At 66.1% G+C, this 110,138-nt stretch carries 109 protein-coding genes, 2 tRNA genes and 1 pseudogene (2 of these 112 only partly in view); 57 read left to right on the top strand and 55 right to left on the bottom strand.

Annotated features, from left to right (window positions below; genetic code table 11):
• A protein-coding gene (locus AB4Z16_RS19880; protein WP_441513061.1) for an SDR family NAD(P)-dependent oxidoreductase crosses the window boundary here: on the bottom strand, positions 1-223 show its 5' end (the start). The gene continues 515 nt to the left of window position 1, outside the view; only the first 223 of its 738 coding nucleotides appear in the window; it begins with the start codon at positions 221-223; its stop codon lies beyond the left edge, outside the window.
• A gap of 78 nt (positions 224-301) precedes the next feature.
• The gene (locus AB4Z16_RS19875) at positions 302-1,117 is read right to left on the bottom strand and encodes a hypothetical protein (protein ID WP_441513060.1); all 816 of its coding nucleotides are present in this window, start codon (positions 1,115-1,117) and stop codon (positions 302-304) included.
• 215 nt (positions 1,118-1,332) lie between these two features.
• On the opposite strand from AB4Z16_RS19875, the gene AB4Z16_RS19870 reads away from it, so the two are divergent.
• On the top strand, positions 1,333-2,547 hold the full coding sequence (locus tag AB4Z16_RS19870) for an NADP-dependent isocitrate dehydrogenase (RefSeq protein WP_441513059.1): 1,215 nt from the start codon (positions 1,333-1,335) through the stop codon (positions 2,545-2,547).
• A gap of 185 nt (positions 2,548-2,732) precedes the next feature.
• On the opposite strand, the gene AB4Z16_RS19865 is transcribed toward AB4Z16_RS19870, so the two are convergent.
• Positions 2,733-3,536 carry an LssY C-terminal domain-containing protein gene (locus AB4Z16_RS19865; protein WP_441513058.1) on the bottom strand — a complete coding sequence of 268 codons (804 nt, stop codon included), beginning with the start codon at positions 3,534-3,536 and terminating at the stop codon, positions 2,733-2,735.
• Positions 3,537-3,746: 210 nt separating this feature from the next.
• Here AB4Z16_RS19865 and AB4Z16_RS19860 point away from each other — a divergent pair.
• Together AB4Z16_RS19860 and AB4Z16_RS19855 are read left to right on the top strand one after the other, a co-directional pair.
• Positions 3,747-4,207: pseudogene (locus tag AB4Z16_RS19860) on the top strand (cupin domain-containing protein).
• A gap of 48 nt (positions 4,208-4,255) precedes the next feature.
• Entirely contained in the window at positions 4,256-4,444 is a 189-nt protein-coding gene (locus AB4Z16_RS19855) for a hypothetical protein (protein ID WP_055728979.1), read from the top strand.
• 48 nt (positions 4,445-4,492) lie between these two features.
• On the opposite strand, the gene AB4Z16_RS19850 is transcribed toward AB4Z16_RS19855, so the two are convergent.
• From AB4Z16_RS19850 to recA, 3 genes are all read right to left on the bottom strand, one after another.
• Entirely contained in the window at positions 4,493-5,137 is a 645-nt protein-coding gene (locus tag AB4Z16_RS19850; RefSeq protein WP_441513057.1) for a hypothetical protein, read from the bottom strand.
• Positions 5,138-7,780 carry an alanine--tRNA ligase gene (alaS, locus tag AB4Z16_RS19845; RefSeq protein WP_441513056.1) on the bottom strand — a complete coding sequence of 881 codons (2,643 nt, stop codon included), beginning with the start codon at positions 7,778-7,780 and terminating at the stop codon, positions 5,138-5,140. It lies immediately after the preceding gene.
• Positions 7,781-7,966: 186 nt separating this feature from the next.
• On the bottom strand, positions 7,967-9,052 hold the full coding sequence (gene recA / locus AB4Z16_RS19840; RefSeq protein WP_441513055.1) for a recombinase RecA: 1,086 nt from the start codon (positions 9,050-9,052) through the stop codon (positions 7,967-7,969).
• A 287-nt stretch (positions 9,053-9,339) separates the two neighbouring features.
• Here recA and AB4Z16_RS19835 point away from each other — a divergent pair, with 287 nt between their 5' ends.
• Positions 9,340-10,653 (top strand): MFS transporter, encoded by a 1,314-nt coding sequence (locus tag AB4Z16_RS19835; RefSeq protein ID WP_441513054.1) that lies wholly within the window; start codon positions 9,340-9,342, stop codon positions 10,651-10,653.
• Between the two features lie 154 nt (positions 10,654-10,807).
• On the opposite strand, the gene cckA is transcribed toward AB4Z16_RS19835, so the two are convergent.
• From cckA to flgB, 7 genes are all read right to left on the bottom strand, one after another.
• Positions 10,808-13,309, bottom strand: a complete 2,502-nt coding sequence (gene cckA, locus AB4Z16_RS19830) for a cell cycle histidine kinase CckA (RefSeq protein ID WP_441513053.1) — start codon at positions 13,307-13,309, stop codon at positions 10,808-10,810.
• A gap of 71 nt (positions 13,310-13,380) precedes the next feature.
• Positions 13,381-14,448 carry a flagellar biosynthesis protein FlhB gene (flhB, locus tag AB4Z16_RS19825; RefSeq protein WP_441513052.1) on the bottom strand — a complete coding sequence of 356 codons (1,068 nt, stop codon included), beginning with the start codon at positions 14,446-14,448 and terminating at the stop codon, positions 13,381-13,383.
• Between the two features lie 6 nt (positions 14,449-14,454).
• A complete protein-coding gene (fliR, locus tag AB4Z16_RS19820; RefSeq protein ID WP_441513051.1) occupies positions 14,455-15,213 on the bottom strand; it encodes a flagellar biosynthetic protein FliR in 759 nt (252 codons plus the stop codon).
• A gap of 91 nt (positions 15,214-15,304) precedes the next feature.
• Positions 15,305-15,571 carry a flagellar biosynthesis protein FliQ gene (fliQ, locus tag AB4Z16_RS19815; RefSeq protein ID WP_441513050.1) on the bottom strand — a complete coding sequence of 89 codons (267 nt, stop codon included), beginning with the start codon at positions 15,569-15,571 and terminating at the stop codon, positions 15,305-15,307.
• A gap of 23 nt (positions 15,572-15,594) precedes the next feature.
• Positions 15,595-15,918: a flagellar hook-basal body complex protein FliE gene (locus AB4Z16_RS19810; RefSeq protein ID WP_441513049.1), complete on the bottom strand. Its 324-nt coding sequence runs from the start codon at positions 15,916-15,918 to the stop codon at positions 15,595-15,597.
• Between the two features lie 32 nt (positions 15,919-15,950).
• Positions 15,951-16,361: a flagellar basal body rod protein FlgC gene (flgC, locus tag AB4Z16_RS19805; RefSeq protein ID WP_441513048.1), complete on the bottom strand. Its 411-nt coding sequence runs from the start codon at positions 16,359-16,361 to the stop codon at positions 15,951-15,953.
• A 17-nt stretch (positions 16,362-16,378) separates the two neighbouring features.
• Positions 16,379-16,780, bottom strand: coding sequence for a flagellar basal body rod protein FlgB (gene flgB / locus AB4Z16_RS19800; protein WP_441513047.1), 402 nt, complete (start codon positions 16,778-16,780; stop codon positions 16,379-16,381).
• A gap of 209 nt (positions 16,781-16,989) precedes the next feature.
• On the opposite strand from flgB, the gene AB4Z16_RS19795 reads away from it, so the two are divergent.
• Positions 16,990-18,366, top strand: a complete 1,377-nt coding sequence (locus tag AB4Z16_RS19795) for a hypothetical protein (protein WP_441513046.1) — start codon at positions 16,990-16,992, stop codon at positions 18,364-18,366.
• A gap of 158 nt (positions 18,367-18,524) precedes the next feature.
• Positions 18,525-19,295 (top strand): flagellar type III secretion system pore protein FliP, encoded by a 771-nt coding sequence (gene fliP, locus AB4Z16_RS19790; RefSeq protein WP_441513045.1) that lies wholly within the window; start codon positions 18,525-18,527, stop codon positions 19,293-19,295.
• Positions 19,296-19,308: 13 nt separating this feature from the next.
• Here the strand turns inward: fliP and rnd are convergent, their stop codons facing one another.
• Positions 19,309-20,448, bottom strand: a complete 1,140-nt coding sequence (gene rnd / locus AB4Z16_RS19785) for a ribonuclease D (RefSeq protein ID WP_441513044.1) — start codon at positions 20,446-20,448, stop codon at positions 19,309-19,311.
• 145 nt (positions 20,449-20,593) lie between these two features.
• Here rnd and aspS point away from each other — a divergent pair, with 145 nt between their 5' ends.
• From aspS to AB4Z16_RS19760, 5 genes are read left to right on the top strand one after another with little or no spacing between them, the layout of a single operon-like run.
• Positions 20,594-22,372, top strand: coding sequence for an aspartate--tRNA ligase (aspS, locus tag AB4Z16_RS19780; RefSeq protein WP_441513090.1), 1,779 nt, complete (start codon positions 20,594-20,596; stop codon positions 22,370-22,372).
• 5 nt (positions 22,373-22,377) lie between these two features.
• Entirely contained in the window at positions 22,378-22,749 is a 372-nt protein-coding gene (locus tag AB4Z16_RS19775; protein WP_441513043.1) for a hypothetical protein, read from the top strand.
• A gap of 15 nt (positions 22,750-22,764) precedes the next feature.
• Positions 22,765-23,067, top strand: coding sequence for a hypothetical protein (locus AB4Z16_RS19770; RefSeq protein ID WP_441513042.1), 303 nt, complete (start codon positions 22,765-22,767; stop codon positions 23,065-23,067).
• Positions 23,068-23,109: 42 nt separating this feature from the next.
• Positions 23,110-23,991, top strand: a complete 882-nt coding sequence (locus AB4Z16_RS19765; RefSeq protein WP_441513041.1) for a glycosyltransferase family 2 protein — start codon at positions 23,110-23,112, stop codon at positions 23,989-23,991.
• Positions 23,988-25,040: an acyltransferase family protein gene (locus tag AB4Z16_RS19760; RefSeq protein WP_441513040.1), complete on the top strand. Its 1,053-nt coding sequence runs from the start codon at positions 23,988-23,990 to the stop codon at positions 25,038-25,040. Before AB4Z16_RS19765 ends, AB4Z16_RS19760 begins: the two co-directional genes overlap by 4 nt.
• Here the strand turns inward: AB4Z16_RS19760 and AB4Z16_RS19755 are convergent.
• Positions 25,012-25,725, bottom strand: coding sequence for a CatB-related O-acetyltransferase (locus tag AB4Z16_RS19755; protein WP_441513039.1), 714 nt, complete (start codon positions 25,723-25,725; stop codon positions 25,012-25,014). The two genes, AB4Z16_RS19760 and AB4Z16_RS19755, sit on opposite strands and share 29 nt — an antisense overlap.
• Positions 25,715-27,553, bottom strand: coding sequence for a hypothetical protein (locus AB4Z16_RS19750; protein ID WP_441513038.1), 1,839 nt, complete (start codon positions 27,551-27,553; stop codon positions 25,715-25,717). The genes AB4Z16_RS19755 and AB4Z16_RS19750 overlap by 11 nt, the downstream gene beginning before the upstream one ends.
• A gap of 207 nt (positions 27,554-27,760) precedes the next feature.
• On the opposite strand from AB4Z16_RS19750, the gene AB4Z16_RS19745 reads away from it, so the two are divergent.
• Positions 27,761-28,234 carry a DUF192 domain-containing protein gene (locus AB4Z16_RS19745; protein ID WP_441513037.1) on the top strand — a complete coding sequence of 158 codons (474 nt, stop codon included), beginning with the start codon at positions 27,761-27,763 and terminating at the stop codon, positions 28,232-28,234.
• A gap of 45 nt (positions 28,235-28,279) precedes the next feature.
• Here AB4Z16_RS19745 and AB4Z16_RS19740 read toward each other — a convergent pair whose 3' ends face one another.
• Entirely contained in the window at positions 28,280-28,579 is a 300-nt protein-coding gene (locus AB4Z16_RS19740; RefSeq protein WP_441513036.1) for a hypothetical protein, read from the bottom strand.
• Between the two features lie 489 nt (positions 28,580-29,068).
• Here AB4Z16_RS19740 and AB4Z16_RS19735 point away from each other — a divergent pair.
• The 4 genes from AB4Z16_RS19735 to AB4Z16_RS19720 all read left to right on the top strand — a co-directional run bounded on the left by AB4Z16_RS19735 (position 29,069) and on the right by AB4Z16_RS19720 (position 30,312).
• A tRNA-Pro gene (locus tag AB4Z16_RS19735) sits at positions 29,069-29,145 on the top strand.
• A 68-nt stretch (positions 29,146-29,213) separates the two neighbouring features.
• Complete coding sequence (locus tag AB4Z16_RS19730; protein ID WP_441513035.1) at positions 29,214-29,519, top strand: ETC complex I subunit; 306 nt, start codon at positions 29,214-29,216, stop codon at positions 29,517-29,519.
• 38 nt (positions 29,520-29,557) lie between these two features.
• Positions 29,558-29,634 (top strand) — tRNA-Arg (locus tag AB4Z16_RS19725).
• Between the two features lie 462 nt (positions 29,635-30,096).
• Positions 30,097-30,312, top strand: coding sequence for a hypothetical protein (locus AB4Z16_RS19720; RefSeq protein WP_441513034.1), 216 nt, complete (start codon positions 30,097-30,099; stop codon positions 30,310-30,312).
• 128 nt (positions 30,313-30,440) lie between these two features.
• Here AB4Z16_RS19720 and AB4Z16_RS19715 read toward each other — a convergent pair whose 3' ends face one another.
• Positions 30,441-30,662 (bottom strand): hypothetical protein, encoded by a 222-nt coding sequence (locus AB4Z16_RS19715; RefSeq protein WP_441513033.1) that lies wholly within the window; start codon positions 30,660-30,662, stop codon positions 30,441-30,443.
• A gap of 284 nt (positions 30,663-30,946) precedes the next feature.
• Here AB4Z16_RS19715 and AB4Z16_RS19710 point away from each other — a divergent pair, with 284 nt between their 5' ends.
• The 3 genes from AB4Z16_RS19710 (at position 30,947) to AB4Z16_RS19700 (ending at position 33,908) form a co-directional block, all read left to right on the top strand.
• On the top strand, positions 30,947-32,641 hold the full coding sequence (locus AB4Z16_RS19710; protein ID WP_441513032.1) for an ArnT family glycosyltransferase: 1,695 nt from the start codon (positions 30,947-30,949) through the stop codon (positions 32,639-32,641).
• 188 nt (positions 32,642-32,829) lie between these two features.
• Entirely contained in the window at positions 32,830-33,564 is a 735-nt protein-coding gene (locus AB4Z16_RS19705; RefSeq protein ID WP_441513089.1) for a glycosyltransferase family 2 protein, read from the top strand.
• Entirely contained in the window at positions 33,564-33,908 is a 345-nt protein-coding gene (locus tag AB4Z16_RS19700) for a lipid-A-disaccharide synthase N-terminal domain-containing protein (protein WP_441513031.1), read from the top strand. The genes AB4Z16_RS19705 and AB4Z16_RS19700 overlap by 1 nt, the downstream gene beginning before the upstream one ends.
• Positions 33,909-34,015: 107 nt before the next feature.
• On the opposite strand, the gene AB4Z16_RS19695 is transcribed toward AB4Z16_RS19700, so the two are convergent.
• The 5 genes from AB4Z16_RS19695 to fliL all read right to left on the bottom strand — a co-directional run bounded on the left by AB4Z16_RS19695 (position 34,016) and on the right by fliL (position 40,559).
• Positions 34,016-37,417 carry a hypothetical protein gene (locus AB4Z16_RS19695; RefSeq protein ID WP_441513030.1) on the bottom strand — a complete coding sequence of 1,134 codons (3,402 nt, stop codon included), beginning with the start codon at positions 37,415-37,417 and terminating at the stop codon, positions 34,016-34,018.
• A 128-nt stretch (positions 37,418-37,545) separates the two neighbouring features.
• Positions 37,546-38,379 carry a MotE family protein gene (locus tag AB4Z16_RS19690; RefSeq protein WP_441513029.1) on the bottom strand — a complete coding sequence of 278 codons (834 nt, stop codon included), beginning with the start codon at positions 38,377-38,379 and terminating at the stop codon, positions 37,546-37,548.
• Entirely contained in the window at positions 38,376-38,834 is a 459-nt protein-coding gene (locus tag AB4Z16_RS19685) for a DUF6468 domain-containing protein (protein ID WP_441513028.1), read from the bottom strand. Before AB4Z16_RS19685 ends, AB4Z16_RS19690 begins: the two co-directional genes overlap by 4 nt.
• An 11-nt stretch (positions 38,835-38,845) precedes the next feature.
• Positions 38,846-39,973 (bottom strand): flagellar motor switch protein FliM, encoded by a 1,128-nt coding sequence (gene fliM / locus AB4Z16_RS19680; protein ID WP_441513027.1) that lies wholly within the window; start codon positions 39,971-39,973, stop codon positions 38,846-38,848.
• Positions 39,974-40,016: 43 nt separating this feature from the next.
• Positions 40,017-40,559 carry a flagellar basal body-associated protein FliL gene (fliL, locus tag AB4Z16_RS19675; protein ID WP_441513026.1) on the bottom strand — a complete coding sequence of 181 codons (543 nt, stop codon included), beginning with the start codon at positions 40,557-40,559 and terminating at the stop codon, positions 40,017-40,019.
• A 241-nt stretch (positions 40,560-40,800) separates the two neighbouring features.
• Here fliL and flgF point away from each other — a divergent pair, with 241 nt between their 5' ends.
• The 5 genes from flgF to AB4Z16_RS19650 all read left to right on the top strand — a co-directional run bounded on the left by flgF (position 40,801) and on the right by AB4Z16_RS19650 (position 45,582).
• Positions 40,801-41,544, top strand: a complete 744-nt coding sequence (gene flgF, locus AB4Z16_RS19670) for a flagellar basal-body rod protein FlgF (protein ID WP_441513025.1) — start codon at positions 40,801-40,803, stop codon at positions 41,542-41,544.
• 21 nt (positions 41,545-41,565) lie between these two features.
• Positions 41,566-42,357, top strand: a complete 792-nt coding sequence (flgG, locus tag AB4Z16_RS19665) for a flagellar basal-body rod protein FlgG (RefSeq protein WP_441513024.1) — start codon at positions 41,566-41,568, stop codon at positions 42,355-42,357.
• Positions 42,358-42,373: 16 nt separating this feature from the next.
• Positions 42,374-43,432, top strand: coding sequence for a flagellar basal body P-ring formation chaperone FlgA (gene flgA, locus AB4Z16_RS19660; protein ID WP_441513023.1), 1,059 nt, complete (start codon positions 42,374-42,376; stop codon positions 43,430-43,432).
• A gap of 17 nt (positions 43,433-43,449) precedes the next feature.
• Positions 43,450-44,202: a flagellar basal body L-ring protein FlgH gene (gene flgH, locus AB4Z16_RS19655; protein WP_441513022.1), complete on the top strand. Its 753-nt coding sequence runs from the start codon at positions 43,450-43,452 to the stop codon at positions 44,200-44,202.
• 366 nt (positions 44,203-44,568) lie between these two features.
• On the top strand, positions 44,569-45,582 hold the full coding sequence (locus tag AB4Z16_RS19650) for an alpha/beta hydrolase family protein (RefSeq protein ID WP_441513021.1): 1,014 nt from the start codon (positions 44,569-44,571) through the stop codon (positions 45,580-45,582).
• A gap of 192 nt (positions 45,583-45,774) precedes the next feature.
• Here AB4Z16_RS19650 and dksA read toward each other — a convergent pair whose 3' ends face one another.
• The 3 genes from dksA to AB4Z16_RS19635 all read right to left on the bottom strand — a co-directional run bounded on the left by dksA (position 45,775) and on the right by AB4Z16_RS19635 (position 48,763).
• Entirely contained in the window at positions 45,775-46,197 is a 423-nt protein-coding gene (dksA, locus tag AB4Z16_RS19645) for an RNA polymerase-binding protein DksA (RefSeq protein WP_441513020.1), read from the bottom strand.
• Between the two features lie 183 nt (positions 46,198-46,380).
• Positions 46,381-47,319, bottom strand: coding sequence for a hypothetical protein (locus AB4Z16_RS19640; RefSeq protein ID WP_441513019.1), 939 nt, complete (start codon positions 47,317-47,319; stop codon positions 46,381-46,383).
• A gap of 70 nt (positions 47,320-47,389) precedes the next feature.
• Positions 47,390-48,763, bottom strand: a complete 1,374-nt coding sequence (locus tag AB4Z16_RS19635; protein WP_441513018.1) for an MBOAT family O-acyltransferase — start codon at positions 48,761-48,763, stop codon at positions 47,390-47,392.
• 158 nt (positions 48,764-48,921) lie between these two features.
• On the opposite strand from AB4Z16_RS19635, the gene AB4Z16_RS19630 reads away from it, so the two are divergent.
• From AB4Z16_RS19630 to fabF, 6 genes are all read left to right on the top strand, one after another.
• Entirely contained in the window at positions 48,922-49,584 is a 663-nt protein-coding gene (locus tag AB4Z16_RS19630; RefSeq protein WP_441513017.1) for a CerR family C-terminal domain-containing protein, read from the top strand.
• Positions 49,581-50,540: an HlyD family secretion protein gene (locus tag AB4Z16_RS19625; protein WP_441513016.1), complete on the top strand. Its 960-nt coding sequence runs from the start codon at positions 49,581-49,583 to the stop codon at positions 50,538-50,540. The genes AB4Z16_RS19630 and AB4Z16_RS19625 overlap by 4 nt, the downstream gene beginning before the upstream one ends.
• Positions 50,541-50,569: 29 nt before the next feature.
• The gene (locus AB4Z16_RS19620) at positions 50,570-51,463 is read left to right on the top strand and encodes an ABC transporter ATP-binding protein (RefSeq protein WP_441513088.1); all 894 of its coding nucleotides are present in this window, start codon (positions 50,570-50,572) and stop codon (positions 51,461-51,463) included.
• The gene (locus AB4Z16_RS19615; RefSeq protein WP_441513015.1) at positions 51,460-52,599 is read left to right on the top strand and encodes an ABC transporter permease; all 1,140 of its coding nucleotides are present in this window, start codon (positions 51,460-51,462) and stop codon (positions 52,597-52,599) included. Before AB4Z16_RS19620 ends, AB4Z16_RS19615 begins: the two co-directional genes overlap by 4 nt.
• Before the next feature lie 74 nt (positions 52,600-52,673).
• Entirely contained in the window at positions 52,674-53,189 is a 516-nt protein-coding gene (locus AB4Z16_RS19610) for a winged helix-turn-helix transcriptional regulator (RefSeq protein ID WP_441513014.1), read from the top strand.
• 10 nt (positions 53,190-53,199) lie between these two features.
• Complete coding sequence (gene fabF, locus AB4Z16_RS19605) at positions 53,200-54,465, top strand: beta-ketoacyl-ACP synthase II (RefSeq protein WP_441513013.1); 1,266 nt, start codon at positions 53,200-53,202, stop codon at positions 54,463-54,465.
• Between the two features lie 9 nt (positions 54,466-54,474).
• Here fabF and AB4Z16_RS19600 read toward each other — a convergent pair whose 3' ends face one another.
• The 5 genes from AB4Z16_RS19600 to AB4Z16_RS19580 form a co-directional block, all read right to left on the bottom strand.
• Positions 54,475-56,004 carry an acyl-CoA carboxylase subunit beta gene (locus AB4Z16_RS19600; protein ID WP_441513012.1) on the bottom strand — a complete coding sequence of 510 codons (1,530 nt, stop codon included), beginning with the start codon at positions 56,002-56,004 and terminating at the stop codon, positions 54,475-54,477.
• 217 nt (positions 56,005-56,221) lie between these two features.
• Positions 56,222-57,010: an ATP12 family chaperone protein gene (locus AB4Z16_RS19595; RefSeq protein WP_441513011.1), complete on the bottom strand. Its 789-nt coding sequence runs from the start codon at positions 57,008-57,010 to the stop codon at positions 56,222-56,224.
• A gap of 42 nt (positions 57,011-57,052) precedes the next feature.
• The gene (locus AB4Z16_RS19590; RefSeq protein WP_441513010.1) at positions 57,053-58,513 is read right to left on the bottom strand and encodes a methyl-accepting chemotaxis protein; all 1,461 of its coding nucleotides are present in this window, start codon (positions 58,511-58,513) and stop codon (positions 57,053-57,055) included.
• A complete protein-coding gene (locus AB4Z16_RS19585; protein ID WP_441513009.1) occupies positions 58,510-58,824 on the bottom strand; it encodes an SAM-dependent methyltransferase in 315 nt (104 codons plus the stop codon). Before AB4Z16_RS19585 ends, AB4Z16_RS19590 begins: the two co-directional genes overlap by 4 nt.
• Positions 58,825-58,948: 124 nt before the next feature.
• A complete protein-coding gene (locus AB4Z16_RS19580; RefSeq protein ID WP_441513008.1) occupies positions 58,949-59,947 on the bottom strand; it encodes a P1 family peptidase in 999 nt (332 codons plus the stop codon).
• A gap of 173 nt (positions 59,948-60,120) precedes the next feature.
• On the opposite strand from AB4Z16_RS19580, the gene AB4Z16_RS19575 reads away from it, so the two are divergent.
• Together AB4Z16_RS19575 and AB4Z16_RS19570 are read left to right on the top strand one after the other, a co-directional pair.
• On the top strand, positions 60,121-60,750 hold the full coding sequence (locus AB4Z16_RS19575) for a Spy/CpxP family protein refolding chaperone (RefSeq protein ID WP_441513007.1): 630 nt from the start codon (positions 60,121-60,123) through the stop codon (positions 60,748-60,750).
• 118 nt (positions 60,751-60,868) lie between these two features.
• On the top strand, positions 60,869-61,585 hold the full coding sequence (locus AB4Z16_RS19570; RefSeq protein WP_441513006.1) for an MgtC/SapB family protein: 717 nt from the start codon (positions 60,869-60,871) through the stop codon (positions 61,583-61,585).
• A gap of 57 nt (positions 61,586-61,642) precedes the next feature.
• Here AB4Z16_RS19570 and AB4Z16_RS19565 read toward each other — a convergent pair whose 3' ends face one another.
• Positions 61,643-61,885, bottom strand: coding sequence for a hypothetical protein (locus tag AB4Z16_RS19565; protein WP_441513005.1), 243 nt, complete (start codon positions 61,883-61,885; stop codon positions 61,643-61,645).
• Between the two features lie 209 nt (positions 61,886-62,094).
• On the opposite strand from AB4Z16_RS19565, the gene AB4Z16_RS19560 reads away from it, so the two are divergent.
• Together AB4Z16_RS19560 and AB4Z16_RS19555 are read left to right on the top strand one after the other, a co-directional pair.
• Positions 62,095-62,247: a hypothetical protein gene (locus AB4Z16_RS19560; protein WP_441513004.1), complete on the top strand. Its 153-nt coding sequence runs from the start codon at positions 62,095-62,097 to the stop codon at positions 62,245-62,247.
• 500 nt (positions 62,248-62,747) lie between these two features.
• The gene (locus AB4Z16_RS19555; RefSeq protein WP_441513003.1) at positions 62,748-62,963 is read left to right on the top strand and encodes a DUF1059 domain-containing protein; all 216 of its coding nucleotides are present in this window, start codon (positions 62,748-62,750) and stop codon (positions 62,961-62,963) included.
• Between the two features lie 252 nt (positions 62,964-63,215).
• Here the strand turns inward: AB4Z16_RS19555 and rpsD are convergent, their stop codons facing one another.
• Positions 63,216-63,833, bottom strand: coding sequence for a 30S ribosomal protein S4 (gene rpsD / locus AB4Z16_RS19550; RefSeq protein ID WP_441513002.1), 618 nt, complete (start codon positions 63,831-63,833; stop codon positions 63,216-63,218).
• Between the two features lie 316 nt (positions 63,834-64,149).
• Positions 64,150-65,010 carry a glutamate racemase gene (gene murI, locus AB4Z16_RS19545; RefSeq protein ID WP_441513001.1) on the bottom strand — a complete coding sequence of 287 codons (861 nt, stop codon included), beginning with the start codon at positions 65,008-65,010 and terminating at the stop codon, positions 64,150-64,152.
• 135 nt (positions 65,011-65,145) lie between these two features.
• Between murI and AB4Z16_RS19540 the strand changes: the two genes are divergently transcribed.
• Entirely contained in the window at positions 65,146-66,072 is a 927-nt protein-coding gene (locus tag AB4Z16_RS19540; RefSeq protein WP_441513000.1) for a bifunctional helix-turn-helix transcriptional regulator/GNAT family N-acetyltransferase, read from the top strand.
• Between the two features lie 12 nt (positions 66,073-66,084).
• On the opposite strand, the gene AB4Z16_RS19535 is transcribed toward AB4Z16_RS19540, so the two are convergent.
• Positions 66,085-67,362, bottom strand: coding sequence for a flavin monoamine oxidase family protein (locus AB4Z16_RS19535; RefSeq protein WP_441512999.1), 1,278 nt, complete (start codon positions 67,360-67,362; stop codon positions 66,085-66,087).
• 357 nt (positions 67,363-67,719) lie between these two features.
• Between AB4Z16_RS19535 and AB4Z16_RS19530 the strand changes: the two genes are divergently transcribed.
• Complete coding sequence (locus tag AB4Z16_RS19530; RefSeq protein ID WP_441512998.1) at positions 67,720-70,002, top strand: TonB-dependent hemoglobin/transferrin/lactoferrin family receptor; 2,283 nt, start codon at positions 67,720-67,722, stop codon at positions 70,000-70,002.
• A 55-nt stretch (positions 70,003-70,057) separates the two neighbouring features.
• On the opposite strand, the gene AB4Z16_RS19525 is transcribed toward AB4Z16_RS19530, so the two are convergent.
• The 3 genes from AB4Z16_RS19525 to AB4Z16_RS19515 all read right to left on the bottom strand — a co-directional run bounded on the left by AB4Z16_RS19525 (position 70,058) and on the right by AB4Z16_RS19515 (position 73,598).
• Positions 70,058-70,885, bottom strand: a complete 828-nt coding sequence (locus AB4Z16_RS19525) for an RNA methyltransferase (RefSeq protein ID WP_441512997.1) — start codon at positions 70,883-70,885, stop codon at positions 70,058-70,060.
• A gap of 182 nt (positions 70,886-71,067) precedes the next feature.
• The gene (locus tag AB4Z16_RS19520; RefSeq protein ID WP_441512996.1) at positions 71,068-72,207 is read right to left on the bottom strand and encodes a dipeptidase; all 1,140 of its coding nucleotides are present in this window, start codon (positions 72,205-72,207) and stop codon (positions 71,068-71,070) included.
• Positions 72,208-72,347: 140 nt separating this feature from the next.
• On the bottom strand, positions 72,348-73,598 hold the full coding sequence (locus tag AB4Z16_RS19515; protein WP_441512995.1) for an NAD(P)/FAD-dependent oxidoreductase: 1,251 nt from the start codon (positions 73,596-73,598) through the stop codon (positions 72,348-72,350).
• Positions 73,599-73,862: 264 nt separating this feature from the next.
• On the opposite strand from AB4Z16_RS19515, the gene AB4Z16_RS19510 reads away from it, so the two are divergent.
• The 6 genes from AB4Z16_RS19510 to AB4Z16_RS19485 all read left to right on the top strand — a co-directional run bounded on the left by AB4Z16_RS19510 (position 73,863) and on the right by AB4Z16_RS19485 (position 79,216).
• Positions 73,863-74,834, top strand: coding sequence for a hypothetical protein (locus AB4Z16_RS19510; RefSeq protein ID WP_441512994.1), 972 nt, complete (start codon positions 73,863-73,865; stop codon positions 74,832-74,834).
• 54 nt (positions 74,835-74,888) lie between these two features.
• On the top strand, positions 74,889-75,581 hold the full coding sequence (locus tag AB4Z16_RS19505; protein WP_441512993.1) for a glutathione S-transferase family protein: 693 nt from the start codon (positions 74,889-74,891) through the stop codon (positions 75,579-75,581).
• Positions 75,582-75,744: 163 nt separating this feature from the next.
• Complete coding sequence (gene rpe / locus AB4Z16_RS19500; RefSeq protein WP_441512992.1) at positions 75,745-76,428, top strand: ribulose-phosphate 3-epimerase; 684 nt, start codon at positions 75,745-75,747, stop codon at positions 76,426-76,428.
• Between the two features lie 140 nt (positions 76,429-76,568).
• On the top strand, positions 76,569-77,876 hold the full coding sequence (gene purB, locus AB4Z16_RS19495; protein WP_441513087.1) for an adenylosuccinate lyase: 1,308 nt from the start codon (positions 76,569-76,571) through the stop codon (positions 77,874-77,876).
• Positions 77,877-77,915: 39 nt separating this feature from the next.
• Positions 77,916-78,494 (top strand): RBBP9/YdeN family alpha/beta hydrolase, encoded by a 579-nt coding sequence (locus AB4Z16_RS19490; RefSeq protein WP_441512991.1) that lies wholly within the window; start codon positions 77,916-77,918, stop codon positions 78,492-78,494.
• Positions 78,495-78,544: 50 nt separating this feature from the next.
• Positions 78,545-79,216 (top strand): class I SAM-dependent methyltransferase, encoded by a 672-nt coding sequence (locus AB4Z16_RS19485; protein ID WP_441512990.1) that lies wholly within the window; start codon positions 78,545-78,547, stop codon positions 79,214-79,216.
• Positions 79,217-79,341: 125 nt separating this feature from the next.
• On the opposite strand, the gene AB4Z16_RS19480 is transcribed toward AB4Z16_RS19485, so the two are convergent.
• The 8 genes from AB4Z16_RS19480 to AB4Z16_RS19445 all read right to left on the bottom strand — a co-directional run bounded on the left by AB4Z16_RS19480 (position 79,342) and on the right by AB4Z16_RS19445 (position 86,953).
• A complete protein-coding gene (locus AB4Z16_RS19480) occupies positions 79,342-80,457 on the bottom strand; it encodes a branched-chain amino acid ABC transporter substrate-binding protein (protein WP_441512989.1) in 1,116 nt (371 codons plus the stop codon).
• Positions 80,458-80,585: 128 nt separating this feature from the next.
• Positions 80,586-80,960 carry a DUF6867 family protein gene (locus tag AB4Z16_RS19475; RefSeq protein ID WP_441512988.1) on the bottom strand — a complete coding sequence of 125 codons (375 nt, stop codon included), beginning with the start codon at positions 80,958-80,960 and terminating at the stop codon, positions 80,586-80,588.
• Positions 80,961-81,097: 137 nt separating this feature from the next.
• The gene (locus AB4Z16_RS19470) at positions 81,098-81,841 is read right to left on the bottom strand and encodes an ABC transporter ATP-binding protein (RefSeq protein WP_441512987.1); all 744 of its coding nucleotides are present in this window, start codon (positions 81,839-81,841) and stop codon (positions 81,098-81,100) included.
• Positions 81,838-82,692: an ABC transporter ATP-binding protein gene (locus tag AB4Z16_RS19465; RefSeq protein ID WP_441512986.1), complete on the bottom strand. Its 855-nt coding sequence runs from the start codon at positions 82,690-82,692 to the stop codon at positions 81,838-81,840. Before AB4Z16_RS19465 ends, AB4Z16_RS19470 begins: the two co-directional genes overlap by 4 nt.
• Complete coding sequence (gene livM, locus AB4Z16_RS19460) at positions 82,692-84,077, bottom strand: high-affinity branched-chain amino acid ABC transporter permease LivM (RefSeq protein WP_441512985.1); 1,386 nt, start codon at positions 84,075-84,077, stop codon at positions 82,692-82,694. The genes AB4Z16_RS19465 and livM overlap by 1 nt, the downstream gene beginning before the upstream one ends.
• A 4-nt stretch (positions 84,078-84,081) precedes the next feature.
• Positions 84,082-85,005 (bottom strand): branched-chain amino acid ABC transporter permease, encoded by a 924-nt coding sequence (locus AB4Z16_RS19455; protein WP_441471658.1) that lies wholly within the window; start codon positions 85,003-85,005, stop codon positions 84,082-84,084.
• Positions 85,006-85,397: 392 nt separating this feature from the next.
• On the bottom strand, positions 85,398-86,630 hold the full coding sequence (locus AB4Z16_RS19450) for an NAD(P)/FAD-dependent oxidoreductase (RefSeq protein WP_441512984.1): 1,233 nt from the start codon (positions 86,628-86,630) through the stop codon (positions 85,398-85,400).
• Complete coding sequence (locus AB4Z16_RS19445; protein ID WP_441512983.1) at positions 86,627-86,953, bottom strand: cupin domain-containing protein; 327 nt, start codon at positions 86,951-86,953, stop codon at positions 86,627-86,629. The genes AB4Z16_RS19450 and AB4Z16_RS19445 overlap by 4 nt, the downstream gene beginning before the upstream one ends.
• 177 nt (positions 86,954-87,130) lie before the next feature.
• Here AB4Z16_RS19445 and AB4Z16_RS19440 point away from each other — a divergent pair, with 177 nt between their 5' ends.
• The 3 genes from AB4Z16_RS19440 (at position 87,131) to AB4Z16_RS19430 (ending at position 89,068) form a co-directional block, all read left to right on the top strand.
• On the top strand, positions 87,131-87,820 hold the full coding sequence (locus tag AB4Z16_RS19440; protein ID WP_441512982.1) for a GntR family transcriptional regulator: 690 nt from the start codon (positions 87,131-87,133) through the stop codon (positions 87,818-87,820).
• Positions 87,821-87,961: 141 nt separating this feature from the next.
• Positions 87,962-88,480 carry a flavin reductase family protein gene (locus AB4Z16_RS19435; protein ID WP_441512981.1) on the top strand — a complete coding sequence of 173 codons (519 nt, stop codon included), beginning with the start codon at positions 87,962-87,964 and terminating at the stop codon, positions 88,478-88,480.
• Positions 88,481-88,615: 135 nt separating this feature from the next.
• Positions 88,616-89,068 carry an SRPBCC family protein gene (locus tag AB4Z16_RS19430; protein ID WP_441512980.1) on the top strand — a complete coding sequence of 151 codons (453 nt, stop codon included), beginning with the start codon at positions 88,616-88,618 and terminating at the stop codon, positions 89,066-89,068.
• Positions 89,069-89,071: 3 nt separating this feature from the next.
• Here AB4Z16_RS19430 and AB4Z16_RS19425 read toward each other — a convergent pair whose 3' ends face one another.
• Positions 89,072-90,403, bottom strand: coding sequence for a methyl-accepting chemotaxis protein (locus AB4Z16_RS19425; protein WP_441512979.1), 1,332 nt, complete (start codon positions 90,401-90,403; stop codon positions 89,072-89,074).
• A gap of 339 nt (positions 90,404-90,742) precedes the next feature.
• Here AB4Z16_RS19425 and AB4Z16_RS19420 point away from each other — a divergent pair, with 339 nt between their 5' ends.
• The 3 genes from AB4Z16_RS19420 to AB4Z16_RS19410 all read left to right on the top strand — a co-directional run bounded on the left by AB4Z16_RS19420 (position 90,743) and on the right by AB4Z16_RS19410 (position 94,530).
• Complete coding sequence (locus tag AB4Z16_RS19420; RefSeq protein ID WP_441512978.1) at positions 90,743-91,243, top strand: (2Fe-2S)-binding protein; 501 nt, start codon at positions 90,743-90,745, stop codon at positions 91,241-91,243.
• 96 nt (positions 91,244-91,339) lie between these two features.
• Positions 91,340-93,703: a xanthine dehydrogenase family protein molybdopterin-binding subunit gene (locus AB4Z16_RS19415; RefSeq protein WP_441512977.1), complete on the top strand. Its 2,364-nt coding sequence runs from the start codon at positions 91,340-91,342 to the stop codon at positions 93,701-93,703.
• 17 nt (positions 93,704-93,720) lie between these two features.
• A complete protein-coding gene (locus tag AB4Z16_RS19410) occupies positions 93,721-94,530 on the top strand; it encodes an FAD binding domain-containing protein (protein ID WP_441512976.1) in 810 nt (269 codons plus the stop codon).
• 149 nt (positions 94,531-94,679) lie between these two features.
• On the opposite strand, the gene AB4Z16_RS19405 is transcribed toward AB4Z16_RS19410, so the two are convergent.
• Complete coding sequence (locus AB4Z16_RS19405; RefSeq protein ID WP_441512975.1) at positions 94,680-95,033, bottom strand: SnoaL-like domain-containing protein; 354 nt, start codon at positions 95,031-95,033, stop codon at positions 94,680-94,682.
• A gap of 121 nt (positions 95,034-95,154) precedes the next feature.
• Between AB4Z16_RS19405 and AB4Z16_RS19400 the strand changes: the two genes are divergently transcribed.
• From AB4Z16_RS19400 to AB4Z16_RS19390, 3 genes are all read left to right on the top strand, one after another.
• Positions 95,155-96,075, top strand: a complete 921-nt coding sequence (locus AB4Z16_RS19400) for an AAA family ATPase (protein ID WP_441512974.1) — start codon at positions 95,155-95,157, stop codon at positions 96,073-96,075.
• Between the two features lie 48 nt (positions 96,076-96,123).
• The gene (locus AB4Z16_RS19395; RefSeq protein ID WP_441512973.1) at positions 96,124-96,501 is read left to right on the top strand and encodes a nuclear transport factor 2 family protein; all 378 of its coding nucleotides are present in this window, start codon (positions 96,124-96,126) and stop codon (positions 96,499-96,501) included.
• A 148-nt stretch (positions 96,502-96,649) separates the two neighbouring features.
• Positions 96,650-97,867 (top strand): vWA domain-containing protein, encoded by a 1,218-nt coding sequence (locus tag AB4Z16_RS19390; RefSeq protein ID WP_441512972.1) that lies wholly within the window; start codon positions 96,650-96,652, stop codon positions 97,865-97,867.
• Here AB4Z16_RS19390 and AB4Z16_RS19385 read toward each other — a convergent pair.
• Positions 97,857-98,513 carry an esterase/lipase family protein gene (locus AB4Z16_RS19385; RefSeq protein ID WP_441512971.1) on the bottom strand — a complete coding sequence of 219 codons (657 nt, stop codon included), beginning with the start codon at positions 98,511-98,513 and terminating at the stop codon, positions 97,857-97,859. The two genes, AB4Z16_RS19390 and AB4Z16_RS19385, sit on opposite strands and share 11 nt — an antisense overlap.
• A gap of 150 nt (positions 98,514-98,663) precedes the next feature.
• On the opposite strand from AB4Z16_RS19385, the gene AB4Z16_RS19380 reads away from it, so the two are divergent.
• From AB4Z16_RS19380 to AB4Z16_RS19365, 4 genes are read left to right on the top strand one after another with little or no spacing between them, the layout of a single operon-like run.
• Positions 98,664-98,987 carry an XdhC family protein gene (locus AB4Z16_RS19380; protein WP_441471672.1) on the top strand — a complete coding sequence of 108 codons (324 nt, stop codon included), beginning with the start codon at positions 98,664-98,666 and terminating at the stop codon, positions 98,985-98,987.
• A gap of 1 nt (position 98,988) precedes the next feature.
• The gene (locus AB4Z16_RS19375; protein WP_441512970.1) at positions 98,989-99,618 is read left to right on the top strand and encodes a LysE family translocator; all 630 of its coding nucleotides are present in this window, start codon (positions 98,989-98,991) and stop codon (positions 99,616-99,618) included.
• A gap of 4 nt (positions 99,619-99,622) precedes the next feature.
• Positions 99,623-100,315: an XdhC family protein gene (locus AB4Z16_RS19370; RefSeq protein ID WP_441512969.1), complete on the top strand. Its 693-nt coding sequence runs from the start codon at positions 99,623-99,625 to the stop codon at positions 100,313-100,315.
• Between the two features lie 12 nt (positions 100,316-100,327).
• Positions 100,328-101,929 carry an NTP transferase domain-containing protein gene (locus tag AB4Z16_RS19365; protein ID WP_441512968.1) on the top strand — a complete coding sequence of 534 codons (1,602 nt, stop codon included), beginning with the start codon at positions 100,328-100,330 and terminating at the stop codon, positions 101,927-101,929.
• Positions 101,930-101,976: 47 nt separating this feature from the next.
• Here the strand turns inward: AB4Z16_RS19365 and bcsS are convergent, their stop codons facing one another.
• Entirely contained in the window at positions 101,977-102,669 is a 693-nt protein-coding gene (gene bcsS, locus AB4Z16_RS19360; RefSeq protein WP_441512967.1) for a cellulose biosynthesis protein BcsS, read from the bottom strand.
• A 198-nt stretch (positions 102,670-102,867) separates the two neighbouring features.
• Between bcsS and AB4Z16_RS19355 the strand changes: the two genes are divergently transcribed.
• Positions 102,868-103,137: an usg protein gene (locus tag AB4Z16_RS19355; protein WP_441513086.1), complete on the top strand. Its 270-nt coding sequence runs from the start codon at positions 102,868-102,870 to the stop codon at positions 103,135-103,137.
• Positions 103,138-103,357: 220 nt separating this feature from the next.
• On the top strand, positions 103,358-103,957 hold the full coding sequence (locus AB4Z16_RS19350; protein WP_441512966.1) for an exopolysaccharide biosynthesis protein: 600 nt from the start codon (positions 103,358-103,360) through the stop codon (positions 103,955-103,957).
• A 9-nt stretch (positions 103,958-103,966) separates the two neighbouring features.
• On the opposite strand, the gene AB4Z16_RS19345 is transcribed toward AB4Z16_RS19350, so the two are convergent.
• The 5 genes from AB4Z16_RS19345 to AB4Z16_RS19325 form a co-directional block, all read right to left on the bottom strand.
• Complete coding sequence (locus AB4Z16_RS19345) at positions 103,967-106,192, bottom strand: putative bifunctional diguanylate cyclase/phosphodiesterase (RefSeq protein WP_441512965.1); 2,226 nt, start codon at positions 106,190-106,192, stop codon at positions 103,967-103,969.
• Positions 106,193-106,264: 72 nt separating this feature from the next.
• Positions 106,265-107,014, bottom strand: a complete 750-nt coding sequence (locus tag AB4Z16_RS19340; protein WP_441512964.1) for a proteasome-type protease — start codon at positions 107,012-107,014, stop codon at positions 106,265-106,267.
• A gap of 106 nt (positions 107,015-107,120) precedes the next feature.
• Complete coding sequence (locus AB4Z16_RS19335; RefSeq protein WP_441512963.1) at positions 107,121-107,948, bottom strand: transglutaminase family protein; 828 nt, start codon at positions 107,946-107,948, stop codon at positions 107,121-107,123.
• 64 nt (positions 107,949-108,012) lie between these two features.
• Positions 108,013-108,954, bottom strand: coding sequence for an alpha-E domain-containing protein (locus tag AB4Z16_RS19330; RefSeq protein ID WP_441512962.1), 942 nt, complete (start codon positions 108,952-108,954; stop codon positions 108,013-108,015).
• Positions 108,955-109,027: 73 nt separating this feature from the next.
• On the bottom strand, positions 109,028-110,138 hold the 3' portion of the coding sequence (locus tag AB4Z16_RS19325) for a circularly permuted type 2 ATP-grasp protein (RefSeq protein WP_441512961.1). It continues 305 nt past the right edge of the window; only the last 1,111 of its 1,416 coding nucleotides appear in the window; its start codon lies off the right edge, out of view; its stop codon occupies positions 109,028-109,030.

Genomic DNA, 110,138 nt, shown 5'->3' with positions numbered 1-110,138 from the left:
GCGGGCAGGTTGCGACAATGGCGGCAACCTGATCGTCGCTGGTGACGTCGAGCCGGGCATGGCGGATGGCGGGATGGCCCGGCGCTGCCGCGACGTCCTCGTCGGTCAGGCCGGTGGCGAGAACCTCATAGCCGGCCTGGGCCAAGGCGAGGGCGGCGCCGGCGCCGATGCCGCGCGTGCCACCGGTGACGAGAGCGAATTTGGTCGAAGTCGATTGTGTCATGAGCCGAAGGCTAGTGCGGCCTTCGACAAGGGGAAAGGCGGCCCGGCGCAGGCCGCCATGCAACGACGGTCGGGTCGGTTACTGCAGCTGGTATTTGAGGGAGAGCATGGCCCGTCCAAGCGTCTCGTAGTCGGAGGCGACCAGCGGCAGCTTGCGCGCCAGCGTCACGTCAAAGGATGTCTGCCAGGGCAGGTCGGCGAATTTGGCGAGATCCACCGAGAGCTTCATCGTCGGCGTCAGGGCCGTATGAAGGCCATCGCCCGGCGCAAACACGTAGTTGCCGGCCATGGCGAGTTGGGAAGTCAGCGTCAGATGCGGCAGCAGTTCCTGGCGATAGCCGATGAGGGCCTCGCCGGTCTGCTCGGGGTTGCCGTAGAGCGAGCCGCCGCCGCCGGTGGAAAGGCCCCAGATGAAGCCCGCACCGGCGGATACGGGCTGGGCGAGCCGCCAGTTGATCCGGGCATCGCGCGTCGCGCCGGCGCTTGCCGGGTCGGAGACAGTCGTCGAGAGCGAGAAGACTTCCTTGCCCAGCCTGAAGCCGACCGAGCGGTCCTGAGCGGCACTCATCATGTCCTGCCGCGCGGCGAAGCCGTCGCGGATGATGTCGACGGGTATCGGCGCCCTGGCGCGCAGATGGGCGCCCGATGCGGCATTGGCACGGCCGATCGCGGCGAGCGTCGGATTGAACACGACTGCGTCGGCATTGTCGCCGGCCGGCAGCGAAGCTTCCATCTCCGCGGCGTCGGGGTCCTGCAGAGCCGCGCGCGGGATGGGCAGTTGGATGGCACCCTCCGGCATCACCTCCTGAGCCGCGGCGGGCGCGGGAGAAAGAGATGCGGCAAGAAGGAGCGCCGCCGGTGCCGCGGCAGTACCGTTGAAATTGAAGCGGAACACGTCGTTCGTCCTGTCGCTATGACGAGCGGCAGGTCAGGCTAGGTGGGGAAGGTGCCGATTTTGCGGCGGCGCAACATAATCGCGCCGTTGCCCGGTTGCCCGAAAGCCGCGCTTCCCCCGCCGCTCCGAACCCGCTAGGAAGCGACCCAGCCGCGGACGGTGGCGGAAAGCCGCAGTTTCGGATCGTTCTATCTGGAGAGAGCAGGGGTTATCGCATGAGCAAGATCAAGGTCGCCAACCCGATCGTCGACATGGACGGCGACGAGATGACCCGGATCATCTGGCAGAAGATCAAGGACACGCTGATCTTCCCGTATCTCGACCTCGAGCTCGACTACTACGACCTCTCCGTCGAGAACCGCGACGCCACCAACGACCAGGTCACGATCGACGCGGCCAACGCCACGAAGAAGCATGGCGTCGCCGTGAAGTGCGCGACCATCACGCCGGACGAGGCCCGCGTGAAGGAGTTCAACCTCAAGGAGATGTGGAAGTCGCCGAACGGCACGATCCGCAACATCCTCGGCGGCGTGATCTTCCGCGAGCCGATCATCTGCAAGAACGTGCCGCGCCTCGTGCCGGGCTGGACTCAGCCGATCGTCATCGGCCGCCATGCCTATGGCGACCAATATCGCGCGACCGATTTCAAGTTCCCGGGCAAGGGCACGCTCTCGATCAAATTCGTCGGCGAGGACGGCAACGTCATCGAGAAGGAGGTCTTCAAGGCTCCCGAAGCCGGCGTCGCCATGGCGATGTACAACCTCGACGAGTCGATCCGCGACTTCGCCCGCGCCTCGCTCAACTATGGCCTGATGCGCAAGTATCCGGTCTATCTTTCGACCAAGAATACGATTCTCAAGACCTATGACGGCCGCTTCAAGGACATCTTCCAGGAGATCTACGAGAAGGAGTTCAAGGCCGAATTCGACAAGCTCGGCATCACCTACGAGCACCGCCTGATCGACGACATGGTCGCGTCCGCGATGAAGTGGTCGGGCGGCTATGTCTGGGCCTGCAAGAACTACGATGGCGACGTGCAGTCCGACACCGTGGCGCAGGGCTTCGGCTCGCTCGGCCTGATGACCTCCGTGCTGATGACGCCGGACGGCAAGACCGTCGAGGCCGAGGCCGCCCACGGAACGGTGACCCGCCACTACCGCGAGCATCAGAAGGGCCGGGAGACCTCGACCAACTCGATCGCTTCGATCTTCGCCTGGACGCGTGGCCTCGCCCACCGTGCCAAGCTCGACAACAACGCCGAGCTCGCGAAGTTCGCCTCGCTGCTCGAGAAGGTCACGGTCGACACCGTCGAGGCCGGCGACATGACCAAGGACCTCGCGCTGCTGGTCGGCGCCGAGCAGAAGTGGCTCTCGACCACCGGCTTCCTCGAGAAGGTCAGCGAGAACATGAAAAAGGCGATGGCCGCCTGAGGCGCGCCCTCCCGCGAAAGTCGCGAAGCCCGGCCGAAAGGCCGGGCTTTTTCCATTGGCGGCACGAAACGAGTCCGTCGCCGCACATGTTTTGGGATGGCTGGATTCGCCGGCCTCGCAGGTTCCGATCCGGCAGCGGGCGCGCGCCCACGAAATAAGGTCGTCTCTCAGCGTGAAGCCCGGGATCAATCTGCGATTGCGTCGCCGACGCCGTGCCAGATTTGATCCTTGAGCGCGATGAGCGGGGGCGCGGGAATCCTCACAGGCGGCTCCATTCGCCTGGTGCCATCGATCACCAAAGTGGCGATGTAGATCTCGCCATCGGTGCAATAGGGGTCGCCTTCACCATTCCGGCCGAACAAGGTCGGGCCCACCCCGGAAATCTGGAAGAAGTTCTGGACCATGCCGGCCTTGCCGAGATCATGCATCAGCATGTCACGCTCGGCGTCGATATTGGGTGCAATGTGGTGCGTCACCTGGCCGGTATCGTGGCTGAAGCCGACGCCCCGGTCGAAAGTGACGGAGCCCAGCCAGACCGGCCGCCCATCACTTCCCTTATCGAGGACCATCCAGAACCGGACGTGGTGTCGGCGGTCCGCGCTCGTACCCTCCGGCTTTTCGAATGCAAGCTGCTCTTTTTTGCCCTCATAGTACAGCGGACTGACAGGCGCGTCGTGATAGGGCCGGTCGAGCGCCACGCTGCCGACAATCTCGATGCTCGTCCGCAAGGTAATCGGGTCGGCCGGATACCAGCCGGCCGCATGCATGGCACGCAGAGCGTCGTCTCTGCTGCCGACGAAGCCAACATTGAGCGCGTCGCCGGGGATACCGCTCGCGGTACGTGTCACCATGGGCAAGGAGGCGAGGCCCGGCTCATGCTCATGGTGACGCCACAGAAGGGGTAGTATGAAATAGGCGAGCAGCAGGTAGGCGACGAGCGCACCTGCCAGGACGATCCACCACCGTCGCCTGCTCGCGATCTGACCCATTTCCGACATCGATTCGATTGCGGTCGCCTCTGCGGGGCTTCCGGAGCTTCCCAGCCTGTGCAGCCTAATCCGCCGCAAAGGACGCTGGCTATTGTCCCTTGGTGTCCTTTGTCCCCTTCGTTGAAAGCTTTGCGCGACAGATGGAACGGCCCAGTTCATCGGGCGTTGTTGATCGCCGGCGCGATGCGCCCGCGCCGCCGGAGGTCATCCATGCCAAAGATCGATCTCGCCGTTGTCCCGGAGGTCCGGGGCTCAGGCTATCCGGCGCCGTTCAATGCGCCCTGCGCCGGGCGCCTGCGGCAGCGGCTCGGCGAGGCCGGAGGCTTGAAGGATTTCGGGGTCAATCTGATGCGTGTGCCGCCGGGCGGCTGGTCCTCGCAGCGACATTGGCATTCGCATGAGGACGAGTTCGTCTATGTGGTGGCGGGCGAGCTCGTGCTCGTCGAGGATGCGGGCGAGACACTGCTGCGTGCCGGCGCGTGCGCCGCCTTTCCCAAGAACAGCGGTGATGGCCACCATCTGATCAATCGTACGACGCGATGGCGGTTTATCTCGAGATGGGCTCGCGCTGGCCAGCCGACGTGACCACTTGCTCCGATATCGATATGATGAGCGCCAATGCGGATGGGCGCTTCGTCCACGAGAATGGCGAGCCCTATCCCGCAGGCTAGGGGCGCGGACTGTCGCTGTAAGAAGACTGGCCGATACGGAGAGCTGGGATGCCTGAGAACGCTTCGCAGATGGAGCTTGATGAGCGGATTGCCATTGCTCGGAGGAACATCGCCGAGTTGATGGAACAGGCGACGGGCGTGTCGGGCGCCGCCGCCGAGGAGCGTCTGGCGACGCGGCTCAATGAGCAGCAGGATCTGCTCAACGAACTGCTCAAGAAACGCGAAGCGATGGGCTGAGACGTTCGCCGCGCATTCCTGCTCGCAGGTGCGCGGCGGTCGTCCCGATCACTCCACGACGACGGGATGGCGGGCGAGAATGCGTAGCCCGCTGACAGGCGCGTTCATGACATAGCGGAGCTCGTAGGGGCCGGATTGTTCCGGCGCTTCGAGCACGGCTTCGACATTCTCCGCCGGAAAGAACCGCGGGCCTTCGGCCTCGATGGGAGAGTCGGCCGGAACCAGCACGACACGATCCTGATCACCGTTCGGCCCGATGCCGCGCACCGGCAGCGCCTGGCCGCGGCCGACGCGGGCGGGCGCGGCGAGCGTCGCACTGGGCTCGGTGGTGACAAGCGGCTGGCGCAGCAGGATCGCAGGCGCGCCGTCCTTCGCGACGGTGAGGCGCAGCTCATAGATTCCGGCGAGGCCGGGAGTCGGCAGGGCGGGAACCGTGTTGCGCGGCTCGACGACGACGATGGCGCTGCTGGCGGCATCATCCGGCCGGGCGATCGCAAGGCGCGCACCCTGCGGCGCCCGGGTGAGGAAGACACTCAGCGGCGCGCCGGCCATGATCGTCCGCGCGGCCGACATGCCGGGCTCGGTCGCAGGAGCCGGCTTCTTCTTCTGCGCCAAAGCGGCCGCCGGCCAGAAGCCGACAGCCAGGAGGAGGCCGCGGCGGGAGAGCGCCTGGCCTGTCCCGCCGACCGTCATTCAGCCCATCGCAGCCGCGACGGCGTCGAGCGCGTCCTGCGCCTTGCTGCCGTCCGGCCCGCCGGCCTGGGCCATGTCGCGGCGACCGCCGCCGCCCTTGCCGCCAAGCTGCTCGGAGGCCGCGCGGACCAGCGCGACCGCGTCGAAACGCTCGGTCAGATCGGGCGTGACGCCGACGACGACGCCGGCCTTGCCGTCATCGGCGACGCCGACGATGGCGACGACGCCGGAGCCGACGCGCGCCTTGGCCTCGTCGGCGAGGCTTTTCAAATCCTTCATCTCGATGCCGGTAACGGCGCGCGCCAGCAGCTTGGCGCCGGCGACCTCACGCACCGGATCCTCGGCCGCGCCGCCGCCGCCCATGGCGAGCTTCTTGCGGGCTTCGGTGAGTTCGCGGTCGAGCTTGCGGCGCTCTTCGATGAGCGCGGCGAGGCGGTTGCCGGCCTCGGTTGCCGGCACCTTCAGGAGGCTCGCCAGCCCTTCGAGCAGGCGCGATTCCTCGTTGAGGCGCAGGCGGGCTCCGTTGCCGGTCATGGCTTCGAGACGGCGCACGCCGGCCGCGACGGCGCCCTCGCCGACAATGCTGACCAGGCCGATATCGCCGGTGCGGGCAGCATGAGTGCCGCCGCAAAGCTCGACCGAATAGGCGCGTCCGGCGGGATTCGTGCCCATCGCGACGACGCGGACTTCGTCACCGTACTTCTCGCCGAAGAGGGCGCGGGCGCCGGAGGCGATGGCCTCGTCGACGCTCATCAGGCGGGTCGTCACCGGCTCGTTCTTCAGCACGATGGCGTTGGCGATCTCCTCGACCTCGCGTAGTTCCTCCTCGCTGATCGGCTTGGGATGCGAGAAGTCGAAGCGCAGACGATCGGGCGAGACCAGTGAGCCCTTCTGCGCGACATGGTCGCCGAGGACGAGGCGCAGCGCCTCGTGAAGCAGGTGGGTCGCCGAATGGTTGGCGCGGATCGCGGTGCGGCGATCGCGGTCGACGATCAGCTCGACCGGTTGGCCGAGCTGCAATTCGCCTTCCTTGACCGTGACGGCATGGGCGAAGACATCGCCGAGCTTCTTCTGGACGTCCGTGACCTCGGCGACCGTGTCGGCGCCGCGGACGAGACCGGCATCGCCGACCTGACCGCCGGACTCGCCGTAGAACGGCGTCTGGTTGACCAGCATGAAGCCGCTCTCGCCGGCCTTCAGCGACGGGACTTCGGCGTTGTCGCGGATCAGGGCGGTGACCACGCCCTCGGCCGTCTCGGTGTCGTAGCCGAGGAACTCGGTGGCTCCGAGCTTGTCGCGCAATGGGAACCAGAGCGTCTCGGTCGCAGCCTCGCCGGAGCCGGACCAGGCGGCACGCGCCTTGGCCTTCTGCTGCTGCATGGCGGCATCGAAGCCCTCGGTATCGACTGTGATCTCGCGGGCGCGCAGCGCGTCCTGCGTCAGGTCGAGCGGGAAGCCGTAGGTGTCGTAGAGCGTGAAGGCGACGTCGCCCTTGAGGCTCTGGCCGGCGACGAGGTCCTTCGAGGCGTCGTCGAGCAGGGTGAGGCCGCGCGCCAGCGTGGTGCGGAACCGGGTTTCCTCGAGCTTCAGCGTCTCGGTGATCAGCGCCTCGGCGCGCAGCAACTCGGGATAGGCGCGGCCCATCTCGCGAGTTAGGGCGGGCACGAGCTTGTAGAGCAGCGGCTCCTTGGCGCCGAGGAGCTGCGCATGGCGCATGCCGCGGCGCATGATCCGGCGCAGGACGTAGCCGCGGCCCTCATTGGAGGGCAGCACGCCGTCGGCGATCAGGAAGGCGGAGCAGCGCAGATGGTCGGCGATGACGCGGTGGCTCGCCTTCATCGGCCCATCGGCATCGACGGAGGTCAGGTCGGCGATGGCGCTGATCAGGGCGCGGAACAAATCGATATTGTAGTTGTCATGCGTGCCCTGGAGCACGGCGGCGATGCGCTCCAGCCCCATGCCGGTGTCGATCGAGGGGCGCGGCAGATTGGTGCGGATGCCGCCCGCAGCCTCCTCGTATTGCATGAACACGAGGTTCCAGATCTCGATGAAGCGATCGCCGTCCTCCTCGGCGGAGCCCGGCGGGCCGCCCCAGATATGGTCGCCGTGATCGAAGAAGATCTCGGAGCAGGGGCCGCAGGGGCCGGTGTCGCCCATGCGCCAGAAATTCGCCGAGGTCGGAATGCGGATGATCTTGTCGTCGGTCAGGCCGGCGATCTTCTTCCACAGGCCATGGGCCTCGTCGTCCTCGGAATAGACGGTAACGAGGAGCTTGTCCTTCGGCAGGCCGAATTCGCGCGTGACCAGCGTCCAGGCGTGATGGATCGCCTGCTCCTTGAAATAGTCGCCGAAGGAGAAGTTCCCCAGCATCTCGAAGAAGGTGTGGTGGCGCGCGGTGTAGCCGACATTGTCGAGGTCGTTGTGCTTGCCGCCGGCGCGCACGCATTTCTGGGCGGTTGTGGCGCGCGAATAGGGACGCTTCTCCTGCCCGGTGAAGACGTTCTTGAACTGCACCATGCCCGAATTGGCGAACATCAGCGTCGGGTCGTTGCGCGGTACGAGCGGGCTCGACGGCACGACTTCATGGCCGTTGGACTTGAAGTAGTCGAGGAAGGTCGACCGGATATCGTTGACGCCGCTCATCGCTGTTTGCGCTTCTCAACTCGGGCAGGGGCCGGGCAGGTCCGGCAGGAAGGTCCGGTTCTAGTCAGGCGGCCCGCCCCTGTCCAGAAAGCTTGACGCAGCGCACACCCGGCAAGGCCTTATTCTCAAACGAAAAGGGCGGCCCGAAGGCCGCCCTTGCATCGTTCCGCGCCAGAGCAGTCCGGCTCAGGCCTCACCCTCGTCGAGATCGTCGTCGGTCGGGTTCGCCTGGTCGAGGATGCGGTCGGCGACGAGGCCGGAGTTCTGCCGGATCGTGGCCTCGATCTTCGCGGCGAGATCGGGGTTGTTCTTGAGGAAGGTCTTGGCGTTCTCGCGGCCCTGGCCAAGACGCTGGCTGTCGAAGGAGAACCAGGCGCCCGACTTCTCGACCATGCCTGCCTTGACGCCGAGGTCGATCAGCTCGCCGACCTTCGAGATGCCCTCGCCGAACATGATGTCGAACTCGACCTGCTTGAAGGGCGGCGCGACCTTGTTCTTCACGACCTTGACGCGGACCTGGTTGCCGGTCGCCTCGTCCCGCTCCTTCAGCGTCGAGACGCGGCGGATGTCGAGGCGCACGGAAGCGTAGAACTTGAGCGCGTTGCCGCCAGTGGTGGTCTCGGGCGAGCCGTACATCACGCCGATCTTCATGCGGATCTGGTTGATGAAGATCACCATGCAGTTCGAGCGCGAGATCGAGGCCGTGAGCTTGCGCAGCGCCTGGCTCATCAGGCGGGCCTGCAGGCCAGGTTGGACATCGCCCATCTCGCCTTCGATTTCGGCGCGGGGCGTGAGCGCTGCGACGGAATCGACCACGAGCACATCGATCGCCCCGGAGCGGACGAGGGTGTCGGTGATCTCGAGCGCCTGTTCGCCGGTGTCGGGCTGGGAGATCAGCAGGTCGTCGAGATTGACGCCGAGCTTGCGGGCATAGACCGGATCGAGCGCATGTTCGGCATCGACAAAGGCGCAGACGCCGCCCTTCTTCTGCGCCTCGGCGATGGTGTGCAGCGCCAGCGTCGTCTTGCCCGAGGATTCAGGCCCGTAGATCTCGATGACGCGGCCCTTGGGCAGGCCGCCGACACCCAGCGCGATGTCGAGGCCAAGCGAGCCCGTAGAGATCGTCTCGATCTCGATCGCCTGCGGGTTCTTGCCGAGCCGCATGATCGAACCCTTGCCGAAGGCGCGTTCGATCTGGGAGAGCGCCGCATCGAGCGCCTTGGCCTTGTCCATCGAGGAGCCTTCCACAAGTCTGAGGTTTGCCTGATTCACAGTTCGGGCTCCTTATGGCAGGGCCAAGGGGACATCTCAATCAGTCTTGACAGCAGAATGATCACTCTTTGTTCCCGTCAGCAAGTTCTTTTTTTGTTCTGTATGTCAGCTTGTGTCAGGAGGGGCAATTTGAGCCTCCCCCGTTATGCTATTTTATCATGCGGTATTTCTTGTGATCCCCATCGTATGCGATTGGTGCATGGCTGGCCGCTGCGTTTCCCATCTCGGTGCCCGCCGTTTCCTGTTATTGCGCGGGGAATCTCCATTTGTTTTCGAAAGTTGCCAACGTGTCCTCCGCCCCCGCCCAAACGGCCCCGAACTCGCCGCGACGCATCCTGCTGGCGAGCCTGATCGGCACGACGATCGAGTTCTTCGACTTCTACATCTACGCGACGGCTGCGGTGATCGTGTTCCCGAAGCTGTTCTTTCCGGGCGGCGATCCGACCACCGCCATGCTCCAGTCCTTCGCGACCTTCGCGATCGCCTTCTTCGCGCGGCCGATCGGCGCCGCCATCTTCGGCCATTTCGGCGATCGCATCGGCCGCAAGGCGTCGCTCGTCGCCGCGCTGATGACGATGGGGCTCTCGACCGTGGCCATCGGCCTGCTGCCAACCTATGCCGCGGTCGGCGTGCTCGCGCCGCTGCTGCTGGCGCTCTGCCGGCTTGGGCAGGGGCTCGGCCTCGGGGGCGAGTGGGGCGGGGCGGTGCTGCTCGCGACTGAGAATGCCCCTCCCGGCAAATCGGCCTGGTACGGCATGTTCCCGCAACTCGGCGCGCCTGTGGGCTTCATCCTCGCGACCGGCAGCTTCCTCGCGCTCGACGCGCTGCTGACCGATGAGCAGTTCTTCAGCTTCGGCTGGCGCATCCCGTTCATCGCCAGCGCATTGCTCGTCTTCATGGGGCTCTATGTCCGCCTCCGGATCAGCGAGACACCTGCCTTCCGCAAGGCGATGGAGAAGCACGAACGGGTGCGCGTGCCCTTCGTCAGCGTCTTCGCCGAGCACAAGCTCGCGCTGCTCTGCGGCACTTTCGCGGCGCTCGCGACCTTCGTGCTGTTCTACCTGATGACCGTGTTCTCGCTGAGCTGGGGCACGACGAAGCTCGGCTTCTCGCGCGATCAATTCCTGCCACTGCAGATGATCGGGGTCGTGTTCTTCGGCCTGACCATCCCGGTCTCGGCCGTGCTGGCCGATCGCTTCGGGCGCCGCCAGACCCTGTTGGCGACGACGCTGGGCATTGCCGTTTTCGGCTTCGTGCTGGCGCCGCTCTTCGGCTCGGGCAGCACACTCGGCGTGCTCGCCTTCTTCGTCGTCGGGCTGTCGCTGATGGGCTTCACCTACGGGCCGCTGGGCACGGCGCTGGCGGAGATGTTCCCGACATCCGTGCGCTATACCGGCGCCTCACTCACCTTCAATCTCGGCGGGATCGTCGGCGCTTCGCTCGCTCCTTACGTCGCGACCTGGCTCGCGACCGAGAAGGGTCTGCCCTTCGTCGGCTATTATCTCAGCCTCTCGGCCGTGATCACCATCCTGGCACTGATCGGGGTGAGCGCGCTGGCTTCGCGGCAGGGCGCGGATGTCAGCGCGGCTCCGGCGCGCTGAGGGGCTTTGGTCGTCATGCCCGGGCTTGACCCGGGCATCTCTCGCCGAAGGGCTCCCGGCGTCTCTCTGGTCTGAGATTCTGGGGTCGAGGCTCCGCTTCGCCCGAGAATGACGCAAGGTTTTAAGGTTTCTCCGAGCCCCTCGAAAAGCCCCGTCAGCCCATCGCCGCCTTCACCGTCTCGACGAGCTGCTTCATCGTGAAGGGCTTGGGCAGGAAGTGGAAGTCCTCGCCCTCCGGCAGGTTCTTGCGGAAGGCCTCCTCGGCATAGCCGGAGACGAAGACGACCTTGGTATTCGGGTTGCGCTTGCGCAACTCGCCCAGCAAGGTCGGGCCATCCATCTCGGGCATGACCACGTCGGAAACGACGAGGTCGATCTGGCCGTCGTTCTTGAGGAAGAGATCGAGCGCCTCGACGCCGGAGGCGGCTTCGTGGACGGTGTAGCCGCGCGAGACCAGCATGCGCGCGTTCAGTGCGCGCACCGCGTCCTCGTCCTCGACCAGCAGAATGATGCCGGCGCCGGTGTGGTCGGCGGCGAGCTTCTTGGGCGCTTCCTTGGCCGCGGCCTCGGCGGCGATTTCCTCCTGGCTCGGGACATGGCGCGGCAGGAAGATCTGGAAGGCCGTGCCCTTGCCGACGGTGGAATCGACGAAGACATAGCCGCCGGTCTGCTTGACGATGCCGTAGACCATCGAGAGGCCGAGGCCTGTGCCCTTGCCCACCTCCTTGGTGGTGAAGAAGGGCTCGAAGATCTTGTCGAGATGCTCCTGCGGGATGCCGGTTCCGCTGTCCTCGACTTCGAGCAGCACGTAATCGTCGGCGGGCAGGGCGGCGTGGCTGAAGCTCACGCAGTCCTCGCGGGCAACGTTGCGGGTGCGCACCGTCAGCTTGCCGCCGTCCGGCATGGCGTCGCGGGCGTTGACGGCGAGGTTGACGATGACCTGCTCGAGCTGGCCGAGATCGGCCTTGACCGGCCAGAGGTCGCGGCCCTGCCGCACGTCGAGCGTCACCTTGTCGGCGACGACGCGCTTCAGCATCAGCGAGAGATCGGAAAGCACCTCGCCGAGTTCCAGCACCTGAGGACGCAGGGTCTGGCGGCGCGAGAAGGCGAGCAGTTGCCGGACCAGCGCGGCGGCACGGTAGGCGTTCTGCTTGATCTGCATGATGTCCGGGAAGGACGGGTCGGTCGGCCGGTGGCTCGCCAGCAGGAACTCGGAGGCGTTGATGATGACCTGCAGCACGTTGTTGAAGTCGTGCGCGATGCCGCCCGCGAGCTGGCCGACGGCCTGCATCTTGCCGGCCTGGTCCATATTGTCGCGCAGTTTGCGCTCGGCCGTGGTCTCCAGCGCGTAGACGATCGCACGCTCGCCGTCGCCGTCCTCGGAGGCCGAAACCGGGGTGAGGTAGAGCTTGGCCGAGCGGCCATCCTCGCCGGAGAGGGAGAGATCCAGCGGGCTCACCGTGGCGCTGCCCTCAACAACCTCGGCCAGGGAGCGATCCAGACCGGAATCGGGCGTGACGAGATCGTGGATCGTGCGGGGCTGCGTGCCGGATGGGGCGAGCCGGGCGAAGGCGGCGTTCGAGCGCAGGATGGCGCCGCTCCTGTCGACGGTGGCGATCGCCATCGGCGTCGAGTGGAAGAAGCGGGCGAAGCGGACCTCGGCATCGCTACCGCGATCGGCGCCGGCCTCGCCTGGCGCACGGTTGAGGACCAGCGTGCGGGAGGGGCCGGCGCGGCCGTCCTGCCCGAAAGCGACCTGATGATGCAGCCGCACCGGCAACGGGTTGCCGTTGCGGCGCTTCAGATCGACGTCGAGGACCTCGACGCGGACATCGCCGGGCTGGCCGCGGATGGCCTGGATCAGCGCGGCGGCGGCGGGCGTGCAGATGTCGTCGAGTTGCAGGCCGCCGGAGCCGAAGCGGGCGAGGTCGAAATCGAGCCAGCTCGACAGCGTGGCGTTGAGATAGGAGACCTCGCCGTCGGCGTCGATCGAGATGAAGCCGGCCGGTGCGTGGTCGAGATAGTCGATCGCGTGCTGCAGCTCCTGGAAGGCGTTCTCCTGCCGCTCGCGCTCGGGCGTGATGTCGGTGACCGACCAGAGCGTGGCGTTGCCGGTCTCGCGCCGCACCGGCGTGACCCGCACGCGGTACCAGCCGACCGCACCGCGCCCGCTCAGCGCCGGTTCGAGGCGGACTTCCTCGACTAGGCGGCGGTTCTCGCGGGCGGCGGCGGCGAGCCGGTAGATCGCCTCCGAGACTTCGGCGCGGCCGGTCAGCAGACGCCCGACCGGCTTGAGGTCGTTCGCGCCCGTGGCGCCCGCCAGCACGAGATAGGCCTCGTTGGCGTAGACGATCTCGTTCTCGCCCTCCGTGACGACGATGCCCTCATCGGCGCCGTCGACGATCGTCTTGGTGAGGTCGTTGCGGGCGGCACGGCCGGAGAACTGGACGAGGCCGATGGCGAAGGCGAAGAGGCCGAAGACGCCCACGACCGAGAGCAGGGCCAGCAATCCGAGGATGAGCGGCTGCGCCCATTCATTGGCGAGGAAGCCGAGCGCGATGGCGGCGCCGACGAGCAGGCCCGCAACCAGCAGGATGATGCCGATATGGCCGGGCTTGTCGGAGCGATCGATCGTGGTCGCCGTGGTGCCGCTCATGCGGTGAAGTCCGTTCGCTGCTGGGCCGCACCGGGAACGCTGCGGCCATCCTTCTTCGCATCGTCGCCGAGTTAGGCGCGCCGGCCCTTCAGGCGCAAGACGTAACCGATGACTTCGGCGACCGCCTGATAGTGTTCGACAGGAATTTCTTGGTCGATGTCGACCGTCGCGTAAAGCGCGCGCGCCAGCGGCGGGTTCTCGATGATCGGCACGCGGTGCTCGCCGGCGACTTCGCGGATCTTGAGGGCCATGGTGTCGACGCCTTTCGCCAGGCAGAGCGGTGCAGCCATGCCGGGCTCGTATTGCAGGGCTACGGCGAAGTGGGTCGGGTTCGTGATGATCACCGTCGCCTTCGGTACTGCGGCCATCATGCGCTTGCGCACGCGCTGGGCGCGGATCTGGCGCAGCTTCGCTTTGACCTCGGGATTGCCTTCGGAGTTCTTGAACTCCTCCTTGATCTCCTGCTTCGTCATCTTCTGGCGCTGGTACCAGCTGAAGCGCTGCCAGGCGAAATCGCCGATGGCGAGGATGGCGAAGAGGGCGAGCACCGCGCCCATCAGCTTGATGGCGAGCGAGAGCGTCGCGGGCATCAGGGCCGACACATTCATCTGCACGAAGGCCTCGAGCCTGTCGTGCTGGTTCCAGAGCGTGGTCCAGACCACGGTGCCGATCAGCGTGGTCTTGGCGAGGCCCTTGGCGAAATTGATCCAGGCCTCCTTGCCGAACATGCGCTTGGCGCCCGCCATCGGGGAGATGCGATTGAATTTCGGCATCAGCGGCTCGAAGGTCCAGAGCGGCTTGTGCTGCAGCACGGCACCAGCGAGCCCGGCGCAAAGGATGAAGGCGAAGGGCAGGCCGAGCGCCATGAAGCCGGTCAACACGCCCTGCCGCGTGACCTGCATGAAGGCAGCGCCGTCCGGCGGCACCTGATGGGCATTCATCAGGAAGGAGCGCAGTGACAACATCGCGTCGCGGGCCGACCAGCCGGCGGCGACCAGCAGGGCCAGCGTGAAGCCGCAGAGCACGAAGAAGGTGCCGATCTCCTGCGATCGGGGTATGTCGCCTTTCTCGGTGGCCTCGTCCAGCTTGCGCTGGGTCGGGTCCTCTGTCCTGTCCTCGTTCTCGGTATCTTCGGCCATCGCGCGTCAGCCTCCCGTGAACTGGCGCAGGAACGCGCCGAGATCGTTGAGGAAGACGCTCATCATCACGCCGACCACGACGAGCAGGACAAGCATCCCGCCGAGGATCGAGGCCGGCACGGCGAGAAAGAAGACCTGAAGCTGCGGCATCATCCGCGCGAGCACGCCGAGCCCGAGATTGAACAGCAGGCCGAAGACGAGGAAGGGCGCGGAAATCTGCACGGCGAGCGAGAAGCCGCGCGCCGCCGACTGAACCGCGAGCGTCAGGATATCCGGCATCTCGGGCACACCGCCCGGCGGCAGCAGGCGATAGCTTTCATGGATCGCCGCGATGGCGATGTGGTGCAGATCGGTCGTCAGGATCAGCGTGGTCCCGAGCATGGTCAGGAAGTTGCCGATCGACGGGTTCTGCAGGCCGCCGGTCGGATCGACCGTCATGGCGAAGCCCAGGCCCATGCTCTGGGCTACGAGCGTGCCGGCCGTCTGCAGGCAGGCCATCACCAGTCGCGCGCAGACGCCGATGATCAGGCCGATCAGCAATTCGCCGATGAGCAGCGCGACGATGCCGGAGACGTCGGGCGGGATGCGCAGGGAGGGGCGGGCCACGGGCACGATCATCAGGGCGATGAAGAAGGCGAGTGACAGCCGCGAGCGCGAAAAGATGAAGCGCTCGCCGATGCCGGGCATCAGCATGACGAGCGTGCCGACGCGCGCGAAGACGAGCACGAAAAGGGCGCTGATCTCGGGCAGGATCGCGATCTGCATCGTGCCGCGGGCACCTTTACGCCAAGAACTTCACGCCAGCGCGGGCGCCGCGGGGCCGCGCCGGCGCGGGCCGGCCGCAGTCGCGACAGAATCATCCGCCCGTGGCGATTCGGGCGGCGACTCGCCCCATATAACCCGCCAGCGCGTCACCCATGAATGGCAGAAACAGCATCAGCGCGGCAAAGACGGCGACGATCTTCGGGACGAAGACGAGCGTCTGTTCCTGGATCTGGGTCAGCGCCTGCACCAGCGAGACGGCGAGGCCGACGACGAGCGCGATCACCATCAGCGGTCCACCGACCTTGAGGAAGACGACGATGCCGTCGCGCGCGATGTCGAGAATGGCTCCGGAGGTCATGGTTTTTTCCGATCCGTTGGCCGTCAGACCGGCATCCGCATGATTTCTTCATAGGCCGCGATCACGCGGTCGCGCACTGCGACCAGCGTCTCGATCGCAGCCTCGCTCTCGGCAACTGCTGTGACGACATTGACGATGTCGGCACGGCCGCCGGCAACGGTGGCGGTCTGGGTATCGGCCTTGCGGCCGGCCTCGGCGGTCGCGTCGAGCGCCTTGCCAAGCAGGGCGGAGAAATCCGGTCCGCCCGTTTCCGACGCGCCCGTGACGAGCGGCTTGCGCATCAGATTTCCGGCGCCCATCCCCTGGATGGAGGCGTAGGCGCCCGCGGCGAAACCCGGAGTAGCCATGGCGGTTCAGTCCCCTTCTGGAGCCGCGCGGTTCAGGCGCGCAGGATGTCGATGGTGCGCTGGATCATCCGGCGCGTCGAAGAGATCAGGTTGAGATTGGCCTCGTAGCTGCGCTGGGCCTCGCGCATGTCGACCATCTCGACCAGCGAATTGACGTTGGGCATCTTCACGTCGCCGTTGGCGTCGGCGACCGGATTGCCCGGCTCGTGCTTGACCTTGAAGGCGCTCTGGTCGCGCTGGACCTTCCCGAGCGCGACGAGCTGGGCATCGAGCTCGCGGTCGAAATGGCGCTGGAATGTGGGAACCTTGCGGCGATAGGGATCGGCCCCCGCGCGCTCGGGGCCGGAGTCGGCGTTGGCGATGTTCTCCGAAATGACGCGCATGCGGCCGGACTGGCTGCGCAGGCCCGAAGCGGCGACGGCGATGCTCTTGATCAGATCCATGATCGGCGTCCCAACCTTTAGCGTCCCTTGCCGATGGCGATTTTCATCAGGCCGAGCCCCTTGCTGTAGAGCGAGGCGGCCAGCTGATAGTCGGACTGGTTCTGCGCGACCTTGAGCATCTCGTCCTCGAGGTTCACCGCATTGCCGTTCGGCGTGGTCTCGAAGCGCGGGGCGCCGGTGCCGTCGAAGCCGCCATTGCCGGCGGACAGGCTCATATGGCCGGCGCTGGTCTGGGCGAGAGCCACACCGGCGCGGGCGGGGTCGACACTCGGCGGCTTCAGGTCGACCGGGCGGAAGCCGGGGCTGTCGGCATTGGCGACGTTCTCGGCCAGAATCTTCTGGCGCGACTGCTGGTACTGCATGCGCAGTTTCAGCGCCTGCATCAGGCCGCCGCCGATGCTCAAGCCGTCATTCGCCATGGCCCAGCTCCTCGCTGCATTGCCCGATACTAGGCAAATCCTGCCGGGCTCATGGTTAACAGGCAGTTAAATCTGCGGCATTTCACAGGTCGCGTTAACCACGCATTCACCATGTTTCCCGATGGTGAAAGCGTTATGCTATAGCTAAGGTGTTGAACCTCGTGCGGAACTTCGGCCGCTCGGGGCCGTCTTCGCAGATGAGGCAGACCTTGCAGAGCTTGTTCGGATTGGAACTCTCGACCGCGCAGAAGGTGATCGTCGCCTCTGTCGTCATCCTTGTGCTTCTCGCCCTGCTCGGACTGTTCGTGCGGCAGATCCAGGGCGGCCGGTTGCGGCTGCGCGGCCATGCCGGCGGTCGCCAGCGCCAGCCGCGTCTCGGTGTCGTCGACAGCTACGATCTCGACCGCCAGCGCCAGCTCGTTCTCATCAGGCGCGACAATGTCGAGCATCTCGTCATGATCGGCGGTGCCTCCGACGTCGTGGTCGAAGCCAATATCCTGCGAAGCGGGGGCCGCGCGGCCGCGCCGAACTACAATGAGACGGCGCTGCCCGACCGTCCGCTGCCGCCGTTCGAGACGCTGGTTCCGCCGGCCGAACCGCCCGCGCGCGCCGGCGACGAACCGCGCAGGACGCCTGCCGTCACCGAGGCCCCCGATGTTCTGCCGCCGCTGCCGACGCGTTCGGGGCCGGCGCATGGCGATATCGCGGCCACTGCCGCCGCGAGTGCGGGGGTTGCAGCTGCCCTCGGCCTCGCCGGCGGCGAGACACAGCCGGCGCCGAAGCCTTTCGTGCCTCCCGCGCCGCCGGCACCGATCCCGCCGCTGACGACAGGTCCGGCCCCGAGTTTCGCGCGCGAACATGCGCCGCCGCCAGCGGTCAGCGCGGGCGAGCTCGACGATATGACGCGCCAGCTCGAAGAGGCGCTGAAGCGCCCCTTCTCGGCCGTGCGCCCAGCCAATCTGCCGGGCGAAGCCTCGCAGGAGAGCGCTGCCCCGCCGGTGAAGCCGCCCTTGCCGCCGGTTAGGCCCTTCGAGAAGCCGATTGCCGAAGCGCCGAAGCCGGCCGTCGAGCCGCCGCCGCCAGCGCCCGAGCCGAAGGTTGTTCCGAAGCCTGAACCGACTCCGATCCCGGCCGCGCCGATGCGCCAGCCGGTGCTGCCGAGCGATGTCGAGGCGGAACTTGCGGCCGCGCTGGGGCTGACCCCGGAGCGCGCGGCTCCCAAGCCCGCTCCCGCGGTGCCTGCTCCTGCTCCTGCGCCTGCGGTTAAGGCTCCCGAACCTAAGCCGGTCGAGACGAAGGCGCCGGAGCCGCCGCCTGTTGTTCCTCCCAAGCCGAGCGAGCCCACGCCGCTGATCATCGAGGACGAGTTCGAGGAGGCTTTCGCGGCCGTCGCGAAGCCGGAGCCTCGGCAAGAAGCCACGCCCGAGCCAGAGGCGAAGCCCCCAGCCAAGCCCGAGCCCGAAGCTGCGCCCAAGGCAGACAAGCCGGCCGAGCCCGAGTCGAAGGAGCTCGATCCGTTCTCGGTCGATGCCATCGAGGCCGAGTTCGCCCGCCTGCTCGGGCGCGACCCCAAGGCGAAGTCCTAAGACGATCTCGGCTATCGCGCCGCCGGCCCACACCCGCGGCCATCAACAGGAATGTCGGCCCTCGGGCCCCGGGACGCCGCGCATGTGTTGCGCGGCGTTTTGCCGTGGCTAGCCTCCTCCCGTCCGATCGCGTGAGTCGGGCGTAGCGGCAGCCGCGTGTGACACCGAGTTTCAGACCAGCGAGACGCTATCGTTTCGGGCGCGCCCTGCTGGCCGCCGCACTGCTGCTTGCGCTGCAGGCCACGCCTGCGCTGCCGCAGACCCTGTCGCTCGATCTGGGGCAGGGCGGTGGCGTCGCCGAACGGGCGCTGCAACTCATCGCCGTCATCACGGTGCTGGCGCTGGCGCCGTCGATCCTGATCATGGTGACGTCGTTCACCCGGATCGTGGTGGTGCTGTCGCTGCTGCGCTCGGCGCTGGGCACGCAGACGGCGCCGCCCAACGCCGTCATCATCGGGCTCTCACTGTTCCTCACCGGCTTCGTCATGGCGCCGACGCTGCGGGAGGCCTACACCAACGCCATCCAGCCGCTGGTCGCAGGGCAGATTCAGCCGCAGGAGGCCTATAACCGCGGCGTCGTGCCCTTCAAGACGTTCATGCTCAGGCATGTCCGCGAGAAGGATCTCGCGCTCTTCCTCGACATGTCGCAGGGGCCGCGCCCGCAGCAGCCGCAGGATGTCGGAGTCGAGGTGCTGGTCCCCGCCTTCATGATCTCGGAACTCAGGCGCGCCTTCGAGATCGGATTCCTGCTGTTCGTGCCGTTCCTGATCATCGACCTCGTGGTGGCCTCGATCCTGATGTCGGTGGGCATGATGATGCTGCCGCCGGTGACGGTGGCGCTGCCGTTCAAGCTGATCTTCTTCGTCCTGGTCGACGGCTGGGGACTGGTGACGGGCTCGCTGGTGAAGAGCTACGGCGTCGGCGGCTAGGCTGCCGGGCCCGCTAGCTCACCACGACCCGGCCGCGCTGGATACGCAGGCTGAGCGAGCCGTTCTTCAAAGCCAGGGCCTTCTCGCCGAAGACCTCGCGGCGCCAACCCTTGAGCGCGGGAACATCCGAAAGCTCATCCGACGCGATGGCTTCGAGGTCGTCGCTCGAGGCGATGATCTTCGGCGCGACGCGCTCGGCATCGGCCACCGCCTTGAGCAGGACCTTGAGCAGGTCGAGCACGGCGCCGTTCGCCGGCCGGCCGCGTTCGCGCTCCAGCCTGGGTAAGGTCTTGGGATCGATCGCGGCCGAGCGCTCGATCGCCGCGAGAACCTCGGCACCGTTGCGCGAGCGCTCGAAGCCATTGGGGACGGAGCGCAACTCGGCAAGGGCTTCGACCGTGCGTGGGCCGCGCTGGACGATGTCCATCAGCGCATCGTCCTTGAGAACGCGCTGACGCGGCACGTCACGGCCCTGAGCCTCACGCTCGCGCCAGGCGGCGACTTCCATCAGGATCGGCAATTCGCGCGGCTTGCGGACACGTCCCTTCAGCCGCAGCCAGGCGTTCTCGGGCTTGACCTCGTAGGTTCCGGGCGAGGTCAGCACCGCCATCTCCTCGGCGACCCAGCTCTCGCGGCCGCTCGCATCGAGATCGGCCTTCAGCGCGAGATAGATCTGGCGCAGATAGGTGACATCCGACTCCGCATAGGCGAGCTGCGCCTCGGTGAGCGGGCGGCGCGACCAGTCGGTGAAGCGGGAGGACTTGTCGATGCGGGCCTTGGCGAGATCGTTGGCGAGCTGCTCGTAGCCGACCGAGTCGCCGTAGCCGCAGACCATGGCGGCGACCTGCGTGTCGAAAAGCGGTGCCGGCAGCACGCGCCCGAGCAGCCAGACGATTTCCAGGTCCTGCCGGGCAGCGTGGAAGACTTTCACCACGGACGCGTTGACCATCAGCCCGAAGAACGGGGCGAGGTCGAGATCGGGCGCCAGCGGATCGACCAGAACGGCTTCCTCCGGCGACGCGAGCTGGATCAGGCACAGCTTCGGATAATAGGTCGTCTCGCGCAGGAACTCGGTATCGACCGTCACGAAAGGGTGGGCGGCGAGGCGGTCGCAGGCGGCGGCGAGGGCAGCGGTATCAGTGATCAGATGCATGGCCTTCGGCTCTTAGCAGAGTCCGGGGCCGGATGTCGCGGCCGTTCTTGACATTTCGGGCGCGCGCGTGTGGTTAGCCCGCAAGCTGCGGCCGGCGCCATTTGGCCGGCTTCCATTGCCTTTCCGAAAGACCGATCCCGTGACCCTGCATCGCTATCGTTCCCACACCTGCGGCGCGCTCCGCGAGAGCGACATCGGCCAGACCGTGCGGCTTTCCGGCTGGTGCCATCGCATCCGCGACCATGGCGGCGTGCTCTTCATCGACCTGCGCGACCATTACGGCATGACGCAGGTCGTTATCGATCCGGATTCTCCAGCCTTTGCCGATGCCGAAACGCTGCGCTCGGAATGGGTCGTGCGCATCGACGGCAAGGTCAAGGCCCGCCTCGCCGGCACCGAGAACGCCAACCTGCCGACCGGCGCGGTTGAGGTCTTCGCGACGGGGATCGAGGTGCTCGGCCCCTCGGCCGAGCTGCCGCTGCCGGTCTTCGGCGATCTCGAATACCCGGAGGACACGCGCCTGAAATACCGCTTCCTCGATCTGCGTCGCGAGAAGCTGCACAACAACATCATGCTGCGCACCAAGGTCATCGACTCCATGCGCCGCCGCATGAAGGACTCGGGCTTCTCCGAGTTCCAGACGCCGATCCTGACCGCTTCCTCGCCGGAAGGCGCGCGCGACTTCCTGGTGCCGAGCCGCCTGCATCCGGGCAAGTTCTACGCGCTGCCGCAAGCGCCGCAGCAGTACAAGCAGCTCCTGATGATGGCGGGCTTCGACCGCTACTTCCAGATCGCGCCCTGCTTCCGCGACGAGGACCCGCGCGCCGACCGGCTGCCGGGCGAGTTCTACCAGCTCGACGTCGAGATGAGCTTCGTCGAGCAGGAGGACGTGTTCGCGACGATGGAGCCGGTGATCACCGGCGTCTTCGAGGAGTTCGCCGAAGGTAAGAAAGTCGCGCGCGACTGGCCGCGCATTCCCTATGCCGAGGCGATGGCGAAGTACGGCTCCGACAAGCCCGACCTGCGCAACCCGCTCATCATGCAGGATGTTTCCGAGCATTTCCGCGGCTCGGGCTTCAAGGTCTTCGCGCGCATCCTCGAGGGCGAGAAGAACCGCGTCTGGGCCATTCCGGCGCCGGGCGGCGGCAGCCGCGCCTTCTGCGACCGCATGAACTCCTGGGCGCAGGGCGAGGGGCAGCCCGGCCTCGGCTATCTGATGGTCAAGGAGGACGGCGAAGGGCAGGGGCCGATCGCCAACAATATCGGACCGGAGCGCGTCGCCGGCATCATCGCGCAGATGGGGCTGAAGGGCGGCGATGCCTGCTTCTTCGTCGCAGGCGACCCCGACAAGTTCGTGAAGTTCGCAGGCTCGGCCCGCAACAAGGTCGGTCAGGAGCTCAACCTGATCGACGAGAACGCCTATGCCTTCGCCTGGATCGTCGATTTCCCGATGTTCGAGTACAACGAGGACGAGAAGAAGGTCGATTTCTCGCACAATCCCTTCTCGATGCCGCAGGGCGGCCTGAAGGCGCTGACCGAGGAAGACCCGCTTTCGCTCAAGGCCTTCCAGTACGACATCGCCTGCAATGGCTACGAGCTTGCCTCCGGCGGCATCCGCAACCACCGCCCCGAGGCGATGGTGAAGGCCTTCGAGATCGCCGGATATGGCGAGGAGACCGTGATCGAGCGCTTCGGCGGCATGTACCGCGCCTTCCAGTACGGCGCGCCGCCGCATGGCGGCATGGCGGCCGGCGTCGACCGCATCATCATGCTGCTGGCGGGGGCGACGAATCTGCGCGAGGTCGCGCTGTTCCCGATGAACCAGCAGGCTGTCGATCTGCTGATGGGAGCACCGGCCGAGGCGACGCCGAAGCAGCTGCGCGAGGCGCATCTGCGGGTCAACCTGCCCGAGAAGAACGGCTGACCACCATGCCTTCGCTGCCTGCCGGGCGAGCCCTGTCGCTCGCCTGCCTTCTCGCGCTGCCGCTTGGCGCCTGCATCGCGGGTGAGGCCGATACCAGCGCCGGGCGTGCCTCGGTTCTGGCCACGACCATCTCGCGCGCGACCGCCTGCAAGGCGGGTAGGCCGCAGCGCGGCACGCTCGATCGCTTCCTCGCCTCCGAGAAGGCGCGTGGGGCAAGCGACGAGCAGATCGCCGCTGCCCGTTCTGCCTATGTCGGCGTGTCCGAGGCAGAGACCGTCAATCAGGGTATTCGTCCCGAGCCTTGCACGGTCGAGGAGCGGGGGCAGCTCAAGGAACGCATGGGCCGCATCCGCGGCGGGAACTTCGACGCCTCCTGAACGGCTGCCGATTTCATGACCTCTGCCAAGCCATTCGCCGCGGGGCTGATGCTCATCGCGATTGCCGGGTGCACCAGCGTTGCCGGTCCGCCGCCCGGCACCGTGGAGTATGCTGCCGCGACGGTTTCGCGCGCCTATGATTGCGGCTTGAAGGTCGATCGCGGCCGCATCATCGCCAGGCTCGACCGGCAGGACCGCCAGCGCTTCATCGCGGCCAATGCCGGCTATGCCGTGAAATCCTACAAGGCGCCGCATCGCTGCGACGCAGCGGAGCGCGAGCGCGTCCAAGGCGAGATCGGCGCGCTCGCCCGGCGCTGAATTCGCTTGCGTCCGGCGCTGTGTCGAGGCCACAAGGCCGCGATGCCCGCCGCCGCCATCACCGCCATCGTCGTCAGCTACGACAGCGCCGAGGTTCTGCCCGCCTGCCTCGATGCGCTGGCGGCCGAGGGCGTGCCGGCGATCGTCGTCGACAATGCCAGCGGGGATGAGAGCCGCAGCATCGCTGCCGCGAAGGGCGCAAGGGTCATCGCGAACGCCCGCAACGAGGGCTATGGACGCGGCAACAATATCGGCATCGCTGCTGCCGATACGCCCTATGTTCTGATCGTCAATCCCGATCTGGAGGTCCGGCCGGGGGCGGTTGCGGCACTGCTGGAGGCGGCGGGGCGGTATCCCGATGCCGGCATGCTGGCGCCCCGCATCGTCGAGCCTTCGGGCCGCATTTTTTTGCAGCCACGCTCGCTGCTCTCGCCTGATCATCTCAACCGCAGCGGCGGCATGGTCGTGCCGGAAGGCGATGCCTGTCTGCCCTTCCTCTCCGGCGCGTGCCTGCTGATCCGGCGCGAGCTGTTTCTGGCGATCGGCGGCTTCGACCCGGCGATCTTCCTGTTCTACGAGGACGACGATCTGTGCCGGCGCATGCGCGATGCCGGCCATGCGCTGATCCACGTCCATGACGCCGAGGCAAGGCATGGGCGCGGGCGCTCGACCGCGCCGTCCCCGCGGCGGCGCTTCAGGGCGCGCTGGCATCTCGCCTGGTCGGAACGATATATCTCGCGCAAATACGGCCTGCCGGAGCCGGGTCCGATCCGCACGCTCGAGAATTTCGGCAAGGCGATCGGCTACGGCCTGCTGCTCAACCGCGAGAAGATGAGCGCCCATGCCGGCTCGGTCGCGGGGGCGCAGGCCTGGCGACGCGGCCAGACGGCGCTGGCGCATGAGGGGCTGGAGGTTTCGCCATGATCGGGCGTGCGCCGCGCGTCGCGAAAGCGCTCGCCAATCCGCACAATAATTTCGGCGTGCTACGTCTGGTCATGGCCGTGGCCGTCGTGATCTCGCACGCGTTCAGCGTCACCGACGGGCGGCTCGATCAGGAGCCCTGGTTCGCGACGACGGGCTTCACGCTCGGCGAACATGCCGTCAACGGCTTCTTCGCGATCTCCGGCTTCCTCGTCATGATGAGCTTCATGCGGCGCGGCTGGCGCGACTATGTGTTGGCCCGGGTGCTGCGCATCGCGCCCGGCCTGATCGCTGCGACGCTGGTCGTCGCCCTGCTGATCGGCGGGGCGATGACGAATCTCGATCTCGCCGCCTATTTCCGCGATCCGCGGCTGTGGCGCTTCATCGGCGCGACGCTGACCAGCTTCAAGAGCGCAGCCGCCCTGCCGGGCGTGTTCGAGGGCAATCCGCTGCAATTCCCGATGGGGACGGTCTGGACGCTGAAATACGAGACGCTCTGCTATCTCGGCATTCTGGTCGCGGGCCTCGCCGGCCTGCTCGCCAGGCCGCGACTGGCCCTGGCCGCGCTGGCGGCGCTCACTCTGGCGGTGGTCCTGCGCGAGGTGCTGATGCCCCACGGACCGAAGGGCACGGAGACGGCACTGCGCCTGCCGCTGATCTTCCTCGCCGGCGGCGTCATCTATCTCTATCGCGAGCGGGTGACGCTCTCGCTGCCGCTGCTGGCGCTCGCGCTTCTCGCGCTGGTGCCGCTCGCTTACACGCCGCTCTACAAGGCGGCGCTTTATCTCGTCACGGCCTGGGGCGTTCTCGTGATCGCGCTCGCCCCGGCGTTGACACGCCGCTCGGTCGAGCCGCCGGCAGACCTGTCCTACGGCGTCTATCTCTATGGCTGGCCGGTGCAGCAGGCTCTGCACGCGCTGTTTCCGGCCCTTGGCGCGGTTGCGCTGCTCTGGCCCTCGATGGTTGCGACCTTCGTGATCGCGGGCTTGTCCTGGTTCCTGGTCGAGAAGCCGGCGCTCAACCTCAAGCGCCGGTTGCTGCGCGCGTCCTGACCGCGGCGAGGAACTCCCCGATCCGCTCGCTCATGAGGAGTGGCAGGAGGGGGGCGAGCCGTTCGCGCGGAAGCTCCCACCAGCGGCTTTCGAGAAGTGCGGCGACCGTCGCCTCGTCGAAGCGCAGCCTGACGATGCGGGCCGGATTGCCCGCGACGATCGCATAGGGCGGCACGTCGCGCGTCACCACGGCCCGGGCCGCCACCACCGCGCCATGGCCGATGCGGAGGCCGGACAGGATCATGCATTGCGAGCCGAGCCAGACATCGTGGCCGATGACGACGTCGCCGCGCGTGGTGTCGTGGCCACTCATGCCCGCCGTCTCCGGCCAGAGGCGGGGCAGGGCGGGGAAGGGATAGGTCGTCACCCAGTCCAGCCGGTGATTGCCGCCGAGCAGGATCTCGACGCCATCCGCGATAGAGCCGTAGCGGCCGATGGCGAGCTTCGCCCCGCTTTCTGGGAAGCGGACCTTCGGCCGGCCATAGGTATAGGGGCCGAAGACGAATTGGCCCGGCCGCCGGCTGACCAGATGCGCCAGATGTAGCCGGGTCTGGTTGCTCGGGTTCAGCCGCTTGCGCAGCCAGCCGCGCGTGATGGCGGGCAGTCCTGCCCACCATCCCTGCAGGCGCGAAGGGCGCCAGTCGCGATCCTCGGGAGCGATGACGCCCTCCAGATCAGAGGGCATCGGCCTTGAGGTCGATCTTGTCGAAGATCTCGGTCGGCTCGGTCATGGTGATGACGTCGGCGAGGCCGAGGCCGGTCTGCGACTTGGCGCTGGCCTGGACGCTGAGCGTGCCGGGCTTGGCGACGAAGCGCGAGACCGCGGCCGTCAGCGTCTTGGCGGCGTCGGAGGGGCCGAGGATCGCGGCGAGGCCGAGGCTCGCAACCATGGCATATTGCTGGCGGACCTCCTCGACCTTGCGCTTCGACTTCCGGGCCTCGTTCTCGATCATCTTCTCGACCAGGCCGAAGTTCTGCAGCTTGACCTGCAGGTTGCGCGCGGTGGCGCCGAGCGCGGAGACCTGGGCGAGGGCGAGATCGCTGGAGAACAGGTCCTTCGTGACGTTCCCGAGCGTCCCGGAGGCGTCGAGCTGGACGAGGCCGGCGCTGCCCAGCGACAGCCTGCGGATGGCGAGCTCGTTCTTCGCCGCCTCCCAGGCCAGGTCGAGCTTGGCCGAAAGATCGAGCGAGCGAATGCCCATCGCGATCATGTCCTTGGCGGCCGGGTTGCCGGCCGTGTCGACGATCGGGGTCACCAGCTTGTCGATGGTCAGCGCGAGGCTGGTCGGAATGCCGTTGAGCTGCTCGCCGGCCTTGAGCTCGAAGGTGCCCAGCGCGATCTTGATCGGGTCCTTGCCGGTGACGGCGGGCGGCGCGTCGATCGAGATCCCGGCAAGGCGCACCGTGCCGATGGTCGGGATGAAGCGGCGGAAATCGAGCTCCTCGATCGGCTTGTCAGGCTCGGTCAGGGCCGCGCGCAATTCGCGCAGGGCCGGCGCGAAGGAGAAGCCGGAATAGCTGATCGCGTCGACGCCGCCCCTGGCAGGGCCGGAGCTGAAGCGGAAGCCTTCGAGCGCGAAGCCGGACTTGGCCGGCGTATCCTCGCCGAAGGCCATGCGGGCGATCTTGAGGTCGACGTTGTCCGACTTGGCTCCCGACGCGGGGGGAGCGGAAACGGTCATCGCGAAGTCCCGAGCCTCGCCGCTGCCATATTCGAACATGTCGAAGAGCGAGAGCATGGACAGGCCTAGCCGCTTCTCGGCGTCGCTCTTCTCTGCGGGCTTCGCCTCGGGCTTGTCGTCCTTCTTGGCGAGATCCTTCTTCTCGACCTCGTCCGAGGCGGCGGCGAGCTGGTTGATGACGTCGAGCAGCGGCTCGGGGCCGACCTTGGCGGCGAAGCCGCGCAACGTGGTCTTGCCGAGTGACGCCTTGCCGGCCTTGCCCATGTCGAGGGCATAACCCTCCTGCTCGAAGCTGCCGATCAGCGGCAGCATCTTCTCGTCGACGCCCGGCGCGGCCTTCTCGGTCAGCACGCGCGCGCTCTGGCGCAGATCGAAGGCGTCGAAGGCCGTGCGCTTCAGCTCACCCTTGAGCTGGCCGGTGGCGCCGCCGTCGCCGACGATCGTGCCGCTCGCGGATTCGCCGTGGCCGATCCTGCCCTCGCGGATGTCGGTGAGGCGGATGTCGCGATAGGTCGTGGTCTGCTTCTGCTCGCCGAAATTCTGCACCATCGTCAGCTCCGGGGCGCTGATCTCGGTCGCATTCAGCCGTCCTGCACGCGCCGCTGCCGAATCACCGGCGGCGCCGGTGAACAGGGCGAGGAAGGCGTCCTTCTCCAGCGTCGAGCCTTTGACGGTGATCTTCGGCGCGTTGATCACCATCCGGCCGAGATCGATCTTGACGTTGTCGATCTGGAAATCGGCAGCCCAGACGGGCGACGCAAAGACAATGAGGACGGCCGTCAGGGCCGTGCCGGTAAGGTGCGTCGGCCGACGAAGGCGCGCGATCGTCATAAGGGGCTCCTGCTTCATTGGCCGGGCGAAACTGCCGCGAGCGGATAGCGAAAGAAAGCCGCCGAACTTTAGGAGGCAGCGTCCTGCATTCATATGACGAGGAAAGGCTTGACCGGAAGATGGCGGACACGGCCATCTGCCGAAGATTCGCCATCCGCCGTTTCTAATGCATGAGAACGGCGATGGCCGCCATGGAGTTGGGAAGCGATGCACGCCTTCAAAACCGCTTTCGCCGCAATCGTTGTCGTCCTGATGGCGCTGATGCCGGCCGCGGCGCAGAGCCAGCCCGCCGCAACCGGTGCCGGGCTCGAGCCGCTGGTCATCGTGAGCGGCGGCAGCCGGCACACATTCCAGGTCGAGGTTATGCGCACGCCGGACCAGCGGGCGAAGGGGCTGATGTTCCGCAACTACATGCCGGCGGACCGCGGTATGCTGTTCGACTTCGGCGCCAGCGAGTCTGTCGCGATGTGGATGCAGAACACCTACATCTCGCTCGACATGCTGTTCATCCGGGCGGACGGCACCATCGCGCGCATTGCCGAGCGGACCGAGCCGCTTTCCACGCGCACGATTCCCTCCGGCGAGCCGGTGCTCTCGGTGCTCGAGATCAATAGCGGCGTCAGCAAGCAGCTCGGAATCAAGCCCGGCGACAAGGTCGAGCATCCGCTTTTCAAGCGCTGAGAGACGCGACAGGCGGGGTGCGAACCGGTCGAGCTTCGGGTCGCGCTACCGTGCGGGGGCGAAAGCGAAGATGATGTTCGCCGAGGGCGAGGCGGATACGGCAGCCGGCACGCTCCAGCGCAATTCGGCTGTTAACTTCGGGCGGGCATGCGATCCGTCTGCCGCCGCGGCCAGGGCCTGCCGCGGTTTCTCCGACTCGTCGTTCTCGTCGCTGTTCGACCGATCCGTCTCCGGCACAAGGTGCGGCTTGGGGAAGTGCTTCTCGCGCTCCTTTCTGGCCTCGCCCTGCTCGCGCCTCGTCTTTGCCAGGCGCGCAGCGCGGGAGAGCTGATTTCCTCGTTTCATGGCGCGTTCCTTCAGGGCGCTGCAGCTATGAGAAGCTGATGCAGTTGCAGGGCTGCGCGCGCGATGTAGGCAGCCAGGACGAGCATAAGGAGCACTCTGATCCAGACGGCGATCGGTAAGGCTTCGGCAGGGCCCCGGCTGTGCCGGAACGGTTCGACCTGTTTCATATCGACGCGTTCCTTGCGGCGTGGAGCCGAGCGCTTCAAGGAGTGCGCCACCGGAGCCCAAGGAGTTCCGCCGCCTTCCACAACAGGCGAGCAACGCTTCGAACAGCGATTGCGTCGGCGTTGCGTCGCATCGGGCGGCGGCGGCGCCCTTCCCGGGCGCGACGGAGAGGCGGGACAGGCGGCTGGAAAACATCGCTGGTAGTTAGTGGGAAGTTCCTGTTCCCAAACCGTTCCGACGATGCTATTTCGTTCCGCGTTGCGGCAGGTTGTTTTGGAACTGCCGTGATGGTTTTGCGAGTGATCCGATACACTTGCGGACTGTCGGGGTATAGCGCAGCCCGGTAGCGCATCTGCTTTGGGAGCAGAGGGTCCCAGGTTCGAATCCTGGTGCCCCGACCATTCCAGACCGGTACAAGACGGCCCGGCTCCCGGGCCGGAGCAAATCTGGTGACGGCCGAGCGCTATTCATGACCGCACGCATCTACCGACCGGCCCGCACGGCCATGCAGTCCGGCACTGCCAAGACCGAGCGCTGGCTCCTCGAATACGAGCCGGAGCGGCCGCGCGAGATCGAGCCCCTGATGGGCTGGACTTCCTCGTCGGATATGAAGAGCCAGCTCAAGCTCTGGTTCGACAGCGAGGCGGAGGCCGTCGCCTACGCCACGCGCAACGGCATTCCGTTCCGTGTCGAGAAGCCGAATGAGGCGAAGCGGCGCGCGGTCTCCTACTCGGACAATTTCAAGTACACGCGCGTCGGCCAGTGGACGCATTGACGCGATAACGACAGGCGAGGGGCCTTCCCTTCGCTTTTGGGCCCGTAGCTCAGATGGATAGAGCAGCAGCCTTCTAAGCTGCTGGTCGCTGGTTCGAATCCAGCCGGGCTCGCCATCGTTTCAGACACCCTTTCCGCGTAGAGGGTTGGTATTCCCGATTCGACCAGCTGTTTGCGGGTCGGTCGATTCCTCGCCAGGAAGCAGCGGCCGATTGGCCCATCGCTGCCCTCACCCCCCGCTTGCGCCGGGTTTGTCGGCGAGCTGCCAGATCTCCGCGATATCGGCCTCATCCTTGCGGTGCTCTCCACGACTGCGGCCAAATTGGCCCAGAATGAACCGTTTGGGGCGCCCATGAAGTCAAAGCGAAACCAGCTGCGTTTCATTTCGACCATCGCGTTGGCGAAGAAAAAGCTTCGGCGAGAAAAGTTGGCCGCCGCAAGCAACAAGCCGATTCTGCGTCTGGTCTCGTCCAAGCCGTTGCCTGGGGCGGCCTCGTAAGGTCACGAATATACAACGGCGCTGCATCAAATTTGATGTAGGCTATTCGCGTAAGCGGTTGCCGAGGCAGGATAAGCCTATGAATATGACACAGTACATCGTCGCCTCCGACTATAAGCGCTGCCGTGCTTTTCTCAAAAATGCATTTCTCTGCGTCACCGGCACTCAGGCGGACGACGAACGCCTGCGCAAGGCCATTGAACTCGTTCTGGACGCAGTCGATAGCGTGGAGAATGCCGCTCCTCCCTCGAATATCGTAATATTCCGCCGCCGAGCGACGGCCGGAGGCGAGTAGCCTGCCGCGCTCGCGTGCCTGCTCCGGCGGGGCCGCGCAGCGTTGGTGAAATTGCGGGGCGGGGGCTTCACCGCTCCTGTCGTTGGTGTTGGCCTTCCCGATGTGCTCGACGATGGCGTGGGCGCTGGTCAGCGCGTCAGCTTGGCGATCATCCAGGCCGCAAGCCGCGGCTGAGGCGTCGCGGGCAGCTCGGCGACGAACGGGCCGTGAACCTCGTAGACGTATTCCTCCCGCAGGATCTGCCCGATTGCGAGGCGAGCCAGCAAGCTCTCCAGGGAAGGCTTGAGGATGGGACGGCTCACGCACGTTTCATCGTCGTCGCGGCCGTCGTCGTGGCTTAGAGCGGTCATTCTGCTCTCCCCGATTACCTTCCGGCTCTTGGCAGCCGGCGGCGTATCGGGCCGATTTCGGTCCGTCCCGTCTGTGACAGATGTCACGCGGGAGAGGTCGGGGATTCTGTCGTTTCGCTGATCGAGTGGAAAGCATGCGTCGCGCTCGGCCTTGCCCGCTCGCGCCTCGCAGCGTAAACCGCGCGCGGCTTCGCCTTGATCGTGCCCGAAAGGCCCGGCAAGCGGACGGTGTTCCAGCGCGACCGGCTTTCAGCACAGGCGCGGCCCGGCGGTCGCGAGGATGGATGATGTTTTCGCTCACGCCAGCGATCGACAGGCTGACGAGTTTCCTGGCCGTCAGCCATGCGCGCGCTTGCGCCTTCCTGCTGCTGCTCTCGCTTGCTGCTTTTCTGCCCGGCTTCAGCACGCTGCAGCCGCTCGACCGCGACGAGCCGCGCTTCGCCCAGGCCAGCAAGCAAATGCTGGAGAGCGGCGATTTCGTCGATATCCGTTTCCAGGATGAAGCGCGTCACAAGAAGCCGGTCGGCATCTACTGGCTGCAGAGCGCGGCGGTGAAGGCCGGTGAGGCGCTCGGCGTGCCGCAGGCGCGCACGCAGATCTGGCTCTACCGCATCCCCTCGCTGCTCGGTGCGATAGCGACGGTGCTGCTGACCTACTGGGCGCTGCTGGCCTTTCTGGCGCGGCGCTATGCGCTGCTCGGGGCATCACTGATGGCGGCGGCGGTGCTGCTCGGCGTCGAGGCCCGAATCGCAAAGACTGATGCCGTGCTCGCCGCCTGCGCGGTCGCCAGCATGGGAGCATTGGCCCGCGCCTGGCTCGACTGGACGCGCTCGCTCGCCTTCGTGCCGGACCGGCGCAACTGGCTGGTGTTCTGGGCCGCGACGGCGATCGGGCTTTTGATCAAGGGCCCGATCGTGCCGATGGTCTGGGGCCTCGCCATTCTGGTGCTGAGCGCGAACCAGCGTTCCTTCCGCTGGCTGAAGCCGCTGCGTTTCGGGCCGGGGCTGCTGCTCTGCCTCGTCGTCGCGCTGCCCTGGTTCGTCGCGATCATGCTCAAGACCGGCGGCAGCTTCTTCAGCGAGAGCGTCGGCCAGGACATGCTCGGCAAGGTCGCGGAAGGACAGGAGAAGCATTGGGGGCCGCCGGGCTTCTACCTTGTGGTCTTCTTCGCGACCTACTGGCCGGCGGCGGCCTTCGCCGCGATGGCGGTGCCCTTCGCCTGGATCAGGCGCAAGGAGCCGCAGATCCTGTTCCTGATCGCCTGGATCGTGCCGAGCTGGCTCGTCTTCGAGGCGGTGCCGACCAAGCTGCCGCATTACGTATTGCCGCTCTATCCGGCGATCACCGTGCTGCTCTTGCTGGCGATGATCAATGGCGGGATCGACCGCAACCGGCGCGGGGCGGTCGCGACAGCCTGCCTGGTGCTGATCGTACCGCTCGCGCTGATGGGCGTGATCCTCTTCGGCAACTGGACGCTGGATCGGACGCTGCCCTGGCTGGCTCTGCCCGGCTTCGCGCTGGTGCTCCTGGTCGCGGCCGGCGTCATCGGGGCCTTCCGGCGTCAGGATCTCGAAGGCGCGCTCTGGCGCTGTGTGTTGGCGAGCCTGCTGCTGACCGCCTCGGTCTATCCCTTCGCCATCGAGAGCCTGCGCTCGTTGAAGCTCTCGCCGCGGCTGGCCGAAGCGGCGCGGGCGGCCTGTTCCGATCCTGCCGTGCAGACGCTGGGTTATCGCGAACCGAGCCTGGTCTTCCTGACCGGCACCAATCTTGGCATGGCCGCGAGCGGCCAGCAGGCTGCGGACTTCCTCGCCCAGCCCGGCTGCCGCGTCGCCTTCGTCGAGAAGCGTTTCGCCGACCAGTTCCAGGCTGCTCTCGCGAATCAGCCGGTCAAACCGCGCCTGTTCACGACGATCCGCGGCTTCAACCTCAATGGCGGACGCCTTCTCGAAATCGCCGTCTTCGTCAGGGAGCCGGGGTGAAAAATGCTCGCCCTCGGTCGCGTCGCATTTTGACAGAAGCGTCAAAATGCGAAAAAGCGTGATCGTTCCTTATCGCCGGGGGCGCCGCTCCAGGCGAAAACCGGTTCCCATTGTTTCGCGCGATGCTCTATGGGCTGTGCCGATGCAGTTCGCGGGCCGTTTTGCCGGATGATGCCGCTTTGACCGAAATTTCCTCCCATCCCCTGCTCAGCGTCGTCGTGCCCGTGCGCAACGAGGTCGGCAACATCGCTCCGCTCGTCGCCGATATCGAGAAGGCCTGCGCGACGATCGGTCCCTTCGAGGTGGTCTACGTCAACGACGGTTCGACCGACGGCACCGCCGGGAAGCTTGCGGAGCTGGCGGCGACGCGGCCCTGGCTGCGGATCGTGACCCATGCCCAATCCTGCGGGCAGAGCGCGGCGGTGCGCAGCGGCGTGCGCCATGCGCGCTCCGCAATCGTCGCGACGCTTGATGGCGACGGCCAGAACGACCCGGCCTTCCTGCCGGAGATGGTGGCGACGCTGCAAAAGGGCGGTCTTCATGCCGGGCTCGTGCAGGGCCAGCGTGTCGGGCGCAAGGACACCGGCTTCAAGCGCTGGCAGTCGAAGATCGCCAATGGCGTGCGCGGCCGCGTGCTGAAGGACGATACGCGCGACACCGGCTGCGGGCTGAAATGCTTCCGCCGCGAGGCGTATCTGGCGCTGCCCTATTTCGACGCGTTGCATCGCTTCATGCCCGCGTTGATGGCTCGCGAGGGCTACACGGTGCTGCATGCCGATGTGCGTGACCGGCCCCGTCTGACCGGCGTCTCGAACTACGGCTTCTTCGACCGTCTTTGGGTCGGTATCCTCGATCTCGCCGGCGTCTGGTGGCTGATCCGGCGGCGCAAGCGGGTGCCCCAGATCGTTTCGGAGACGATGTGATGCTGATCGATCTGCAGCAGACCATCGGCAACTATTTCCACGAAGTCTTCGTCAACAACATCGATTGGTGGGTGCTGCTCGGCGTGGTCGCGCAAGGGCTCTTCACCATGCGCTTCGTCGTGCAGTGGTGGGCGAGCGAGAAGGCCGGTCGTTCTGTCGTGCCGATGACCTTCTGGTGGTTCTCGATCGGCGGCGGCGCGCTGCTCCTGATGTATGCGCTCTACCGGCGCGACCCGGTCTTCATCCTCGGGCAGGGCTTCGGGGTCTTCGTCTATGTCCGCAACCTGCAATTCGTGCTGCGGGCCAAGGCGCGCGGCGAGGATACGAATTCCGGGCCGGGTTAGGAAAAAGGCGCCATTCTCGGGCTTGACCCGAGAATCTCCGGCGGGACGAGGAGCAGGAGCCTCCTTGTCGCGAGATGCTCGGGTCAAGCCCGAGCATGACGGAAAGGTCAGCTGCGCTGCGGCGTCGACGGATCGGCCGTGGCCCCCTGCGCCGGCGAGGGCAGGGGCTCCGCCGCCTGCTGGGGCTTGCGCATGGCGGGGGAAAGGCCGGGATAGCGCTCCCGATAGGCCTTCAGGAACTCCGAGACACTGTCGGCATTCGCGGTCGCGCGTGCCATCTCGCGTATATCCGCCGCGCGGGCGCGGTTTGCGCCGGTAACGAAGGTGAAGGTCCGGGCATCGGCGCTGCGCGCCATCTTCGGCGCGAATTTGCTGCGCAGCCGGTCGAGCGAGAGGGCCTCGTTCGCCATCACATAGGAGACGCCGGCGCGCATGACATCGGCGCGCTCGGCATCGGTCAGGGCCGTGTCGCCGCGCCAACTCTCGTCGAGCATGCGCTCATAAGCCTCGCCCGCCTCGCGCCAGCGTCGCCCGGTCCAGTAGATGTCGGCGCGCAACCGGTCGACCTCCGCGCCGCCTTCGCCTTCCAGCATTTCCAATGCCTGGTCGGTGCGTGAGAGATCGGAGAGCGCCTTGGCCTCCAGCAGCAGCCGCGCGCGCTTGACGTCCGCCGGCAATTCGACCAGCCGCGTCGCGCTGATCGCCCGGATCGCCTCTGCCGGCTTGCCGTTCATCAGCTCGATCATGGCAAGGCGGGCGGCGACAGTGGAGCGGGCCGCGCCGGTGAGGCGGCGATCCATCTGATAGCGCAGGATCTCGGCGCTTTGGTCCAGCAGGTCGAGTTCGACCAGCCGGTCGGCAAGGAGGCGGGTGATCTCGTCGCCGCGCCGGCCGATCGGCAGGAATTCCTTGAAGTCGTAGAACAGCGCCAGCGTCTCTATCCGCGGCAGATTGCCGAGGCCGGAGCCGCTGAACAGCTCGGCGAAACGCTGAGCCGTCTCGTCATGCATGCGCTGCGTCAGCGGATCGTCCGGGAAGCTCTCATTGGCCCGGCGCGCGATCATGAAGGCGTCGCGCCAGCGCTGCTGGTCGGCATAGAGCCGGCCGAGCTCGGCCAACGCCTCGATCTCCAGCCGCCCTCCGCGCCAGATGACCGACACCGTCTCCAGACGGGCGATGGCCTCCTCCGGCTTGAGGTCGGTGCGCTTCTCGGCATCGGCGAGTCTGACGGCGCGCAGCTGCGCCTCGGCCGCGACGGGGCGGCTGTTGGCTTCGAACAGCGCCTTGTAGCCGTTCATCGCGGCTTCGGGGCGGCCGCTGGTATCGTCGAGCCGTGCCTGCAGCAGGGCGAGGCGCTCCTGGTCGAAGCTGCCGCGCGGCAGGTCCGCGAGCGCCTGCACCTGCCGCTCGGCGACGCCCATATCCTGCATCGCGAACGCGGTACGCGCGATAGCCTCCCGGAACTCGCCCTGGAGATCGATGGGGTAGCGGTCGAGCACCGCTTCGGCGCGGCGGAAGCCGACCATCGCCTGGGCGTTCCGGTTCAAACGCTGTTCGACGAGGGCGCGCCACAGACCCGTCTCGACATCATCCTTGATGGCTTCGGCGCCGAAGGCGTTGATCGCATCCTGATCGCGGTGCATCTGCGCGGCGATGACGCCTTTCAGGAAGAGTGCCTCCCGGTTGCCGCGCATGGCGGGGGCGTCGGCCATCATCGCGCCGAGGGGACCGGCGGCTTCCGGCATCAGGCCGTTGGCGGCGTAGAAGCGGGCGAGTGCCAGGCGCGCGTCCGATTTGCGGCCGCGTGAGGCGTCGGCCACGTCGAGCATTAGCGCGCGGGCCCGGTCGCGTGGATTGCCGAGCCTGAGCTTCGTCCACGCATCGCCGTCAAGCAGCAGCGGAGACTCGGTCTTCTCGGCCTGCGCTTCCGCCTGCTTGTTCGGCTCGGCGACATCAAGGGAAACGGTGAGGCCGCCGGCGCGGCCGATGCGAACCTGCTCGGTGGCCGCGCGCACCGCGATGTCGTCCGAGCGCGGCTGGACGGCCAGACCTTGTGCGGTCTGAAGCAGGCCGAACTCGACGAACTGATAGGGCTTGGGCGTGAGAAGCACCGGCCCGGTCGCGGTGGCGATCGCGATAGGCAGCCCTGCAGGCCCCGATTCCAGCCAGTGGATGCCGGTTAGCCCGGCGAGCGGAACGCCTAGGATGGTCTGGCCGCGCTCGTCCATGCTGCGCTGCGGCGCGATCACGGCGGCAGGCTTACCCGCATCCTCGCCGAGATCGAGGGACCAGCTGGTGCCGTCGTCGAAGAAACGGGCGAGCGGCTGGCCGGCCAGGCGAAGGCGCACCAGCGTCACGCGGCCCTCGCGCGTCACCGAACTCTCCTCGATCAGCTTCGGCAGCAGGCCGGAGAGGCGGGCGGGATCGATGGTGTCGCGCGTATCGAAGACCAGCGTCATCACGCCGGCGTCCAGGAAGGCGGCGGCCCCGGTCCGGCGCGGGAAACGGAAATCGAGGCGCGTGTCGCCGGCTGTGATCGCTACCGGGCCCGGCGGTGGTTCGGGGGCAGGCGCGACCGCTGCAGGTTGGGGCGCGGGTGTGGCCGGCTGCACGGCTGGTTGAGCGACGGCGGGCTTCGCCGGCTCGACGGCAGTGGCCGGTGCCGGTGTTGCGGGCGGCTGCGGCTTGTCGATATCGGGCAGGGAGAGCGCGCCGATCTTGACGGGCCGCAGCAGGTCGACAACGAGCCCCGTCTCGTCGTTGAAGCTGCGGGACTGCCAGTCATTCGGCAGGGAGAGCGTCAGACTGAGCGCGTCCTTGCCGGCGTCGAGCGAGGACAGCGCGACGTCGGCCGGGAGCGCGTTGCGGATTTCGGCCGCCTCGGCGTTCATGGGCTTGTCGAAGACGAGCTTGAGCGTGCCGTCCGAGAGGTGGCTGGCGAGCTTAGTCCCGGCCGGGGTCTTGAAGATCAGGCGTTCCAAGGTTGGAAGACTGGCCGAGCGCATCGTCAGCACCGCTGGCGGCGCGGCCGGCTGGCGGGCGGCTTCGCGGGCCTTCGCCTCGGCGACGCGCAGTCGCTCGGTCAGCTCTGCAATGGCTTCCGGCGGCGGGCCGGGCATCACGCCGGCCCAATTCTGCGGCAGAAGATCGATGAAGGCTTTGTCGCCGGCTTCGATCAGATTCGCCTTGTAAGGTTGGGTCAGGGCGAAGCGCATGCCGCGCCCGTCGGGGTCAGTGCGTGCAACCGAAACGTAACTGGGCAACTCGCGGGTGATGCGCGCGATGTCGACGCGGACCGGGCTGCCGAAGGCGACGATCAGCACGCCATTGGCGACGCGGATACGGGTCTGGATCGCTTCGTCGAAGGTGAGCGAGACGCGGCCGAAGCCGGCCGCCATGGCCTCGCCGCGCATCGTGGCGCTGGCCGCGAGCGCAGGCGCGTTCAGGCCGGCGGCGAGCGCGAGAGCGGCCAGCCCGATACCGAAGGCGAGGGAACGCGACAGAGGCAAACGGAGTACTCGACCCAACGCGACAGCGGGCCTTCGCATCGCGCCGATGCGGGGACCCTCGGGCACGCTAGCGCGTCAACCATAATGCCGTCTTAACGGGGCAGTGCCGGCGATCCGCCTTCGCGGGCTCAGCGCTGCGAGGCAGGCGCGATCGCGGGCAGTTCGTTGCCGGGCAACGGCGCTTCGTTCGCCACGCGCTCGAAGCCCGCCGTGCGGCCGCTTGTTGCCAGCGCGACGGTCAGCTTTTCGGCGCGCTCCGGCGCCATGGCTGCGAGCACCTCAGACATCTTGCGCGGATTCATCTGCTGCACCACCGGCACCAGCACGTCGAGGCCGAGGCGGTCGAAGACGCGGGCGGCGTCCTTGGGCTTCATCGCCTCGTACATGATGACGAGGTTCTTGATCGCCTTCGCCTCGTCGGCGGAGGCCTTGGCGGCCGGGTTGACCTTCTCCTCCAGGGTCTTGAGATCGCCGACGCGGCCATCCAGCTTCTTTTCGGCCGAATCCAGCAGGCGCTCGCGCATTTCCAATTCGCGCATACGGCCCTCGAGCTCCTCGCGGCGTTCGCCGAGGCGTTCGAGGATGGCCTTCTCCGCCGTCGAGAGCGGCTTGGCCGTGCCGTTCATCACGCCGGCCTTGTTGTTGGGGTTGGCGGCGCGGGCGGCCTCGGCCTTCGCCTCGGCTTCCTTCTTCTCCTGCTCCTTCTTCGGATCGGGAGCGGGCACCGAGCCGGTGGTCTCGGGGTCGAAGAAATCCGGCGCATGGGCGCGCGCGACGATCTTCGCGAGGCCCCAGACTTCCTTCTCGGCAGCGGCCTTGCCGGCGGGGTTGTTCGCGAAGACCGGCGGATCGGGCGGAATCTTGCCGGGGGCGGTATCCGCCGTCCAGGCGAGCAGCTTCAGCGCCAGGAGACCCATGGCGCCGAGGATAACTGCCGGCAGGAGGCGGGGCCTTTCGATCACGCAGCCTGTCCCTCGAGGCGGCGGGCGGCGCGGGCGCGGATGGCGGCAGCCGACTGGGCGGCGCTCTCAAGGCGGGACACCGGCGCAGGCTCTGGAGCCTGCACGGCTTCCTCCGCCGGCTTGGCGCCGACGAGGGTGGCGGCGCTGACGATCTGGCCGATGCGCTCCATAACGGCCTGGCCGGCCTCGACCTGGGCGGCGAGATCGGCGGCATAACGCTCGGCAGTACGCAGGCGCTCTTCCAGCGTGCGGTCGCAATCGCCGAGCGTGTGCTTGAGGCCGGCGATGGCACGTTCGGCATTGTCGGTCGCTGTGATGAGGGCGCTGACCGTCTGGCGCATACCGGCCTCGTCGGCCTTGAGGCGCTCGATGCGCTTGGTCAGGATGAAGCAGGTGATGATGGTGGCGACCAGCAGGCTTGCGACAAGCACGTCGGCGATGAGATTGATCGTCATGGCTGTCCTGCTTAGTTGGTGGCGCCGAGATGGCTGGCAAGGCTGTCGAAAGCGGCGAGCGTGGTCTTCGAACGGCGGAGCGGTGCGACCACCTGGACAGCGATCTTGTCGTCGACGCGGCCGATCCGCCCTTCGGTGACGATGAAGTCGCCGCAGCGCAGAGAGACGGAAGAGTCGGGGCGGGTGTCGAACATCAGCGTGTCGCCGATCTCGAGCTTCATGACGCGCTTCAGCGGCATCTGCGTTTCGTGGAGCACGCAGGTGACGTCGACATCGGCCTGCCAGACTTCGGTGGCGAGGTGGTTCTCCCAGATCGGGTCACGCCCGAGCTTCTCGCCCATGAAGCTTTCGAGCAGCAATTCACGGATCGGCTCGATAGAGGCGTAGGGCAGGAGGATATGCAGCGCGCCGCCGCGGCCCTCCATGTCGAATTTGAGCTCGACGCGGATCGCGGCGTTGGCCGGGCGCGAGATTGAGACGAAGCGCGGGTTGGACTCGACGCGGTCGACCGTGAAGGTCACCGGCGAAAGCGGCTTGAACGCCGCCTCGGCGTCGCCCAGCACCAGCTCGATGACACGGCGGACCATGCGGATTTCGATCGAGGTGAAGGGGCGGCCGTCGATGCGCGGGGCGGGCTGGCCGCGCTTGCCGCCGAACATGGCGTCGAGCACCGAATAGGTCAGTGCCGACTCGATGGTGATGAGCCCGAAATTGTCCCATTCCTCGGCCTTGAACACCGAGAGCAGCGCCGGCTGCGAGATCGAGTTGATATAGTCGCCGAAGCGCACCGAGCGGATGCTCTCGAGCGTGACCTCGACGTTGTCGGTGAAGAAGTTGCGCAAGCTGGTGGAAAGCAGGCGCACGAGACGCTCGAAGATGATCTCGAGCATCGGCAGGCGTTCATAGGCGACCGAGCCGGAATCGACGATCGCCTGGATGCCGTTGCGGGACGCGCCGTCGTCGCCGCTGGAGAAACCGAGCATCGTGTCGATTTCGTCCTGCGACATCAGGCGGTCTACGCCGCCCTCCGATTCGCCGTCCTCCTCGATGATGTCCGGCATCGCGGCCCAGCCGGCCGCCATGCCTTCCGGCGTCAGCGGCTCGTCGGTCGGTGCGGCATTGTCGCGCTCGGTGCTCATCGTTCCGCCGTCATCTTTTTTCGGGATTCAGGGATATCCCGGCTCACTGCACCAGCAGTTCCTTGAACAGCACCGCATCGACCTTGGCCGGGTAGACCGTCAGGTTGACGCGGCGCAGAAGCTCCTCCTTCAGCCGATACATGCCGGCCGAGCCTTCAAGGTCGGAGGGGCGCAGCTCACGCATGAAGACCTGGAAGGCGTCCTCGACGCGCGGCAGCAGCGGCTTCACCTCTTCCGAGACCTTCGCATCGGCGATCTCGAGCACGACCTTGATCTTCATGATGGGCTGACGGTCCTGCTGGCCGCCATTGGACATGCCGATCATCATGTCCTTCATTTCCAGGAAGGTGGAGGGCTTCTTCGGCTTGGCCGCCTCGGCCGCGGCGATCTGCTCCGGGGTCGGCTTCTTCAGGAAGAACCAGCCGCCGGCGCCCGCAGCAGCCAGCAGCACGACGCCGCCGATGATGATGAAGAGCTTCTTCTTGCTCTTCGGCGCATCTGCACCCGACGCGCCTGCCTCTTCCGTCTTGGCCTTCTTCGCCATCTCGTCTTCGCCCCGGACGCCGGGCCGCGTTCTGCCGCCCATGGACGCACCTTCGCCAATTACGGTTAACGTGCCGTTAAGGACGGCAGAATTTGCCGGGTCGTTCTTGCCGCTTTTGCGGTTCATGCCGGGCTGCGGCAAGCCGTGATTTGGAGTATAAATTCAATTATATCAATTCGTTAAGTGAATTAACCATGTTGGCATGTCGATTGCCGGTAGTGATCCGTGGTGACTGCGCTGGGGAGCGTCGAGGTCGCCGCGGGACATGATCGGGAGTTGAGCCGTGGAGAACGCGCTTCTCATCGGCCTGTCGCGCCAGGTTGCACTGGCGCGCGAGCTGGACGTCATCGCCAACAACATGGCGAATGTCGGCACCAATGGATTCAAGGCGCGCAGCGCGCGCTTCAACGAATTCATCATGCCGGTCGCCAAGGCCGACGCCTTCAAGCCGACCGATCGGCCGCTGTCCTATGTCATCGACAATGGCACGCCGATCGACCTGTCGCAGGGCGCGGTCGAGATGACCGGCAATCCGCTGGACGTGGCGCTGAAAGGCGACAACTACCTCGTCGTGCAGACGCCGAGCGGCGAGCGCTACACCCGAGCGGGATCGCTGACCATCGACCGGCAGGGCCGCCTCGTGACCCAGACCGGATTACCCGTGATGGGCGATTCCGGCCCGATCACTTTCGGCTCCAGCGAATTTGCGATGCGCATCGCGGCCGACGGCACGGTGAGCAGCGATCAAGGTACGCGCGGCAAGCTGCGCCAGGTCCGCTTCGCCGACCCGACCAAGCTCGTCAGCGAGGGCACCAACCTGTTCTCGGCGACGGCTGCCGCCCAGCCCGCCGGCCCGGAGGCACGCCTCGAACCCGGCGCGGTCGAGCGCTCGAACGTCAAGGCCGTGGTCGAGCTGACCCGGCTCATGGAGGTGCAGCGCAACTACCAAAGCGTCGCCAACATGATCACCAAATCCGACGAGCTGCGCACCCGGGCGATCTCTCGCCTGGCGGACCAGCAGGCCTGATAGCGGAAAGGAGCGACTCCTATGCGCGCCATGCAGACAGCTGCGACCGGCATGATCGCCCAGGAGATGAACGTCCAGGTCATCTCCAACAACATCGCCAACGTCCGGACCACCGGCTACAAGCGCCAGCAGGTCCATTTCCAGGATCTGCTCTACGAGAATTTCCGGCGCGCCGGCTCGGCCACTTCCGACCAGAACACCCAGGTTCCAGCTGGCACCTTCATAGGCTCGGGCGTCAAGACGGTCTCGACCGGCCGCGTCATGACGCAGGGCAATATCAGCCCGACAGAGAAGCCCTACGACCTCGCCATCCGCGGTGAGGGCTTCTTCAAGGTCCGCATGCCCGACGGGCGCACCACCTATTCGCGCGACGGTTCCTTCGACCTCGATTCGCAAGGCCAGATCGTCACGCGCGACGGCTACCTGGTCGAGCCCGGCATCACCGTGCCGAACAACGCCTCGGCGGTGAGCATCAACTCCCAGGGCATCGTCGAGGCGACGATCCCCGGCCAGACCGCGCCGCAGCAGCTTGGCCAGATCCAGCTCACCCGCTTCGTCAACAAGGTCGGTCTCGAATCGATCGGCGACAACCTGTTCATCGAGACGGCTGCCTCGGGGCAGCCGATCGACGGCTTCGGCGGCGGCGAGGGCTTCGGCACGCTGCAGCAGAACTATCTCGAAGAAGGCAACGTTCAGGCGGTCACGGAGCTCTCCTCTCTGATCGCGGCGCAGCGCGCCTATGAGATGAACTCCAAGGTCATCACCGCCGCCGACCAGATGATGTCGGCGACGACCCAGATGTTCCGCGGCTGATCGGGGGCTCGTCATCATGATCCGCGTTTCCCTGATCGCTCTCCTCCTCTCCGGCTCCGCCGCTCTGGCTGCGCCGCAGCAGGGCCAGCATCATCCGCAGCTGCCGGCCACGATCGCCTCCGCCTCGGCGGTCACGGCGCCTGCCGCCGCGCTGCCACGCAAGCTGCAGCTGCGTTCCGAGGTCAGCCTTTCGCGCGATCTCGTCACCTTCGGCGATCTCATCCCCGGGCTCCCGGGCGATGCCGCGGCTACTGCCGCATTCCGCGCGCCTGCCCTCGGCGAGACCGGCACGATCCAGGTCGCGCGTGTCGTCGAGGGCGCGCGGGCGGCCGGCATCATCCGCGAGGCTTCGGACCTCGACAGCCAAGGTTTCGCCCAGGTGGTCGTCACGCGCACCGCGCGCCGGATCACGGCCGCGGACATCGAGATCGCGGTGAAGGTCGGGCTGCAGGAGCGCTTCGGCGTCGACGCCCGCATCTTCGCGCTGGCGATCGACGGCGGGGCGCCGGCCGTTGCGGTCGAGCCCGAACTCACCGGCGATGTCGGCGTCCTCGACCTCTCCTTCGATTCCCGCTCGCGCCGCCTGCTGGCCCGGCTTGCGGTGCCCGGCAGCACGGCGATGCGGCTGAAGCCGCTGCGCATCTCCGGACAGCTCGTCGAGACGATGGAGGTCGTGGTGCCGAAGCGGCTGATCGCCCGCGGCGAGACGCTCGGCAAGGACGACGTCATCGTCGAGCGCCGCCCGCGCGAGGGGCAGGGCGGCGAGATCATCAGCGACGCCCGCGCAGCGGTCGACAAGGTCGCGCGCCGGGCCCTGCTCGCGGGCGTGCCTCTGCGCGGCAGCGACGTCCAGCGCGAGGAGATCGTCGGCAAGGGCGATCTCGTCACCATCGTCTACGAGGCGCCGGGGCTGATGATCACGCTGCGCGGCAAGGCCAACGAGGCCGGTGCGATGGGCGATGTCGTCTCCGTGACCAATCCACAATCCAAGCGCGTGCTGCAGGGCAAGGTCAGCGGGCCGGGGCGGGTCTCCGTCCAGCCCTCCCTGAACGGCCGCATCGCCAGCGCGCAGTGATCCCCATGGAAACCGCCATGTACGCCAACCGCCTCGCCAAGCTCTCCGGCCTGTTGATGCTCACCGCCTGGCTCGGGGCCTGCGGCATTGGCGACCGCCTTGCCAATGTCGGCCAGGCGCCGACGCTCTCGCCCGTCGAGGATCCGACGGCCGTCAAGGGCTACAAGCCGGTGCAGATGCCGATGCCGGCGATGGAGCATGCATCCTACGCGCCGAACTCGCTTTGGCGCACCGGCTCGCGGGCCTTCTTCAAGGACCAGCGCGCCCGCAATGTCGGCGATCTCGTCACCGTCAAGGTGAAGTTCACCGATCGGGCGCAGCTCGACAACACCACCAAGCGCACCCGCAAGAACGGCGAGGATTTCGGTGCCGCAAGGATCATGGGCTTCGAGAACAAGCTCGACAAGTTCCTGCCGGACGGGTCGAACGCGGGCGAGCTGCTGAAGCTCGATTCCGAAGGCTCGAGCGAGGGTGCCGGCTCGGTGCGCCGGAGCGAGCAGCTCGCCACCAATGTTGCGGCCGTGGTCACCCAGAACCTGCCCAACGGGAATCTTGTGATCGAGGGCAAGCAGGAGATCCGCGTCAACTTCGAGATCCGCGAACTGATCGTCGCCGGCGTGATCCGGCCGGAAGACATCGAATCGGACAACACCATCGACTCGACCAAGATCGCCCAGGCCCGCATCGCCTATGGCGGCCGTGGCCAGATCACCGATGTCCAGCAGCCGCGCTACGGCCAGCAGGTGATGGATATCCTGCTGCCCTTCTGACCCCTGTTTCCGAAATCCGGACGGCGCGGAACGCTCCCCCTTGTCTCCGCGCTGCTCCGGCCGGCGGTCTCTCCCGAGCTGCCGACTTCCCGGGCCGCCCGCCACGCTCCCCAAGCTTTCTTAAGGCTGGCGGCCAGAAGCCCCGCGTTCTCCCGACGCGGGGCTTTTCTCGTTGGGGGTTATCAGGAATGTCTGAGAGGGATGGGCAGCGGAAGCCCAGGGTGGCTGTTTCATTGCGATCGCTGGAGCGTGGGCAATTTGGTAACCGGGATCCATCGATCATCTTGGAGGCGAGCAATAAAGCTCGAATGTCCGCTTCGCTCCGGAGAGGCGGCACGCGGCCGGCCGGAAGGTCAGATTGAAATCATGCAATCGCTGCTTCGCTTTTTGATCATTGTCATTTCGACTGCAGGGTCGGTAGCTACGGTTTTAGCTCAAAGGCTGGAGCTGTCGGCTGGTGCGGCGACGGCACCGAGAGAGCTCGCTGTACCGCGCAAGGGAGAGCGCTTTGATCCTTATGAAGCATTGCACGGATCCTATAGTACGCCGGCCCAATGTGCAGGTATCCCCCGCGGTTTTTGGGTCGAAGTCGACGGCAAAGGCGACTGCTTGCGCTCGTATGCGCAGGGTCTGAGCGAGGGCGAAAACCCCAGCGTTCTGGTGTATTTTAGCGGCGACGTCCTGTTGAAGACCAAAGCCGGCGTTCGGTTTGTGTCGCCGGCCTATGAACAGCGCTCTCCCGACGCGATCGAGCGCGACATGGCGCGTTGGTCAGAGCAGGCTGGCCAGCCTGCAATATTCCTGGCGCGCCCCGGGATGTACGGCTCATCGGGCGATCACAATCTGCGCCGAGAGTTGCGTGAGGTGACGCTGGTGGAGCGCGCGCTCGACGCGATCAAACGGCGCCATCGCATTTCGGCATTTATTCTCGCTGGACAGTCAGGTGGCGGCCACATCGCCGCATCTTTGCTTAATCGGCGTCGCGATGTCTCAGCTGTTGTCCTGTCGTCAGCGTTACTGTCCGTGCGTGAGGTCACAGAACATTGGGACAGGCGCCGTACGGTTCCAAGCGCCAATTTGCATGCGCTTCATGATCCCATCGACCACCTCAAGGGCATCCGCAGTGATCCCAAACCACTGATTTTTGTTCTGTCGGACCGGAAGGACCGCATCGTGCCCTACGCGAGTCAATTGACCTATGTGCGTCGATTGCAGGTCGCCGGGTTCGAGCCGCAGCATATCCTGCTCTCGGCAGCGGACAAAAGCCGGCATGGCCTCTCAAGGCACGGGCAGCGTGCCGCCGCACTTATTGCTCGCGGCGAACAGAGTAGCACCATCAGGGCAGTGCTTGAGCCGCTGAATTCTCTGCCGGCTGATTGACCAAATCGCCTCTAGCATTCAAGTCTTGGCGCCTGAAATGCGGAAATTGGCGTCTGGCCAATCCGCGATCGCTTAGATCGGCCGGCAACGAGTTGTAGGCACCGTCATTCCGCCGCTTCTCCTGACCCTTGCAGCAAGGCCCCGCGCCATGGGTGCGGGGCCTTCCAACAGCGGGCAACGAAGCGACGCGGCTCAATCGTCCCTGAACACGCGCTCGTTGCGCTCGTGGCGTTCCTGGGCTTCGAGTGAGAGGGTCGCGATCGGGCGGGCTTCCAGGCGCTTTAGCGAGATCGGCTCGCCGGTCTCCTCGCAAAAGCCGTAGGAGCCGTCGTCGATGCGCGAAATGGCGGCGTCGATCTTGGCGATGAGCTTGCGCTGGCGGTCGCGGGCGCGCAATTCGATGGCCCGGTCGGTCTCGGATGAGGCCCGGTCGGCGATATCAGGGTGATTCTCGCTCTCGCTCTGCAAGGTGACGAGGGTTTCCTTCGCCTCCTTCAGGATCTCGTCCTTCCAGGCGAGGAGTTTGCCGCGGAAATACTCACGTTGACGATCGTTCATGAACGGCTCGTCATCGCTCGGCTTGTAATCCGCATCGAGGATGATCTGCTTCGACATGGGCGCGCTCTCTGAGTTGTCCGCTCACGCGCCCATCGGCTATGCCGCGGGAGGGTGAGCCGATTTCGCGCCCTTATAGCGATCCGTTTCAAGCGGAACAATCGCTTCCGACAAGGCTTCAACTACTTCGTGCAAGAGGCGCTCCGGGAGCTCGAAAACGCAGGAAAAATCACGTTTCGTGGCTTATTTCCCGAGCTTGCCGAGCGCGTCCGCGATCTCGGCCTCAACGAGCCGGGCGATCGGCAGGCGGTAATGGCCGTAATCGAAGAACAGATTCGGGTCGTGCAGGGCCGGCCGGTCGATCCGCCAGTCGAGCAGCACCGTGTTGGGACGGCGGGCGGCGAGGTCGGCGAAAGCCTTGCGGCAGGCCGCGTCTGCGTCGGCGTCCGGCGTGCCGGGTTTCGAAAGGCCGCTGACATAGACCGGCGGGCGCACCAGAATCAGCGCCGTCTCCGGCGGGGCCGATTTCATCAACCCCTCCAGCGCTGTCGCTCCGGGGAAGGGGCCGTCGATATTGCCGCCACCGGCTGTGACGGGCTCTTCCAGCCGCGCCCGGAGCTCGGGACGCTGGTGAAAGCCCTGAATCTCGTAGTCGGGCTCGTAGTTCCAGTAGCCGTCGGGCCTGCCGCGCTCGGCCTTGCGCGAGGTCAAATAGGCGAGTCGGCGCGGGATCTCCTCGATCAGGTCGTAGCGCATCAGCCCGGCGACATAGCCGAGCGTGCTGCGATCTAGCAGCCAGAATGGAAAGGGCTTCTCGTTCGGAAAGGTCGGGTCGGGAGTACACCAGTACTGGTCGATGCCGACGATGATCGCCTTCGGGGGCACCTGCTGGTGGTGGCGCAGGAACCAGTCGATCGTCGCCAGTTGCTCCTTCGGCAGGGTAGCGGGCGCAATCAGCGAGACGAAGGGGATGCCGGTTCGCTTGCGCAGTTCTTCCGGCGAGACGAGCTGGATATGCGAATTGCCGAAGATCGCGCCGGTGAATTGCGGATCGCGGCCTCGGCTTGCCAGCGAGGTGCGCGGTCCCTGCGGACGCAGGCCCTCCTTGAGCTTCAGCAGGGTGCGGCCGGTGTCGTAGGGGTCTATCAGGAAGGCCGTGGCGAGGAAGGCGACGGAGAACAAGATAGCTGCCGCAAGCAGGGTCGCGATGAAATTCGTCCATCCGGCCGCCTGAGTCGGCGTACGGCCGGGCTCAGAACTGGAAGTAGATGAACTCATAATTCGCATCTTCGCCGATCTTCAGGAGGATGATGACGAACAGCAGGCCGGTCAGCACGGCGATCCAGCGGGCCGGCGGCAGCTTGTGGACGAGGTTCCAGGCTGTCGGCCCGATGATGGCGAAGGCCGCAGCGGGCACCAGCGCACGCCATTTGAAACCGCTCCCGATCGGGGCGAGGCCGAGCAGGCCCTTGTAGATGGTCAGAGCCGCCTCGAAGGTGGGCGCCCGGAACAGCACCCAGCACAGCACGACGAAGAGGAAGGTCAGGAGCCAGCCGAGCGGCGCCGGCATTGGCCAGCCGGCGCGGCGCCAGAACAGCGCGACGATCAGCGCGAGGCCGTGGGCAACGCCCCAGGCGACGAAGGTAAGGCCGGCACCGTGCCAGAGGCCCCCGAGCGCCATCGTGGCGAAGAGCGCCCAGACCTGGGTCGGCAGGCCGGACCTGGAACCGCCGAGCGGGATGTAGAGATAGTCGCGCAGAAAGCGCGACAGCGTCATGTGCCAGCGCCGCCAGAAATCCTGGATCGAGAGCGAGCGGTAGGGCGCGTCGAAGTTCTGCGGCAGCACGACGCCGAAGAGCAAAGCGATGCCAAGGGCCATGTCGGTGTAGCCGGAGAAGTCGAAATAGATTTGGAAGGTGAAGGCGAGCGTCGCCTGCCAGGCTTCCATCATGCTGACGACCTTGCCGGCAGCGGCGGCGGCGAAGATCGGATTGGCGTATTCCGCCAACGGATCTCCGATCAGCACCTTTTTGGCGAGGCCGAAGGTCAGCAACATCAAACCGCGTGCGATGCGCTCGGCGGCGTCGGGCCGCTGATAGGGCCGCTCGTCGAGCTGATGCATGATCTCGCGCCAGCGCACCAGCGGGCCGGCGAGCACCTGCGGGAAGAAGGCGATGTAGAGCGCGTAGCGGACGAGATCGTAACGCGGCGCCTGGCCGCGCCGCAGATCCGTCAGGTACATGATGTGATGAAAAGTGAAGAAGGAGATCCCGAGCGGTAGCGCGATATCGAATTTCGGCACCGGCAGTCCGGGAAACATTCCAGCGAGGCCAGCAAAGAAGTTGAAGTACTTGAATATTGCCAGCACGGAGAGGTTCAGCACGATGGCGAGCGTGATGAGCCCGCTCGACTTCGTCTTCACGAACGCTGCGGCGATCAGCCAGTTCATCCCGACGGACAGGGCGAGCAGCGGCAGGAAGCGCCAGTCCCAATAGCCGTAGAAGGCGAAGGACAGCACGACCAGCACCGGCAGCCGCCATTGCGGCGCGAAGCGCTCGGCCAGCCAGTGAAGAGCAAGTGCCAGCGGCAGAAAGCCGAGCAGGAAGGCGAAGGAATTGAAAAGCATCGGACAGGGAGGATGAGGGAATGGCTGCCGCCTTAGCCCATTCTCCGGCGCGAGTCATGTCATGGAACCGCGGTTAGTGCGGGGAAGATGGAGCAAGCGCTCCCAAAGCGTTTAATCAATCGATTGATTGAACGCTCGATGCGGCGTATCCTGCCTGAATGATCGGGACATCAGATGCAGACCGTGGAACACGGGAAGCCCTGATCCGTGCGGGGCTCGAGCTGTTCGGACGAATCGGCTTCGACGCGAGTTCCATCCGCGAAATCGCGCAGACCGCGGGCGTCAACAGTGCCGGCATCGCCTATCATTTTGGGGGAAAGGGTGGTCTGCGCCGGGCCTGCGCCGAGGCGATCGTGGCCACGATGCGGGAGAGGGTGCTCGGGGGGGATCAACTAGCTCTCTTGCCGCCGGCATTGCACCCGGACGAGGCCTTGGAGGCCGTGCTCATGGCGGTCAGCCGCGTGATCGCCTTCGCCACCCGCGCTCCCGAGAGCGAGGCGATCGCCCGCTTCGTCGTTCGCGAGATGATGGAACCGTCTCCTGCCTTCGATCTGCTTTACGAGGGCATGGTGCGGCCGATCCACGGCCGCCTCTGCGCCTTGTGGGGTATGGCAACCGGAACGGACCCGGAAGCGCAGGGAACCAGGCTCGCCGTTTTCGCGATGATGGGTCAGGTCCTCTACTTCCGGCTCGGCCGGCCGGCGGTCATCCGGCGGCTGGAATGGGACGGGATCGGCGAGCCCGAGGGCGAAGCCATCGCCAGCACTATCCGCGCGGCGGTCACCGCCTCGGTTCTGGCAGCCCGAGGAGAACCCTCATGATTCTCGGCTTTCTTTGTTCTCTTGCCTTGTTGGGCTCGATTCTTCCCGGCTGCGTGTCTGATACGGTGCGGATCGCCGGCTATGTCGAGGGCGAATATGTGCGTCTCGGCCCGATCGATACGGCGCGGATCGAACGCATCGACGTGCGCCGAGGCGATCGTGTCGAGGCCGGCAAAGTCGTGGCCATGCTGGAGACGACTGATGCGGAGAATGCGGTCGCCGAAAGCGAGGCCCGGCTGATTCAGGCGCAGGCGCAGCTCGACAATCTGCGCATAGGCAAGCGGCCCGAGGAGATCGCCGTGATCGAGGCGAGCCTCGTCTCGGCCCAGGCGCAGCAGCGCGAGGCCGAGCGGGCGCTGGAGAGGCGCCAGGATCTCCTGCGCCGCGGCGTCTCGACCCAGGCCGATTTCGACCAGGCGGAGCTGGCGCGGGATGTCGCCGCCGCGAGCGTTCGTCAAAACGCCGCCAATCTCGACGTCGCAAAGCTGCCGGCGCGCCCCGACGAGATCAGGGCAAGCGAGAACGCGGTCGAGGAGGCGAAGGCGACGCTGGCACAGGCGCGCTGGAAGCTAGAGCAGCGCCGCCTCGTGGCTCCATCCTCAGGCCGCGTCAGCGACGTGCTGCGGCGCGTCGGGGAGCTGGCGGGCCCGACCGCGCCCGTCGTGCTGATGCTGCCTGACGGGGCGGCCAAGCTGATGCTCTATGTGCCGGAGACCTGGATTTCGAGCGTTAAGCCGGGGATGCGGCTCGATGTCCACTGCGATGGCTGCGCGCCGGGGCTGGCGGCGAACGTCACCTATGTCTCGCCCGAACCCGAATTCACGCCGCCGGTGATCTACTCGGCGCAGACGCGCCAGAAGCTGGTCTATCTCGTCGAGGCGCATCCGGAGGGTGGGCAGCAATCGGCACTCCAGCCCGGCCAGATCGTCGACGTAACCTTGCGGAGACAGCGGTGAGCGAGAGCCTCGCCATCGATGTGCGCGGCATGACCAAGCGCTTTGGCCAACGCACGGTCGTCGACAATGTCGATCTGGCCGTTGCGGCGGGCGAGATCGTCGGCTTCCTCGGCCCCAATGGCTCGGGCAAGACGACGACGATCCGGATGATCTGCGGCCTGCTCAGGCCCGATGCCGGGGAGGGCACGGTGCTCGGGCTGGATATTCGGACGCAGAGCACCGCGATCAAGCGCCAGGTCGGCTACATGACCCAGCGCTTCTCCTTCTACGAAGACCTGAGCATTGCCGAGAACCTGACCTTCGTCGCGCGGCTTTACGAGTTGAAGCCGGCCGAGGAAGCCGTGAGGCGGACGTTGGACGGGCTTGGGCTTGCCGCGCGCAAGGATCAACTCGCCGGCACGCTCTCCGGCGGTTGGAAGCAGCGGCTGGCGCTGGCGGCCTGCATCATGCACCAGCCGAAGCTGCTGTTGCTCGACGAGCCTACGGCGGGCGTCGACCCCAAGGCGCGGCGGGAATTCTGGGACGAGATCCATCGGCTGGCCGGCGACGGGATCACCGTGCTGGTCTCCACCCATTACATGGACGAGGCCGAACGCTGCCATCGCATCAGCTACATCGCCCATGGCCGCATGCTGGCGACGGGGACCGTCGACGACGTGGTCCGGGGCTCCGGCCTCGTCACTTACGTCGTCCACGGCGCGCTGAAGCCCGCGCAGATCAAGGCGCTGTCGGCGGCCGATGGCGTCGAGCAGGTCGCTCCGTTCGGCGCCACGCTGCATGTCGTCGGGACGGACAGGGACAAATTGGAAGCCGCGCTGGCGCCGCTCGCGCGCGAAAGCGGCATCCAGGTCGAGCCGGGCGAGACCAGCCTGGAGGACGTCTTCATCAAGTTCATGGCTGACGCAGGAGAGCGGGCGGCATGAGCGCGTTCTTCTCCATTCGCCGGCTTGGCGCGTTGCTCGGCAAGGAATTCGTGCAGATGCGGCGCGACCGCATCACCTTCGCGATGATGCTGGCGGTGCCGATCCTCCAGCTGCTGCTCTTCGGCTACGCGATCAACAACGACCCGCGCGGCCTGCCGGCTGCGATCCTGGCGCTCGGGCACGATCGCTATACGCGCGCCGTGGTCTCGGCGCTGGAGGTCTCGGACTATTATCGTTTCCGCGAGCGGCCGCAGAGCGCGGCGCAGGCGGAGAGCTTGATGGCCAAGGGAGACATCTCCTTCCTCGTGACAATTCCCAGCGATTTCGGCGTGCGGGTCGAACGCGCCGACCAACCGCGCATCCTGGTCGAGGCGGACGCGACAGATCCGGCTGCGGCGAGCGGCGCCGTTGCGGCGCTGGGGACGATCGTCAGCCGCGCATTGCTGCGGGCTCAAGGGGAGCCCGAGACAAATCCGGCCGCTGCCGGCGGGGACGAACTCTCCCTAGTGGTCCATCGCCGCTACAACCCGGAGAACATCACGCAGTACAACATCGTCCCCGGCCTGCTCGGCGTCATCCTGCAGATGACGATGGTGATGATGACGGCGATGGCGCTCACGCGCGAGATCGAGCGCGGCACGATGGAGAACCTGCTCGCCATGCCCACCACGGCCGGCGAGATCATGCTCGGCAAGGTGCTGCCCTATCTGGCGGTCGGCGCTGTGCAGGTCGTGGTTGTGCTCAGCGCGGCCAAGCTGCTCTTCGGGGTGCCATTCCTGGGCGGGCTCGCGCTTCTCCTGAGCTGTGTCCTGATCTTCGTTCTGGCGCTGGTGCTGCTCGGCTACACCATCTCGACGATGGCGCGCACGCAGCTGCAGGCGATGCAACTGACCTTCTTCTTCTTCCTGCCTTCGCTGATGCTGTCGGGCTTCATGTTCCCGTTCGCCGGGATGCCGGGCTGGGCACAGACCTTGGGCGAACTGTTCCCGCTGACGCATTTCCTGCGCATCATCCGCGCGATCATGCTGAAGGGCGCCGATCTCGGGGATATCGGCGACGAGGTGTTCTATCTCAGCCTGTTCGTGCCGGTCTTTGCGGGCGTTGCGCTCATGCGGTTCCGGAACACGCTGGATTGAGCGGAGCGGCGGTGCAAACGCACGCGTCGCGATAGTTACTTGCAAAATGATAGCAATATCTTTAACCGGGGCACATGCAGCCCCGGCTCCTTCCGCTCGCCGAATGCCCTTGTGCCCGCGCGGTCGAAGCGGTGGGCGAATGGTGGAGCATCCTGATCCTGCGCGACGCGCTGCAGGGCTTCACCCGTTTCGACGAATTCCAGCGCAGCCTCGGCATCGCGCCGAACATGCTGGCACGGCGGCTGAAGCATCTCACTGAGGCCGGGTTGTTCGAGCGGCGGCTCTATAGCGAGAGGCCGCAGCGCTACGAATATGTGCTGACGGGAAGGGGCCGGGATTTCTTCCCGGTGGTTGCCGCACTGGTGGCTTTCGGCAACCGGCATCTGGCGCCCGAAGGGGAAGCTCTGCTGCTGACCGATCGGGAAAGCGGGCGGCCGGTCGTGCCTGGTTTCGCCGATGCGCAGACCGCGCAGCCCGTCAGCCCGGACAATGTCACTGTCATCGCCGGTCCGCAGGCCAGCGCCGCCATGCAGCAGCGCCTGGCCATCGTCGCGACGCGGCATGCGGTGGCGGCGATCTCTCGCGAATAGGAGGTTTCCCATGCGTCGCATCGTTGTCACCGGAATGGGCGTGGTCTCGCCTCTCGGCTGCGGAACCGAACTCGCCTGGCAGCGCCTGCTCGCCGGGCGGTCGGGCCTGCGCCGCCTGCCGGATTCGATCGCCGAGACCTTGCCGGCCAAGATCGCGGGCCTCGTGCCGTCAAAGGATGAGGATGCCGAGGGCGGCTTCGATCCCGATGCGGTGATCGCGCCGAAGGACCAGCGCAAGATGGATCGTTTCATCCAGTTCGCGCTGGTCGCTGCCAAGGAAGCGTTGGTGCAGGCGGGATGGCAGCCGCAGAACGAGGGCGAGCGCGAGCGCACGGCGACGGTGATCGCCTCGGGTATCGGCGGTTTCCCGGCGATCGCAGAGGCTGTGCGGACCACCGACCAGCGCGGCGTGCGCCGGCTCTCGCCCTTCACCGTGCCGTCCTTCCTGGTCAATCTTGCCGCCGGCCATATCTCGATCGACTATGGTTTCAAGGGGCCGATCGGCGCGCCGGTCACGGCCTGCGCCGCAGGCGTGCAGGCGATTGGCGATGCCGCGCGGCTGATCCGGGCGGACGAGGCGGATATTGCGATCTGCGGCGGCAGCGAGGCCTGCGTCGACCTCGTCGCGCTTGGCGGCTTCGCTGCGGCGCGCGCCCTCTCGACCGGGTTCAACGACGAGCCGGAAAAGGCTTCGCGCCCCTTCGACCGGGACCGCGACGGCTTCGTCATGGGTGAGGGCGCCGGCCTTCTGGTGATCGAAGCGCTGGAACATGCCGAAGCACGCGGCGCCACGATCCTGGCTGAATTGACCGGCTACGGCACCAGCGCCGACGCCTATCACATCACCTCGGGCCCGGAAGACGGCTCCGGCGCGCAGCGCGCCATGGAGACCGCGCTGAAGCAGGCGGGGCTTCGGCCTGATGATGTCGCCCATCTCAATGCCCATTCCACCTCGACGCCGGTCGGCGATCGCGGCGAACTGGCTGCGATCAAGGCTGTGTTCGGCACCGATGGAGGCATCGCGATCAGCGCGACGAAATCGGCGACCGGGCATTTGCTCGGCGCGGCCGGTGGGCTCGAGGCGATCTTCACGATCCTCGCCCTGCGCGACCAGATCGCTCCGCCGACGCTCAACCTGGAGAACCCGGACGAGGCGGCGGCGGGGCTCGACCTCGTCGCGAAGACGGCCCGGCCGCTCGCGATGGAGCATGCCATCTCGAACGGGTTCGGCTTTGGCGGCGTGAATGCCAGCGCGGTGTTCAGGCGCTGGCGGTAAGCAGCGCGCTCACAACGGAATATTGTCGTGTTTCCTCCAGGGCCGCTCGACGTTCTTGGTTCTGAGCATGGCGAGGGCGCGGGCGATGCGGCGGCGGGTCGAGTGCGGCATGATGACTTCGTCGATATAGCCGCGCTCGGCCGCGACGAAGGGCGACATGAAGCGGTCTTCGTATTCCTTGGTCTGGCGCGCGATGGTCTCGGCGTCGCCGCCGCGGAAGATGATCTCGACCGCGCCCTTGGCGCCCATCACCGCGATCTGCGCCGTCGGCCAGGCATAGTTGACGTCGGCGCCGATATGCTTCGACGCCATCACGTCATAGGCGCCGCCGAAGGCCTTGCGCGTGATGATGGTGACGAGCGGCACCGTGCATTCCGAGTAGGCGTAGAGCAGCTTGGCGCCGTGCTTGATCAGGCCGCCATATTCCTGCGCGGTGCCCGGCAGGAAGCCGGGAACGTCGACGAGCGAGACGATCGGGATCTCGAAGGCGTCGCAGTAACGGACGAAGCGGGCCGCCTTGCGCGAGGCATCGGAGTCGAGCACGCCGGCCAGCACCATCGGCTGGTTGGCGACGATGCCGACGGTGCGGCCCTCGATACGGCCGAAGCCGGTGACGATGTTCCTGGCGTAGGCTTCCTGGATCTCGAAGAAGTCGCCCTCGTCGACCGTCTTCAGGATCAATTCCTTGATGTCGTAGGGCTTGTTCGGGTTGTCCGGAACGAGCGTGTCGAGGCTCATGTCGACGCGATCAGGCACGTCGAAGCTCGGCCATTCCGGCACACCGGCGGTGTTGTTGGCGGGCAGGAAGTCGAGCAGGCGGCGCACCTGCAAGAGCGCCTCGACATCGTTCTCGAAAGAGCCGTCCGCGACCGAGGATTTGGAGGTGTGGACCTTGGCGCCGCCGAGCTCCTCGGAGGTCACGGTCTCGTTGGTGACGGTCTTCACCACCTCCGGGCCGGTGACGAACATGTAGCTGGTGTCGCGGACCATGAAGATGAAATCGGTCATCGCCGGCGAATAGACGTCGCCACCGGCGCAGGGGCCCATGATCACCGAGATCTGCGGGATCACGCCCGAAGCCTGGACATTGCGCTTGAAGACCTCGCCGTAGCCGCCGAGCGCCGCCACGCCCTCCTGGATGCGGGCGCCGCCGGCATCGAACAGGCCGACGATCGGCGCGCGCATCTTCAGCGCCATGTCCTGGATCTTGATGATCTTCTGGGCGTGGGTCTCGGAGAGCGAGCCGCCGAAGACGGTGAAGTCCTTGGAGAAGACGAAGATGGTGCGGCCATTGACCGTGCCCCAGCCGGTGACGACGCCGTCACCGGGGATCTTCTCGCCCTTGTCCATGCCGAAATCGACGGCGCGGTGCTGCACGAACATGTCGAACTCCTCGAAGGAGTCCTTGTCGAGCAGGAGTTCGATGCGCTCGCGTGCCGTCAGCTTGCCGCGCTTGTGCTGGGCCTCGATACGACGCTCGCCGCCGCCCTTGCGGGCGCCTTCGCGGCGGGTTTCGAGCTGTTCGAGGATATCCTTCATGGCGGCAAGGCTCCCGGCCGGAAATCGCGTCTCGAAAGCCGGCTTAAGCGGGGCCGTCGAGAGAGTCCATTACGACGTTTGCCGAAGCGCGCCCGCGCATCATGCGACCGGCTGGCGGCTGAGAGGCCGTTTGAACGTTCGCCGAGCCCTCATCCTGAGGAGCCATTCCCTAGGGAATGGCTCCTCAGGATGAGGGCTGGAGGTTGCTAACGGTCTCTCAGCCCTTCGCCAGCAGAAGCGCCGCGGCGTCGAATTCGCGGCGGCGGATGGCGCGGCGCTCGGCTGCTTCCTCGTCCTGGCCCCAGACGGAGATCTGGTAGTCCTCGTCGAGATGGGCGGCCTCCCAGGCCGCTTCCGCATCGATCAGCCCATTGGCGAGGGCGAGCAGTATGATCGTGGAGCCCGTCAACGTCATGACGTTGTGTGCGCCCGCCAACGCGAGCGGGGCGGAGATCTTCTCGACTCGCTGAGCGATGGCGGCCAGCGTCTCGGGCGGCTGCTCGGCGAAGACGACGCCCTCGGCCAGAACGAAACGGGCGCCGATCAGCGCCTCGACGCTCTTCAGGACGGGCTGCCAGACGGCGTCGTAGCGCGCGACGAGCGCCTCCGGCTCGCCGGCGCGATAGCAGAGCGCGTCCGAAGCGGCGTAGCGCACGATCTCGGCGCGAACCGCTTCCTGCTGATCCTCGACGCCGTCCAGCGCCGAATTGACGAGACGCGTGAGCGGCATCTGCGCGGGGTCGATCCGCTCGGCCTGCCGATCCCATTCGGCGGCGAGCGCCTCTGCGACGTCGCGAGAGCCGACCGCCAGCGGCTTGCGCGCCGGGGTGCGGGCGGTCCGGCCGTCGAGGGCGACATGGAACAGTCCGTCGCGCTCCAGCACGCCGGCCTCCTTGTAGAAGCGCGCGGGCAGGGGGTTGCGCATGGCCTGCTGGGCGGCCGCCACGGGATCGGGCTGGCTGGCGCCGGGCGAGCCGAAGCGGGCGAGGAAATCGTCAGTGGACATGGCGCTGCCATAGCGCATTCGCGCCGGGCATGAAACCGGGCTTCAGGCAGCGCGGACACGCCCGAGGAACTGCGCCACCTCGGCATCGAGATGGGACGACTGGAGCGAGAGCTGATCGGCTGATTGGGCGATATGGCTCGCGGCTTCATCGGTCTCGGCGGCGACGCGGCTGACGATATCGATGTGGCCGGCGGCAGCGATCGTCTCATCGGAGGCCTGGCGAATGTTGTCGGCGATGCCTGCCGTCGCCACGTTCTGCTGTTCGACGACGACCGCGACCGTGCCGGAGATCTGGTTCAGCGAGCCGATGGTCGCGTTCATCGCGTCGATCGCCGCGACGGCCTCGTAGCCGGAACGATGGATCGCCTCGATCTGCCCCTGGATTTCTTCGGTCGCGCGCCAGGTCTGGTTCGCCAGGGACTTGATCTCCTGCGCCACGATGGCGAAGCCGCCGCCCGAGCGGCCGAGGCGCGCGGCCTCGATCGAAGCGTTGAGCGCCAGCAGGTTGGTGTGCTTGGCGATGGTCGAGATCACGATTGCGATGTTGCCGATCTCGTCGGCCTTGCGCGAGAGGTCGCCGACGGTGTGCAGAACGTCGCCGGCCTGCAGGGTCGCGGCGCCGACGATGCGCGCCGTTTCCGTGACTTGCCGGTCCACCTCCGCGAAGGACTGCGCCAGCTCGGCGGTGACCTGAGTGACTGCCACGACGTTGGACGAGGTCTGCCGCGAAGACTGCGAGGCTGCGGTCGAGCGCTGCGACACCTCGAGCGCTCCGTTCTTCATCTGTTGCGCAGCCGCGCGAAGAGACTGCACGGAGGCGATCACGTCGCGCGCGATGCGGGCGATCACGTGCTCGAAGTCATTCGCGACGCCATTGAGGATGCGCTGCCTGTCGCTTGCCGCCCTGGCCGTGGTCTCGGCGACATCGCGGCGGGCTTCGTCGGCGACCTCGCGGGCGGCGTCTGCCTGGCGGCGTTCGGTTTCCGAGATTTCGAGGGATTGCCGCAAGGACCAGACCAGCCAGCTCAGCGCTGCCGACTGCATGACGACGATCAGGCCGTGAAGCAGGACGCGGCCGATATCGTTGCCGTTCAGGAAGACGCCGGCCGGCTGCAGAAGGCTGAGGAGGAGATGATGGGCCGCGATCGCGATGGTAGCCGGGACGAAGACGCGCCAGTCCAGCCAGCCGGCGAGCACGGCCAGCACGGCGAAGAAGTACATGTGCATGTCGGATTGGTAGGGATGCCCGGCAAAGGCGTAGACCAGCAGCATCACCTGGCCGAGCGTCGCGATACTGGTGATCTGCCTGGTGGCCCAATCCGTGCCACAGACACGCCAGGCCAGTGTGCCGAGCGCGGCCAGCGCCACGCCCGCCAGAACAAGCGACCCCCTGCTGATCAGAGGCTCGGCGAGCGGGGCGAGCGCCAAAAGGCACGCGTTGATCCACAGCAGGAGGAGGAGCAGACGGGCGAAATGCGCGCGGAACCGGGCGACGTCATTCATCGGCTGCTCCATGCGGCAGAGCCTATGCAGAGTCGGGCGAGGCCAGCGTCGATCACCAGCCACGCTCCGGCCTGATAGAGCGCGCCTACGAAATGGTCGTCTTCGCCGAGCGTCACGGTGACGGCGGATGTCGTGTCGATCCGGATCAGGGTGCCGCCGGCCGTGGCAATGGCGGCGGACATATCGCGCGACGAACTGCCGGCCGGGAAGAAGGCCGCGACGGGGCGGCCTTGCACCGGCCACGCCGCGATCAGGAAGGCACCTAACGCCGCGGCAATGCCGCAGACCAGGCCAAAGCCGATCTCCCGCATCCTGCCCCCCGAGCCTTCCGGCCTTGCAGGCTGAACCTATCGCTCAGGTTGCAGGAGCAGGCTTGCGATTTAGTAAATCGGCTACGGTTTGGAAGGGGCGCGCCCGCGGCGGTCGCTTCGCGGCTCAGCCGCCGAACCGGTCGCACCAGGCCGGGCTGGCTCCGGCGAAGGGCAGCGCCGATGCGGCATACACGCCGCGGGCGACAGCGCGGGCCAGGACATCGGCTGCGGTGGCGCAGAGCTCGGTGAGAGCGAAAGCGTCGGATGGCGCGCCGCTATGGCCCGTCGCCGCGGCGAAAACGATGTCCCCGTCGAGTGGGGCATGGGCAGGCCGCAGGGCGCGGGCAAGCCCGTCATGGGCTGCGAGCGCGAGCCGGCGGGCCTGGGCCTTGGTCAGCACGGCATCGGTCGCGACAAGGGCGATCGTCGTATTCTGGCCGGTGCCTCCCTTGAAACGAAGGGCCGTGTCGCCCGGCGCGATCGTCGCCGGCCAGCCGAGCCCACCGAACTCGCCGTCACGCTCATAGGGCGCGGCCCAGAAATGCGGGCCGTCTCCGATCGTGGCGGTGCCGACGGCGTTGACCGCGACGAGGGCGCCGACGATCTGCCCGGTCGCGGCACGGGCGCTGGCCGAGCCTATGCCGCCCTTGAGGTTGGCTGTCGTCGCGCCGAAGCCCGCGCCGGCGGTGCCCAGTGCGAAAGAGGTCGAGGCGGCTGCAGCGGCCTTTGCGCCCAGCTTGCCATAGGGCGTCTCGCCGTCTCCACGCGCCCAAGGCTTCTCGCCGCCATTGGTGAGGTCAAACAGGATGGCCTGCGGCACGATCGGGACGCGGAAGGCGCCGACCGGGAACCCGCGCCCTTCCCGCGCCAGCCAGCCCATCACGCCGTCGGCAGCGCCAAGCCCCCAGGCAGAGCCACCGGAGAGCACGATCGCGTCGATATGCTCGACCGTCATCTCCGGGATGAGCAAGGCCGTCTCGCGGGTGCCGGGCGCACCGCCGAGCACGGCGGCGGAGGCCACCGTCGGGCGCTCGAAGATGACGGCCGTCACGCCGGTCGCCGCCGCAACGTCATCCGCATGGCCGACATGGAGGCCACGGACATCGGTGATAAGGTTTTGCATGGAACGTCCGATGGCGAACCGAAACGCGTCGCGCGCGTTGTCGCCACATTACGATCTTTTCATCTTGAAGCCATTGCCGGGTCAGACATCCGGAGGCAGGCTGACCGCATCGCCAATCGGCTTCGAGACCCGCTGAGCGACATACCGACCGGACTGCCTCAAGGGAGATTCCCATGAAATCCATCGCCCTCATCGCCGCTTCGTCGATTGCGATGCTCGCCGGCACCCTCGCATTCGCGCAGCCACAGCCGGTTCCTCCGGCAGGTGGCGATCAGAAGCAGCAGGAGCGTACCGACAGCCGCGACCAGCGCCGGCAGGATTGGCGCGAGCAACGCGCCGAGCGTGCCAAGGCGCGGCTTGACGAGCGGCTGGCGAAGGTGCGCGCGGATCTCAAGCTCAAGCCCGAGCAGACCCCGCTGTTCGACAAGGTGGAGGCGCTCGTCAAGCGACGGAGCGAGCAGCGTGTCCAGCAAATGGCGGGGATGCGGGAGGAGCGCGAAAAGCTGCGCCATGCCGATCTGATGGAGCGCCTCGATGCAGCGGCCACGCGGCAGAATGAGCGGGCGATGCGTTCCAAGGAACTCGCCGATACGCTCCGGCCGCTGTGGGTGACCCTCAGCGACGAGCAGAAGACCGTGCTGCGCCGCTCGGTGCGTGAGGCGATGGCGGAAGGACGCGAACGCTTCCGCGAGATGCGGGCCTGGCGCGGCGGCGGACAGCAGGACGAAGACTACCGCGGCCAGCGTCGCTGGCGCGACCGGGACGACCGCCGCGATCGTGGCGGCTATAACGACGACGAGTGAGCCGGGTTTGCGTGCTCCGTTTCCGTTCCGCGCTGGATCCTGACGACACCACGCCTCCGGCTTGCCGGAGGCGAACCTCCATGCGAAGCACCGCTGCCTGCCACGCGAGTCAGCGGCCATGCGCTTCATTCAGACCTTCGAACTCGCGCCTTTCCTGGACACGGTCGTCAGCCTGACGGCCGCTTTCGTGCTGGGCATGCTGATCGGCGCCGAGCGGCAATACCGGCAGCGCACTGCCGGCTTGCGCACGACCGTTCTCGTCGCGCTCGGGGCTGCGGCCTTCGTCGATCTCGGCATGCGCATCGAGGGAGCGTCCGGCGCGATCCGGGTGATCGCCTATGTCGTTTCGGGCATCGGTTTCCTGGGCGCGGGCGTGATCATGAAGGAGGGCACCAACGTTCGCGGCCTCAACACCGCGGCAACGCTTTGGGGCTCTGCCGCCGCGGGGGCCTGCGCCGGCGCGGACATGATCGCCGAAGCCGCGCTCGTCGCGGTCTTCGTCATCTTCGGCAACACGCTGCTGCGGCCACTCGTCAACGCGATCAACCGCATCCCGCTCAACGAGCGGGCGCTCGAGGCGACCTACGAAGTCGTTGTCACCGCGCGGACCCAGGCGCTCGCCGAGGTGCGCGAGACGCTCGTCGAATATCTCGAAGCGGCGCAATATCCGGTCAGCGACATTACGACGGTCGAGCGCGGCGAGGACTCGGTCGAGATCGTTGCCAAGCTGATCAGCACGGCGGTCGACCGGAAAGAACTCGATCAGGTCGTCGACAGGCTGGCACGCCTGCCGACTGTGAGCCATGCGACCTGGGAGAGCAGCACCGCCGACTGACCGGGGCTGTCATTGCAACCGGCCGTGTCGGGACGCTGCCGATCTTTGTTCAGGCGCTCAGCCGCCGACGGAGTCGGTCACGCATTTCTTGGTGAAGCTGGTCTTGGCGGCGCCGGCCAGCTTCTTGTCCGCCGCCTGCTTGTCGCAGGCCGAGGTCGCGTCCTTCTCGCATTTGGTCAGGAAGCTGGTCTTGGCAGCGCCTGCAAGCTTCTTGTCGGAAGCCTGGATATTGCAGCTTTGGGCATAGGCCAGGCTCGCGGAGCAGGACAGCGCGAGGGCAATCAACAAGGTTTTGGTCATGGCGAATCTCTCCGCGGTAGCGAGGACGATGATGACGCTACGGCATTAGGGCGGGAGTGAGAACGGATTTCACCGCTTCGCCCTGATTTTGCCGAACTTGCTAACATGCGGATCTGAAATGCGATTTCGCGATTTACCGTATCCCTTCAGATCGAATTCACGGCTTGCCGTTTACGTTTTGTCAGGAAACGCAATGCGAGAGGTTAGCCATGAAGCAGACGTGGTCAGCTTGGGCGATGCGAGCCTTCATCGGCTCCGTCTTTGTGGTGTGCCTTTTCGGGCCCTATGCGCTGTCGATCCTGATCGGCTGCATCGGGCTGGGCTGCTACTTCTTCCGCGATGAGGTCGGCTCGCATCTGTAAGCGATGCTTATCCGCCGCGGCGGCGCGGCCGTTCACAGGATGCGGCGCAGATGGCAGGTCTTTGCCGTCCCGCCTCGGCCGTCCGAACCCCAGTTATGGCCGGAATGGCCCGGCGTCCGATCATAAAGATGGATGACCGCACGCCGCTTGCGATCGAAGCGTCGGTTCGAGACATCATGGCCTCCGACGCGGACATTGCAGCAGAATGCCCTTCGACCTGAGACGTCGATAGCGTCGCTGGATGGGCGCAAAGGGCGAGCCAGCCGAGAGCGCAGGCGGTCCGGGAATTGCGAGCCAGGGTATCGGAATTTCCGGGCAGTTGTCACCTTCATGAGCATCGGTGAGCTTGGAGAAGGCGTGCCGGGTGCGAATGCTCAAGGTTGGAAGAGTGCCAGGAGCTTCATCTTTTTGCGACGACCTCGGCATGGGCGTATGGTGACTTGCGCAGCCTGCCGCTGTTGCGACGGAGGCGCGTTTGCTTTCTCCCGAGGGAGGGCGCCATGGGACGCAAGTTCATCGACTGCCGGGCATTTCCGAGCGAGACGAAGTGCTCAATCGCGATCAGCGCCGATACTGAAGACGAACTCCTGGAGGCGGCGGTGCAGCACGCCGTCGCCGTGCACAAGCATCAGGATACGCCCGAGCTACGCGACCAGATCAAGAGTGTCATGAAAGACGGCATGCCGTCCGAGCGGGCGCCGGAGCGCGCCGCTTGACGCGCCAAACGCGACGGATCCGTTCGAGCCCGAGCGGGCGAGGGGTCTGGCGGCGATGGCGATGAGGACCCGAGGGCCGCCGTCGGGGGCGAGGCGGATTGGCCGCAGAATCTCGCCGGGGCGCCTTGGGGGGCGGGCCGCAGACGCGCCGCCGAGCCGAAGGAGGCGCCGGAAAACAATTGGGGGAGGGCAAAATCTTGCCCTCCCCCAAGATATTCAAAACAACGGATATTCCTACCCGTTCCGAACGGCTTAGCGCGAGTAGAACTCGATGACCAGGTTCGGTTCCATCTGCACCGCATAAGGCACGTCCGACAGCGTCGGGGTGCGGGCGAAGGTGGCGGTCGACTTGTTGTGGTCGGCGTCGATGTAGTCCGGAACGTCACGCTCGGCGAGGGTGGCCGACTCGATGACGATGGCGAGCTGGCGCGAGCTCTCCTTGACCGCGACGACGTCGCCCGGCTTGACCTGATAGGAAGCGATGTTGACGCGCTTGCCGTTCACGGTGACGTGGCCGTGGTTGACGAACTGACGAGCCGCGAAGACGGTCGGCACGAACTTGGCGCGGTAGATCACGGCGTCGAGACGGCGCTCGAGCAGGCCGATCAGGTTCTCGCCCGAATCGCCCTTGAGGCGGATGGCCTCGGCGTAATAGCGGCGGAACTGCTTCTCGGAGATCGAGCCGTAGTAGCCCTTCAGCTTCTGCTTGGCGCGCAGCTGAGTGCCGAAGTCGGACGGCTTGCCCTTGCGGCGCTGGCCGTGCTGGCCGGGGCCGTACTCGCGGCGGTTGACCGGGGACTTGGGACGGCCCCAGATGTTCTGACCGAGACGGCGGTCAATCTTGTACTTTGCCTCATGGCGCTTCGACATGTCGCGTGTCCTCTATGGTTCGCGAGTTTGAGGACCGCGCCCTCCTGCTCCCCCGCGAATTGGCCGGGGCGACAGATCCGGCTTCCGAAGGAAAGCGGATCACGGGTGCGGAAAAAGTCACGCGGCCCCGTGAGGAGCCGCGCGACGGAAGGGCATATGGCGCAAAGCCGGCTTCGAGTCAATTCCGGCAAGCCGGAAAGCGAAACTCAGCACCGGTAGCCAAGGTGGCGGTCATGCGGTGGCGATGCCCGCCAACGCACCTGCTTCGCCGCGATCCTCGCCACCGTAGGAAACGGATCGACGGAATCGGAGTTCGCTAGCTCGCCAGCGGCATGGGCTCGATCGCGACATGAGCGAGGCCATAGCCGGCAAGCGCGATGCGCAAGGGACCGCTCAGCCCGGCGCCGGAGGTGAAGATGGCGGTGGCTTTCGGGCAGGGAACGTCGCCGACCGGGCCGAGCAGCGCGACGACGCGGCGCGCGATCGCCGGAGCAGGATCGATCCATTCCACGGGCCAGGGCGCGAGCCGCTTCATCCGCTCGAGCAGAAGCGGATAATGCGTGCAGGAGAGCGTGACCACGTCGGTGCGTCGGCCGTTCGTCTCGACAAAGCAGGGGGCGATCTCGGCGAGCAGAGCGTCGTCAGCGACGGATTCGCCCTTCAGCGCCTGCTCGGCCATGCCCGCGAGCCGCGTCGCGCCGACGAGCGTGACGTCGCAGCCGCCAGCATAGGTCTCGATCAACTCGCGGGTATAGACGCGCGCCACCGTGCCGGGGGTGGCGAGGACTGAGATCATCCCGCTTTTGGTTGCGACCGCAGCGGGCTTGATCGCGGGCACTGTGCCGACGAAGGGGATGGCGAAGCGCGCCCGCAGCGTCGGCAGGACCAGCGTCGAGGCCGTATTGCAGGCGATCACCACGAGGTCGGGATGACAGCGGGCGATGAGCCGCTCCATCACGGCGAGGATGCGGCCGACAAGGGCGTCTTCGGTCAGGCGGCCATAGGGGAAGCCGGCATCGTCGGCGGCGTAGACGATATGGGCGCCTGGGCAAGCCTGCGCCGTGCGCGACAGCACGGTGAGGCCGCCAAGCCCGGAATCGAAGACCAGGATGGTGGGTTGGGGGCGCGGGATCGCAAGGGGGCGGTATCCCGTTCCGGCGAGGAGATCGACCTGCATGTCAGCGCCGTGAGACGTCAAAGCTCGACTTCGCCAGAGACCGGTTAAGGGAGGGTCAATGCCGCGTTTCTGTCCCGTCTCGAATTTAGTCGACTCCGTCAACTAAATTCATTGGTCTCCGGTTGGAGGTGAGTCATGGACATCGGCGAGACCGAAGCCATCGCGGCGATCCGCAGGTTCAATCGCTTCCATACCCTCTGGGTCGGCGGACTCGGAGGCAGCCTGCATGGCTCCGGCATGTCGCTGACGGAAGCGCGTGTGATCTACGAGCTGGCGCAGCGCGACGATTGGCGGGCGGCGGAACTGGCCGGGGCTCTCGATCTCGACCCGGCCTATCTGTCGCGCATCCTGCAGCGCTTCGCGATGCGTGGGTGGCTCGACCGCAGCCGCTCTTCGGCCGACGCGCGAGCTTGGCGCCTGCAATTGACCGATGAGGGCATAGCCGTCTTCGCAGCGATCGACCGCGCGTCGGATGCCCAGGCGCGGTCGATCCTGTCGCGGCTTCCGCTCCCCGAGCAGGCCGCACTGGTCGATGCGCTCGCCACGGCGCAGCGCCTTCTTTCGGGGGAGCGGCAGACCCGTCCTCGTCCCATGATCCGCGAGCACCGGCCGGGCGATATCGGCTGGGTGATCGCGGCTCATGGGCGGCTCTATGCCGAAGAATATGGCTGGGATCAGAGCTTCGAGGCGCTCGTTGCCGAGATCGCCGCCAAATTCCTGCGCGACTTCAAGCCCGGCCGCGAGCGCTGTTTCATCGCCGAATTGGAAGGGGCCACGGCCGGCTCCTCCTTCGTCGTCGAAGAGGACGAAGCGACCGCGAAGCTCAGGCTCGTGCTGGTCGAGAAGCGTGCGCAAGGGCTGGGGCTGGGCAAGGCGCTGGTGCGCGATGCCGTCGATTTCGCCCGCGATGCTGGCTATCGGCGGATGGTGCTCTGGACCAACGACATCCTCCATGCCGCCCGCGCGGTCTATGTCGCGGAGGGTTTCAGGCTGGTTGCTGAAGAGCGGCACCATTCCTTCGGTCGGGATCTCGTGGGGCAGAATTGGGAGCTGCTGCTCTAGCCCGAGGAGCCGTCAGGCCTTCAGCCGCGCGAGTGTCGCCGCTGCCGCCCGGCCAGCGAGCGTGGCCCCGCCCACGGTCATCGCGCCGCCGCCCGCAGTCGCCTCTCCTGCAATAAGGAGGCGCCCGCCAATGGGCTGGGCGAGGGCTTCCCGGGCCTTCTCGTGGCCGGGATCGCAGACTGAATAAGAACCGCGCGCGAACGGATCGGTCCACCAGGCCGGGAAGGATACCGCCTTGACCGTTTTGCGGAATTCGGCGCCGACCATCTTCGCGAGGAGGTCGACGACATGGGCGCGCGCTTCTTCCGGGCCAGCCTCGGAGATTTTGCGCGCATAATCGCCGCCGCAATAGCCGATGACGATGTCCTTGCCGTCCGGGTACATGTCGAAATTCATCATGCGCTCGGGTGCGCCGGTCTCAAGCAGGCTCGCACCCGGCGTGAGGCCGAAGCGGTCGCCCTCAACCTTGAGCGCGATCTTGGTCAGGGCTCCCATGTGCAGCCCTGCGAGAGCGTCACGGGTGGCTGTCGGAAGGTCCGGGGTAAAGCGGATGGCGCCTGACTTGAGCACGCCGACCGGCACGGTGAGAATGCAGGCATTGGCGCGGATGTCGCCCGAAGGCGTGGCGACCGTCACGCCCGATCCGTCCCAGCGGATAGCCTCGACCGTCTGATTGAGGCGAATATCGAGGCCTGCGGCGGAGCGCGTGACGAGATTGCCGTAGCCTGAGGGGACGACGAGATCGTCGCCGGCCCAGAGACGCTGATAGTCGCGCGCTGAAATCCGGCTTGATTCCTCTCCGATCGAGAGCAGCAAACCCGACGCCGCGACGGGGGCGCTGTCGGGGCCGAGATCGCCGAGCAATTCTGCGATCGACATGTCGCGACCAGTGAGATCCACCGTCTCGAGCCGCCTGTCGATCTGGTTGAAGGCATCGCGCCGGCGTCGACGATCGGCGTCGGCCATGGGGCGCCCGTCGGTAAAGACCCGGAAACCGCCACCCTGGGGTTCCGATGCGGTCTCGACGCCGAGATCGCGGGCGATCTGGACCCATGGGTTGCGCTCTGCCCAATGGATGAACATCGCGCCCGCGTCGTATGTCGCGCCGAGGGAAGCATCGGTGAAGGCGCGCCCGCCGATGCGGCCGCGAGCCTCCAGCACGATCGGCTTGCGGCCGGCTGCGCGCAAGGTCTGGGCTGCGGCGATGCCTGCCGCTCCGGCGCCGACGACGACGACATCGGCATCGGTCGCGGCGAAGGAGCGCCCCGCGACGGAGAATGCGGTGACCATGGCGCTGCCCCCAGTCAGCAGCCTGCGGCGGGTCATTCTGGCATGACGCGGATTCATGACACGACAATGCGTGCTGCCGACGACGTTGCAATGGCGGAGACGCCGACGAGGCGGGTTCGACGATCACGACATCGGGAGCAAAGCTCTGCCGCAAGAATGGTCGTGTAATTCTACATTAGAATAGTTCTTTTTTGGAACGAATCCATTGTTTATGCGAATGTTGTTCGGCAATTGACAGTATACGATTCGATCAATATCGGTCCGGAACCTTATATTATCGTATAGGGTCTTCTTTATACTCATTTTAAATTGCCGTTCAGGGCCGAAGGCTCGTGCGGCAAGGACGGGATACGGGCGATGGGGAATCTTTCCGGCCGGCTTCGCGGCAGCGTGGCGCTTGGAAGCCTGGCATTGGCGCTTTTTGCTTCGACTGCCGAAGCGCAACAGCGGAACCAGCAGGCGGCGCCTGCACCAAGCTCGGTCGGCGAGGCGCCGGTCGTGCTGGATCAGATCAATGTGCAGGGAGAGGGCGTGCCGGGCGGTGCGCTGGTGAGCGGGCCGACGACGACGCGCGTCACGCGCCAGGAACTCGACCGAGAGCAGATCCAGAGCCTGACGGACCTGTCGAACCGCGTCGAGGCGGGCATCACCTTGAACCGCCAGACCAACTCGCTCAATATCCGCGGCCTCGATGGCGCGCGCGTACTGACGACGATCGACGGCATCCGCCAGCCCTTCCTCATCGATACCCGCGTCAATCGCGGCGCCCAGAACGCCTTCGATTTCGATTCACTGTCGACGCTCGATCTGCTGCGCGGCGGCAGCGGCGCCAGCACACTCGGCAGCGGTGCGCTTGGCGGCGCGCTTGCGGTGCGGACGCTCGATCCGGAAGACCTGCTGCGCGATGGCCGCTCCTACGGCGCGCTCGCCAAGACCGGCTATGACAGCACCGACCGCGCCTGGTTCGGCAGCGCGGCAGCGGCCGCCAGGACGGGGAATACCTCCATGCTGCTGCAGGGCGGCTTCCGCAACGGGCACGAGACCGACAACAGGGGCGACAACAAGACGATCGGTGCAGCGCGCACGGCGCCCAACCCGGCCGACTTCAACCAGTACAACTTGCTCGGCAAGATCTATCAGGATGTCGGCGAGCACCGTTTCGGTATCCAGGGCGAGTTCTTCAAGCGCGCCGACCGGGTGCAGACCCGTACGAACACCGTTTCGCTGACCGGCAATTTCCGTCCCGGCTCCTACGAGACCGGCGAGGATGTCGAGCGCAACCGCGTTTCGCTGAGCTACGACTACAAGATGCCGGGCTCGTTCTTCGACGAGGCCCATGCCGTGGCCTATTGGCAGCGCCTGAAGCGCAACGACCTCGTCAACGCCTGGCGCTACACCAGCATCGTCGGTCCCTATGCGCGCGACAACGAGAACGAGGAGAATGCCTACGGCTTCAACGGCCACGTGATCAAGAACTTCCAGACCGGCGCGCTGACGCACCGCCTGCTGCTCGGCACCGAACTGCGGATGTCCTCGCTCGAGCAATTCTCGTCGGGTGTCGACAACTGCCCGGCCAGACCGGCCTCCGGCCTCTTCACCGCGCCGTACACCACCTGCAACAACCTGCACACCAACCAGGCCGACCAGCCGAAGGTCGACGGCAAGCTCCTCGGCATCTACGCGCATGACGAGATCGGGATGCTCGACAACCGGCTGCGCATCACGCCCGGCGTCCGGTTCGACTGGTATGAGGAAGTGCCGCAGAACACCCCGGCCTATTTCGCAGGCGGGTCGCGGCCGACGAGCCTGCCGCGGTCTTCCAGCGATACTGGCTGGTCGCCGCGCATTCGCCTCGAATACGACGTCCTCAAGAACGCTCCGTGGGTGAAGGACGTGACCTTCTTTGCCCAGTGGGCCAAGACTTTCCGCGCCCCGACGGCGAACGAACTCTATGGCCGCTTCGGCGGGCCCGGGACCTATTTGCGCATCGGCAATCCGGACCTGCGTCCGGAAGAGGGCAACGGCATCGATGTCGGCTTCCGCTTCGGCGACAAGCAGGTCGGCGGCTCGGTCACCTATTTCTACACGAAGTATCACAACTTCATCGAGCAGCAGCAGATCGCCCCGCCGGACGCGATCTACCCGCAAGGCGGCATCACGAGCTTCCGGAACATTCCGCGCGCCGAGATTCAGGGCGTGGAAATCAACGGGCGCTATGCCTTCACGGAGAACTGGCTGGTGCGCGGCTCCTTCGCTTACACCCGCGGCGTGAACCAGACCGACAATACCTACCTGAACTCGATCCCGCCGGTGCAGGGCATCCTCGCCATTGCCTATGGTACGGATGCATGGGGTGCGGAGGTCTCGACCAAACTCGCAGGCAAGCGCGATAACGTCGCGGCAACCACCGGCTCCAATCAGGGCTTCCGGGCGCCCGGCTACGCGATCTTCAATGCGTCGGCGTGGTGGCGCCCGATGCCGCAGATTGCAGACCTTGAATTGCAGATCGGCGTCTATAATATCTTTGATCGCAAGTACTGGGATGCGGTCAACGTTCCTACCGGCGTGCTGGCACAGGCTCGCGATTACTATACCGAGCCGGGCCGCACCGTGAAGGCGACGTTGAAGTATCAATTCTGACCGGGTGTTTCGAGACCCCCCGACCAGACGAGCCGGCCCTTCGGGGCCGGCTTTTTTATTCTTCAGGCCGCTCGGGCGTCTCGGCCTGCCGCGCCAGCAGACGCGCTTTCTTGGGGCCTTCGACGAGTGACTTGAAGACACCGCGCAGCGTGCGTGCCTCCTGCTCGGTCATGTCGAGGCGGTGCAGGATGTCGCGCAGATTCGCGGTCATGACCGGCTTCTTGCCGGCCGGGAAGAAGCCGCAGAGATCGAGCTCGCCTTCGAGATAGTCGAACATCGACAGGATCATCTCGCGTTTCGCCGGCGGCGACGGGTTGTTCTCGCGGAAGGGAGGCTCGCCTCCCGTCGTCTTGAACCATTCATAGCCGTTGAGCAGTACGGCCTGGGCGAGGTTGAGCGAGGCGAAGGCCGGGTTGACCGGAAAGGTCAGGATCGCATCGGCAAGGCTGATCTCCTCATTGGTCAGGCCGATGCGCTCGCGCCCGAACAGGATGCCGACGCGTTCGCCGGAGCCGATGCGGCCCGCGACTTCCGGCATCGCCTCGGCCGGCGTCAGCACGCGCTTCATCTGGCCGCGCTCGCGGGCCGTCGTCGCCAGCACATGGTTGAGATCGGCGATCGCCTCGGCCGCGCTGGCATAGAGCCGGGCGTTCTCAAGGATATGCGTTGCGCCGGAGGCGGCCGCAGTCGCGCCCTTCTTGAGGCCGCCGCCGCTGGGCCAGCCGTCGCGGGGAGCGACGAGGCGCATCTCGGAAAGGCCGAAATTCGCCATGGCGCGGGCGCACATGCCGATGTTCTCGGCGAGTTGCGGCTCGACCAGGATGACGATGGGGGCGGCCGCCTGGACGGACGGGCGGGTGCGGTCAGTGCCGGAACCGGTCATGGGAGAAATGAAATCTTGTTTTCGAGATGAGGTCTTGATCACGCCCGCGATGGCCGGGCGTGATGGCAAGCTCATACGTCATGCTCGCCTCTGTGGCGAGCATCGACGTCTTGAAGACGAATTCCGACAGGAGAAGACGTGGATGGTCGGGACGAGCCCGACCATGACGAGGCTCGGAGCTTTCAGCCCGCCGCCTGCTCCACCGCGCGCAGCACGCGCAGGGTGTTGCCGCCGGCGAGCTTGGCGAGGTTTTCCTCCGACCAGCCGCGGCGGATCAGCTCGGCGATCACCGACGGGAAGGTCGTGGTGTCCTCCAACCCGTCCGGATTGACCCAGCCGAAGAAATCCGAGCCGATGCCGATGTGATCATGGCCGATGCGCTTGGCGAGGTATTCGACATGGTCGCAATACCCCGGCAGCGTCGCGGTCGGGCGCGGGCCTGACTTGGCGACGATCTCGGCCTCGACCTTTGCATAGTCCATGCTCTCGGGCGTCTTGCCGTACTGGTCCTTGGCCGGGCGGTGCCAGTCGCGCGAGGCTTGGCTGATGAAATCCGGCACGAAGGTCGCCATCACGACGCCGCCATTGCCGGCGACGCGGTCGAGCACGTCGTCGGGGACATTGCGCGGATGGTCGCAGAGCGTGAAGGCGTTGGAATGCGACCAGACAACGGGTGCGCTGGAGACGTCGAGCGCGTCATGCATCACCTTCGGCGCGACATGGGCGAGGTCGATCACTATGCCCAGCCGGTTCATCCGGCGCAGGACATCCTTGCCGAAATCGGTGAGGCCGTTGTGGCGCGGCGCATCGGTGGCGGAGTCGCACCAGTCGGTGGTGTCGTTGTGGCAGAGCGTCATCAGCCGCACGCCGAGATCATAGTAGGCGTCGAGCGCATCGAGTTCATTGTCGAGCGCGGTGCCGTTCTCGATCGTCATGAACAAGGCGATGCGGCCCTCCGCCTTGGCGACCTCGACATCGGCCGCGGAAAGGCCGGGACGGAATGCGTCTGCATGGCGCTTCAGGATGTCGCGCATCAGCGCGATCTGGGCCAGCGCGAAGCCGGCGGGCTTGGCCTGCTTCGGCGGGACATAGGCCGCGAAGAACTGCGCCGCCATCTTGCCGGCCTGCATGCGCGGGATATCGGTGTCGCCTTCCGCGTGGACCTTGTCGAGGCCGTAGGCGGCGACATCGCCCTTCGCGTTGCGGTCCTTGCGGATGACGTAGGGCAGGTCGTTATGGCCGTCGATCAGTGGCACACGGTCGAGCAGGGCGAGCGCGGCGGCGTAGGCATTGTCCTGGACGGGCGGTTTGGCGAGGGCCATGGCGAGGTCTCGGTGAGAATCGGGAGCCGGATCGTGGCAGGGCGCGGACTGGCAGGGGAGGGGGCTTGGCGCAGGGCTGACCGTCTTCCCGCGTCATGCTCGGGTTCGCGCAGGCGCGGCTCCGAGCATGACCGCGCTGCTTAGGCGAAGCGCGCCGCCGCAAACGGCGTCGGGTCGACGAAGGCCTTCTGGCCTGTCACCATCTCGGCGACCATGCGGCCGGTGACGGCTGCGAGCGTCAGGCCGTGATGGGCGTGGCCGAAGGAGAACCACAGGCCCTTGTGCTTGGGAGCCGGGCCGATGATCGGCATCATGTCCGGGGTGCAGGGCCGGCGGCCGAGCCAGGGCTCGGCATCGACACGCTCGCCGAGCGGGAAGAGCGCCTTGGCGATCGGCTCGGCCCGAGCGAGCTGCACCGGGGTCTTGGGCGCGTCGCGATCGGCGAACTCGGCGCCCGTGGTCAGGCGGATGCCCTGTAGCATCGGCGCAAGGAAATAACCGCGCTCGGTGTCGAGCACCGGATGGTTGAGCACGGCATTGCCCTGCGGTTTGTAATGCATGTGGTAACCGCGCTTGACCGCGAGCGGCAGATGGTAGCCGAGCTTTCGGGTCAGCACATCGGCCCAGGGGCCGAGCGCCACGACGACGTCCCTGGCCTCGGCCTTGGTGCCGTCGGCGAGGGTGACGTTCCACCCGGCGCCGCTCTGCGCCAGCGTTGCGGCATCGCCGATGGCGAGCTTGCCGCCGAGCTTCTCGAAGAGCGCGACATAGGCCTTGGACAGGCCGAGCGGATCGACGACCGTAACCGGATCGGTCCAGTGCAGGCCGCCGATCAGGCTGGCATGGTCGAGATGCGGCTCCTCGGCCTTGAGGGTGGCCATGTCGAGGGCGCGGTAGTTCACGCCGAATTCGCGCTTCCAGCGGGCGGCCTCGGCGAGGCGCTCCTCGCGCTCACGCTCGGTGCGGAACACCTTCATCCAGCCCTTGCGGCGCAGAAGCTCGGTCGCGCCGGCTTCCTGCGCGAGCGCATCATGCTCGGTGACGCAGTGCTCGATCAGCTTCTCGTATTTGTGGGCGATCGCTTCGTGATGAGAGGCGCGCGAATGCATCCAGTAGGAGAGCAGGAACGGCGCGAGCTTCGGGATCGCGCTCCAATGATAGGACGCATCGATTGTATTGTTCATCGCGTAGCGGATGAGCGCGCCGAAATCATGCGGGAAGCCGTAGGGGTAGACACCCTCGCGCTGGATCAGGCCGGCATTCCCGTAGCTCGTCTCTTCGCCCGGTCCGCGCCGGTCGACGAGCAGGGTGGAGCGGCCGGCCTTTTGCAGGTGAAGCGCGACCGAAATGCCGACGATGCCGGCGCCGAGAACGATCGTATCCACCTTCATGATCTACTCCTGCCAACCCCTTTTCCCGCAAAATACCGGTTTGCGCCGGCTTGTCAGCGTTGCGACCGAATTTTGCGCAGGATCGCGGAATCTTTCGCAGGGTCTGCGTCATCTTCTCCAATTTGGCTTTGCTCACGAGAAATGTGGGCGGGATGGCACAATTTTATGCCGGCGCAGGACCGCTCCGCTCGGCACGCAGGTGACGCATTGGGCGCGATGGGCCAGTGTGCCGGCTGTTTCGCGAACGATTCCAGAGCCGTGCCGATGCGTCCAGTCGCCCTTCTCGCCGCCGCGCTCGCATGGCTCGGGCGCTACGGCACGCAAGGCTTCGCGCTGTCCATTTTCCTGGGCCTCGCGCTTCCGCAATTCTCCGCCGCGGCGCGGCCGGTGCTGCCTATCACCATCTTCTGCTTCACGACCGTCGTGTTCATGCGGGTCGATCTCGGCGTCACTGCCCGGCTGCTGCGCCGGCCGGCGAAGCTCGCGGCCTCCTGCCTGTGGCTGATCACCGGTCCGGTGCTGCTGATCGGCGGGGCGCTGCTGCTCGTCGGGCGCGAGAACCTTGATCCGGGGATCGTGCTCGGGCTCGCGATCATGGGGTCGGCGCCGCCGATCATGTCCTCGCCGGCGGTGGCGATCCTCTACGGATTCGAGCCGTCGCTGATCATCGCGAGCGTCATCGTCACCACGATTTTGAGCCCCATCATCGCGCCTCTGCTGGTCGAGTTGCTGGCCGGCGCGGCCGTGCCGCTCGACCGCTCGGTGCTTATGCTGCGGCTGCTGATCTTCATCGGCGGCGGCATGGCTGTCGCCTTCACGCTGCGCGCCTGGCTCGGCGTCAAGCGGATCAAGGCGATGAAGGCCAATCTCGATGGCTTCGGCGTGCTGATGTACTTCATCTTCGCCATCGCAGCGATGGACGGCGTGACGCGGGCCGCCCTCGACAATCCCCGGCTCGTTCTCTTCGTGCTGGCCTGCGTCTTCGCGGTTTCGGCGGCGGGGCTGATCTCGAGCTGGCTCGTGCTGCGGAGACTGCCGGCGTCGGAGCGCTTCATGATCGGCTACGGCACCGGGCAGCGGAATATGGGGTTGCTTGTCGCCGCGCTGGGCGCCGGCGTCTCGCCGGCGACCTTCCTGTTCTTCGCGCTGGCGCAGTTCCCGATCTACCTCTTGCCGTGGCTGCTGGGCGGCATCGCAGCGCGAATCCGGCGCAAGGAAGCCATGTCAACCTGCTGACGGGCGATGACGCGGTGCCCTGCGAGGCTTCCCCTGCCGCAGGAGAACCGCGCCATGATCACACTTTATTCCGGGCCGCTCAGCCTGTTCTCGCGCAAGGTCGAGATCGCCCTTCAGGAGAAGGGCCTCGGCTTTCAGCGCATCATGGTGCCGTTCAACCAGACGACCGGCTACGACCCCAAGTACCCCGAGGTGATCGCGCTCAATCCGAAGGGGCAGGTGCCGGTGCTCAGCGATTGCGGGCTCGTCCTCTACGACTCCACCGTCATCAACGAATATCTCGACGAGGCCTATCCCGAGCCGAAGCTGATGCCGGACTCCCCGGTCGAGCGCGCACGCTGCCGGCTCGACGAGCTGTACGCGGACGAAATCCTGTTTCAGGCCGTGAAGCCGCTGATGCACCGGACGAGCCCGCCTTCGCCCGACCGCGTCCGGCGCATCGCGCAGGAGGCCGACGCGCTGATCGCCGAGGAGGCGCTGACGCGCCACTACGAGGTATTGGAGCAGAAGCTGGCGGGCCGTGAATTCTTCGGCGGGCGGCTCTCGCTGGCGGATATCGCTCTGTTCATGAGCGTGCTGTTTTCGCTGCGGCTCGGCGGGCCGCCGCTCGACGGCTATCCGGGGCTGGCGGAGTGGTATACGCGCCTGAAGCTGCGCCCGACTTTCGCGCAGGTGGTGGCGGAGATGGCGGAAGCGGACCGGCGGCTGTCCTATCCTGTGGCGATGCGGCAGGGACGGAGCGCCTGAACATTCAGGCCGTCATTCTCGGGCTTGACCCGAGAAGCTCTTGCAGGAGGAGGCGCCAAAGCCTCCGCGTCATGAGATGCTTGGGTCAAGCCCGAGCATGACGAGGTTGTTTAGCTCGGTTTCGCGATTGCGGCAGGCGGCTCGGGGCGTTAAACCGCCAGCCATGACGCACCCCATCCGGATCGCCCCCTCCATCCTCTCGGCCGATTTCGCCAAGCTGGGCGAGGAGGTGCGCGCGGTCGACGCGGCCGGTGCCGACTGGATCCATTGCGACGTGATGGACGGGCATTTCGTGCCGAACATCACCTTCGGCCCCGACGTGCTGAAGGCGATCCGCCCGCACACAAGCAAGTTCTTCGACGTGCATCTGATGATCGCGCCCGTCGATCCTTATGTCGAAGCCTTCGCCAAGGCCGGCGCCGATCTGATCTCCTTCCATGTCGAGGCCGGGCCGCATCCGCACCGCACGCTGCAGGCGATCAAGGCCCAGGGTAAGCAGGCGGGCATCGTCCTCAATCCCGGCACGCCGGCGAGCGCCGCCGAGGCGCTGATCGATGATGTCGACCTCATCCTGCTGATGACGGTCAATCCCGGCTTCGGTGGGCAGAGCTTCATCCGTTCCGTCGTCGAGAAGGTTGCACAGGTGAAGGCGCTCATCGGCGACCGCCCGATAGCGCTGGAGATCGACGGTGGCGTGACGCCGGAGACCGCGCCGCTGGTTGTGAAGGCCGGCGCGAATGCGCTGGTCGCGGGCTCCGCCGTCTTCAAGGGCGGGCCTTCGGCCTATGCCGGGAATATCGAAGCGATCCGCAAGGCGGCGGAAGCCGCGCGCGACGACTGGGTTTGACAATATCGCAGCCCTCATCCTGAGGAGCCGCGAAGCGGCGTCTCGAAGGATGTTCCAGACTGCACTGGACCATCCTTCGAAACGAGCGCCGTTGGAGCGCTCCTCAGGATGAGGGCTCATTGGGTGACAAGGACGAGACGATGATCCCGCGCTATTCCCGCCCCGAGATGGTCGCCATCTGGGAGCCGCAGACCCGGTTCCGTATCTGGTTCGAAATCGAGGCGCATGCCACCGACAAGCTCGCTGAGCTCGGCGTGGTGCCGAAGGAGGCTGCGGCGACCATTTGGGCGAAAGCCAAGGACGCGGTCTTCGACGTCGCGCGCATCGACGAGATCGAGCGCGTCACCAAGCACGACGTCATCGCCTTCCTGACGCATCTGGCGGAGATCGTCGGGCCCGACGCCCGCTTCGTCCATCAGGGCATGACCTCGTCCGATATCCTCGACACCACGCTTTCGGTCCAGCTTGCGCGCGCCACCGATATCCTGATCGCCGATGTCGATGCGCTGCTCGCGGCCATCAGGCGCCGCGCCTTCGAGCACAAGCTCACCCCGACGATCGGCCGTTCGCACGGCATCCATGCCGAGCCTGTGACCTTCGGGCTCAAGCTCGCGCAGGCCTATGCCGAGTTCGACCGTTGCCGAGCCCGTCTCGTCGCGGCGCGGGCGGAGATCGCGACCTGCGCCATCTCGGGCGCGGTCGGCACCTTCGCCAATATCAACCCGCAGGTGGAGGAGTACGTCGCCGAGAAGATGGGCCTGACGGTCGAGCCGGTCTCGACGCAGGTGATCCCGCGTGACCGCCACGCGATGTATTTCGCGACGCTCGGCGTCGTCGCCTCCTGCATCGAGCGGCTGGCGACCGAGATCCGCCATCTCCAGCGCACCGAGGTCTACGAGGCCGAGGAATATTTCTCGCCGGGCCAGAAGGGCTCCTCGGCGATGCCGCACAAGCGCAACCCCGTGCTGACCGAGAACCTCACCGGTCTCGCCCGCCTCGTGCGCGGCATGGTCACGCCGGCGCTGGAGAACGTCGCGCTCTGGCACGAGCGCGACATCTCGCATTCCTCGGTCGAGCGCATGATCGGCCCGGATGCGACGGTGACACTCGATTTCGCCCTGGCACGGCTGACCGGCGTCGTCGACAAGCTGCTGATCTATCCGCAGAACATGCGCCGGAATCTCGACCGGCTCGGCGGGTTGCACAACTCGCAGCGCGTGTTGCTGGCGCTGACGCAGGCCGGGGCGAGCCGCGAGGATGCCTATTCCATGGTCCAACGCAACGCGATGCGCACCTGGGAGCATGGCGAGGACTTCCTGACCAATCTGCTCGCGGACAAGGACGTGGCGGAGAAGCTCTCGGCCTCCGAATTGCAGGCGATGTTCGACGAGGGCTATCACTTCAAGCATGTCGACACGATCTTCCGCCGGGTGTTCGGAGAGGTCTGACGGGCTGGACTTCGGCGACGGCAGGGCTATCTACGACTGATGAAATCCTCCGACGTCGATATCCTCATCGTCCCCGGCTGGTCGGGCTCCGGGCCCGACCACTGGCAGAGCCGCTGGGAAACCCGGCTCAAGACAGCGCGCCGCGTGGAGCAGGACGACTGGCACAAGCCGTCTCGCCACGTCTGGGCGGAGCGGATCGTGCAGGCGGTGCGCAGCGCGACGCGGCCGGTCGTGCTCGTGGCCCATTCGGCCGGTGTGAGCGCTGTCGCACACGCGGCAGAACATCTGCATCCGGGCGAGGTGGCCGGCGCTTTCCTCGTCGCGCCGGCCTCGGAGAAGGCCAAGCGCGCGATCCCCGGCATGGGAGCTGACTTCGTCGAGCACCGCCGTGAGAGGTTGCCGTTTCCGTCGGTGCTGATCTCCAGCGCGACCGATCCCTACTGTACGCAGGACGAGGCGCGGGAACTCGCCGAGGCCTGGGGCTCGGAATTCGTCGATGCCGGTGACAGCGGCCATCTCAACAGCGAGTCCGGGCATGGACCGTGGCCGGATGGCTTACTGCGTTTCGCGGGCTTTCTCAAAAGCTTGAGCGCTGTTCCTCAGAGATTGAGTCAGTAGAGGCGCCGTCCGCCCACGCGGCATGCATCTCGTCGGCGAGAGTTTCGAGCATGGACGCCTTCTCCGATCCGCAAACCGTTGCACGCTATGCCGAGGGGCCGCCGCGCCAAGTGCCCGGCTTCGCCGACATGCAGCGCATGGCCATGCTCCTCCTTGCCGAGCGGGCGCCTGACGCGGCGCGGGTGCTGGTGCTCGGCGCGGGCGGCGGCCTTGAAATCAAGGCATTTGCCGAGGCGCAGCCCGGCTGGCGGTTCGACGGCGTCGATCCGTCCGCCGAGATGCTCGATCTCGCACGGCTGACGCTCGGCCCGCTGCTCGCCCGCGCGGATCTGCATCACGGCCTGATCGACATCGCGCCAGAAGGACCGTTCGATGCGGCCGCCTGCATCCTGACCCTGCACTTCGTCGAACGTGAGGAGCGCCTGCGCACGCTGCGGCAGGTACGACGGCGGCTGAAGCCCGGCGCGCCTTTCGCGGTCGCGCATTTCAGCTTTCCGCAAGGCGAGGGCGATCGCAATCTCTGGCTGTCGCGCTACGCCGCATTCGCGGCCGCGTCGGGCATCGTGCCGGCGCAGGCGCAGAAGGCGCGATCGATGATCGGCGAGCGCCTGCCGATCCTCGCTCCCGAGGAGGATGAGCAGCTTCTGCGCGATGCCGGCTTCGGCGGCGTCAGCCTGTTCTATGCCGGCTTCGCATTCCGCGGCTGGGTAGCGTACGCATGAGTGGTTCTGCGAGCGCCCCGTTTCGGACATGCGACCGAGACAGGGCCTCAACGACCTCTCAACGGAAAACCCGCCCCGGATGCTCCGAGGCGGGCTCTTTTGTCAGGCCTGATCAGCCGCCGAGATCAGTTCTCGACATAGGTGATCTTGCCGTCGGCACCCTTCTTCCAGGTGTAGACGGTGTAGTCCGGGCGGGTGATGTCGCCCTTCTTGTCGAAGCCGATGTCGCCGATGACGGTCTTGACGGGCTGGCCGCCATGCAGCACGTCGGCGATCTTCTTCGGATCGGTCGAGTTCGCGCGCTTGGCGCCTTCGGCCATGATCTGGACGGCGGCGTAGCTGTAGAGGGTGTAGGCTTCCGGCTTGAAGTTCTTGGCCTCGAACTTCTTGACGACGGCGGCCGCTTCCGGGCGCTTCTGCGGGTCCGGCGGGAAGGTCATCAGCGTGCCTTCGACGCCGGGGCCGCCGATCGTGGCGAACTCGTCGGTCGTGATGCCGTCACCCGAGACGAGCACGGTCTTCAGGCCCTGGTCGCGCATCTGGCGCACGATCAGGCCGCCTTCGGTGTGCAGGCCGCCCCAGTAGAGATAGTCGGCACCGGCGGCCTTGATCTTCGAGACGAGCGCCGAGAAGTCCTTCTCGCCGGCGTTGACGCCTTCGTAGAGCACTTCCTTCACGCCGCCGGCGTTGAGACCCTTCTTGGTCTCGTCGGCGAGGCCCTGGCCATAGGTGGTCTTGTCGTGGACGACGGCGATCTTCTTGTCCTTGAAGTTCTTCAGCAGATAGGCCGAGGCGACGCTGCCCTGCTGATCGTCACGGCCGCAGGTGCGGAAGGTGTTCCACAGACCGCGCTCGGTGATCTTCGGGTTGGTGGCCGAAGGCGAGATCATCAGGATGCCGTTCTCGGCATAGACTTCGGACGCCGGCATGGTGACGCCGGAGTTGAAGTGGCCGAGGACCCATTTCACGCCGTCGCCGACGAATTTGTTGGCGACCGAGACGCCCTGCTTCGGATCGGAGACATCGTCACCGACCGAGATGGTGATCTTCTGACCAAGGACGCCGCCAGCAGCGTTGATGTCCTCGACCGCTTGCTCGGCGCCGTTCTTGAGCTGCGCGCCGAACGCGGCGTTCGGGCCGGTGATCGGGCCGCCGACGCCGAGCTTGATCTGCGCATTGGCCACGCCGGACATGGCGAGGACCGCGCCGAGCGCAATGCCGCCCAACAGCAGTTTCTTCATGTGATGCAACTCCCCTCGATGATTGACAACGGGCTGGACGGTCCGCCCGTCTCGGTGCGCTTTTGTCACCCTAAGCTGCAGTCTTGCGCTTTTTCGGTGATCTGTCACGCACCAAGCTCGTGAGCTCTTCAGAGCAATTCAGGCCTGATTACGACCCCGGGGCGCGGCTTCCAGCCGAAGGGGCCGGCGCGCTCGAAGAGCCAGTGATATTGCCGCGTCATCTGCTTGGCGCGGTTGTAGCGCCAGCCGGCGAAGCCGAAGGCGAGCAGCACGACGCAGTCGACGATGTAGTAGTGCAGCGTCAGCAGCGTGGCCTGGAACAGCGCGAAATGAATGAAGCGCACGAACAGGCCGAGGATCAGCATGTAGACGACGAGCTGCCAGTTCGGCCGCCAGGTCAGGGCGATGGCGCGGCCGGACATCCAGGCGAGCCAGCCACCCATGATCACGGTGACCAGCAAGAAGAGCCAGACCGTCGGTTCTTCGTAGATGATGCCCTGCATCTCGTGCTCCCGGCTTCACGCGAGGGTGGAAGCGGCCAGCGTCGCCACAGCGATGGCATGGCAGGCGCGCAGCCGTCTCTCATCAAAAAGTTGCAGCGGCGGAGGCGAGCTTCGGCGCAAGCTCCCGCCGCCGGCCATCAGTGACGCCCACCTTCGAGATAGGCGGCCCGCACCTGCGGATTGGCGAGCAGTTCCTTGCCCGAGCCGCTCATCGTGATGACGCCGTTGACCATGACGTAGCCGCGATGGGCGAGCTTCAGCGCGTGGAAGGCGTTCTGCTCGACCAGGAAGACGGTGAGGCCCTGGGTCCTGTTGAGCTCGCGAATGGCCTCGAAGATCTGCTTCACGATCAGGGGGGCGAGCCCGAGTGAGGGCTCGTCGAGCAGCAGCAGCTTCGGGCGGGCCATCAGCGCGCGGGCGATCGCGACCATCTGCTGCTCGCCGCCCGAGAGCGTGCCGCCGCGCTGCTGCAGGCGCTCCTTGATACGCGGGAAGAGCACGCAGATCTTGTCGAGGTCTTCGTCGAAATGCTCGAAGTTGCGGACGGCGGCGCCCATCTGCAGGTTTTCGAACACCGTCATGCGCGGGAAGATGCGGCGGCCTTCCGGCGACTGCGCGATACCGAGGCGAGCGATCTGGTGGCTCGGCATCCGGGTGATGTCGCGGCCCTCATAGGTAACGGAGCCTTCGCGTGCCTGCGGGTTGCCGAAGATCGTCATCATCAGGGTGGATTTACCGGCGCCGTTGGCGCCGATCATGGTGACGATCTCGCCGGCATTGACGTCGATGTCGACGCCCTTCAGAGCGATGATCTTGCCGTAAAAGGTCTTGACGCCGCGGACGGCCAAAAGAGGCGAAGTTTGAGGCTGGGCCACAGTCACGAGATGCCGACCTCCGCTTCCACCACTTCGACCTCTTCGTCGTCGACGCCGAGATAGGCGGCGATGACCTTCGGGTCTGCCTGCACTTCGGCCGGCGTGCCGTCCGCGATCTTGGTGCCGTAGTCGAGCACCACGACATGGTCCGAGATTTCCATGACCACCGACATGTCGTGCTCGATCAGCAGCAGGGCGGTGCCGAGATCCTTGCGGATCGAGAGCAGCAGCGTGTTGAGGTCGAGGCTTTCGCGCGGGTTGAGGCCGGCGGCCGGCTCGTCGAGGCAGAGCAGGACCGGCTCGGTGCACATGGCGCGCGCGATCTCGAGCCGGCGCTGGTCGCCATAGGGCAGGTCGGCGGCCGGGTCGTCGGCGCGATGGGTGAGGTTGATCTTATCGAGCCAGAACTTGGCCTTCTCGATCGCCGCCCGCTCGCTGGCCCGGTAGCCGCCCACCCCGAGCAGGCCGAGGAAGGTGAAGCCCGAGGCGATCATCAGCGGGTTGTGCTGGGCGATGAGCAGGTTCTCCAGCACCGTCATGCCGCCGAAGAGGCGGATGTTCTGGAAGGTGCGGGCGACCTTGGCCTTCCAGGAGATGCGGAAGTCGGGCATGCGCTCGAGCAGGAAGCTCGAGCCGTCGTCATGGTTCAGCGAAATCAGGCCCTGCGTCGGCTTGTAGAAGCCGGTGATGCAGTTGAACACTGTGGTCTTGCCGGCGCCGTTGGGGCCGATCAGCGCGGTGATCTCGCCCTTGCGGGCCTCGAAGGAGAGGGCGTTGACGGCGGTCAGGCCGCCGAAGCGCATGGTGACCTGCTCGACTTCGAGCAGCGGGCGGCCGGAGGGTGTGGTCGAGGCCATCAGCCATGCCCCTCCTGAACGAGGTCGGCCGAGATCGTCTTCTTCTCCTTCAGGAAGGCTGTCGGCTCGCGCACCGAGATCAGGCCGCGCGGCTTCCAGATCATGATCACAACCATGGCGAAGCCGAAGATCAGCATGCGGTACTTCGTCGGGTCGAAATCCTGCCCGAAGATCTGCTTCAGGAAATCGAGTTCGCGCAGCAATTCGGTGCCGCCGATCATGGCGATCGCCGCGATGGCGCAGCCCCAGAGCGAGCCCATGCCGCCGAGCACGACGATGGCCAGGATGACCGCCGATTCCATGAAGACGAAGGATTCGGGGCTGATGAAGCCCTGGCGGGCGGAGAAGAACGCCCCGGCGAAACCACCGAACATTGCGCCCATCGAGAAGGCCGTGAGCTTGGTGTTGGTCGTGTTGATGCCGAGCGAGCGGCAGGCGATCTCGTCTTCGCGCAGCGCCTCCCAGGCCCGGCCGACCGGCAGTCGGCGGAGGCGCAGCGTGACGAAGGCCGTCAACAAGGCCAGACACAGGATGAGGTAGTAGAGGAAGATCGTTCGATAGAGCGGCGAGAATTCGAGCCCGAACGTCGCCGCAAAGCCGTTATCGGCTGCCGTGAAGGGGATGCCGAAGAAGGTCGGGCGCGGGATGCCGGAGATGCCGGCATAGCCGTTCGAGAACTCCGTCCAGTTGACCAGCACCAGGCGGATGATCTCGCCGAAGGCCAGCGTCACGATGGCGAGGTAGTCGCCGCGCAGGCGCAGCACGGGGAAGCCGAGCAGCATGCCCCAGAAGGCGGCAAGGATGCCGGCGAGCGGCAGCAGGATCCAGAAGGACAGGCCGAAATTCTTGGCGAGCAGCGCATAGGAATAGGCGCCGACCGCATAGAAGGCGACGTAGCCGAGATCGAGCAGCCCGGCGAGGCCGACGACGATGTTCAGCCCCCAGCCGAGCATGACGTAGATCAGGATCTGGACGCCGAAATTGTCGATCCACTTCAGCGCTCCGCCCCAGCCGGCGAGGCCGATCGCGATCGCGGGGAAGCTGACGAGGAAGCCGAGTCCGAAGAGCGAGAAGAGCCGCGAATGGCGCTGGAAGAAGGCGATGGTGCCGTGCGGCAGCAGGCGGATCTTCGCCTTCTCCTTGCGGCCGTTCTGCTGGCGCAGCGCGACGAGCAGGCGGCCGACGAAGACGATGCCGACGGCCCAGGCGACGGCATCCCATCGCGGATCGAGCACCAGGACATTGTCCATGTTCTGGCGCGTGCCCCAGGCGACGACCGGAATGCACAGGCCGAGGGTGACGAGGGCCGCGAAGCCGGCCTCCTTGAGGGCGGCCTTGAAGTCCCGGCCGGGAGCGGCCTTGGCTGTGGTCGGTTTGCTCGCCATGACGTCAGACCTTCTCGACTTCGGGGCGGCCGAGGATGCCCGAGGGCATGAAGACCAGCACGAGGGCCAGGATGCAGAAGGCGGCGACGTCCTTGTAGTCGATGGTGAAGTAGGCGGACCACATCACTTCGATCAGGCCGATCAGCAGGCCGCCGATCACCGCTCCGGGCAGCGAGCCGATGCCGCCGAGCACCGCTGCGGTGAAGGCCTTGACGCCCGGCGTAAAGCCGTCGGCGAAATTCACCACGCCGTAGAGCACGAGGTACATCACGCCGGCCACCGCAGCGAGCGCCGCGCCCATCACGAAGGTGATGGAGATGGTGCGGTCGACGTCGATGCCGAGGAGGGCGGCCATCTTGCGGTCCTGCTCGCAGGCGCGCTGGGCGCGGCCAAGCGGCGTCTTCTGGACGATATACCAGAAGGCAGCGAGCAGCGCCGCCGTCGTCAGGATGATGACGATCTGCTTGTAGGAGATCTGCACCGTGTAAACCGCGCTGTCGATCAATGTGATCGACTTGTTCAGGATCGGCGGGATCGACTTGTTGCGCGGGCCCTGCACGACCTGCACGAAGTTCACCAGGAAGATCGACATGCCGATCGCGGAGATCAGCGGCGCGAGGCGGAAGGAGCCGCGCAAGGGCCGGTAGGCGACCCGTTCGATCGTCCAGTTCCAGAGCGAGGTGAAGAACATCGCCAGCGCCAGAACAATGACGAGCGCCAGCAGGATCATCCCGGCGCTCGTGCCGAGGACCGCCGTGACCAGCATGAAGAAGATCAGGGCGATGAAGGCGGAGAGCATGAAGATATCGCCGTGGGCGAAATTCACCATGCCGATGATGCCGAACACCATCGTGTATCCAATGGCGATGAGACCGTAGATCGATCCCAGTGTCAGCCCGTTGATGAGCTGCTGCAGAAAGACTTCCATTGACGACGCCGACCCCTCGAACCAGCTCCCGTTCTTGTCGTCAGCATGACGCTGACGCATGCGGGATGCGATTTCCATGCAGAGCTACCAATGGCTTGCGCCACCGACAATCGCTCCGCGTCAAATTTCTGTCAAAAGCAATTACGAACGAAACGCCTCGAAATTGTGCAGAATACTCTGCGCCGTAGCGCGCTTTCGGCGCATGATGATTGCGCCATGCGCGCGCGCCATTTGTGCCGAACGGCTTCGGCGAGCGGCTGGGAACGACAAGGGCGGTTCGAAACGGGAACTCTTCAGGGGCGTGCGCCCGGAGCCCCGGTTGACGAATGGCCGGCGGTTTTTCCGTCCCAGGGCAGTCATCGATGGGGATGATCGCTCCGGGGGTCGCCATGTCAGAACCGCGCGGGGCTGAAGGGGGAAAGATCGATCGGCGGCTGGCGCCCGGCGACAAGTGCGGCGACGAGATCGGCGGTCGCGTGGGATTGCGTCATGCCGTAATGGCCATGGCCGAAGGCATAGATCACGTGCGGATTTCGCCTTGCGGTGCCGATCACCGGCAGCGAATCGGGCAGGGAGGGGCGAAAGCCCATCCAGAGTCTGCCGCTGTCGAAAGCAGGTAGGCCGTCGATCAGGCGGCTGGCCTTATCGTAGAGGCGGCGGGTGCGGGCATGGTTGGGCGGAGCATCGAGGCCGCCGAACTCGACCGCGCCGCCGATTCGCAGACCAGAGTCGAGCGGTGTTGTGACGAAGCCGTGGCCCTCGAAGCCGACCGGGCGCGTCAAGAGCCCGGTGACATCGGGAAAGCTGACATTGTAGCCGCGCTCGGTGTCGAGCGGCACGGCATCGCCCAACGCCGACGCCAGCGGCCCGGCCCAGGCGCCGGCGGCGATGACCGCTCGGTCCACGACGCGCTGCCAGCCATCGGGACCAATCAGGGCGGGGCGCTCGCCGAGGGAGATATTGCTGACGCTGGCCTTCTCGAAAACGGCGCCGCGCTCCAGCGCGGCCTCGAACAAGGCGAGCGTCAGCTGATGAGGGTCGCTGATATGGGCGGCGTCGGGGTGGAAAGCCGCGCCGACAAAGCCCGGCTTAAGTGCGGGCTCGAGCTGACGCAGTTCGGAAGGCGCGATCATCTCGACCTTGATGTCGAAGGCCGCCTGGCGTTCCGCTACCTTGCGCGCTGCGGCCATCGCTCCGGCATCGTCGAAAACGTATAGGCCGCCCCGTTGGTGGATATGGCGCGTCAGGTTGGTGCGCGAGGCGCGCGCAAGCCAGGCCGGCAGGGCGAGCTTCTGCAAGGCGGCGATCCCCATGATCGAGCGCTCATAGGCTTGCGGGCGCGAGGCCAGCAGGAAACGCAGCAACCAGGGCAGGACCTTCGGCAGATAAGCCGGGCGGATGCTGAGCGGGCCAAGTGGATCGGCCAGGAATTTCGGTACCTGCCGCAGCATCTTGGGGCTGGCGATCGGCAGAATGTCGGTATGGGCGATCCAGCCGGCATTGCCGCGCGAGGGGCCGAAGGCCGGCTCATGCCGTTCGACGATCAGGACCTCATGCCCCTCATCGAGGAGCGCATGGGCGATCGCGACGCCGACGATCCCTGCGCCGACGACTGCGACCTTCATGACAGGGCAAGCTCCTTGAGAGCCGCAGGCTGCTTGACCTCGATCTCGATGAAAGCGATCGGATGACCGGAGCCGTTCATCACGTCATGGCGGATTCCTGCCGGACGCATATAGGCCTGCCCCTGTGCCAGCGGCGTGTCGACGACCTCGTTGCCGTTATGGATGTGCAGGGTGCCGGCGATAAGCATCACCACGAAATAGGGCCAGCCATGCTCATGCCAGCCCGTCACGGCGCCCGGTTCGAAATCCCAGCGGGTGATCCGGACCGTCTCGTCATCCCGCTGGACGGTCGGCACGGCGGGAATCGAACAGGCGAACGCCATCCGGTAACTCCTTGTCGGCTCGCCGCATGATCGGCTGGTGCAGCGCTCCGGTCTATCCGACGTCTGACGGGCCGCTGCCGGCCGATCGCGGCGATCTTAGCCGAGCTTGATATATCTGAGTTGATATATCAAGCTGCGAAGCGAGATCAAGATGCCGGGGCATCGCTCGGGGAGGCCATGAAGCAAAAGGGGAACGTCGATCCGGAGCGCGACGGCCCGCATGTGGCCGGAGCCGGCGAGAGCCTGGCCGAGGTCGCTTACCGGCGCTTGGAGGAGGCAATCGTCACGCTCTCCCTGCGTCCCGGTGCGGTGCTGACGGAAGCGCAATTGATCGATCTCGTCGGGCTGGGGCGGACGCCGGTTCGCGAGGCCTTGATCCGGCTGGCGCAGCATGGGCTGGTCCAGATCCTGCCGCGCAAGGGCATCCTTGTCGCCGATATCAGCGCCATCGATATCATCGCGGCGCTCGATGCGCGCGAGGTGCTGGAGCGCCTCGTGGTCGGCGAAGCGGCGAAGCGTGCGGGGCCTGTCGAGCGGATCGCGATTGTCGAAGCTGCGAAGGCGATGCGCCGGGCCGCCGAGGCCGGAGATGTCGCCGGCTATATGCGCCTCGACAAGGAGCTGGACGGGCTGGTCGCCCAGGCGGCGCGCAGCCCGTATGCGACCCGCGCGGTCGAGCCCCTGCAGGCGCTGATCCGGCGCGCCTGGTATCATTTCGAGCGGCAGGACGATCTCGTGCCGGCGGCCCTCCACCATGGCAGTCTCGCCCAGGCCATCGCCGGCGCGGATTCGCTTGCCGCCACGGCGGCGAGCGACGCGCTGATGTCGCATCTTCGCAAAGGCTTGCTGGCGACGCTGGACCGTTGAGACGATCGCGGGCCCCATCTGATATATCTGTCGGGGCGATGCGGCCCGTCGCTTGCCCGACAGCGGCTGGTGCTGGCGGCTCCGAAGCTCTACATGGTCAGGTATCCCCTGATCCGGAACAGTGAGCCGGCGCCCTAGTCCATGACGAAAACCGTTCACCCGCTACCGCCCGCCCTGGAGCGCCCGGATGCCGCGGCGTTCCGCGATGCGATGGCGCAGGTCGTCAGTGCGGTGCATGTCGTGACGACCGAGGGGCCGGGCGGCCGGGTGGGGCTGACGGCGACGGCGGTCGCCTCTGTTTCCGATTCGCCGCCGACGGTGCTGGCCTGCCTTGCGCGCGAGAGCCGCACCTTGGCGGCGATCGAGGCAAGCGGCGCCTTCTGCATCAACACCTTGCCGGCCCATCTCGCCGAGCTGGCCGAGATCTTCGCGAGCCGCCGCGGCATCGATGGCGATGCGCGCTTCATGACGGCGCGCTGGGGCACGCTTGCGACCGGTGCGCCGGTCCTGCTCGACGCGATTTCCGCCTTCGATTGCCGGCTGGTTGCGACCCACGATATCGCCAGCCATCGCATCCTGATCGGCGAGGTCGCCGGCCTCGGTGGCGCGGGGCAGGGTGCGAGCCTGATCTATCGCCAGCGGCTTTTCGGCTCCGTCTGAACTTCCAGCGAGCACCTGTCTGCGTGGCCTCTTGTGCAGACGGGCGCTTTGCGACCATGGATAGGGACTGGACAGCCTTCGAACCGCGCCGGCCGCAATCGTCCGAGCCGCGGCCCACAGCTCGGGAGACGCGCCATGGCGATGACGATGAACGGCGAGGCGACGCTGCCCGCCGCGAAGGACGTGGTTTGGGCCAAGCTGAACGATGCTGATGTGTTGAAGGCCTGCATTCCGGGCTGTGAACAGCTCAACAAGGACGACGATACGCATTTCTCTGCGGTGGTGAAGGTCAAGCTCGGGCCGGTGAAGGCGACCTTCAAGGGTAAGGTCGAGCTCAACGACCTCGATCCGCCGAACGGCTATCGCATCGCCGGCGAAGGCGAGGGCGGCATCGCCGGTTTCGCGAAGGGTGGGGCCCGAGTTCATCTGAGCGACGCCGAAGGCGGCCAGACGCTGCTGCGCTACGAGGTCGAAGCCCAGGTCGGCGGCAAGCTGATGCAGCTCGGCTCGCGGCTGATCGACTCGGTTTCGAAGAAGCTCGCCGACGAGTTCTTCGCCAACTTCGCCAAGGCGGTCAGCGAAGGCTGAGCCTCAGGAGGCCTTGCGCAGAGCGTCCAGCGCCTGGGAGACCGCGGTCTCGGCTGCGCCGACCTGAAGGGCGACGTCGGCGGCGGCCGCGTTTGCCCGCTCCAGGGCGCCCTGTGTCATGTCGAGGCTGTCGTTGACGGCGTTGGCGCTCTCGATCGCGACATCCGAGCTGTCGGCCACCAGCGAGGCGTCGTGAGCGATCATCGCCGTGACCCGGCTCTGCTGGGAGACGGCTTCGGAAATTGCCTCGGAATCCTGCCTGATCGCGTCGACCGTGGCGGCGATGGCTGCAGCATGCGTGCTGCAGGATTCGGCGCTGGCCGTCAGCTCGGCGATCTGGCCGGCAATGTCCTGCGTGGCGTTCGCGGTCTGCGTCGCCAATGACTTCACCTCGGATGCGACCACCGAGAAGCCACGCCCGGACTCGCCGGCGCGTGCGGCCTCGATCGTGGCGTTGAGGGCGAGCAGATTGGTTTGCGCGGCGATGTCGGCGATCATGCCGACGACCTTGCCGATATTGCCCGTCACCTCGCGCAGGCGGGCGATCGCCTCATTCATCTGCCCGGCATCGAGCACGGCCTGATGCGTGATCGACAAGCTCTGCCGGGCGCGCTGGCCGATATCGGCGATGTTGGCTGACATCTCCTCGGTGGCGGCTGCCGTCTGGATCGACTTTTCCCGCACGACCACAGATGCGCTTGCGACCTTGCCCACCGTATCCTTGATGAAGGCCGTGGCGCGGCCGGTTTCGGCGGCGGTCGCGACGAATTGCTCGACCGCGTCGTTGATGGTGTTGTCGAGGTTCCCGATCCGGTGCCGCAGGGTCGCGGCGGTCTGATCGATGGCGGAGGCCCGCCTCCGCGCATCGGCCTCCTCGTACTCGCGGTTCATCGTCATCGCGGTGTTGACGTCGTAGGTCAGGATCCGTTCGATCACGAAAAGATCCTCGGCGAACTGCCGCGGGGTGAACAGTGCGCGGCGGCGGTTCTCGACGCAGAGCTCGCGCATCAACGAGAACGCGATCGAGGAGCGAGCCCTGGCGCGTACGCGGGCTTCTCTCTCGATCAGGCAGAGCCGCTCGGCCGAAGCGACATAATTCTCGTCGAAGTCGCCATCGAACAACAGGCGAAAATGCGCTGCGGAAGCCGGGTAGAGTGTCTGGGATACAGCAGCTACGCTGTTGCGAAGCTCGTTATGGATGGAGAAGGCACGCTCGAAATCGGCTGCGATCAGCTGCTCGATCGCGCCATCGACCAAGGGGCGGTAGAGGCGCAGGCGGGCGCGCTGCTTCTCACCGTAGCCGATCGCATGCAGCCGGCGTTGAATCTGTTCCATCAACACGGCCACGCGACGACCCTCGTTCGCGGCCGGAATGGCGGCCACGAGCGCCGACGTTGCGGCAATAACCTTAAAAAAGCACCAATGCCGCAAAGGTGGTCGCAATTGCCGGTCCGTGTCGCAGCAAGGAGAAAACCGTCCGAATTCGGCGCAAAACGCATAGCACACCGAAAGCGCCCGCCGCTTGACCCGGCAAAATCGCGGGTCCACATTCGTTTTTGAGCTGTTCCAAGGAAAAGCTGCCCGATGGGGCGAAGCTGCCGGAAGCGCTCAGCCTGACCCAGACCCAGGGAGGGGGTGGGCGGGCATCAGAGACGGGTCACAGGAGATGTGCTCATGACCACTGTTTCGCTGACGGTGAACGGCAAAGCCGTCACCGCCAATGTCGACCCGCGCACCCTGCTGGTGGAACTGCTTCGCGAAAACCTGAGACTGACCGGCACCCATGTCGGTTGCGACACCAGCCAGTGCGGCGCCTGCGTCGTGCATCTCGACGGCAAGGCCGTCAAATCCTGCACCACGCTCGCCGTCTCGGTCGAAGGCGCGAACGTGACCACCATCGAGGGGCTGGCCGACGGCGCCACCCTGCACCCGATGCAGGAGGCCTTTCGTGAGCATCACGGCCTGCAATGCGGCTTCTGTACGCCGGGCATGATCATGGCTGCCGTCGACATGGTGAACCGCCGCGGCCACGAGCTCGACGAGAAGACGATCCGCGAAGATCTCGAAGGCAACATCTGCCGCTGCACGGGCTACCACAACATCGTCAAGGCGATCGCCGCCGGTGCGGAGGCTATGGGCAAGGGCGCGGCGCCGGTGCGCCGGGCCGCCGAGTGAGGCACCCGCCCGTGCCCCAAGGCGCGGGTTTTTCGTCCTTCATGCGTTCCATGCAGTGAGGCGTCCGCCAGAGGCGCCGTGCGAGGAGGGAACACCATGTCCGTTACCGGAATCGGCGCCGCAGTCCGTCGCAAGGAAGATCATCGTTTCATCACCGGCCAGGGCCGCTATACCGACGACGTCAATCGTCCGGGGCAAGCCCACGCCTATTTCCTGCGCTCGCCCCATGCGCATGCCAAGATCGGGTCGATCGACACCAAGGCCGCCGCGGCGATGCCGGGCGTGCTCGGCATCTTCACCGGCGCCGATCTCGCCGCCGACAAGGTCGGCGGGCTGATCTGCGGCTGGATGATCCACAACAAGGACGGCTCGCCGATGCGCGCCGGCCCGCATCCGGCGCTCGCCCAGGGCAAGGTGCGCTACGTCGGCGACCATGTCGCCGTGGTGGTGGCCGAAACACTGGCGCAGGCGAAGGACGCCGCCGAGGCTATCGTGGTCGATTATCAGGAGCTGCCGGCGGTGGTCGACACCGCCAAGGCCGCGGGCGCCAAGACCGCGATCCATGACGAGGCGCCGGACAATACGGTGTTCAACTGGCATCTCGGCGACAAGGACGCGACCGAGAAGGCCTTCAAGGCGGCCAAACACGTCACCCAGCTCGATCTCGTCAACAATCGGCTCGTGCCCAACGCGATGGAGCCGCGTGCTGCGGTCGGCGACTACGACGCCGGCGACGGCGTCTTTACGCTCTTTACGACGAGCCAGAATCCGCATGTGGCGCGGCTCGTGCTCTCAGCCTTCATCGGTATCGCACCGGAGAACAAACTGCGCGTGATCGCGCCGGATGTCGGCGGCGGCTTCGGCTCGAAGATCTTCATCTATGCCGAGGAGACAGTCTGCGTCTGGGCGGCGAAGAAGGTCGGGCGGCCGGTGAAATGGACGGCGGATCGCACTGAAGCTTTCCTCTCCGACGCGCATGGCCGCGACCATGTCACCCATGCGGAGCTGGCAACCGATGGCGAGGGCAAGATCCTCGGTATGAAGGTCCACACCACGGCCAATCTCGGCGCCTATCTCTCGACCTTCTCGTCGTCGGTGCCGACCTATCTCTACGCGCCGCTGCTGTCGGGGCAGTACGACATCCCGGCGATCTATTGCGAGGTCGACGCGGTCTACACCAACACCGCCCCCGTGGACGCCTATCGCGGCGCCGGGCGGCCGGAGGCGACCTTCGTGGTCGAGCGCCTGATCGAGATCACGGCGCGCCAACTCGGCAAGGACCCGGCGAAGTTCCGGATGCAGAACTACATCAAGAAGTTCCCGCACCAGACGCCGGTCATCATGATGTACGACACTGGCAATTACGGCGCCTCGCTGAAGAAGGCGCTGGAGATGATCGACTACAAAGGGCTGGGCAAGCGCAAGCGCGACTCCGCCCGCGCCGGCAAGCTGCGGGGCATCGGCTTCTCCTCCTATATCGAGGCTTGCGGCATCGCGCCTTCGGCGGCGGTGGGCTCGCTCGGCGCGGGCGTCGGCTTGTGGGAATCGGCCGAGGTCCGGGTCAATCCGGTCGGGACGGTCGAGGTGCTGACAGGCTCGCACAGCCATGGCCAGGGCCATGAGACGACCTTCGCGCAGCTCGTCAGCGACCGGCTCGGCATCCCCATCGACAATGTATCGATCATCCATGGCGACACCGACAAGGTGCAGATGGGCATGGGCACCTATGGTTCGCGCTCCGGCGCGGTCGGCATGTCCGCGATCTTCAAGGCGCTCGACAAGGTCATCGCCAAGGGCAAGAAGGTCGCCGCTCATGTGCTGGAGGCCGACGAGGCCGATATCGACTTCGCCGATGGGCATTTCGCGGTGAAGGGTACGGACCGGAAGCTCGATTTCGGCTCCTGCGCGCTGCAGGCCTATGTTGCGCACAAGTTCAACGGGCATGAGCTGGAGCCGGGGCTGAAGGAGGGGGCGTTCTACGACCCGACGAATTTTACCTTCCCGGCCGGCGTTCATATCTGCGAGGTCGAGATCGACCCGGAAACGGGCATCACCAGGATCGATCGCTGGGCGGCCGTCGACGATTTCGGCAACGTCATCAACCCGATGATCGTCGAGGGGCAGGTCCATGGCGGCATCGCCCAGGGCGTCGGCCAGGCGCTGCTCGAAGGTGCCCGCTACAATGGCGACGGCCAGCTCGTGACCGCGAGCTTCATGGATTACTGCATGCCGCGCGCCGACGACCTGCCGTCCTTCGATGTCGGCATGACGGTGACGCCGTGCCCGTCGAACCCGCTCGGCATCAAGGGCTGCGGTGAGGCCGGAGCCATCGCATCACCGCCCGCCGTCATCAACGCCATCACCGACGCGCTCGGCCATGAGGACATCGCGATGCCCGCCACGCCACAGGCAGTGTGGCGTGCGGCGCAGAAGTCGATCAGCCGCATGGCGGCCGAGTGAGCTGAAAGGAAGAGCACATGTACGCTTTCACCTATCACAAGCCCACCAGCGCCCGGCAGGCGGCGACGCTGCTCGCCAAGAAGGAGGAGGCCAAGCTCCTGGCCGGCGGCCACACTTTGCTGCCGACGATGAAGCAGCGGCTGGCTTCGCCCTCCGCGCTCGTCGATCTCGGGGCTTGCGCCGATCTCAAAGGCATCGCTCGCAAGGGTCGCAACCTCGTCATCGGCGCGATGACCACCCATGCCGAGGTCGCTGGCTCGGCGGAGGTGCAGGAAGCCATTCCGGCGCTCGCCTTCCTTGCCGGCCATATCGGCGACCCGCATGTGCGCCACCGCGGCACGATCGGCGGCTCGGTCGCCAACAACGACCCGGCGGCTGATTATCCGGCGGCGCTTCTGGCGCTGGGCGCCACGGTCGTCACCAACAAGCGCAAGCTGACGGCCGAGGAGTTCTTCACCGGGCTCTACGAGACGGCGCTGGAAGAGGGCGAGATCATCACCAAGGTCACGTTCCCGCTCGCCTCGAAGGCGGGCTACGCCAAGTTCCGCAACCCTGCCTCGCGCTACGCCATGGTCGGCGTCTTCGTTGCCAAGCGCGGCAGCGAGATCCGCGTTGCGGTGACGGGGGCGGGCGAGGGCGGCGTGTTTCGCTGGCCCGAGGCTGAAGCGGCGCTCAAGGCGCGCTTCGCGCCGAAATCGCTTGAGGGCCTCAAGCACACGGCTGATGGCATCAACGGCGACATTCACGCCGACCCCGAGTACCGCGCCCACCTGATCGGCTCCATGGCCAAGCAAGCCGTCGCGCAGGCGACGGCGAAGGCGGGCTGACGGCCGAGGGTTTGTCCGAGGCGTTGCGGCGCATGCCGTCATGCTCGGGCTTGCCCCGAGCGTCTCGTGAAGGGCAGGCGCCTCTTCCGGGAGGAGATTCTCGGGCCAGCGCATCGTGCTGCCCGAGAATGACGATCTACGGAGACGCTTCAGTAGAAGAAGCGTTCCTCGACGATCCGGCCGTTCTCGACGGTGTAGAGACCGACCTCGTCCATCACGCGGCGTTCGCCGGTCTCCTTGACGGTGACGTCGACATGGAAGCGGACGGCGAACTGGTCGCCGTTGAGATAAGGGCCTTCGCTGCTGAAGTCGTGCATCTCGTGGTTCGCGACCCACCACTCGCCCTTCTGCCTGACGGCTTCCTTGCCGCGGCAGACGGCCATCGGGCCGGGCATGTTCTCGTAGCTGACGATGTCGTCGGCGTTGAAGCGGTTGGCGGCCTCGTGGTGCTTGCCCTCCTTGAGCAGGGCAACGAAGTCCTTGGCGATCTGATCGGTGGTCATGATCTGCGCTCCGTCGTTCAGGCATAGCGAGTCTGGACTTGCTTACCGCCCTGCCATGTCAGCAGCGTGGCCGTGCGCTCCGCGCCTTCCTTCAATCTGCCCGTCGCGATAGAAATCGGTCATGCTCAACGCTTCCCCTATCCCCGTCTCGATCGACGCCACACTGACCCTGCTGCAGTCGCAGGGTTATGTCGCCGACCGCGCGCTAGCGACCGTGCTGTTCCTGGCGCTGCGGATGAAGCGGCCGCTGCTGCTGGAGGGGGAGGCTGGCACCGGCAAGACCGAGATCGCCAAGGTGCTTGCAGCGGGCCTGGGCCGGCGGTTGATCCGGCTGCAATGCTATGAGGGGCTCGACCTCGCCTCCGCCGTCTATGAGTGGAACTATTCCGGGCAGATGATGGCGATCCGCCTCGCCGAGGCCGGTGGGGTCGCCGAGGATCGCGAGCGCCTGGAAGGCGACATCTTCTCCGAGAAATATCTGGTGAAGCGGCCGCTGCTGCAGGCGCTGGAGCCGCAGGATGGCGGGGCGCCGATCCTGCTCATCGACGAGCTCGACCGCACCGACGAGGCATTCGAAGCCTTCCTGCTCGAAGTGCTGGCCGATGCACAGGTGACGATTCCGGAATTCGGCACGGTGAAGGCGGCCGAGCCGCCGATCGTGATCCTGACCTCGAACCGCACCCGCGAGATCCATGACGCGCTGAAGCGGCGCTGCCTCTATCACTGGGTCGGCTATCCCGATGCGGCGCGCGAACTCGCCATTCTGAAGGCCAAGGTGCCGGATGCGCCCGCCAAGCTCTCGAAGCAGGTCGTCGGCTTCGTGCAGGCGATTCGCAAGGAGGAGCTGTTCAAGCAACCGGGTGTGGCCGAGACGCTGGACTGGGCGACGGCTCTGATCGAGCTCGACGCTGTCGCGCTCGATCCGGCCATCGTCTCCGACACGCTCGGCGCGCTGCTGAAGTATCAGGACGATATCCAGGCGATGCAGGGCTCCAAGGTGAAGGAACTGCTGGATCAGGCCAAGGCCGAGGCGGGGCGCTAGCTGCACCGGCCGCAGTTTTCTCCGGCGGAGAAGCGTGAGGGGGAAGCCATGAACGCAGACATCAAGGCCGTGGAAGCGACGGTGCGGACCTATCTCGACGGGCTCTATGAGGGCGACGCCGAGAAGCTCGCACATGTCTTCCACCCGACCAGCGCGCTGACCACGGCCCGCGAGGACGGCACGATCCAGATCGTTCCGCGCGATCAATGGCTCGATCTCGTCCGCAACCGGCCTTCGCCGCAGGCGGCGGGGCTGCAGCGCGACGACCATATTCTCACGATCGATCTCGTCGGGCCGACGCTGGCGCTGGTCAAGGTCAAATGCCAGATGCCGCCGCGCTACTTCACCGATCTGCTCTCGCTGTTGAAGATCGAGAGTCGCTGGCAGGTCGCCCAAAAGGTGTTCATGACGGAGATGCGGGGTTGAGGTCACCCGCCGCCCTCACCCTGAGGTGGCCCGCAGGGCCGTCTCGAAGGATGCTCCAGACGACTCCGGGGTGTGCTGGATCATCCTTCGAGACGCCGCGTGCCGCGGCTCCTCAGGATGAGGGCTGCGGGAGGCCAGGCGGGCAGCGATGACCGGCAAGCTTTCCGAGAACGTCGCCTATTTCGCGCGTGCCTTGCGAGCGGCCGGGCTGCCGGTCGGGTCCGGGGCGGTGGTCGAGGCGGTCGAGGCCTTGGGCGATGGTGCGCTGGGCGACCGCCCTGACGTCTACTGGGCGCTGCACGCGATCTTCGTGAAGAAGCATGAGGACAGTCCGGTCTACGATCAGGCGTTCCGGCTGTTCTGGCGCCGGCGCAATCTGATCGAGAAGATCATGGCGCAGATGTCGCCGGTGTCGCCCGGCGCCAACAGCCAGCCGGAAAAGGCCGAGGCGGGGGCGTTGCGCGTGGCCGAGGCTTTCGCGCCGCCGGCGCGGGAGGACGAGGCGCCGGTCGAGCTGACGGAGCTGACGGCGCGGTTGACGGTCTCGGATCGCGAGATGCTGAAGGCGCGCGACTTCGCGCAGATGACCGCGTCGGAGATCGCGCGCGCCAAGCAACTCATCGCCGAACTGAGGCTGCCGGACGACAGCGTGCCGATGCGACGGTTCAGGCCCCTGGCACATGGACGGACGATCGACCTGCGGCGGACGCTCCGGCAGTCGCTCCGGGGAGGCGGGGGCTCGATCGATCTCGCCTTCCGGGAGCGGCGCGAGATGCATCCGCCGATCGTTGCGCTGGTCGATATCTCCGGCTCGATGGCGGAGTATTCGCGGATTTTCCTGCATTTTCTGCATGCGCTGACTGAAAAGCGCCGGCGCGTGCATTCCTTCGTCTTCGGTACGCGATTGACCAACGTCACCCGGATGCTGAAGGCTCGCGATCCGGACGAGGCGCTGGCGCTTGCCGGCAAGGCGGCGCCGGACTGGGAGGGCGGCACGCGCATCTCAGCGGCGCTGCACGAGTTCAACCGCGTCTGGTCACGGCGCGTGCTGGCGGGCGGGGCGGTGGTGCTGCTCTTCACCGACGGGCTCGAGCGGCATCTCGACGACAGCTTAGCCTTCGAGATGGACAGGCTGCATCGCTCCTGCCGGCAGTTGGTCTGGCTCAACCCGCTGCTGCGCTACGATGCCTTCGCGGCGCGGGCGAGCGGCATCCGGGCGATGCTGCCGCATGTCGATTCGTTCCGGCCGATCCATAATCTCGCCGCCATGGCAGATCTTTGTGCGGCGCTGTCGCGGGACGTCGGGCGCGAGAACGATCCGCGCCTGTGGCTGAAACGGGCGCAGATGCCAAAGCTCATCGCCTGAACCGACCATGGCGCAGGAAGTGGATGGTCTGGGCCATGGCTTCCGGGTCGCGCATGATCAGCGGATGGCTCGTCGGCAGGACGATGTGGTCACTCATGCCGGCGACGCGAGTCCGCTCGACCGAGACGCGTCCGTCATTGGGGCCGGGCAGGACCAGCGACGCAAAGACATAAAGCGAGCGGTCGCCGGCGATGACGCCGAGGGGATAGTCGACCTCGCCGAGCAGATGGCACAGCTCCTCGCTGCGCTGCGTCGCAAGCTGGCCGCCGGCCGGGCCGAAGGCGCTGCGGTAGAGCCAGTTCCGGCGTAGCAGATCGGCGATCTCGCTGCCTTCGTTCGGCGGCGCGAGCATGACGACGCGCCCGAGCCGCTTCGGGCGGCAGCGGTTGAGATAGGCGCGGGCAACGAGCCCACCCATGGAATGTGTGACGAAGTGCAGGTTTCCTGTCAGCTCCGCCTCAAAGGCGGTGATCGGGGCAGACAGCCCGTCGACGATCTGCGCAAGGTCCTGCTCGCGCGAGGGATAGTCGAGATTGAGGACACGGTAGCCCTCGGCCGTGAGGGCCTGCTCGAGCTTCTGCATTGAGGCTGCGCGGCGCAGGATTCCGTGCAGCAGGACGCCACCGTCTTGGCCCGTCACGGGCATCGCTTCCTCGCCTTCGAGCGTTTGAATTCAGCCGAGCGCTAGCACATATAAAGGCACCGCATAACGGCTTTGCCCCGCCCGCTCGACGCAAGTGCGGCATTGGCGCATAAGATCGAACCCGTTTCCGCGTCATTCGCGAAAGGCCCGGCGATGATCAGCACCGACACCGACATCCTGCGCGCTGCCGAGGAGTGGAGTCGCGGTGGCCGGCACGTGGCGATCGCCACGGTGGTCGAGACCTGGGGCTCGGCGCCGCGCCCGGTCGGCTCACATCTCGTCATCGACGGCGAGGGCAATTTCCTCGGATCGGTCTCGGGCGGCTGTGTCGAAGGCGCGGTGGTGGCCGAGGCCGCCGACGTGATCGCCGACGGCAAGGCGCGCATGCTGGAATTCGGCGTCGCCGACGAGGCGGCCTGGAAGGTCGGCCTCTCCTGCGGCGGGCGCATCAAGGTCTATGTCGAAAAGGTGAACTGAGATGGCCTCCTGGGAAACGCTGATCGCCTTCGCGACGGTGACGATCCTCGTCGCCTATTTTCCGGGGCCGGCGCTGCTCTACACGGCCGCCCAGACGATCAGCCATGGCCGCAAGGCCGGCCTGATGGCGATGCTCGGCATCCATCTCGGCTGTTATGTCCACGTCTTCGCCGCCGCCTTCGGCCTGTCGGCCGTGTTCAAGCATGTGCCGGAACTGTTCATGGCAGTGAAGATCGCCGGTGCGATCTATCTGGTCTGGATCGGCATCGGCATGATCCGCTCGCGCCTGGGCGCGCCCGATCAGCCTGTCGCGCCGCCGAAGACGGTGAAGCGCGCGCTGCTCGATTCCTTCATCGTCGAGATCCTGAACCCGAAGGTTGCGCTGTTCTTCATCGCGCTCTTGCCGCAGTTCGTCGATCCGGCCGCCCCGCTCCCGGTCTGGGCGCAGTTCCTGATCCTCGGCATGATCGTCAATTTCGCCTTCTCCTCGGCCGATCTCCTCACGGTCTTCGGCGCTTCCTTCGTCGTGGGCGCGATGAAGAAGACCAGGGCGGGGTTCGCTTTCGGGCGCTGGATCGGCGGCTCGCTGATGATCGGGCTCGGGCTGAAGCTCGCGGTGGACAGGGGCTGAGTCCGTGGATCTCTCCATTCTCGCGGCGCTCAATGCCGAGCGCCGGGCACGCCGCGCCACCGTGCTCGTGACCGACATCGCTGGCGGTACGCAGCGGCTCGTCAAGCACGCAGCGGTTTCCGGGGACCCGCTGGCCGAGCTGCTGGAACGGCAGCTGCGCATGGGCAAGAGCGGCATGGTCGAGGTCGAGGGCGCGCAGCACTTCCTGACCGTGCAGGCTCCGCACCCGCGAATCGTGGTGACCGGCGCCGTCCATATCTCGCAGGCGATGGCGCCGATGGCCAGGACGCTCGAGCTCGACCTCGTCATCATCGACCCCCGCACGGCCTTCGCGACGCCCGAGCGCTTTCCAGAGACCGACTTGCTGGCGGAATGGCCGGACGAGGCCATCGGCCGGATCGGCCTCGACAGCTACACCGCCTTCGTCGCCCTGACCCATGACCCGAAGATCGACGATCCCGGGCTGGAGGCGGCGCTGCGCTCGGACTGCTTCTATGTTGGCGCGCTCGGCAGCCGGAAGACCCATGGCAAGCGCGTCGAGCGGCTGACTGCGGCTGGTTTCAATGCGGCAACCATCGAGCGCATCCACGCGCCGATCGGGCTCGACATCGGAGCGGTCTCGCCGGCGGAGATCGCGCTTGCGATCCTGGCGGAGATCGTCTCGACCTTGCGCGGCCCGCGCCGCAAGCCGGCCTGAGAGGCGCAGCAGATGAGATTCGGGCCTGTCGCTATTGCCGATGCCGCCGGCTGCATCGCGGCGCATACGATTCGCGCCGGCGGAGCGACCGTGAAGAAGGGTGCCACGATCACGACAGAGCTGGCGGCGCGGCTCCGGGAGGCCGGTGTCCAGGAGATTGTCGCAGTCCGGCTGGAGCCTGGCGATATCGGCGAGAACGCGGCTGCCGAGCGCCTGGCCGCGCGGATGACCGGCGAGGCCATCACCGCCGATCTGCCCTTTACGGGCCGGGTCAACATGTTCGCGGCCACGGCCGGCGTTCTCAAGATCGACGTCGCCGCCATCGATGCGTTCAATGCTGTGGACGAGGCGATCACGGTCGCGACGCTGCCGGCGCTCAAGGCGGTCGTGGCAGGTGAGCTCGTCGCGACGGTGAAGATCATTCCCTATGCGGTTGCCGAGACGCAGATGGAGGAGGCGCTGGCGGCGCTCGGTGCCGGGCCGGCCATCGCGATCGCACCCTATCGTCCGTCGCGGGTGGCGGTGATCTCGACCCTGCTGCCGGGCCTCAAGCCAAGCGTCGTCGACAAGACCCTGCGGATCATGGAGGAACGTCTGGCTCCGGCGCAGGCCGTGCTGGCGGCCGACAAGCGTGTTCCGCATGAGCCGCAGCCGCTCGCCGCTGCGCTTGTCGAGCAGGCGAACGGAAAAGCCGACATCATCGTGGTGTTCGGTGCCTCGGCCATTACCGACCGGCGCGACGTCATTCCACAGGCGCTGGTGGAAGCCGGCGGGGAGGTCGAACATCTCGGCATGCCGGTCGATCCCGGCAATCTGCTGATGCTCGGCAGGCTCGCAGGCAAGCCGGTGATCGGGGCGCCGGGTTGTGCACGCTCGCCGAAGGAAAACAGCTTCGACTGGGTGCTGCAGCGCAGCCTCGCGGGGCTCCGGGTTGGGCGTTCGGACGTTCAGCGCATGGGCGTCGGCGGGTTGCTGATGGAGATCGTCTCGCGGCCGCAACCGCGCGCCCCCGGCCATGAGGAAGGCGGCCCGATCGCCGGCATCGTTCTCGCTGCCGGGCAGTCGACGCGCATGGGCGCGCGCAACAAGCTGCTCCAGCCGCTGCGTGGCAAGCCGATCCTGCGTCACGCGGTGGAGGCGCAAATCGAAGCCGGCCTGTCGCCGGTCCTGGTCGTCACCGGTCACGAGCAGGATGCCGTGGCAACCGCCCTTGCGGATTTGCCTGTCCGGATCGTGCACAACCCCGACTATGCCTCGGGCATGGCGAGTTCTTTGAAGGCTGGCGTCGCCGCCCTGCCTGTCGAGGTCCAGGGCGCGGTGATTTCGCTCGGCGACATGCCGAACGTGACCCCGAAGGTGATCGAACGGCTGATCGAGGCGCATGGCGCGCGGCCGGAGGCGCTCGCCGTCGTGCCGACGCTGTTCGGGCAGCGCGGCAACCCGGTGCTGCTGGCGCGGGAGGTCTTTCCGGCAGTGTCGCTGCTGACGGGCGATCGCGGGGCGAGACGCCTGCTCGACGAGGCCGGCGAGCGCGTGGTCGAGGTCGCATTCGAAGATCCGGCCATCGCCATCGACGTCGATACGCCGGAGGCCTTGCGGGCGTTGCAAGGCTGAATCGGGAGCATTCCATGCTTCTGCGACTGGTGGATGCTGCGCCCGCTCTAGCGCAACCAGTGCAGTCCCAACGTGCCATAGGCCTCCGATGGGCGGTCGCTTGTTCTCTGCCAGCCGCCGGAGAGGCGCCATTCCAGGCCGAGGAGACGCAGTCCCGTAAGATGGAGTCCGAGCCGTAACTTGCGGTAATCGGACGCGCGATAGGCTTCTGCCTCAGGGCCGACATAGAACCCCGCCGGCACTCGCCAACCGGGCGCGAGGCGTGCCCAGAGGCGATGATCGACCGAGGACGCATAGGCATTGGCCTGGAGCATCATGCCATCGGCAGGTATCGCCCAAAGATCGGCCTGGAGCCGCGCCCCATAGCGCGTCGTGATCAACGATGGGCCGAAGGCTTCGATGCGCTGCTCGCTTTCAAAGTCGGAGCCGGCATACAGCGCGAAAAAGCTACTGCCGACGCGCCATTCGTAGCCCAACATCGCCAATGACTCGGCCTTGTAGGTGGTGCCATTCGGTGGCTGGCGCCGCGTTTGCTCCTGAGAGGTGCCGGCTTTGAGGAATAGTCTGAAACCGCTTCCGGCAAGCGCGCCGCCAAGGGCACGCTTCATGCCGACCGAGGCGAAGGTTTTTGTCGGCCCTGCTTCCATCGAGCCGAATATCACCGTCGATATGGGAGAGCGCTCGTCGGGATCCTCCTCCTCCGCATGCAAATCAAGAGGAAGGGTTGTCAGGACAAGCACCAGCGCGGCCCGCTTGGCCTTACTCGAGCCATACGCCACGCACGCCCCCCAACGACGCGATATTGCGGGCGCCGACCCACGATATCAGTTTGGATAGCAGCAGTTTGGCAGTAGAATTGCAAGCTTTTGTTAACCAACGGGGAGCAGCCTCGACGTATCCGGCTAAGCTTTCATTCCGTTTCGGGACAGGAGGTGACGATGGTCTCTGCAGACTTCATCAAGCAGCTGGAAGGCTACGGACTGACAACGGCGACGATTCTCTACCGGATGCCGGATCATCTTCACGTATTGCAGACCTATATCTGGCAGCAATACGACCTCGCGCCGCGCTTTCCGGTGCTTCACGATTTTCTCGCCTTCTGGCGGCGTGAGCTCGATGGGCCGCTTCATTCGGTCACCGTTGCGCATTCACGACTGATCCGGCCAGCCGAAATCCGCAACCTGAACGGCGTGCTGACGCTGCACTGAGGCGGCTGCGCTAGATCGCTGCGCGTCCCACCGCAGGCGCGGTGGCAGCCTATCCCTTTGTGCGAGCGTCGAATTTCTCCGGATTTCCGGTTCCGCTTTTCGGTCCGTCCCCATAGGGGGCTTGAGCGCCCGGCATTGAACGCCTGCGTGCGGCGTGCTTGTTGGGCGGCTGCCGGCCGTGCTAGGCGGGCGCTTCCGCTTCGGCACGGCCTTTGTTCCTTTGTCATCTTCCCTGCGCACCTCCGGACTTCTGACGGCGCTCGCCGGACTGCCGGGGGACCGGATCGCGGTCGGTACGATCGTCGCCGCACTCCAGGACCGGGCCTACGCCCTGCTCGTCGTGCTACTCGGCCTGCCGAACTGCCTGCCGATGCCGCCGCCGATCCCCTTGGTTTGCGGCCTGGTCCTCGCCTTCATTGCCCTTCAGATGCTGATGGGCCGGCGGATGCCCTGGCTGCCGCAGGCTCTGCTCACCCGCAGCATCGGCAAGCCAGAGCTCAATCGTGCGGTCGAGCGGGCGCTGCCGGCGTTGGTCCGGCTCGAACGCTTTTCGAAGCCGCGCCTGACGATGCTGGGCAGTCCCTACGCGGTTCCGGTACTCGGGCTTCTGATGCTGGTCCTGGCACTGGGCCTGATCGTCGCGGCGCCCTTCATCGGACAGATACCGCTCGGTCTCGCCGTCTGTCTGGTCGGGCTCGGCCTCGTCGAGCGCGACGGGGTCCTGATCATCATCGGTGCGGTCTTCGGTGCGGCGGGGCTGCTGCTCAGCGCCGGTTTCGCCTATGCGATCTTCAGCGGCATCCACGAGCTGCTGTTCTGAAGACGGATTTCAGGCGGCAACGAGGACTTCAGCAAAAGGGTTGCTGAGATCCAGCAGCCGATCGATGTCGTGGGCGGGCACGGCCTTCGAGAACAGGAAGCCCTGCAGCTCGTGGCAGCCGATCGCCTGCAGGAAACGATGCTGCTCGGCGGTCTCGACGCCTTCGGCGCAGACGCGCAGGCCAAGCGCGCGGCCGAGATGCGCCATGGAGTGGACCAAAATCGCGGATTCGCCGGTCGCTTCCATGTATTCGAGGAAGGAGCGGTCGATCTTGATCTTGTCGAAGGCGAAGCGCCGCAAATAGATCAGGCTCGAATAACCGGTGCCGAAATCGTCGAGCGCCAGGCCGACGCCATGCGCGCGAATATCCATCATCGCAGTCTCGGCGGCATCGGCATCCTCGATCAGCACGCCTTCGGTGAGCTCGAGCTCCAGCTGTGCCGGATCGAAATCCGTCTCCTCGATGATGCGGATGACGTTGGCGACGAAGTCCTTGTGGCGGAACTGGATCGGCGACACGTTGACCGCGAGTCGAACGCCCGACCAGCGCCGGGCTTCGCTGCAGGCACGCCGAAGCACCCACTCGCTCAACGGCACGATCAGGCCACGCTCCTCCGCGATGGTGATGAAATCCGATGGCGGGATCATGCCATGCACCGGGTGCGGCCAGCGGACCAGCGCCTCGACGCCGACGATAGTGGAGCCATCAACCGAAACCTGCGGCTGGTAATGCAGCGTCAGCTCATCGTTCTCGATGGCGCGGCGCAGGTCGTCCTCGACCATCCGCTTGAGTTGCAGGGATCGGTTCATCTGCGTTTCGAAGAAGGCGAAACGATTCCGGCCATTGTTCTTGGACTGGTAGAGCGCGGTATCCGCCAGCTTCAGCAGCATCTCGCGATCCTTGCCGTCGCGCGGAGCCATCGCGATACCGATGGAGCAGCCGATCGTGACCTCGATGCCCATGACGATGAAGGGTTCGGTGAGGCGCGTAAGGATGCGTTCCGCCAGCGCAGTGCAGCGGGCAGGCGTGGCCTGCGTCTGGATGATGCCGAACTCGTCGCCGCCGATGCGGGCGACCGTGTCCTCAGCCTGTACGGAGCTCGCGAGCCGCGTGGCGACCTGACGGATCAGTTCGTCGCCCGCCGTATGGCCATAGGTATCGTTGACCGCCTTGAAGCGATCGAGATCGATCAGCATCACGGCGAGAGTCCGGCCGTCCTGCTGCAGATCGGCGAGAGTCTGGTCCAGAGTCAGGTCGAAGCTGCGCCGGTTCGGCAGGAGCGAGAGCTCGTCCTGCCCCGCGAGGCGCTGGATCTGGCGCTCGCGCAGTTCGATCTGCCCGGCAGCGGCGCGCAGGCGCTGAACGACGAAGATGAAGATCGCCGAAAACAGCAACGCCACTGCGATCAGGGCCCAGAGGAACCGGTGCAGCATGACGTCGCCGGGGCGAGTCGGCGTCCAGCTCAGCCAACCGGAAACCGTCCCGTCGGGCGCCTGCAATGCCAACCCGTTGTGTCCGTCGCTGGGCTGGGCGGCGATCAATCGGATGTCGGCGATGCGATAGCGGTCGGACAGCTCGGCCAAAAGGCTTGTCGAGATATGCCGATAGGCAATGAGAAGCAGCGCTTCGGGCATATTCGCCGTGCCCAGCGGTATGGCGCGCGAAAGATTGACGGCGGTCAGCATCAGGGTTTCGTCGCGGTCCCGCACGATGGCCGAGCGCGAGGTTCCGGGCTGCGGAAGGCTGTCCTCGCCCTGGCCTATGGGGAGCGGAACTTCCCTGGCACTGCGAAGGAACAGATCGAGATGGCGCGGCCCTTCCGTCCCCGCCCGGCCCAGCTGCGTGTTCGTTTCGATGCCGGCCAGCACGGTGCCGCCCGCGGATGCGATAAAAGCCCCGTCGAAATCGGCGAACTGACTGCGCAGGCGTTTGAAGGCGGCCTGGAGCGCAGGTTTCGGGTCATCCGCTTCCAACGCATCCGGCAGCTCGCCGGCCGTAGTCAGGCCCTGCAGGCGCAATTCGTTGACCTTGATCTGGGCGTTGAAGGCCGCCTCGATCCGTTCGGCCTGACGCTGCACCTCGAGGCGATTGGCTTCGCGGGTGATCGCGATGACCACGCCGATGCCGGCAGCCATCAGGAGCAGGAACGCGCAGCCGAGTGTCACCACCGTGCTCGCGAACATACGAGCGGAGGCACCCGCGTTCGTCATCTTCGCGGCAAACGGTTGCAGCATTCGTTATCCAAGGCAGGTCGTTCGGACGACTTAAAGCCCGAATTATTGATATCCCGTTGCCACCCGACGGCGTCAAGAGTCGGATGGAGCGTAAGGTGGGCGCGGAATCGCCATATGGGCAGCCCGCAGTGCGGCGGACCAGCGCTCGCGCAAATCGTGGAAATAGGGTTCTCCGGCCTCGATCCGCCTGTTGAGTTCGAGATCGTCGGCGTCCCGCCGCATGACGAGCAGGTCGATCGGCAAACCGACGCCGAGATTGGAGCGCATCGTCGAATCCATCGAAATCAATCCGACCTTGAGGGCGTCGTAGAGATGCGTCTTGAAGGTCACGGCGCGGTCGAGAATCGGCTTGCCGTATTTGTGTTCGCCGATTTGCAGGAAGGGCGCGTCTACGCCGCATTCGATGAAGTTGCCTGCGCCATAAACCATGAAGAGCCGCATCGGCTGCCCCTTGATCTGCCCACCGAACAGCATCGAGATGTCGAACTTGACCCGCGCTTCCTCGAGGGCCGTGCCGTCGATCTCGCGGACATGGCGAATGCAGCGCCCGACGAGTTGGGCGGCACGGAACATCGAGCTCGCATTGTGCAGGGTGTCGATCTCGCCGGTCTCGGGGTTTGGCAGGCCTTCGTGCAGGAAGCTCACCACCGACTGGGTGATCGAGAGGTTGCCGGCGGTCATCAGACCGAAGTTGCGGTCCCCCGGCCATGAGAAGACATGGAGCTTACGGAAGGTCGAGATGTCGTCCAGCCCGGCATTGGTGCGGGTATCGGCGATCATGACGAGGCCATCCTGCACAAGGATTCCGGCGCAGTAGGTCACGGGGCATGTCCTTGCATCTGCAGCACTCCCAGAGCATCGGACCGAAAAGTGGAATCCATTCTTCGGAGAAATCCGATGCTAGAATAACGAGCCGGATCGGGCGCGATCACTGATTGGCGAAACGCCCTTCGGCCTCCCGGGCGCTGACGAGCACATTGAGGTTCTCGCCTTCGCCGCCCTGACGCGAGCCGCGCACCGGCGCGGCATCGGCGAAATCGAGCCCCACGGCCACGCGAACATGCGTATCGATGGGGCAGAGGCCGTTGGCGCAGTCGAAACCGATCCAGCCATAGTCGTCCAGATGCACCTCTGCCCAGGCATGGGCACCGTTGCCGTGCGGCAGGCCGTCGGCCTGTGCGACATAGCCCGAGACGTAGCGTGCGGGCATGCCGAGATGCCGGGCGCAGGCCATGAAGACATGCGCGACATCCTGCGCGATCGCCTCCTGCGCGGCAAAGGCCGCGATCGCTCCGACCCCGCTGCGGCCACTGGCATCGATGCAATTCATCCGATCGCCGACGGCAGCCATAAGAGCATGCATCTGCGACAAGGGCGTGGCGGCGCCCGCCGTCACCTCGTCAGCGAAGCTGCGCAGGGCGTCATCATGCCCCGTCATCAGGGTATCGCGTCGATAAACCTCGCAAGGGACGCGTTCGAGACCGCCGCGGACCGCGCCGGCCAGATCGACGGTCTCGATCAGCCCATCGATGCGGATGCCGAGCGAGGAGATCGGGCCTTCGGCGTAGAAGCTATGGACGATGTTGCCATGCGCATCCTGCGTGGCGCGCAAACGGCCGTCGACGCTCGGCTCGATGCGCCAGGACATCACATGCTGGCCGTCATGGTCGCGCGGCGTCAAACGCAGAATCTGCGTGATGTGGCGCGCCGGCTCGGCGTAGTCGTAGCTGATCGTGTGGGAGATCCTGATCCGCATGGTCCAATCCGAGCGGGTTACCGCGGCCGCGTTCTTGCCGAGAGCCTGAACACGAGCAAGGCTTTCATTGCAGATACTGCTCGAAGATGGTGTTGCCGAGGCGGTTGTTCTCCGTGATGAACTCTTCGATGAATTCGTGCAGCCCGTGCTCGAAGACATCGTCGATGCGGGTGTTGCTCAGGCCCCCCAGCGTCTTGCGCGCCTGGCGCTGGGATGAACCCTGCCGGCCATAGGCATCGCCGAGATGGTCGAGGAAGCGCGAGATGTTCTCGTAGCAGGCGGCGAGCGATCGCGGCATGCGGCGGTTCAGGATGAGCAGGTCTGCGACCAGTATCGGCTTCACCGCCTCGCGATAGACCCAGTGATAGGCCGTCAGCGCCGAGACCTCGCGCAGCACCGTGGTCCACTGGAAGTAGTCGAGCGAGCCGCCGACCTGCTCGTTGGCCGGCAGCAGCACATGATACTTCACGTCGAGGATGCGGGCGGTGTTGTCGGCGCGCTCGATATAGACGCCGAGCCGCGAGAACCAGTAGCTGTCGTCGCGCAGCATGGTGCGGTAGGCCGAGCCGTCGAAGACCAGCGAGACGTTCTTCACCCAGTCGAGGAAGCGAGCGAATTCCTCGCGGTCCATCCGCTTCTTCTCGAAGCGCTGCAGTTCAAGCCAGGCGCCGTTGAGCGCGTCCCACATCTCCGAGGTCAGCGCCGTGCGCACGGCGCGCGCATTGGAGCGTGCCTGGGCGAGGCAGTTGCGGATGGAGGAGGGATTGTCCGGGTTGAAGGTCAGGAAGTCGCAGACATTGCGCTCATTCGCTTCGCCATAGGCCCGGGCGAAGGTGTCCTCGCAGCCGGCCGTCAAGACCGCGCTCTGCCATTCCGTGCCGGCGCCGCCATAGGTCGACGGGAGGTTGGTGAGGCGGGTCGTGGCGTCGAGGATGCGGGCCAGATATTCAGCCCGCTCGACATAGCGGGAAACCCAATAGAGGCTGTCTGCGGTACGCGAGAGCATGGTCAGCGAGAGCCTTTCCGCAGCATGGCAGGCGATTCCGGAAGCGAGATGGCCGTGCGAAGGACGGGGTTCGTCATGCGTCGAGCACCCAGGTGTCCTTGGTGCCGCCGCCCTGGCTGGAATTGACGACGAGCGAGCCTTCCTTGAGCGCGACGCGGGTCAGCCCGCCGGGAACGCAGGAGATGCCGTTGGCGCCGCTGAGCACATAGGGGCGCAAATCGACATGGCGGGGCGCCACGCCCGAGGCGACGAAGGTCGGGCAGGTCGAGAGCGCCAACGTCGGCTGGGCGATGAAGCCGTCCGGCTGGGCCTTGAGCTTGCGGCGGAAGGCCTCGATCTGCGCCTTGTTGGCGTGCGGGCCAACGAGCATGCCGTAGCCGCCCGAGCCGTTGACCTCCTTGACGACGAGCTTCTCGAGATTGTCGAGGACATAGGCGTTGGCTTCGGGTTCGCGGCAGCGGAAGGTCGGGACGTTCTTCAGGATCGGCTCCTCGCCGGTGAAGAACTTCACGATCTCCGGCATGTAGCTGTAGACCGCCTTGTCGTCGGCAACGCCGGTGCCGACTGCGTTGGCCAGCGTAACGTTGCCGGCCTTGTAGGCCCCGATGATGCCGGGCACGCCGAGGATCGAATCGCTGCGGAAGACGAGCGGATCGATGAAATCATCGTCGATACGCCGGTAGATCACGTCGACGCGCTTGGGGCCCTGGGTGGTCCTCATATAGACCACGTCGTCCTTGACCAGCAGGTCAGAGCCCTCGACCAGTTCGACGCCGAGCTTGTCGGCCAGGAACGAGTGCTCGTAGAAGGCCGAATTGTACTGGCCAGGCGTCAGCAGGCAGATCGTCGGGTCGGAAGGCGCGCTGCGCGGCGCGACCGAGCGCAACGTCGCCAGCAACTGATCCGGATAATTGTCGACCGGTGCGACGCGATGCATGGCGAAGAGCTCAGGGAAGAGCCGGAGCATCACTTCGCGGTTCTCCATCATGTAGGAGACGCCCGAGGGGGTGCGCGCATTGTCTTCCAGCACGTAGAAGGTGTCGGCGTCGACGCGCACCACATCGATGCCGGCGATATGGCAGTAGATGCCGTGCGGCACCTTGAAGTCGACCATTTCAAGCTGGTAGCAGGCGTTCCGGTAGACCAGATCCGGTGGAATGATGCCGGCCTTGAGGCATTCCTTC

The organism is Allobosea sp. TAF32 (assembly GCF_052113585.1).
Taxonomy (GTDB): Bacteria; Pseudomonadota; Alphaproteobacteria; order Rhizobiales; family Beijerinckiaceae; genus Allobosea.
This window is presented reverse-complemented; position numbering and strand designations above follow the sequence as displayed.

Coding starts and splice junctions, on each gene's coding strand:
- AB4Z16_RS19330 (WP_441512962.1), bottom strand. CDS start 108,954: ATGCTCTCGCGTACCGCAGACAGCCTCTATTGGGTTTCCCGCTATGTC.
- flgC (WP_441513048.1), bottom strand. CDS start 16,361: ATGGATCTGATCAAGAGCATCGCCGTCGCCGCTTCGGGCCTGCGCAGC.
- fliQ (WP_441513050.1), bottom strand. CDS start 15,571: ATGACCTCCGGAGCCATTCTCGACATCGCGCGCGACGGCATCGTCGTC.
- AB4Z16_RS19555 (WP_441513003.1), top strand. CDS start 62,748: ATGGGACGCAAGTTCATCGACTGCCGGGCATTTCCGAGCGAGACGAAG.
- alaS (WP_441513056.1), bottom strand. CDS start 7,780: ATGAGCGGCGTCAACGATATCCGGTCGACCTTCCTCGACTACTTCAAG.
- rpsD (WP_441513002.1), bottom strand. CDS start 63,833: ATGTCGAAGCGCCATGAGGCAAAGTACAAGATTGACCGCCGTCTCGGT.
- AB4Z16_RS19530 (WP_441512998.1), top strand. CDS start 67,720: ATGGGGAATCTTTCCGGCCGGCTTCGCGGCAGCGTGGCGCTTGGAAGC.
- flhB (WP_441513052.1), bottom strand. CDS start 14,448: ATGGCCGAAGATACCGAGAACGAGGACAGGACAGAGGACCCGACCCAG.
- AB4Z16_RS19775 (WP_441513043.1), top strand. CDS start 22,378: ATGCCTTCGCTGCCTGCCGGGCGAGCCCTGTCGCTCGCCTGCCTTCTC.
- AB4Z16_RS19710 (WP_441513032.1), top strand. CDS start 30,947: ATGATGTTTTCGCTCACGCCAGCGATCGACAGGCTGACGAGTTTCCTG.
- AB4Z16_RS19540 (WP_441513000.1), top strand. CDS start 65,146: ATGGACATCGGCGAGACCGAAGCCATCGCGGCGATCCGCAGGTTCAAT.
- livM (WP_441512985.1), bottom strand. CDS start 84,077: ATGGCGAGCAAACCGACCACAGCCAAGGCCGCTCCCGGCCGGGACTTC.
- AB4Z16_RS19650 (WP_441513021.1), top strand. CDS start 44,569: ATGCAATCGCTGCTTCGCTTTTTGATCATTGTCATTTCGACTGCAGGG.
- AB4Z16_RS19595 (WP_441513011.1), bottom strand. CDS start 57,010: ATGTCCACTGACGATTTCCTCGCCCGCTTCGGCTCGCCCGGCGCCAGC.
- AB4Z16_RS19610 (WP_441513014.1), top strand. CDS start 52,674: ATGCAGCCCCGGCTCCTTCCGCTCGCCGAATGCCCTTGTGCCCGCGCG.
- flgA (WP_441513023.1), top strand. CDS start 42,374: ATGATCCGCGTTTCCCTGATCGCTCTCCTCCTCTCCGGCTCCGCCGCT.
- flgH (WP_441513022.1), top strand. CDS start 43,450: ATGTACGCCAACCGCCTCGCCAAGCTCTCCGGCCTGTTGATGCTCACC.
- AB4Z16_RS19620 (WP_441513088.1), top strand. CDS start 50,570: ATGACCAAGCGCTTTGGCCAACGCACGGTCGTCGACAATGTCGATCTG.
- AB4Z16_RS19515 (WP_441512995.1), bottom strand. CDS start 73,598: ATGAAGGTGGATACGATCGTTCTCGGCGCCGGCATCGTCGGCATTTCG.
- AB4Z16_RS19685 (WP_441513028.1), bottom strand. CDS start 38,834: ATGACGATCAATCTCATCGCCGACGTGCTTGTCGCAAGCCTGCTGGTC.
- fabF (WP_441513013.1), top strand. CDS start 53,200: ATGCGTCGCATCGTTGTCACCGGAATGGGCGTGGTCTCGCCTCTCGGC.
- AB4Z16_RS19585 (WP_441513009.1), bottom strand. CDS start 58,824: ATGCGGGAGATCGGCTTTGGCCTGGTCTGCGGCATTGCCGCGGCGTTA.
- flgB (WP_441513047.1), bottom strand. CDS start 16,780: ATGGCGAATGACGGCTTGAGCATCGGCGGCGGCCTGATGCAGGCGCTG.
- AB4Z16_RS19355 (WP_441513086.1), top strand. CDS start 102,868: ATGGTCTCTGCAGACTTCATCAAGCAGCTGGAAGGCTACGGACTGACA.
- dksA (WP_441513020.1), bottom strand. CDS start 46,197: ATGTCGAAGCAGATCATCCTCGATGCGGATTACAAGCCGAGCGATGAC.
- murI (WP_441513001.1), bottom strand. CDS start 65,010: ATGCAGGTCGATCTCCTCGCCGGAACGGGATACCGCCCCCTTGCGATC.
- AB4Z16_RS19760 (WP_441513040.1), top strand. CDS start 23,988: ATGATCGGGCGTGCGCCGCGCGTCGCGAAAGCGCTCGCCAATCCGCAC.
- flgG (WP_441513024.1), top strand. CDS start 41,566: ATGCGCGCCATGCAGACAGCTGCGACCGGCATGATCGCCCAGGAGATG.
- AB4Z16_RS19380 (WP_441471672.1), top strand. CDS start 98,664: ATGATCAGCACCGACACCGACATCCTGCGCGCTGCCGAGGAGTGGAGT.
- AB4Z16_RS19850 (WP_441513057.1), bottom strand. CDS start 5,137: ATGACGGTCGGCGGGACAGGCCAGGCGCTCTCCCGCCGCGGCCTCCTC.
- AB4Z16_RS19395 (WP_441512973.1), top strand. CDS start 96,124: ATGAACGCAGACATCAAGGCCGTGGAAGCGACGGTGCGGACCTATCTC.
- fliL (WP_441513026.1), bottom strand. CDS start 40,559: ATGGGCGGCAGAACGCGGCCCGGCGTCCGGGGCGAAGACGAGATGGCG.
- AB4Z16_RS19425 (WP_441512979.1), bottom strand. CDS start 90,403: ATGGAACAGATTCAACGCCGGCTGCATGCGATCGGCTACGGTGAGAAG.
- AB4Z16_RS19855 (WP_055728979.1), top strand. CDS start 4,256: ATGCCTGAGAACGCTTCGCAGATGGAGCTTGATGAGCGGATTGCCATT.
- AB4Z16_RS19630 (WP_441513017.1), top strand. CDS start 48,922: ATGATCGGGACATCAGATGCAGACCGTGGAACACGGGAAGCCCTGATC.
- AB4Z16_RS19615 (WP_441513015.1), top strand. CDS start 51,460: ATGAGCGCGTTCTTCTCCATTCGCCGGCTTGGCGCGTTGCTCGGCAAG.
- AB4Z16_RS19410 (WP_441512976.1), top strand. CDS start 93,721: ATGTACGCTTTCACCTATCACAAGCCCACCAGCGCCCGGCAGGCGGCG.
- AB4Z16_RS19490 (WP_441512991.1), top strand. CDS start 77,916: ATGAAATCCTCCGACGTCGATATCCTCATCGTCCCCGGCTGGTCGGGC.
- AB4Z16_RS19700 (WP_441513031.1), top strand. CDS start 33,564: ATGCTGATCGATCTGCAGCAGACCATCGGCAACTATTTCCACGAAGTC.
- AB4Z16_RS19865 (WP_441513058.1), bottom strand. CDS start 3,536: ATGGGTCAGATCGCGAGCAGGCGACGGTGGTGGATCGTCCTGGCAGGT.
- AB4Z16_RS19870 (WP_441513059.1), top strand. CDS start 1,333: ATGAGCAAGATCAAGGTCGCCAACCCGATCGTCGACATGGACGGCGAC.
- rpe (WP_441512992.1), top strand. CDS start 75,745: ATGACGCACCCCATCCGGATCGCCCCCTCCATCCTCTCGGCCGATTTC.
- AB4Z16_RS19505 (WP_441512993.1), top strand. CDS start 74,889: ATGATCACACTTTATTCCGGGCCGCTCAGCCTGTTCTCGCGCAAGGTC.
- AB4Z16_RS19525 (WP_441512997.1), bottom strand. CDS start 70,885: ATGACCGGTTCCGGCACTGACCGCACCCGCCCGTCCGTCCAGGCGGCC.
- AB4Z16_RS19755 (WP_441513039.1), bottom strand. CDS start 25,725: ATGCCCTCTGATCTGGAGGGCGTCATCGCTCCCGAGGATCGCGACTGG.
- AB4Z16_RS19450 (WP_441512984.1), bottom strand. CDS start 86,630: ATGAAGGTCGCAGTCGTCGGCGCAGGGATCGTCGGCGTCGCGATCGCC.
- AB4Z16_RS19375 (WP_441512970.1), top strand. CDS start 98,989: ATGGCCTCCTGGGAAACGCTGATCGCCTTCGCGACGGTGACGATCCTC.
- AB4Z16_RS19580 (WP_441513008.1), bottom strand. CDS start 59,947: ATGCAAAACCTTATCACCGATGTCCGTGGCCTCCATGTCGGCCATGCG.
- AB4Z16_RS19560 (WP_441513004.1), top strand. CDS start 62,095: ATGAAGCAGACGTGGTCAGCTTGGGCGATGCGAGCCTTCATCGGCTCC.
- AB4Z16_RS19520 (WP_441512996.1), bottom strand. CDS start 72,207: ATGGCCCTCGCCAAACCGCCCGTCCAGGACAATGCCTACGCCGCCGCG.
- AB4Z16_RS19400 (WP_441512974.1), top strand. CDS start 95,155: ATGCTCAACGCTTCCCCTATCCCCGTCTCGATCGACGCCACACTGACC.
- AB4Z16_RS19335 (WP_441512963.1), bottom strand. CDS start 107,948: ATGCGGATCAGGATCTCCCACACGATCAGCTACGACTACGCCGAGCCG.
- fliM (WP_441513027.1), bottom strand. CDS start 39,973: ATGAGCACCGAGCGCGACAATGCCGCACCGACCGACGAGCCGCTGACG.
- AB4Z16_RS19465 (WP_441512986.1), bottom strand. CDS start 82,692: ATGGCCTCGACCACACCCTCCGGCCGCCCGCTGCTCGAAGTCGAGCAG.
- AB4Z16_RS19535 (WP_441512999.1), bottom strand. CDS start 67,362: ATGGTCACCGCATTCTCCGTCGCGGGGCGCTCCTTCGCCGCGACCGAT.
- AB4Z16_RS19480 (WP_441512989.1), bottom strand. CDS start 80,457: ATGAAGAAACTGCTGTTGGGCGGCATTGCGCTCGGCGCGGTCCTCGCC.
- purB (WP_441513087.1), top strand. CDS start 76,569: ATGATCCCGCGCTATTCCCGCCCCGAGATGGTCGCCATCTGGGAGCCG.
- rnd (WP_441513044.1), bottom strand. CDS start 20,448: ATGCATCTGATCACTGATACCGCTGCCCTCGCCGCCGCCTGCGACCGC.
- fliR (WP_441513051.1), bottom strand. CDS start 15,213: ATGCAGATCGCGATCCTGCCCGAGATCAGCGCCCTTTTCGTGCTCGTC.
- AB4Z16_RS19435 (WP_441512981.1), top strand. CDS start 87,962: ATGACGAAAACCGTTCACCCGCTACCGCCCGCCCTGGAGCGCCCGGAT.
- AB4Z16_RS19720 (WP_441513034.1), top strand. CDS start 30,097: ATGAATATGACACAGTACATCGTCGCCTCCGACTATAAGCGCTGCCGT.
- AB4Z16_RS19740 (WP_441513036.1), bottom strand. CDS start 28,579: ATGAAACGAGGAAATCAGCTCTCCCGCGCTGCGCGCCTGGCAAAGACG.
- AB4Z16_RS19570 (WP_441513006.1), top strand. CDS start 60,869: ATGCGCTTCATTCAGACCTTCGAACTCGCGCCTTTCCTGGACACGGTC.
- AB4Z16_RS19365 (WP_441512968.1), top strand. CDS start 100,328: ATGAGATTCGGGCCTGTCGCTATTGCCGATGCCGCCGGCTGCATCGCG.
- AB4Z16_RS19415 (WP_441512977.1), top strand. CDS start 91,340: ATGTCCGTTACCGGAATCGGCGCCGCAGTCCGTCGCAAGGAAGATCAT.
- AB4Z16_RS19590 (WP_441513010.1), bottom strand. CDS start 58,513: ATGAATGACGTCGCCCGGTTCCGCGCGCATTTCGCCCGTCTGCTCCTC.
- AB4Z16_RS19625 (WP_441513016.1), top strand. CDS start 49,581: ATGATTCTCGGCTTTCTTTGTTCTCTTGCCTTGTTGGGCTCGATTCTT.
- AB4Z16_RS19765 (WP_441513041.1), top strand. CDS start 23,110: ATGCCCGCCGCCGCCATCACCGCCATCGTCGTCAGCTACGACAGCGCC.
- cckA (WP_441513053.1), bottom strand. CDS start 13,309: ATGAGCGGCACCACGGCGACCACGATCGATCGCTCCGACAAGCCCGGC.
- AB4Z16_RS19510 (WP_441512994.1), top strand. CDS start 73,863: ATGCGTCCAGTCGCCCTTCTCGCCGCCGCGCTCGCATGGCTCGGGCGC.
- AB4Z16_RS19565 (WP_441513005.1), bottom strand. CDS start 61,885: ATGACCAAAACCTTGTTGATTGCCCTCGCGCTGTCCTGCTCCGCGAGC.
- AB4Z16_RS19405 (WP_441512975.1), bottom strand. CDS start 95,033: ATGACCACCGATCAGATCGCCAAGGACTTCGTTGCCCTGCTCAAGGAG.
- AB4Z16_RS19345 (WP_441512965.1), bottom strand. CDS start 106,192: ATGCTGCAACCGTTTGCCGCGAAGATGACGAACGCGGGTGCCTCCGCT.
- AB4Z16_RS19810 (WP_441513049.1), bottom strand. CDS start 15,918: ATGGCTACTCCGGGTTTCGCCGCGGGCGCCTACGCCTCCATCCAGGGG.
- AB4Z16_RS19750 (WP_441513038.1), bottom strand. CDS start 27,553: ATGACGATCGCGCGCCTTCGTCGGCCGACGCACCTTACCGGCACGGCC.
- AB4Z16_RS19770 (WP_441513042.1), top strand. CDS start 22,765: ATGACCTCTGCCAAGCCATTCGCCGCGGGGCTGATGCTCATCGCGATT.
- AB4Z16_RS19455 (WP_441471658.1), bottom strand. CDS start 85,005: ATGGAAGTCTTTCTGCAGCAGCTCATCAACGGGCTGACACTGGGATCG.
- AB4Z16_RS19390 (WP_441512972.1), top strand. CDS start 96,650: ATGACCGGCAAGCTTTCCGAGAACGTCGCCTATTTCGCGCGTGCCTTG.
- AB4Z16_RS19420 (WP_441512978.1), top strand. CDS start 90,743: ATGACCACTGTTTCGCTGACGGTGAACGGCAAAGCCGTCACCGCCAAT.
- AB4Z16_RS19440 (WP_441512982.1), top strand. CDS start 87,131: ATGAAGCAAAAGGGGAACGTCGATCCGGAGCGCGACGGCCCGCATGTG.
- AB4Z16_RS19575 (WP_441513007.1), top strand. CDS start 60,121: ATGAAATCCATCGCCCTCATCGCCGCTTCGTCGATTGCGATGCTCGCC.
- AB4Z16_RS19445 (WP_441512983.1), bottom strand. CDS start 86,953: ATGGCGTTCGCCTGTTCGATTCCCGCCGTGCCGACCGTCCAGCGGGAT.
- AB4Z16_RS19600 (WP_441513012.1), bottom strand. CDS start 56,004: ATGAAGGATATCCTCGAACAGCTCGAAACCCGCCGCGAAGGCGCCCGC.
- AB4Z16_RS19430 (WP_441512980.1), top strand. CDS start 88,616: ATGGCGATGACGATGAACGGCGAGGCGACGCTGCCCGCCGCGAAGGAC.
- AB4Z16_RS19715 (WP_441513033.1), bottom strand. CDS start 30,662: ATGACCGCTCTAAGCCACGACGACGGCCGCGACGACGATGAAACGTGC.
- AB4Z16_RS19485 (WP_441512990.1), top strand. CDS start 78,545: ATGGACGCCTTCTCCGATCCGCAAACCGTTGCACGCTATGCCGAGGGG.
- AB4Z16_RS19730 (WP_441513035.1), top strand. CDS start 29,214: ATGACCGCACGCATCTACCGACCGGCCCGCACGGCCATGCAGTCCGGC.
- AB4Z16_RS19385 (WP_441512971.1), bottom strand. CDS start 98,513: ATGCCCGTGACGGGCCAAGACGGTGGCGTCCTGCTGCACGGAATCCTG.
- AB4Z16_RS19745 (WP_441513037.1), top strand. CDS start 27,761: ATGCACGCCTTCAAAACCGCTTTCGCCGCAATCGTTGTCGTCCTGATG.
- AB4Z16_RS19475 (WP_441512988.1), bottom strand. CDS start 80,960: ATGCAGGGCATCATCTACGAAGAACCGACGGTCTGGCTCTTCTTGCTG.
- AB4Z16_RS19635 (WP_441513018.1), bottom strand. CDS start 48,763: ATGCTTTTCAATTCCTTCGCCTTCCTGCTCGGCTTTCTGCCGCTGGCA.